The sequence below is a fragment of the Hyphomonas sp. UBA4505 genome, assembly GCF_002388685.1.
Classification (GTDB): Bacteria; Pseudomonadota; Alphaproteobacteria; order Caulobacterales; family Hyphomonadaceae; genus Hyphomonas.
Genome location: NZ_DGMZ01000011.1, coordinates 1 through 109,083 on the forward strand (window position 1 = coordinate 1; position 109,083 = coordinate 109,083).

Genomic DNA, 109,083 nt, shown 5'->3' on the forward strand with positions numbered 1-109,083 from the left:
GTAAGCCCTGTTCCCATCAGGCAGTAACGAGAAGGCCGTCCCATAAGGGGCGGCCTTTTTTATCGGGCGTCAGGTGCGGGTGAAGACCCAGTATTTGTTGATCAGGAAATTGACCGTGAGCGATGCGGCCGCGCCCAATCCGAAATAGACGAGCGCCAGAAGCGGACCGGGCGAACGCATCAGTTCCAGTGCGCCGATGATGCCGACACGCACACAGAAGGCTGCGCCGAGCGAGGTCAGGTTGCGAACAAGCCGACCTGACGAAACGGTTGAACTGTCATGCCCGAACGTCCAGAATTCATGGACAAAATAGAAAACCAGCCCGGTCACGGTGAAGGCGATCGCTGCCGACAGGGTAAGGCTGAGCTGGCCGCCAAGCCGCAATGCCATGGTCAGCGCCAGATCCATGCCAAAGGCCGCAATGCTGGCCAAGCCATAGCGGACGGCCGGGCGGCTGAGCAGGGAAGACAGAGGAGGCTTCATCGGGGGCCTTCGGATGAGGGGCAGGTAAGACCGAAGTGTCCGTGAAAAGCGTGAGGCCTTGGTTAAACAAGGTGAATCGCGCATTCACCCTGCAACACTTTGCGACACAAGAACCGCATTCCGGCAAAATCAGGCAAGACACCCGCGCTATTCCGGATGCATGGCAAGACGCATCGATTTCATCATAGCCGGCGTTCAAAAGGCCGGCACCACGTCGCTGGACGCATACTTGCGCCAGCACCCCGATATCTGCATGGCGAAGAAGAAGGAACCCCACTTCTTCGACACGCGCCCGCCAACGGGCATCCGCCCGCTGGACTACTGGCTGTATCATCGCCACTTCGATTGGAAGGCTTGGCGCGACGGGTGCATGCTGGGCGAGGCGACGCCGATCATCAGCTGGTGGAGCGGCGCGCTGGAACGGGTCTGGGTGTATAATCCCGATATCCAGATCATCGTGATCCTGCGCGATCCGGTGGAGCGTGCTTGGTCTCACTATCGCATGGATTGCCGGCTGGGACGCGAAACGCTGCCCTATCCGATTGCGATCCGCCAGGAGCGCGAACGCGCCCGCCGGGCCTTGCCAAATCAGGACCGGGAACGCTCTTACCTGGCGCGCAGCTATTACGCGCCTCAGATCCGGGAGCTGAGGCGGTTGTTTCCGGATGATCAGCTCCTGTTCCTGCGCAGCGAAGACCTCGCAGCCGATCCGCAGCGTGAGCTGGCCACGGTTTGCCAGTTCATGGGTTTGCCTGCGCGCAAATTTGACGTCTCCACCCAGTATAATGCGGCGCCCGAAGCCGACCGGATGAGTTCAGATGACCGGGACTATCTGCGCCGTGTCTTCGCGCACGACGCGGCCGAAACCCGCGCCCTTCTGGGCTGGGACCAAGGCGCATGGAGCGTGTAAGGGCAGGGCTGGCGCCACGCCCTCTTGCCTCATGGGCGAGAGGGGCGGTCCCATGCAAGAACGAAGGAAGTAGCTTTTCATTTCCAGGGCTCCCAGTAGACTTGCGGCCTACTGCATCTGGAAAGCTGACACCTCATGAAACGCCTTCTTCCCGCTATAGTGCTGATCTTACTGTTTGGCGCACCCGTTGCGGCTGATCCCATGGAAGATGCCTACTATATTGTGGAACAGACCGCGACGCGGGATCAATACGAAGGTGCCTTTGCGGCCATGGCCGACCTCATGCTGGGAAATCTTCAGAATGAACTTGCCAAGAATGGTGAAACCATATCCGATGACGCCGCAGACGTGGCCATTCAAATGCTGACAGCCCACATGACAGACGCCTTGCTGGAAGGCATGCGTGAGCCCATAGCAAAGGCCTATGTCTACAATCTTTCTCCTGACGCTTTAGAGGCATATCGTGCGTTCCTGGAAACGCCGGAGGGGCAGGAGATTTCTATGGCTAGCGCTGCGATTATGCGCGAAAGCCTGAAGATAGGCGAACAGGTGGGAGCCAGTATCGCCGGACCCGCTGTGGCGGCCATGCAAGATGACATGAGAAACGAGAATTGGCCTGCTGGAACGCTGAAATCCACCCAATTCGAATTGCGGGCCCTGTTCGATTTGCCACCCGTCTCGGAAATGCCGCCTGAGCGATAGAGACTGAGAGTTTTACCCCTGTGAGTCTTTCTGCATAAAAGCTTCACGACTCAGTTGACGCGGGCCTATCGATCCCATAAACCCCCGACTTCGCCGGGATGGCAGCGCTTTATAGAGCGAACGCTCCCTCGAAACAGACAATTTAATCCCACGCTACGCCCTGGCGCACTTCTGCGCCACGTTGGGGCTAACGTGTTTTGTGCGGACGGACCGAACGATGGAACGACAAAATATCCGGATCAGGCTCAAGGCCTTCGATCACCGCGCCCTCGACATGTCGGCGAAAGAGATTGTGAGCACGGCCAAGCGCACCGGCGCTGAGGTCAAAGGCCCGATCCCGCTGCCGACCCGTATCGAGCGCTTCACCGTGAACCGCTCGCCGCACATCGACAAGAAGTCGCGCGAGCAGTTTGAAATCCGGACCCATAAGCGGATCCTCGACATTGTAGACCCGACCCCGCAGACGGTGGACGCGCTGATGAAGCTCGACCTGTCGTCCGGCGTTGGCATTGAAATCAAACTTGAGGGAGGCCGCTAATGGCTCTGCCAGCACCCCGTTCCGGCGTGCTTGCCCGCAAGGTTGGCATGACACGCGTATTTGACGAGAGCGGCCGCCACGTGCCGGTCACCGTCCTGTCGCTTGATGGCTGCCAGGTTGTTGGCGTGCGCACTGAAGAAGAGCGCGCCGTGAAGACCAAGAAGGGTGGCGACGTCACCCGCACGGACGGCTACCAGGCTGTCATTCTCGGCATCGGCGAAAAGAAAGCCAAGCGCACGTCCAAGGCGCTGCGTGGCCAGTTCGCAAAAGCCGGCGTCGCACCGAAGCGCAAGCTGCGCGAATTTCGCGTCTCTGGCGACCTGCCGGAAGTTGGCGCTGAAGTCCTGGCTGACCATTTCGTTCCGGGTCAGAAAGTTGACATTGCCGGCATCACGATCGGTAAGGGTTTTGCCGGTGCGATGAAGCGCTGGAACTTTGGTGGTCTGCGCGCCACGCACGGTGTGTCCATCTCTCACCGTTCGCACGGTTCGACGGGTATGAACCAGGATCCGGGCCGCGTGTTCAAGAACAAGAAAATGGCCGGTCATTACGGCGTTGAGCGTGTCACCACCCAGAATATGGAAGTGGTACGCACCGACGTTGAGCGCGGCCTCATCCTGGTCAAGGGCGCTGTGCCTGGCCATGACGGCAGCTATGTTGAAGTCCGCGACGCGGTGAAGAAGCCTCTTCCGGCCGACGCACCAGCGGCTGGCTCCTTCAAGGCAGCGAGCGCGGCTGCCGCGCCAGCAGCTGAAGCAACTCAAGAGGGTGCTGAATAATGGAACTCGCAGTCAAAACCCTTGCCGGCAAAGCCGCTGGAAACATCACGGTTGATGATGCCATCTTCGGCATCGAAGACATCCGTGGTGACATCCTGCAGCGCACGGTTCGCTGGCAGCTGGCCAAGCGCCAGGCTGGTACGCACAAGACCCAGACCCGCGGCGAAGTCAGCCGCACCACGAAGAAGTATATCCGCCAGAAAGGTTCCGGCGGCGCGCGTCACGGTTCCCGGAATGCGCCGATCTTTGTTGGTGGTTCTGTTGCGCACGGACCAAAAGTTCGCAGCCACGCTCACGACCTGCCTAAAAAGGTCCGCAAGATGGCTCTGGCTCACGCCCTGTCTTCCAAGGTGAAGGCGGATGCGGTCATCGTGCTGGACGAGGCGATCCTGTCGGCTCCGAAAACGAAAGAGCTGGTCGGTCAGTTCGCGGGTCTCGGTATCGAGAACGCGCTGATCATCTCCGGCACGACCGTGGACGAGAATTTCGCCAAGGCAGCTCGCAACATTCCGAACGTCGACGTGCTGCCGGTTGCTGGCCTGAATGTCTATGACATCCTGCGCCGCAAGAAGCTCGTCATCACCAAGGAAGCGGCCGAAGGCATCAAGGCCCGTTTCGATGGCGCGAAGGAGGCTAAGTAATCATGGCCGACGTAAAAGAACATCACTACGACGTCATCCGTCGCCCACTGATCACCGAGAAATCGACTCTGGTGGCTGAAGACAACAAGATTGTCTTCGAAGTGGCGATCGACGCTGACAAGAAAGCGATCAAGGACGCTGTCGAGGCGCTCTTCAAGGTCGAAGTAACCAAGGTCAACACTCTGGTCCAAAAGGGCAAGACGAAGCGTTTTCGTGGCTATGAAGGTCGTCGCAACGACATGAAAAAAGCCATCGTGACGCTCGCCGAGGGTCAGTCCGTCGACATCACGACGGGCCTCTAGGGGAGAAGGACGAGAAACATGGCACTTAAGACTTTCAATCCAACCTCCCCAGGGCGTCGCCAGCTTGTGCTGGTGGACAAGTCCGACCTTCACAAGGGCAAGCCCGTCAAGGCGCTGACCGAAGGTCTGACCAAGAAGGGTGGACGCAACAATACGGGTCGTATCACGGCTCGCCGCATCGGTGGCGGCGCCAAGAAGCTGTACCGCAAGGTCGACTTCAAGCGTAACCGCTGGGACATGCCGGCAACTGTTGAGCGTCTGGAATACGATCCGAACCGCACAGCCTTCATCGCACTGATCAAGTACGAAGACGGCCAGCTGTCCTACATCATCGCGCCACAGCGCCTTGAAGTCGGTGACACGGTGGTCACGTCCAAGACGGCTGACATCAAGCCGGGTAACACGCTTCCGCTGAAAAGCATTCCGGTCGGTACGATCATTCACAACATCGAGCTGAAGCCCCAGAAGGGCGCGCAGATGGTTCGCTCCGCTGGCACCTATGCCCAGCTGGTCGGTCGTGATGGTGGCTATGCCCAGATCAAGCTGACCTCCGGCGAACTTCGCATGGTGATGGACAGCTGCCTGGCAACCGTCGGCGCCGTGTCCAACCCGGACAACATGAACCAGGTTCTGTCCAAGGCAGGCCGCAAGCGTCACATGGGCAAGCGCCCGTCTGTCCGCGGTGTTGTCATGAACCCGGTCGACCACCCACACGGTGGTGGTGAAGGCAAGTCGTCCGGTGGACGTCACCCAGTGACGCCATGGGGCAAGAAAACACGCGGTCCCAAGACCCGTAAAAACAAGGCAACGGATCGTCTGATCATCCGTCGCCGTAACGCGAAACGCTAAGAGGAGCCGCAAGACATGCCACGTTCTGTCTGGAAAGGCCCGTTCGTAGACGGCTATCTGCTCAAGAAAGCAGAAGAAGCGCGCGCCTCTGAAAAGCGCGTTGTGATCAAGACCTGGTCGCGCCGTTCAACGATCCTGCCTAACTTTGTCGGCCTGAATTTCCAGGTCCACAATGGCAACAAATTCATCCCGGTTTCCGTCTCTGAGGAAATGGTCGGTCACAAGTTCGGCGAGTTCGCGCCAACGCGGTCCTACTATGGCCACGGTGCGGACAAGAAAGCGAAGAGGAAGTAGTCATGGCTAAAGCCAAGAATCCTCCGAAGCAGGCTTCGAATGAATCGCGCGCTGTTCTGCGCATGTACCGTTCAAGCCCGCAGAAGCTGAACCTTCTGGCTCAGCAGATCCGCGGCATGCCGGTCGAGCGTGCGCTGGCTCAGCTGCAGTTCTCGCCGAAGCGTCCTGCCCAGGATGTCCGCAAGCTGCTGCAGAGCGCCATCGCGAACGCCGAGAACAATCACGGCCTCGACATCGACAGCCTCGTCATTGCAGAAGCCCATGTCGGCAAGAACCTTGTGATGAAGCGTATTCGCGCCCGTGCTCGTGGCCGCGCTGCTCGCATCCAGAAGCCATTCTCGCAGATGACCATCATCCTGCGTGACACCTCAGTTGAAGCGGAGGCCGCATAATGGGTCAGAAAGTAAATCCGATCGGCCTGCGTCTGGGCATCAACCGGACGTCTGACAGCCGCTGGTATGCCGATACGGCCGACTTCGGTCGCCTGCTGCACGAAGACATCGCGATCCGCAAGGAAATCCGCAAGCGTCTGAAGCAAGCCGGCATCTCGAAGATCATCATCGAGCGTCCGCACAAGAAATGCCTCATCACGATCCACACGGCACGTCCGGGTCTCGTGATCGGCAAGAAGGGCGGCGACATCGAAGCCCTTCGCAAAGTTCTGTCGAAGATGACGACCGACGAAGTTCGCGTGAACCTGGTCGAAATCCGCAAGCCGGAAATCGATGCCACACTGATCGCCGACGACATTGCTCGCCAGCTTGAGCGCCGTGCCTCGTTCCGTCGCACCATGAAGCGGGCCATCCAGTCCGCCATGCGTCTCGGCGCTGACGGTGTGAAGATCATGGTGTCCGGTCGTCTTGGCGGCGCAGAGATTGCGCGGACCGAGAAGTATGCAGAAGGCTCCGTGCCGCTGCACACGCTGCGCGCCGACATTGATTACGGCACTGCAGAAGCGGCCACCACTTACGGCATCATCGGCATCAAGGTCTGGGTCTACAAAGGCGAGATCATGGAGCACGACCCGATGGCTCAGGACAAGCGTCTGGAATCTTCCGGCCAGTCCCGTGCACGTGCCAATGCAAACCAGCGCGGACCGGCCACCGGCGCGCAAGCCTCCGGAGCGTAAGAGATGCGTCAACCGAAGCGAACCAAATTCCGTAAGGCCTTCAAGGGCCAGATCCGGGGCAATGCCAAGGGCGGTTCATCGCTGGCATTCGGCGAGTTTGGCCTGAAGGCTCTCGAGCCGGAACGGGTCACAGCGCGCCAGATCGAGGCAACCCGTCGGGCTGTCACGCGTCACATGAAGCGTCAGGGCAAAGTGTGGATCCGTGTATTCCCGGACCTGCCAGTGTCGGCAAAGCCGATTGAAGTCCGGATGGGTAAAGGTAAAGGCTCTGTCGACCGTTGGGTCGCCCGTGTCGCACCTGGCCGCATCCTGTTCGAAATCGACGGCGTGTCTGAGGATGTCGCACGCGAGGCCCTGCGCCTCGGCGCTGCGAAGCTTCCGATCAAGACGAAAGTCGTCAAGCGGATTGAGGGTATCTGATCATGAAAGCCCAAGATGTAAGAACGAAAAGCCTCGACCAGCTCAAGGATGAGCTCGTCAAGCTGAAGAAAGAGCAGTTCAACCTGCGTTTCCAGACGGCCACCGGCCAACTGGAGAAAACGGCCCGAGTGAAGGAGGTCCGCCGCGATATTGCACGCGTCAAGACGATCCTTCGCGAAAAAGCCGAAGCAGGTCAGGCGTAGGAGAGAGATCATGCCAAAGCGTATTATGGAAGGCGTCGTGGTCTCTGCCAAGCAGAACAAGACCGCAATCGTCCGTGTAGAGCGGACCTTCACACACTCTGTGATGAAGAAGATTGTTCGCCGCTCTAAGAAGTATCACGCCCATGACGAAGCCAATGCGGCTGTCGAGGGTCAAATCGTAACGATCCAGGAGTGCGTTCCGCATTCCAAACTGAAACGCTGGGAACTTGTGACCGGCGGGGAAGGTGACGCATGATCCAGATGCAATCAAACCTTCGCGTCGCCGACAATTCCGGCGCGCGCCGCGTTCAGTGCATCAAGGTGCTGGGTGGCGCAGGCCGCCGGTATGCATCGGTTGGTGACGTGATCGTGGTGTCCATCAAGGAAGCAATTCCTACGGGCCGCGTGAAGAAGGGTGACGTCCGCAAGGCTGTCGTCGTTCGCGTGGCAAAGGACATCAACCGCCCGGATGGCACGACCATTCGTTTCGACTCAAACGCTGCCGTTCTCATCAATACCAATGGTGAGCCAATCGGCACTCGTGTGTTTGGCCCGGTCCCGCGTGAACTGCGCGGCAAGAACCAGGTCAAGATCGCGAACATGGCCCCGGAGGTCTTGTAAGATGGCTGCTAAGATCAAAAAAGGCGACTCCGTTGTCGTGATCGCAGGCCGCGACAAAGGTACCAAAGGCGAAGTGCTGAAAGTGCTGGTCGACGAGGATCGCGTTGTTGTGCGCGGTGTGAACGTCGTCAAGAAGCACCAGAAGCCGAGCCAGATGGACCCCGGTGGTCTGAAGTCTTTCGAAGCACCGATCCACGTTTCCAACGTGGCTCATGCCGATCCGCGCGACGGAAAAGCAGTGCGTGTTGGTTTCAAAACTGATGAGCATGGCCGCAAGACGCGCTTTGCCAAACGCTCAGGGGAGTCCATCGATGTCTAAGGCATACGAACCCCGTCTCAAGACGAAGTACCGTGAAGAGATCCGGGCCAAGCTGCAGGAGCAGTTCAAGTATTCGAACCCGATGAAGGTTCCGAAACTGGACAAGGTCGTGATCAATATGGGTGTCGGCGAAGCTGTCTCCGACTCCAAGAAGATCAAGGCTGCCCTGGCCGAGCTCGAACTGATCGCAGGCCAAAAGCCTGTTGCCACCAAGGCACGCAAGTCGATCGCTGGCTTCAAGCTGCGCGAAGGCATGCTGATCGGTGCGAAAGTGACCCTGCGCCGTGAGCGCATGTACGAGTTCCTTGACCGGCTCACCAATATTGCGCTGCCGCGCGTGAAGGATTTCCGTGGACTGAACGGAAAGAGCTTCGACGGCATGGGCAATTACGCCATGGGCCTCAAAGAACACATCGTTTTCCCGGAGATCAATTACGATCAGGTGGAAGATATTCGCGGTATGGACATCATCGTCTGCACCACGGCTGAAACCAACGAAGAAGCCAAGGCACTCCTCGCCGAGTGTGGCTTCCCGTTCCGGAACTAGCGCCAGGAGATCTGCTGATATGGCAAAGAAGAGCGCAATCGAGAAGAACAAGAAGCGTCAGAAGCTTGTCGAAAAGTACGCTGCAAAGCGTGCCGAGCTGAAGGCCGTCGCCATGAATGAGGACCTTTCACTGGAAGAGCGCTTCAAGGCACGTCTCAAGCTTGCTGAACTTCCACGTAACTCGGCCCCAAACCGTGTGCGTAATCGCTGTGAAGTAACCGGGCGTCCGCGCGGCTACTATCGCAAACTCAAAATGTCGCGGATCGCGCTGCGTGAGCTTGGCTCAAACGGTCAGATCCCCGGTCTCGTGAAGTCCAGCTGGTAAGAGAGGAGGATATCAAAGATGAACATTTCTGATCCCCTCGGAGATATGCTGACACGCATCCGCAACGCTCAGATGCGCGGCATGTCTAAAGTCGTCACGCCGTCTTCGAAACTTCGTATTCGCGTCCTGGAGGTTCTCATCAATGAGGGCTTCATCCGCGGCTACACCGAAGTTGAAAAAGACGGTCACAAGAATATTGATATCGAGCTGAAGTACTATGAAGGTCAGCCAGTGATTTCGGAGATCAAACGTGTCTCCAAGCCAGGTCGCCGGGTGTATTCTTCTGTCTCCGACATTCCGCTGGTGCGCAATGGTCTGGGCATTTCGATCCTTTCGACTTCGAAAGGCGTTATGTCTGACAATTCTGCCCGCAGCGAGAATGTAGGCGGCGAAGTGCTCTGCCGCGTATTCTAGGAGAGCTATCATGTCACGTATTGGTAAACTCCCGATCGAAGTTCCGAATGGCACGACCGTTTCGGTCGAAGGTCAGACGATCAAGGCAAAAGGCTCCAAGGGTGAGCTTTCGCTGGTCCTGTCTGAGCTGATCACGCCAAAGCTCGAGAACAACGAGCTGACCGTTTCGCCGCGCGAAGATCTCGTGCAGGCTGCAAATGACCGTATCGAGGCTGAAAAGGCTCGGGGTCGTCGCCTGCCAACCTTCGCTGAAGCCCTTGATTCCAAAGCCCGTACGCAGTGGGGCACCGCTCGTGCCCGCGCCGCGAACATGGTCGAAGGCGTTTCGAATGGTTATTCGAAGACGCTGGAACTGGTTGGCGTTGGTTATCGTGCCCAAATGCAGGGTACCGATCTCAAGCTCGCACTCGGCTTCTCGCACGATGTGATCTTCAAGGCTCCGGACGGCATCAAGCTGGAAGCGCCGAAGCCAACCGAGATCATCGTCTCTGGTGCAGACAAACAGTCTGTTGGCCAGGTTGCTGCCGAACTCCGCGAATTCCGTCCGCCTGAGCCATACAAAGGCAAGGGTATCCGTTATCAGGGCGAATATGTCCGCCGCAAGGAAGGCAAGAAGAAGTAAGCCCATGAAAAGCTCACGCGATAAGATGCTGCGCCGCGCCCAGCGGGTTCGTACCAAGCTCCGCAAGGTTGCTGAGGGTCGTCCACGCCTGTCGGTTGCGCGCAGCCACAAGAATATCTCCGCCCAGATCATCGATGACGAAAAAGGCATTACGCTCGCTTCGGCTTCGACGCTGGAAAAGGATGTGCTCGGCTCGGCCAAGACCGGTGGTGACGCCGCTGCGGCTGCCCTCGTCGGCAAGACGCTCGCAGAGCGCGCGAAAGAAGCAGGCGTCGAAGACGTCGTCTTTGATCGTGGCGGTTACATGTTCCACGGCCGGGTGAAAGCCCTGGCAGACGCCGCCCGTGAGGGCGGTCTCAAATTCTAAGGAGAGGCCCTATGGCTGAAGAAAGAGGAAGAGGCCGCCGGAATCGCGATCGCGACGAGGAGCAGTCCGACATCGTCGACAAGCTGGTTGGTATCAACCGCGTCGCGAAGACGGTCAAAGGCGGTAAGAATTTCGGTTTTGCAGCCCTGGTTGTCGTTGGTGACCAGAAGGGCCGCGCAGGGTTCGGCAAGGGTAAAGCCCGCGAAGTGCCTGAAGCGATCCGCAAAGCCACAGAAGAAGCCAAGCGCAACATGGTTCGCGTGCCGCTTCGCGAAGGTCGCACTCTGCATCATGATGGCCGTGGCCGTCACGGCGCAGGCAAGGTTGTGCTGCGTGCAGCGCCTCCAGGTACCGGCGTGATCGCAGGTGGTCCGATGCGTGCTGTCATGGAAGTTCTGGGTGTTCAGGACGTGGTCGGCAAGTCGATCGGTTCCTCCAACCCTTACAACATGGTGCGTGCAACGTTTGATGCGCTTAAAGAGCAGAACAGCCCGCGGACCGTTGCGTCCAAGCGTGGCCTGAAGGTTCAGGATGTCGTCGGTCGCCGCAATGATGGCGCGTCCGAAGCCGGCATGGCTGACGCGACGAACTAGGGAAGGGCACGAAAATGGCTAAAAGCAAAGTCACTGTCCGCCAGGTTGGCAGCCCGATTGGCCGTCGTCCTGAGCAGCGCCAGACCCTGATGGGGCTGGGCCTGAACAAGGTCGGCCGCACCAAGGAACTCGAAGATACGCCGTCCGTGCGGGGCATGATCCGCAAGGTGGCTCACCTGGTTGAGGTGGTTGGCGAGTAATCGCCACCATTCGCAGCCGCACGATATCGAAAGATAGACCGATGAAACTGAACGAATTGTCTCCCGCTGAGGGCTCAACAAAGAACCGCCTGCGCGTTGGCCGCGGCGTCGGCTCTGGCAAGGGCAAGACGGCTGGTCGCGGTGTCAAAGGCCAAAAGGCTCGTTCCGGCGTTGCCGTGAATGGCTTTGAAGGCGGCCAGATGCCGATCTACATGCGTCTGCCAAAGCGCGGCTTTACGGCGCGTAACTCCAAGTCCCATGCCTGGGTGAACCTTGGCCGTCTCGGCAAGGCGATTGCCGCTGGCAAGCTGGATGCCAAGGATGTGACCGAAGAGTCGCTGGTGGCCGCTGGTCTGGTTCGCAATGTGCGCGATGGCGTGCGTCTGCTTGCCAAAGGTGACGCACCAAAGAATCTGAATATCACTGTGACAGGCGCCTCGAAGGCAGCTATTGAAGCTGTTGAGAAGGCTGGCGGTAAAGTCACCGTCACGGGGCCGGCTAAAGAGACTGCTGACGAATAATCGGCGGTTTTTACCGGTAACCCCTTCACAAATACTGTTTCGCCGCCGATTTAGGCGGCGAACGCTTTTTCAGGGAGGTCAAGCGGCCCATGGCGAATGCTGCCGAACAAATGGCTCGGAACATGAATTTCCGGAGCTTTGCAAAAGCCAAGGACCTGCAGAGCCGGATCCTGTTTACTCTCGGGATTTTGATCCTCTACCGGCTCGGGACGTTCATCCCGCTGCCGGGACTCGACCCGCAGCAATACGCCCAATTCTTCGAGAGCCAGTCCGATGGCTTGCTTGGCAACATGAACATGTTTGCCGGCGGCGCGGTGGAACGTATGGGTGTGTTCGCCCTGAACGTGATGCCTTACATCACGGCCTCGATCATCATCCAGATGCTGACCGCGACCTCTCCAACGCTTGAGAAGTTGAAGAAGGAAGGCGAGTCCGGTCGCAAGCAGATCAACCAGTATACGCGTTACCTCACACTGGGATTCGCGCTGGTCCAGTCCTTTGCAATTGCTGGCGGCCTTGCCGCTGTGCGCATTGAGGGCATCTCGTCCTGGTTCTTCATCCTGACCGGCGTTGTGACGCTGACCGGCGGCACGATGCTGCTGATGTGGATGGGTGAGCAGATCACGGCGCGCGGCATCGGCAACGGTATCTCGCTGATCATCTTCGCGGGCATTATCGCTGAAATGCCAAAGGCGATCTTCAACCTGATCTCGCAGGCGCGCACGACCTCTGTGAACGTGGCGTTTGTGGTGGCGATTGCGGCCATGGTGATCGCGCTGGTTGTCTTTATCGTCTTCATGGAGCGCTCGCAAAGGCGGCTGCTGATCCAGTATCCGAAGCGACAGCAGGCCCACGGTGTTGCCCAGGGCCAGAAGAGCTTCCTGCCGCTCAAGATCAACACGTCTGGTGTTATCCCGCCAATCTTCGCCTCTGCGCTGCTGATGCTGCCGCTGACGGCGGTGGGCTTCCTGGGTGGCAATCCGGCCGATGCCGAAGCCTCCGGCGCTGTGAGTGGCGTTCTGGGCTGGCTGGCGACGCATTTCGCGCCGGGCTCTTGGACCTACATCACGTCTTACGGGGCGATGGTGATCTTCTTTGCCTTCTTCTATACCTCCATCATGTTCAATCCGGAAGAGACGGCGGACAATCTGCGCAAGTATGGCGGATTTATTCCCGGTATCCGTCCTGGCTCGAACACGGCGGCCTATATCGACTATGTTTTGACCCGACTGACGACCATTGGGGCCCTGTACCTGATGTTCGTCTGTATCCTTCCTGAACTCCTGCGGCGATATTTCCCAGAGATACCTTTCTATATTGGCGGTACTTCTCTTCTGATCGTTGTATCTGTTACGATGGATACAGTGACACAGATTCAGTCGCATTTGATCGCGCACCAGTATGAGGGCATGATCAAGAAGTCGAAACTCGGGGGTCGTAAGAGATGAACCTAATTCTGTTCGGGCCGCCAGCGGCCGGAAAAGGCACGCAGGCGAAACGCCTGGTCGAAGAGCGGGGGTTCGTTCAACTCTCTACCGGTGACATGCTGCGCGCGGCGCGCGCGTCTGGCTCCGAGCTCGGCGAAAGAGTTGCCCAGATCATGGATGAAGGCAGCCTCGTTTCCGACGAGATCGTCATCGCCCTGATCGACGAGCAATTGGAAGTTCAGGCCGGCGCGCCGGGATTCATCTTTGATGGTTTCCCACGCACAGTCGGTCAGGCTGAAGCGCTGGATCGTCTACTCGAATCCCGCGGTGAAGCCGTCAATCGCGTGATCCGCATCCTTGTCGATGATGACAAGCTGCTGTCACGTGTCACCAAGCGGTTCGAAGAACAGGGCCGCAAGGATGACAATCCCGAGACGTTCTCGAAACGCCTCGAAAAATACTACGAAGATACAGCGCCTCTGGTGCCTATTTATGCCGAGCGTGGTATCCTCGTGGAAGTCGACGGAATGGGCTCAATCGAGGCGGTTGCAACCGCAATCGACGCGGCCCTGAAAGAGACGGCGTAAAGGTGGGATTCCGCGGTTGACGCGTTAATTTCCATCGTTATAAGCCTCGTTTCTTAGCTTTAGGCTTAATCGCCGGCGCGCAGGACGGATGTTTCCGCCTTGGCGCGCTCTTTATGTATGAACAGTCCGCTTAGGAGATCGGCCTTGGCCCGTATTGCAGGCGTTAACATCCCGACCAACAAGCGCGTGGAAATCGCGCTGCGGTACATTCATGGCATCGGCCCATCCATGGCCCGTGAGATCATCGAGAAGGTTGGCGTTGAGTCGACCCGTCGCGTGAACGAGCTGACGGATGCCGAAGTCATCAAGATTCGTGAAACGATCGATGCCGACTATCTCGTCGAAGGTGATCTTCGCCGCGATACGTCGATGAACATCAAGCGCCTGATGGATCTCGGTTCTTACCGTGGCCTGCGTCACCGCCGTAAACTGCCGGTTCGCGGTCAGCGTACGCACACCAACGCCCGTACCCGCAAGGGCCCGGCTAAGCCGATCGCCGGCAAGAAGAAATAGGATAGTCTTCAATGGCTCGTGAAACGACCCGCGTCCGCAAGAGAGAGCGCAAGAACATCACCTCTGGTGTTGTTCACGTGAACTCCAGCTTCAACAACACCATGGTCACCATCACGGATGCCCAGGGCAACACGATTTCGTGGTCGTCCTCCGGCATGATGGGCTTCAAGGGCTCGCGCAAGTCGACGCCTTACGCAGCCCAGATGGCGGCAGAAGATGCCGCAAAGAAGGCCATGGATCACGGTATGCAGACTGTTGAAGTCAGCGTGCGTGGACCAGGTTCGGGCCGCGAGAGCGCACTGCGCGCTCTTCAGGCTGCTGGCCTGACCGTTACGGCTATCACAGACACGACGCCAATTCCGCACAACGGATGCCGCCCACCAAAGCGCCGCCGCGTCTAGTTCGTATTTATTGGCGGCATAATTTCATGTCGCCTGACCCATTCTGAGGATCCGTCGCCCATGGCAGACATCGAACCCACCAACGTCAACGACCGTAACTGGAAAGTGCTGATCCGCCCGAACCGTCCTGTCGTCCAGGCCGGATACGATGCCAAGCGCAAAGCCAAGCTCGTCATTGAGCCGCTGGAGCGTGGCTATGGTACGACTCTCGGCAACGCGCTGCGTCGCGTTCTGCTGTCGTCCCTGCAAGGTGCTGCGATCATCGGCGTTCAGATCGACAATGTCGTTCACGAATTCTCTGCGATCCAGGGTGTTCGCGAAGACGTCACGACGATCGTGCTGAACCTGAAGCAGGTTGCGATCTTCATGGAGAGCGACACGCCAAAGCGCATGGTGCTGAAGGCGAAAGGTCCGGGCGAAGTCAAAGCCGGCCAGATCGAAACCTCCGGTGACACCAAGATCCTGAACCCGGATCTCGTGATCTGTACTCTGGATGATGGCGCTGAAGTGCGCATGGAATTCACCGTTGCGACCGGCAAGGGCTATGTCCCGGCCGAGGCGCACCGTCCGGAAGATGCCCCAATCGGTTATATTCCGATTGACGCGATTTACAGCCCGGTCCGCCGCGTTGGCTATCAGGTCGAAGACACCCGTGAGGGTACTGTTCTCGACTATGACAAACTGACCCTCGACATCGAGACAGACGGGTCTGTCACGCCGGAAGATTCCGTGGCCTATGCCGCGCGTATCCTGCAGGATCAGCTGCAACTGTTCATCAACTTCGAAGAGCCGACCGTGGAAACGGGCGCACAGACAGAAGAAACCGATCTCGGCTTCAACCCTGTCCTGCTCAAGAAAGTCGACGAACTTGAACTGTCCGTTCGCTCGGCAAACTGCCTGAAGAACGACAACATTGTTTACATTGGTGACCTCATCCAGAAGTCCGAAGCAGAGATGCTGCGCACGCCGAACTTCGGCCGCAAATCCCTGAACGAGATCAAGGAAGTCCTCGCCGGTCTTGGCCTGCACCTCGGCATGGAAGTGCCGGATTGGCCGCCGGAAGACATTGAAGGCCTCGCCAAGAAATACGACGACCACCTCTAGCCCACTGAGTAATCGGGGGCCTGACCACCTCCTTAAGGAACACGACAATGCGCCATCGCCTTGGATACCGTAAACTGAACAAGACGACATCGCACCGCAAGGCGATGTTCGCGAACATGGCTGCCAGCCTCATCGAGCATGAGCAGATCGTGACCACCCTTCCGAAGGCGAAGGAAATGGCTCCGCTCATGGACAAGCTGGTGACCCTCGCCAAGAAGGGCGACCTGAACGCACGCCGTCAGGCCCTTTCGAAGGTCCGTGACGAAGCGGCTGTCCGCAAGCTGTTCGACGTGATGGGCGAGCGCTACAAGGACCGTAATGGCGGCTATACCCGCGTTCTGAAAGCTGGCTTCCGCCATGGCGACAACGCACCTGTTGCCGTTCTGGAACTGGTCGACCGTGACGAGAGCGCCAAGGGTGCTGCGGATCGTGCACGTCACGAAGCCGAAATGGAGTCGATGGAAGGCTAGTCTTTCCTCGCTGTATTCGAATTGTTTCAGGAGCCCCGGACCGCTGGTCCGGGGTTTCTTGCGTTTGGGCAAAGGGTTTCCGCGTGTACGACATGACAGACCGTGCGATTTTCGGGCAATCTGCGACATTTACTGTTCAGGCCCGATTGGCGTAAGCCTGTAGTGAAAATGGGAGAAAGACCGATGGGATTCAGCTTCAAGACGCCGCCGCACATCCTGTTCGAACGGGGCAGTGCTGCCCAACTAGGCAAGCTGGTCAGTGATCGCATGAAACGCCCGGTCTTCGTGACGGACCAGGGCGTTATCGCAGCCGGCTTGGTGGAGGGCGCGCTGGAAAGCCTGCGCGATGCGGGTCTTGAAGTGTTTGTCTATGACAAGGTCGTTGCCGACCCGCCCGCTGCCACGATCCGCGATGCGGTCGCTGCGGCTCGCGAACATGGCGCCGATGGCGTGATCGGGCTGGGCGGAGGCTCGTCACTGGATACCGCAAAGCTGATTGCCGTGCTGATGGATTCCGGGCAATCGCTGGAAGACGTCTACGGCGTCGGCAATGTGAAAGGCTCGCGCCCACCGCTGGTGCTGTTACCAACGACAGCAGGGACCGGGTCAGAGGTCACCGCGATCTCCATCGTCACGTCAGATGACATGAAGAAGATCGGAGTCGTGTCAGACCAGTTGTTTGCTGATCTCGCCATTGTCGATCCGATGCTGACGCTGACCGCGCCGCGCGGTGTGACGGCGGCAACCGGGATCGATGCGATGGTTCATGCCATCGAATCCTATACGTCAAAGCTGTTGCGCAATCCGGTCTCGGGTGCACTTGCCAAGGAAGGCCTGCGCCTGCTGGCCGGGAATCTGTTGCGCGCATGTGAGCACCCGGATGATATCGAAGCGCGCGAGGCCATGTGCATCGGAGCAACGCTCGCCGGGCAGGCCTTCAGCAATGCGCCGGTCGCGGCCGTTCATGCGATGGCCTATCCGCTGGGCGCGCTGTTCCATGTGCCGCATGGTGTGTCGAATGCGCTGATGCTCTCGCCGGTCTTGCGGTTCAATGCGGTCGTCGCCGCCAAGGACTATGCGGATCTCGGTCCCGTCGTTGGCGTGGCCCAGGACGCGAGTGCCTTTATCGACCATATGGTGGAGCTGTGCGCGAAAAGCGGCACGCCCCTGAAGCTGACCGAGGTTGGCGTCAATCACAATGACTTGCCAAAAATGGCTGAGGATGCGGTCAAGAATGAGCGCCTGATGAAGAACAACCCCCGTCTTGTCACGTATGACGATGCGCTGGCGCTCTATGAAGAAGTGCTCTGAGATGGATTCGTGGGATCACTGACCCGGTTCCACACCTACTTGCCGGGCGATTTATGTGGCTCTGTCAGAAGGTCGTCCGGATACCAGGGGGAATCAGTTGGCCGGGAATTATGAAAGGCTGACGAGGTCAGCGTGATATAGAGCTGGAGCAGTCGCGAGGCCTTGCGGGGGTGGCCGCTTGTCAACTCATCCCGGATACGCCACCGAAAACCGGTCGCGAGTTCGCCAATGAGTTCAGCGCCGTTACGGGACAGGCCAGCGACATCCCGCAAGCCCTGACCAATCACATGATCGTCCAGCAATTCCTGGATACCATATTTCGACTGGCTCCCTCGCCGGGCGATTGCACGTTCTGCCGGAGTCAGATCGATATCCATCAGGAGCGCCGCATTCGCGAAGTCCCGCATGGCATGATCCCACAATTTCTTGCGTGCCATGATGGCGCCTCGTTGAATCAGCGCCTGACGCTTACTGGGGGTGCCGACAACACTCTCGCCCCGCGGCAGGAATTCGTCGAGCGCCCAGGTCTCGTAGATGCGCTTGAAGATGATCTGGTCATGCTGGATCCAGCGACGCACGAGTTCCGAGGCTGGAAATCTGTTCGCGCCTGAGCCGCGATCCCCATCATGCTGGCGCTGGTGGAAGACGATGGCGGGGCAGGCGACGCTGGTGCTGATCCGCGCTGCGCGGAGAATATAGTCATAATCGACCGAGCGCTTGAGCCCGGTATCGAACGGGCCAGTCGCATCCAGCAGCGTCTTTTGGAACAGCATGCCAGACTGGTGTGTGAACATGTCTTCCATCGTGGCGATCAGGAAGTCACGTGGGTGACACTCCCGCCAGTAGCCGGTGTCCTGCCAGACTCGCTCGCCGCCATTTGCGGGGTCGGTGAACCGGTCATGGCGTCCATAGCTGAAGCCAGCGGACGGGTTGGCGTCGAGCGCAGCCCCCAGTTTTTGGAGGGCGTCCGGGCAGGCGATGTCGTCATCGTCAACAACCCAGAGCCGGGTGCCGGTCATCAGCGTCATGGCCAGATTGATGGCCGCGGACTTGCCCTGGTTTTCAGTGCGCACATAGCGCACCTGCGGGTAGCGCGCTGCGACGTCCGGCGTGTTGTCGGTCGATCCATCATCTATCAGGATGACTTCATCCGGCTGTACGGTCTGGGCAAAAACGGACTTCAGGGAATCCGCAAGAAGAGACGCTCTGTTGCAGGTCGGAATGACTACCGAGGTCGATTGCATTCCAACAGGGTCCCGTTCTGGTGTTCACGCTACGCTGGCGAAAAGACCGCCAAGAAAAAGTAATTTGATTGCAAGGATAGCGCTTCTGCTTTTCCAATTCATTACTTGAACCTCTAAGACTAGCACGAAATACGTAAAATCCCGTCAGGATCAGCTGCAATAGTCGCGAAAAAGCGCATGTTTCATGTTTTGTCGGAATGCCCTGGCGGGGCCAAAGAAAGCGTCATCAAGGCCTGTTAATCGAGCGGGGAGTTCCAGACACCCCTGAGAGGCGAATTGATGACCTCGGATATTCAGGCGCAGATTGCGCCGGATAAGGTTTTCACGATCGCCGGACTTCATGACATACCTGTTTCAGCAAGGCATGATCATTGGCGGTATCGGCATCATCGGCAACGGAATAGACCACGCGGCGAGATTTTTTCCGGTTGTCCGCCAAAGTGTATAGAGCCTTGTCGCACAAGGCGGATTCGGAAAAATTAGACAGGCTTCGGATGATCTTCGTTCGGGGCTTTTCCAGTTTTTGGTTGACGCCTCGTATTCTCACGATCATAAGGCGCGCTCATTCCAGCCCGAGGACGGACCCATGAAACGGCCAAACTCAAATTTCCAGGCATATGAACGCACCCTACAACTGGGTTGCGCATGCTGCCGCATGGAGGTTGCTGGATAGGGCTGATCATCAGCCCGGGGACCGTTTTTCGGTCTTATGCCGCCCTCCGCGCGTTTTCGCCCGGAGGGTTTTTTTGTCTTTCGAACCCGATGGAGACGCGTGGAGGGCTTGTCAGGAGGAGCTTCGTGAAACGAAGCTGAGACCAATGAGTGAATTTGAAGTGATCGAAACCCGCGCCGGCGGACGTATCAAGGCCTGGGTAAAGGGTGTGCCTGTAGAACCACAAGCCCGTACACAGCTTGAGAATGTTGCAGGCTTGCCGTTCATTCACAGCCACCTTGCCGTGATGCCCGATGTCCACTTCGGGCGCGGCGCAACGGTCGGCTCGGTCATTCCCACCAAGGGGGCGATCATCCCGGCGGCGGTCGGAGTCGATCTTGGCTGTGGGATGATGGCCATCCGGACGAGCCTGACGGCAAATGACTTGCCTGATAGCTTGTCGGCCATCCGTAGTGAGATCGAACGCAAGGTGCCTGTGGGAAATGGGCGCGGTGGCAGCCACAAGGAAACTCCGGCGCGTGCAGCCACGGCGCTTCGGGCCTCCGGCATGGCGGAGCGGCTCGACGTGATCCTGAAGAAGCACAAGCGCATCCAGCGGACGGCCTTCGCCAAACAGCTGGGGACGCTTGGCGGCGGGAACCATTTCATCGAACTGTGTCTCGATGAAGTGGACCGTGTTTGGGTCATGCTGCACTCGGGATCGCGCGGGACCGGGAACATTCTTGGCACCTACTTTATCCGGGAGGCGCGTGAGGCACTGGAGCGGCGCGTGCTGGGCTATCATGTCCCGGACAAGGATCTCGCCTTCTTTGTTGAAGGAGAAGACCTGTTCGACGACTATACCTATGCGGTCAGCTGGGCGCAGGACTATGCTCGCCTGAACCGCGAGGTGATGATGGACCGTGTCCTGTTTGCCTTGCGTGAGCATTTTCCGGCCTTCTCGCTGGAGAAGGAGGCGGTGAACTGCCACCACAATTATGTGGAGCGGGAACACCATTTCGGGGCGGACATCTGGGTGACCCGCAAGGGGGCCGTCCGTGCCGGGAAGGACGAACTGGGGATCATTCCCGGTTCAATGGGGGCGAAATCCTTCATTGTTCGCGGAAAGGGCAATGTCGACTCCTTCTGCTCGTGCTCGCACGGGGCAGGCCGTGCCATGAGCCGGACTGAAGCCAAGCGGCGGTTCTCGGTCGAGGACCACCGGGCGGCAACGGATGGCGTCGAATGCCGGAAAGATTCCAGCGTGATTGACGAAACGCCAATGGCCTACAAGGACATCGACGCAGTCATGGCGGCGCAGACTGATCTGGTGGAGGTGGTTCACACGTTGAAACAAATCGTTTGCGTCAAAGGTTGACACATTGTCGCGCTTTGGATTATGCGCCCAATTCCTGTCAGGCCGTTCGTGCGTTTACGGAAGGCTTGGCAGACCAACCGAAAGAAACAAGATGAAGCTGAGTTGTAACACGACAAACAGCTCCTTGCAGATGCGGGGAGCGCTATCAGCGGCTCCCGCGCATTGGCCGGTCGCCTCCTGATATAATCACAGATTGAGTTTCGATAGTCCGTTTCTGAAGAGTTCAGTTGTCGGAAGATGTGAAAGGAGGTGGATCATGGGCGCGCCCATGACCCGTGCTGGTGTCTTGCTGTTTGGCAAGCCGTCGGCAGCGACGCCATTGTTGGGCTATATTGCCGGCCCCCACGCAGAGCGGATTGCTCGTTTCTGGCCTGTGCCGCATGCCGGGTTCCTGACCCTGCCGTCGGCACGGCGCCATGCGGCGGCAATTCTGCTGGAGCGGCGTTGGAGCAGCACCAGCGATGATGGCATGGATATCGTGCGAGTGGTGGAACGCGCCCGCGACGCCGAGCTTGCGCGTATCCTGATGAGCGGCGATGCGCCGGGCGGCCTGATGAAGGCACTCGGCCGGATGGGTGAACAATTGTGGGAGGTGGGTGACTATGCCAACTTCCTCAGCCTGTTTGCAGATCCTGAAGCGGTGAAAGTCTTGCGGCACATGCCGCAGATTCGAGCAGATCGTCTGGGCGTGATCGTGGCGGTGCCGGAAGCCTTGCGGGTTCCGGGTATCGTGGCGAACTTGCCCGAAACGCCCCAAGCTGTGGAAGACCTTGCCGCAGCCTACCAGCTCGCACGGCTAATCCACGGGGCGAGCGGAGCGTCTCGTCTGGTCCAGCGTTGGGAGCGTGCAAACAGCCCGTTAGTCCTGTTCGACATGGCCGCCGAAGCTCTGCAGCCGGTCGAGTTTGGACGGGTGCTGGCTCCACCCGCCCTGCCGGACTGGTTCGAACCGGTCCGGACCCGAAAGGCGCTGAACGAGATGGCGTTGGAGTTCCGCAATTGCTTGCGAGACTTTGCCGCCGACCTCGCCATGGGCCGGATGGCGGTTTACGCGGTTCGCAAATCGTCCAGCCCGCCGGTGGCTCTGGCCTTGCGCCAGGATGTGGCCGGCTGGAGACTGGCCGAGGCGTTGCTGAAGGGCAATGACGATCTGAGTGACGCGCATTTGCGTCAGCTGATCGATGTGCTCACCGCGGTTGGTGTCAGGACCGGGGAATCCGCCTGGGCCTTGTCCCAGCGGTTGCACGATCATGTCTGTCCGGATTGCGGGCCTGCGCATGTGCCACCGCGCACTACCTGGCGCCAGCGTTTGGCACTTGGCTCTCTCTGGGACTGAGTGCAGGCCAGCATCGGATAGAGGCGTCCTCGAAGCTTATGGCTTCGGGGGCGTTTCCATTTGTGACGCGGGCGTCATCGGTGTATTCTGCCTGAAAATATCAGGAGGAAAGCATGGCCGACGGACACGACATGGGCGAACGCGCGAAGTTTCGCGAAATGCTGGAAGGCACCAAGGATGATTGGGATATCATCGTTGAGCATTCCAAGAGCTTCAACAAGGGGCTCGCCAAGCGCGTGATCGACCATCTGCGCCTGCTCGATGGCGATTATGGTGGCTTCCCGATCGACCGGTTGGAACATTCCATCCAGACCGCGACCCGCGCGCATCGCGACGGCCGCGACGAGGAATATGTGGTCTGCGCGCTGCTTCACGATATTGGCGACACGCTGGGCAGCTACAATCATCCGGATGTGGCCGCCGCGATCCTGAAGCCGTTCGTGTCAGAGGCCAATCTCTGGATGGTGGCCAATCATGGCGCGTTCCAGGGCTATTACTTCTTCCACCATATCGGGCTGGACCGGAATCTGCGGGAGCATTTCAAGGACAGTCCGCATTACGAATATTGCGCGCAGTTCTGCCATCTCTACGACCAAGCCGCGTTCGATCCGGACTATGAGAGCGAGCCGCTGGAATTCTTCATCCCGATGGTCGAGCGCGTCTTCTCGAAGCCGGTAAATTCCATGTATCTCAAGGCGATGCAGGAATAGTCTGAGGTATTACTCCTCAGACGTTTCCAGCATGCAGGGGCCTTCGCTGGCGATGCTTGTCATCGCGGCGTGGGCTTCGCACTTGTTGCCATAGGTCTTCCCGTCACAGCCGCAGACCGGGCGATATTCGCGCGTGCACATCGAGCGGACTTCGGTGCAGACGCCGGCCGCATCTGCGATGTTGCGGCAGGCCCCGTCATCCATTTTGCAGAACAAGCCATCTTCGCACGCAACGGCCGCTATGCCGCCACAGGTCTCTCCGACTCCGGCGGTCAGAGGCAGAGCAGGCGTGTCATCTGGCGCTTCTGGAGCGGGGGGCGGAGCCTCCGCTTCAACCGGCGGCAGGTCTTCCGGGGGCTTCTCGAACCAGGCACAGCCGGTGAGGAGCGTGATAGACAAAACAAGAGCGATGAGGCGCATGATGATCTCCCTGTTTACAGGAAGTACCTGCGCCCCAATCGCAGATTTGGCAAGCCGGAGCCTAGCCTTTCATGCCGGCTGCGACAGCCGCAAAGATGTTCTGGCCGTGCTCGCCGCCAGACTGGAAGGCAGGCTTCGTGGTCGAGACATCGGTGATCTGGTCCCATTTCGCCGCAACGGCTTCAGCCGACAGACCTTCACCCTGGCCAACGAACACGCCTTCGGTCTCAACGATGCGCGCCATCGAGAAGGCACCGGCACCGGCTGACAGGATCATGCCGGTCGGGGCTTCATCCTTGACGAGGTTCATCACGCCGGGCGTGACATATTCCGGCTTGAGCTGGGCGAGCACTTCGTCGGGCATCAGGCCTTCGGTCATGCGAGTTGCAGCAATCGGGCAGACCGCGTTGATTTTAATGTTGTTTTTCGCGCCTTCAATTTTCAGCGTGTTCATCATGCCCACCACGCCGAGCTTGGCAGCGCCATAGTTGGCCTGGCCGAAATTGCCGTAGAGGCCGGTCGAGGATGTGGTCACGACGATGCGGCCGAAATTCTGCTCTTTCATGATGTTCCAGGCTGCGTGGACCGGCATGAAGCTGCCGCGCAGATGGACGTCAATTACGAGATCGATGTCGGCCTGGGTCATCTTGGAGAAAGATTTGTCGCGCAGGATTCCGGCATTCGCGATGATGATGTCGATGCGGCCCCACTTGGCCATCGTGTCATCGATCATCTTCTTGACGCCAGCCTCGTCGGAAACCGACGATCCGTTCGCGATGGCTTCGCCGCCCATGGCCTCGATTTCCTTCACAACGGCTTCGGCCGCTTCGGAATTACCGCCGGTGCCGTCCAGCGTGCCGCCGAGGTCGTTGATGACAACTTTCGCGCCGCGGCGGGCGAGTTCCAGCGCGTGGCAACGGCCGAGACCGCCGCCGGCTCCGGTGACAATGGCGACGCGATCGTCGAAACGGATATCTGACATGGGACTATTCCTCATTCCTTGACTGTTCTGCCTCGTGTCAGACCAAACGCTGACGTAAACGTCAAGCATACCCGTAGCGTCACCTCTTGCGCGGATTGCCGCGCCGTGATTGCGTTTCGGCCAGCCGAAGAAAAGTATCCAGGGAGGATCGTCATGCTGGCTTATGTAACACTGGGATCAAACGACAAGGACAAGGCCGTCGAATTCTATGACGCGGTCATGGGGGAGCTGGGCGGGCAACGCGTCTTCGCCAATGACCGGCTGCAATTCTATGGCACCGGCCCCGGCCAGCCGATGATCGCGATTGGCGGTCCTTATGATGGCGAAGCCGCCTCTGCCGGCAATGGCGTCATGCCAGCGCTTGGCTGCAAGGATAATGAGACCGTCGACCGCGCCTACAAGAAAGCGCTAGAAATGGGCGGCACCTGTGAAGGCGAGCCGGGCCAACGCCTGCCAAACTTCTACGGTGCCTATTTCCGGGACCCCGACGGCAACAAGCTCTGCGTCTGCAAGCTGGGCTAGGTATCAGCCCAGCGCCGCCAGGAAGACTTCGAGCGTCTCTTTTGCAAAGAGGCGCATGTTTTCCGGGCGGTCGCTGAGGCCGGTCTCCAAAGTGGTGGAGATCTCGAACCGGTTCGGGCCGACTACGGCGATGCAGGTGTGGCCCGGGGCGTCGCCATAGCCATTGCCGGTTGGGCCGGAGGCGCCGGTTTCGCAGAGCCCCCAATCGGCGGCGAGCTTGCCGCGAATGGTGTTGGCCAGCAGACGGGCATAGGGCTCGGTCGAGGAGCGCATGTCGCCAATATCTTCCCGTGTCAGGCCGAGCAGATGCTTGAATGCCTTGGGCGTGTAAATGACGCCACCCCCGCGATAATAGGTCGAGGCGCCGGGCACGGCGAGTAGCGCCGCCGAGATGAGGCCGCCAGCCGAGGATTCCGAAATGGCCACGGTCTCGCCGCGGGCCTTGAGCGTGTTTGCGATCTGTTGCGCGATGGGGATGAGTGTTTCCATGCGCGCCAATTGAGCAGCCGGGTGGGCGCCGCGCAAGCCGGACGTTGGGAGAGGGCCGGGCTCTGGTCTTCCGCGTCGGTGCTTCGACTTCGCCCATCCTTCGACTTCGCTCAGGATGAGTCTGCACACTGCTGCCAGATTACAGTGCTCGTCGTGAGGGAAGTCGAAGGATGGGCAGGCTGGGGGAGTTGCACCCGGTAGAGCACAAGAATGCTTCCCCTTCGGCCACGGCGCGGCTAAGCCTGAATGTGACAGTTTTGGGGAAAGGGAGCGGCGAATGCTTTCCATCGCAGGGTATGAATGGGGCTGGGACAATGCGCGGGCACTGCTCGGCATCTTGCTGATCTATGGTGTGTGCTGGGTGTTGTCAGAGAAGCGGAAACTGTTTCCGTTCCGGCTGATCATCGGCGCGACGATCATGCAATTCGTGTTTGCGCTGATCCTGTTTGGCATCCCCTTTGTACGGGCGATCCTGTTCAAGGCCAATGACGTGGTCGATGGCCTGCAAAATGCGACGCGGGCCGGCACCAGCTTTGTGTTCGGGTATGTCGGTGACAATGTGGCCGCGCAGCAATTGATGGATGGGTCGCCGCCGCCGCTGTTCTTCTTCCAGATTCTGCCAATCGTGATCGTCGTTGCCGCGCTGTCCGCCATTCTCTGGCACTGGCGCATCCTTCAATGGGTCACAAACGGGTTCGCCTATATCTTTCAGCGCGCGATGGGCCTTGGCGGGGCGACGTCTCTCGCCGTGTCGGCCAATGTGTTCATGGGCATGACCGAGGCGCCGGTTCTGATCCGGCCCTACATCAAGGGTATGACCCGGTCTGAGCTGCTGATCATGATGACGGCGGGCTTTGCGACCATCGCAGGCAGTGTGCTTGTGGTGTATGGGGCGTTCCTTGAAGGCAAGATGGACAATCCGCTGGCACAATTGCTGACCGCCTCCATCATGGCGGCCCCGGCAGCGGTGGCCGTGGCGCTCTGCCTGATTCCGGAGACGACGCCCGCGACCGAGCGGATGAAGGAACCTGATTTCAGCTATTCTTCCACGATGGATGCTTTTTCGACGGGCGCCTCTGACGGCCTGAAGATCGTGCTGAACATTGCGACCATGCTGATCGCGGCGCTGGCGCTGCTCTGGCTGGTCAATGCAGGGCTGGGCGCATTCCCGGATGTGGCGGGTGCACCGCTCTCCATTGAGCGTATCCTTGGCTGGATCTTCGCGCCGCTGATGTACATGATCGGCGTGCCGATGGGCGAGGCGGCGCAATCGGGCTCGCTGATGGGCGTGAAGACGGTGCTGACCGAATTCGTGGCCTTCCTGCAACTCGCTGAAGTGCCTCAGGACGCAATGGACCCGCGCACGCGCATCATCACGGCGCACGCCATTTGCGGTTTTGCGAATTTCGGCTCCATGGGCATCCTGATTGGCGGCCTGAGCATTGTGGAACCGGCGCGGCGGGATGATTTCCTGGCGCTGGCTTGGCGGACGCTATTGGCGGGGACGCTGGCGACGTGTCTCTCTGGCGCGGTGGTCGGGGCGCTGCCATATCAGCTATTTGCAGGTGTGGGTGGCTGATCTTTCCGCTCGCCTCCCGCACGGTCAGGCCTAGACTTCAGGGCTGGGATTGGCACGAGTGCGGGATATGAAGATGAGACGATTTCGAATTGGGTTGCTGGCCGCCTGCGGTATGGCAACGGCTATGCCTTCTTTGGCACAGGAACGCTTGGCGCCGGTGAGCGTCTGGGGTGATCGGACAGAGACCGATCCTGGGAGCCTTGCGGGTCTGGACGCTGCTGAGATCGACGAGATCCTCGCCGATCATCCGGCGGAAATCCTGAATAAATTACCCGGTGTGAACATTCAGATGAATTCCGGGCAGGAGCATCTGGTTGCAATCCGCTCACCCGTCCTGACCGGCGGGGCCGGGCAGGGAAGTTTCCTGATCATGGAGAATGGCGTCCCGGTGCGCTCGCCCGCTTTTGGCAACGTCAACAGTCTGTTCGAGCCACATCATGAAGTGGCGAGCGGGATTGAAGTCGTGCGCGGGCCGGGCAGTGCGAAATACGGTTCCAACGCCGTGCACGGACTGGTCAATGTCATCTTGCCGGAAGTCGGCAGCGGCGGCCAGGTGGTCGCGAGCTATGGCACACTCGGTCGCTGGCGCACGGATGTGACGCTGGACGAGGGAGAGCACTGGTTGGCGGCGGTGTCGCTACAAAAGGATACCGGCTGGCGCGACAATACCGGCGTCGACCAGCAGAAGCTGACACTGGTCGGCGACTGGATGCTGGGCGACTGGGACACGACGACATGGCTCACCGCGTCAAACCTCAACCAGGAAACGGCCGGCTTTGCACAGGGGCCGGATGCCTACAAGGATGAGGACATTGCCAAATCCAATCCGAACCCGGAAGCCTACCGCGATGCGTGGTCGGCGCGGGCAGGCGCGCGGCTGTCTCGAAACCTCAGCGGCGGCACGCTGACCCTGACGCCGTATGCGCACACCCAGTCGATGATCTTTGCACAGCACTTCCTGCCGAATGGTGGCGTGGAGAAGAATGGCTCGACCGGTGGGGGTGTGATGGCGCGCTTTGAGCGGGAGGCTTCCGACAGCCTGACCTGGCGCGTGGGCGCGGATGTTGATGTCGCAAGCGGCTGGCTGACTGAAATCCAGCCCGAACCGTTCGGCTTCTTTCCGGGCGACTCGCGTTTCCCGCAAGGCAAACACTATGACTACACCGTCAACACGTTGATGGGGGCGGTCTGGGGAGAGCTGGATTTTGCGCTGGGTGAGGATGTGCACGTGCTGGCTGGGCTGCGCGCGGAAGCGCATGAGTATGACTATTCGACCGATGTGGCGCCCGGCATCAATGGCCGGTTCAATGTGCCGGATGACCGGACCGATAACTTTGACCTCCTGACGCCGAAGTTGGGCCTGATCTGGTCGGTAACGGAGGTGACCGATCTTTATGCGAACTATGCCCGCGGCGAGCGCGCGCCACAGGCCTCTGATCTCTACCGCCTGCAAATCCTGCAAGTGGCCGGGCAGGTGAAGGAAGAGACGCTCGACAGCGTCGAGATTGGCGCGCGGGGCAATGCGCTGAACGGTCGGCTGGTATATGATGTTGCGGCCTACTGGATGGAGAAGGACAATTTCTTCTTCCGCGACAGTGACGGGCTGAACGTTCCGGATGGGGCGACCGAGCACAAGGGCGTGGAAGCCTCCGCGGCATTTGAGCTGACGCCTGTCCTGAGCGTGTCCGGCTCGGCCAGCTGGTCTAACCAGACCTATACATTCGACCGGATCACCGGCTCCGGCACCGAGACCATCCGCGACGGCAATGAGATCGACACGGCGCCGGAATGGCTGGCCAATGTCTCACTGGACTGGCAGGCGACGGACGCGATCAAACTGTCACTGAAGGTTGATCATGTCGGCGAGTATTTCGTGGATCCCGCGAACACGACCACTTACCCCGGCCACACCGTGCTGGGCGCGCGGGGCGCGTGGGCCCTCAGCGAGACGGCCGAGTTGTTCCTGATCGTGCGGAATCTGACAGACGAAAAATATGCCGACCGGGCAGATCTCGCCTTTGGCAATGAACGCTACTTCCCTGGCGAACCTCTGAATGCGACGCTGGGCATGAGAAAAACATTCTAGGAGGAAACCGATGAAACTCTATCATAGCCCCATGGCCCCCAATCCGGACCGGGTTGTCTTTTTCCTGCGCGCGAAAGGCAAGTTGGACGCGGTGGATCTGGAAGAAGTCTCCATCATGAAACAGGAGCACCGGACGAAGGAATATCGCGAGGTCTCTCCGTTTGCGCAGGTGCCGGCGCTGGTGCTGGATGATGGGACCAAGATCACCGAAAGCCGGGCGATTTGTACTTATTTCGAGAATGTCTTCCCGGAGCCGAACCTGATGGGAACAGACGCGAAGGAAAAGGCCCTGATCGAGATGTGGGATCGCCGGGTCGAGCTGATGTTCATGGTGCAGTTCGCGACCTGGTTCCGCAATGCGCATGAGATGATGGCGCCGCTGGAAGTCCCGCAGAGCGCCGAGGCCGCTGCCAAGGGCGAGAAGAACGCCAAGCGCATGGCCGAGCGGTTCAATGCACATCTCGCCGACCACGAATTCCTCGCGGCTGACCGGTTCTCGATTGCGGACATTACGCTGTTCATCACCTGTGGCTTCTGCCGCGTCATGAAATGGGCGCCGCACAAGGAGCACGAGAATCTCGGTCGCTGGTACGACGCCATGAAGGCACGCGGTTTTGCGGGCTAGGCGTTCTTGATGTTCATCCCGCCATCGACCGGGATATGCACGCCGGTCAGGAAGCTGGCCGCTGGCAGGACGAGAGATAGCGTCATATTGGCCACCTCTTCCGGGATGCCGTAACGGCGCAAAGGCACGCGGCGCTTGGCGTAGATTTCCTTGTGCTCGTCCTGGATGCCAGCGGTGATGCCCGTATGGATCGGGCCGGGGCAGATCGCATTGACGGTGATGCCTTCACGACCAAGGTCGACGGCGAGCCCGCGGGTCAGGCCGATGACGCCATGTTTGGCTGCGACATAGGGTGAATTGCCCGGCGTGGCGCCAAGGCCTTCCGTGGACGCAATATTCACGATGCGACCAAAGCCTGCCTTGCGCATGTAAGGGAGCGCTGCGCGGATGGCGCGCTGGTGGGAGGTCAGCATGACATTTATGCTGTCGGCCCATGCGTCTTCATAGCTTTCCTCGGCAACGTCAGCCATCCTGGCGAAGCCGGCATTGTTCACGAGAATTTCCAGCCCGCCGAAATGCGCGGCCGTCTCGTCCACGACGCGCTTGATCGCGTCCTTGTCGCTGACGTCCAGCGCCCAGCCCTGCACATTGGCGAAGCCAGCATCACGGATTTCCTGAACAACGACATCGACATTTTCCTGCTTGAGGTCTGTCACGGCGACGTTGGCGCCTTGGCGGGCGAACAGGTGGGCGGTGGCGCGGCCCATGCCGCTGGCGGCGCCGGTAATGAGTGCGGTCTTGCCTTCAATGGAGCGCGAGAGATCCTGATATGGCGGGTGGCTCATGTGCGTTTCTTTCGTTTCTTGATTGTGCCGGAGAAGTTGAGGACGGGGCGGCCATTCGCGGTGACAAGGCCGCGCACGAAGGTGATGGAGCCCCCCTTGCGGAGCACTTCGCCGCGCGCCTCGATATATTCGCCTTCCAGCGCGCCATCCAGAAATTCAGACGTGAAGGCGACCGTGACTCCATATTCGCCCTCCATGCCGTCATGCGCGATCGCGAACAGGGAGAAGTCACCGAACGCCATCAGGCAGCCGCCATGCATCACGCCGCCCGCATTCATATGCTTGCGTTGTGCCCGAAAGGCCGCGACCGGGCCATCATCGTCAATCTTGAAATAGAACGGACCGGCGGCATCGTGTTCAAACGGCTCGTCGGGCCATGTCTGCCAGCCGGCAAACTCCCCGGTTTGGACTGTTTCTGCGGTCATTCCGCCTCCCTGCTGTTTTTCCGGCACGATACCGCACAGTCACCCTTCGACAAGCGTGCCGTTGGGGCATAGATTACGCGGGAAGGTATATAATCGGAGGAAATCGTATGGCATTCGATGCCGAAATCCGCGCGGCGCTGATCGAGCAGGTCCGCCGCTTCGTGACCGAGAAATGCGTGCCGATCGAGGCGCAAGTGGGCGACGAGGACGAAGTTCCGCAGGCTGTGGTCGATGAGATGAAGAATCTCGGCCTGTTCGGCATTGCGGTGCCGGAAGAGTATGGCGGCCTCGCGCTGGACATGGAGACCGAGGCGCTGGTGGCGTTTGAACTCGGCCAGACCTCTCCAGCCTTCCGCAGTGTGGCCGGCACGAATATCGGTATTGGGAGCCAGGCGCTCGTCCTGTTCGGGACCGACGCGCAGAAGGAAAAATGGCTGCCGGGCATCGCGTCAGGCGATCTGATTGCGAGCTTTGCGCTGACCGAGCCGGAAGCGGGCTCTGATGCGGGCAGCCTGACCACAAAGGCAATCCGTGACGGCGATCATTATGTGCTGAACGGCACCAAGCGCTACATCACCAATGCCAACAAGGCGGACCTGTTCACAGTCATGGCGCGGACCGATGTGGATACGCCGGGCCCAAAGGGCGTGTCAGCCTTTGTCGTGGAGCGCAACACACCGGGCGTGTCGGTTGGCGTGCCGGAAAAGAAGATGGGCCAGCAGGGCGCGCACATTTGTGACGTGATCTTCGAAGATGCCCGCGTGCCAGCCGAGAACATCATCGGCAAGGAAGGCGAGGGCTTCAAGGTTGCGATGAGTGTGCTCGACAAGGGACGCCTGCACATCTCAGCCGTAGCGACGGGCGTGTCGAAACGCCTGATCCGCGAGATGGTGAATTATGCCCTCGAGCGGAAGCAATTCGGCACGGCCATCATGAACCACCAGATGATCCAGGCGATGATCGCTGACAGCCAGGCTGAGACTTATGCGGCGGAATGCATGATCATGGATGCCGCGCGTCGGCGCGATGCGGGCGAGGATGTCACCCTACTCGCCTCTTCCACGAAACTGTTTGCCACCGAGGCGTGCGGCCGGGTGGCTGATCGTGCGGTGCAGGTGTTTGGCGGCGCAGGCTATGTCTCCGACTATGGCATCGAGCGGTTCTACCGCGACGTGCGCATCTTCCGCCTGTATGAAGGCACCAGCCAGATCCAGCAGATCATCATCGCACGCGAATTGGCCAAGGCGGCCAAAGCCGGGAGACTTTAGGCCATGTTCGAACACGATTTGACCGACCCGCATGATGTGGGCCTGAATGCCGAACGGCTTGCAGCCATTCCGCAATATTTCCAGCAGAACTATATCGACCGAGGCAAATTACCATGCGTGGCGACATTGGTGTCACGCGGGAGCGAGGTGGCGCTGGAGGATTATTCCGGCACCACGCATATTGGCGAAGGCGAACCGATCGGTCCGCATACGATCTTCCGAATCTATTCCATGACCAAGCCAGTCACGTCGCTGGCGGCGATGATGCTGTTCGAGGAGGGCAAGTTGCGCCTGGACCATGAAGTGTCGCGCTTCATTCCCGAGTTCGCGGACGTCCAGGTTTTCGACGGAGGCAATCGCGAGGATTATACGACCCGCGCACCTGACCGCCCGATGACAATCCTGGACTTGTTCACGCATACATCGGGAATCACGTACGGCTTCCTGATGCAGGACGAACCTGACGCGATCTATCGCAAGCACAAGATCGGTGCGCCGACCGAAACCTTGCTGGAAATGAGCCAGCGGATCGCGAAACTGCCGCTCTCCTTCTCGCCTGGTACACAATGGGGATATGGGCATTCCATTGACGTGCTCGGCGCGATCGTCGAAATCGTTGCGGGGCAACCTCTCGATGAGTTCTTCCGGGAACGTATCTTTGGTCCACTTGGCATGGATGATACCGACTTCTGGGTGCCGGAGAACAAGATTGACCGGTTGATGGCATGCTACAACAAGCATCCGTTGACTGGCGAGATATCGATGTCCGATGCCGCTGGCAAGGAATCGAAGCTCTATAGCAAGCGTCCGAAACTGCTGAATGCTGGCGGCGGTCTGGCCTCTACCGTGCGGGATTATCACCGTTTTTGCCTGATGTTGATGCGTGGCGGTACGCTGGACGGCGCCCGCATCATCAGCCCGAAGACGTGGGAGTTCATGCGCCAAAATCATCTTCCGGATGGCAAGACGATCAAGGAGATGGGCGACAAAACATTCTCCGAGGCGCGGATGGAAGGCAATGGCTTCGGGCTCGGGGGCTCTGTGCTGACTGATCCGGTTGCCTCGATGCAGCCTTCCAGTCTGGGCAATTTCAGCTGGGGTGGCCTTGCGTCCACCTTCTTCTGGATCGACCCGGAAGAAGAAATGGTCGTCATCCAGGCGACACAGATGATCCCTTCAGGCACCTATCCGATCAGGCCACAATTGCAGCAACTCGTTTATGCGGCGGTGGACTGGTGAGCGAGGAGAAAGCGAACCCGGTCAGGCAGGCGATTCTAGATCTGACCACAGAAGCTGGTCCGGGCAAGACGATCAGTGCTGAACAGGCAGCGCGCGCCGTGAGTGATGCGAATTTTCAACGTGTGCTGAAGGATGTGCGGGCAGAAGCCGTGCGCCTGCACAAGGCGGGCACAGTCTTGATCTATCGGAAAGGCAAACCTGTCGAGGATCCGGATGTGTTCAAGGGCGTCTATCGGCTGGGCCTTCCAGCCTGACGGAGCTAGTTTCCATAGCGGCGGATTTCTGTCTGGAATCCGCGGCCTTTGGAAGTCAGTACATAAAGGCGGTCATACTCAGTGGCCTCGACAATCGGCGCGCCGGGTTTGCCGCCGAGTGCTTTGACGAGTTCGGGCGTGGTGTTGGAATGGCCCACGACGAGGATGTTTCCGGGCGTCGCGCGGAGCATGTTCGCAAAGGTCTCCAGATTGCCGGCGTCATAGGGCAGCACGGTGAGGCCAGTGGCCTTGGCAATTGGAAGAGCTGTCTGTCGCGTGCGCCGGGTATCGGTTGAGTAGATCGCTGTAAGGCCGGCCTGCTTCAATTCGTTTGCGAGAATATCAGCCCTGGCCCGACCGACAACCGTCAGGTCCGGATCGTCTCCGGCGGCTTTCTCTGCGTGGCGGACCAGATAGATTTGGCGGGCATCTGGCGCAGGCGACGAGGCGCACGCCGCTAATGGGATCGACGCCAAAAGCCCGAGTGCAAGTCTCCGTGTCAGCATCAGGCTGCCACCGGTTTGCGGATCGGGCGCTCAAGGGAAAACGCAGATTCTGTCGGACCGTTCTGCCTCAGGGATTGCAGCCTCTCCCAGCCATCCTGCATCGAGAAGCGCTCACCCCGCGGGGCCCACCAGAGTACGAAGCTGGCCCCGTCACTGCGGTCCAGACTGTCGGACAGACGGCGCATCCCGGGTGGGTGTGTGCGTCCATTGTAAGAGAACTCTTTCAGGGCTTCGATCGATGTCCAGCCAGCCATGGTGCACACATCCGGCGCAGCCATGTCGCGGGGATAAGGAAAGGCATCTTGCATGCCATACCAGTCACCATTTGGGCGCCGGATGCCGTGCGTATGCCAATGCATGCCGTCAAACGAGTCCGCGTCAGTGAAGATACGGGGCAAAATTGCCATGAATACCCGGACGAATTCATTCTCCATGTTGAACGCGCCTAATGGGCGCGCGCAATTGAAGTGAATCAATCGGTATTCCGTCGTCATTGAAATGTCCCCGTCCAATTTGGACAGGGATATGACAAAGCCGTTTCGCAATTGTTAAGAGAAAACGGACGGCAAAAAATAAACCTTCCGGCTACTTCCCTTTAAACTCTGCCGGGCGTTTCTTGAGGAATGCGGTAACGCCTTCCTTGAAGTCATCCGTGCGCCCAGCAGTGCGTTGAGCGATGCGCTCGTCGTAGATGGCTTCGTCGAAGTCGGATTCGCAGGCTTTCCAGATCAGCTCGCGTGCCAGAGACAGGGCGATGGTCGGGCCGGTTGCCAACTTCTCGGCCATTTCCAAAGCCGTGGGCATCAATTGGTCATCCTCAACGATGCGATTGACCATGCCCCATTCCAACGCTTTTTCCGCAGGGACCTTATCGCCGAACAGCGCCATTTCCATTGCGCGCACGCGGCCGATCGTGCGGGCCAGAAGCCACGTCGATCCGCCATCTGGTACGAGGCCTATGCGGCGGAAGGCTTGAAGGAAATAGGCGCTCTGGGCGCAAACCACGATGTCGCCAACAAGTGCGAGTGAACAGCCGACGCCAGCAGCGGGACCATTCACGGCAGTAATGACCGGATGCGGATGTTCCTTGATGGCCTGCATCAGCGGATTGTAGTGCGTTGTGAGGGCGCGCCCCGCATCTGGCTTGGAGCCTTCATGGCTGAGTTGTACGCTGAGACCGCCGGGGCCGAGATTCGCGCCGGAACAGAAGCCACGACCTGAGCCGGTCAGAATAGTGCAACGCGCCTCGTCCGCTGCCACTTCGAATGCGTGGAGCAATTCCTGCGCTGTATCGACGCCGCAGGCATTCAGCGTGCTTGGATCATCAAAGCTGATGACGGCGATGTCGCCTTTCAGCTCATAGGAAATTTTTGTGTAGGCCATGTGTTCCGCTCCCGATGGACGTTTTTTTACACCCTATTGTGTCGTCTGGCCCGCGTGAACGCCTGACCCAACGGAAATGTTTTTTATTTTGTTCAGGGGTCAATGCGCGTTACACTCAGGTGAGGAAACGACCCAAAGGAAGAAATACATGGCCCTAGATAGTGCTACCGGATCCGGCATGAGCTCGATACTGAGCCGCCAGAAAGCCGCACATATTCGCGACGGCATTCCCTCCGTTTCGAAACGAATCGAATGGCTGGACAAGTCCATCGACCTTCTGGTGACGCATGGCGACGCTCTGGCCGAAGCCATGCGGGAAGATTTTGGCCATCGATCTGTGGACCAGTCGAATTTGACCGATATTGCCGGGTCTATCGGCGCGCTCAAATTCTCGAAGAAGCATGTCGCCAAATGGATGCGGCCTGAGAAACGCAAGGTCGAATTTCCGCTTGGCTTGCTCGGCTCGCGCGCGGAGCTTCAGTTCCAGCCAAAGGGCGTGATCGGTGTGATCAGCCCCTGGAACTTCCCGGTCAATTTGACCTTCGCGCCGCTGGCGGGCGTGTTCGCTGCTGGCAATCGCGCGATGATCAAGCCATCGGAATTCACCGAGGCGACCTCAGAGCTGATGAAACAGCTGATTGGTCAGTATTATGACGAAGAAGAAGTGGCGGTCATCACGGGCGGTCCGGAAGTGGGCGCGGAATTCTCCAAGCTTGCTTTTGACCATATGGTCTTCACGGGCGCGACGTCGATTGCGCACCACGTCATGCGCGCCGCAGCAGACAATCTCGTGCCGCTGACGCTGGAGCTTGGCGGGAAAAGCCCGGTCATCCTCGGGCGGTCGGCCAATATGGAAAAAGCGGCAAGCCGTATCATGGCGGGCAAGACTTTGAACGCAGGCCAAATCTGCCTGGCTCCAGACTATGCCTTCGTGCCGCAGGAAAAGACCGCAGAATTTGTGGGCGCGGCGACCAAAGCCATTGAGACGATGTATCCGTCAGGCCTGAAAGACAATGACGACTACACATCAATCGTGAACCAGCGCCATTATGACCGGATCATGAGCTATATCGAGGAAGCGCGCGAAAAAGGCGCGGAGGTCCACGAGCTCACTCCGGCGGGAGAGAACTTCTCCCAACAGCCGCACCGCAAGATCCCGCCGCACATTATCGTCAATCCGGGCGATGATTTGAAAGTTATGAAGGATGAAATTTTCGGTCCGATCCTGCCCATCAAGTCTTATGGTGAAACAAAAGATGCGGTGGCATATGTAAATGCGCATGACCGGCCGCTTGGGCTTTACTATTTCGGTGAGGACTCGACCGAGAAGGATTATGTGCTGAACAATACGACGTCGGGGGGCGTGACCGTGAATGACGTCATCTTCCATGTCGCGCAGGAAGACCTGCCCTTTGGCGGTGTGGGTCCATCCGGCATGGGCAGCTATCACGGTCGGGACGGCTTCATGGAGTTCAGTCACAAGAAGTCAGTGTACACGCAAACGGGCAGTGAGATGCTGGCCATGATGCGCCCGCCTTATGGCGACAAGTTCCGGGGTCAGGTGAAAGGCCGCATCAAGCGCTAGGCTCTGTTTCCGGAAACAAGAAAGCCCGCCGGCAATGCTGGCGGGCTTTTTCTTTTGCGGTCTGTTCGAACTAGCGTTTCAGGAATGCTGGAATGTCGCTGCCGAAGCCTTTGACCTTTTCAGGAGCCGGATCGAGGATAGGGTCGTCATCCTTGCGCTTGCGGTCCCGTTCGCGATCGCGTTTTGGCTTCGCCACACGCTCGCGCTTTGGCTTCTCTTCCGGGCGATCATCGGTCTGGGCATCGGACTTCGGTTCAGTCTTTGCCTTGGGCTCTTCAGCCTTGGCCTTAGGCTTGGACTCGGCGGGAGTTGCCTCTTCCAGCTTGTCGGTGTTCTCGTCGCGCCGACGGCTGCGCGAGCGACCTCCGCGTGATTTGTCGTCACGACTGCCTGACCGGGAACGGCCGCGGCTGCGACTTTCATCCGGTGGCAGGTCTCCGAGTTCCTCAAGCAGGCCCTCGGGCATATAGTCCTCGACATCCTGCTGGATCATCTTGAGGACAAAGCCCCAGGATTTTTCGTCCGACGGTGACACAACCGTGAAGCTTTCGCCCGTACGCCCGGCGCGGCCGGTCCGCCCGATCCGGTGAACATAATCCTCGTCTTTGGGTGGCGGCGAATAGTTGAAGACATGCCCGACGTCCGGAATGTCTAGCCCGCGTGCGGCGACATCCGACGCTACGAGCAGCTTCAGGTCGCCGTCACGGAAACGCTGCAGCACTTGGGTGCGGAAGGCCTGCGGCAGGTCGCCATGAATGGCGGCGGCGTCGTGGCCATGCTTTTGCAAAGAGGCCGCGACGATATCGACTTCGACCTTCCGGTTACAGAAGACGATGCCGTTCTTCACGTCGCGGGACTCGATCACGCGGCGCAGCGCGGTGCGCTTGGCCTTCGCGTCATTGGTCGGAATGTGGACCACGTGCTGTGTGATCGTCTTGGCGGCGTCCGTCGGACGGGCAACTTCGATCTTGACCGGGTCGCGCTGGAAGGTCTTCGCCAGTCTCTGAATATCGGTCGGGAAGGTTGCCGAGAATAGCAGAGTCTGCCGTTTCGCCGGAATTTTGGAGACAATCTTCTCGATGTCGGGAATGAAGCCCATGTCGAGCATGCGGTCGGCTTCGTCAATGATGAGGTAGTCGACCCCCATCAGCAGCAGCTTTCCGCGTTCGAACTGGTCCATCAGGCGGCCCGGTGTGGCGATCAGTACGTCGACACCGCGTTGGAGCAGGCCTTCCTGTTCCTTGAAGCTGACACCGCCAATGAGCAGGGCCATGGTGAGTTTCAGGTGCTTGCCATATTTCTCGAAATTCTCGGCCACCTGCGCGGCCAGTTCGCGCGTCGGGCAGAGGATCAGGCAACGGGGCATGCGGGCCCTCGCCCGTCCGCGCGCAAGGCGATGGATCATGGGGAGCACGAAGGCCGCCGTCTTGCCGGTGCCGGTTTGCGCGATGCCTGTGACGTCGCCGCCGGCGAGGATATGGGGGATGGCTTCGGCCTGGATCGGCGTGGGCGTGGTATAGCCTGCCTCTTCCACAGCCTTAAGTACGTTCGGCCCAAGGCCGAGGTCTGCAAATGTTACGTCAGTCAATGTTATGGTTCCTGGAATGGTTTCTGATTCAACCCGGCGGCCTTGGTGGCCGCAGTTTCCCGCGTTCAGTGCCTTAGTGCACTTTTGGCGGGCCGGGCGAATTCCATGCCCGGAGCGTCGTGTTGCGCTGCACATAAGCCAAATTGTGACTAAATGGAAGGGGGGCCGCCCAGCTTTCGCCCGAGAGCGCGCAGGTCAGACGCGATAGCGCTGGACGTCATCGATCAGATTTTGCAGCACGCGCTTGGATCGGCCCCAATCAAATGCCTGTCCGGGCACGGTAATCGTGCCTTTCAGCAATGTGCCTTCCTCACGGGATTCCAAAGTGATGATCATGTTGCCCTCCCAGGACCAGACAGAAGAGGCCATTTTGGAATTGATGATGCAGCCATCGCCTGCCTCTGAAATATCCACGATTGGCTGGCTGCGGCTGGCGAGCGAACAGACCACGGCAGCGAGCGTTTCGCCGAACGTGTTGCGAAAGCCTTGCGACAGTTCGCGGTCCATCTTGAGGCCGAGCTTGGCATAAAGCGGGATGGCGATGTCTTTCATCGCGGCCAGCGGGACCCCGCCCGCGCCAGCCGCCGCCATGACGGGCTCGGCATATTTGAAGAACTGTTCTGCGGTCATCCCTTGGGGAGTCGCCCCGGTGACTTGGACGACCCGTGCTCGAACATCGGGATGGTTGATGATCTCTCCCACATTCATCGAATTGCGCCAATCGACGCTGGGATCAACATTCTGTGCAGGGAGGGATGGCGGTGAGGCGGAGTGTGCGCCGTCTGTAACAGCTGTTCCGCAATTGGCGCAGAAGCGGTGGCCATCTCCCAGCTTCTGTCCGCAATTTGTACAAAACATGGGCGGTCCCCTCGTCCATATGACGAGAGGACCTTACCCCAAATCAGGCGCCCGCGTCAGCGAGATTCTGGTTCGCAAAATCCCAATTCACGAGATTGTCCAGGAAAGCGCCCATATAGTTCGGGCGGCTGTTCTGGTAGTCGAGGTAGTATGCGTGCTCCCAGACATCCATGGTCAGGATCGGCGTAGCGTCGATATCTGTGACCGGCGTTTCCGCGTTCGGGGTCTTGGTGATGTGCAGCTTGCCGCCCTTGTAGACCAGCCAGGCCCAACCGGAGCCAAACTGACCGCCGCCTGCTGCTTTGAAGTCCTTCACGAACTGGTCGTAGCCGCCCAGGTCGCGGTCGATCAGTTCTGCCACTTTGCCGTGCGGTTTGCCGCCGCCGCCCGGTTTCATGCAGTGCCAGTAAAATGTGTGGTTCCAGACCTGGGCCGCATTGTTGAACAGGCCGGCCTTGCCGCTATCGGCTGCGGCTTTCTTGATGATGGATTCGAGCGACTCGTTTTCGAGGTCGGTGCCCTCGATCAGGCCGTTGAGGTTGTTGACATAAGCGGCGTGGTGCTTGCCGTGGTGAAAGTTCAAGGTCTCCTCGGAGATGTGCGGCGCCAGGGCGTCGCGTCCGTATGGGAGATCAGGGAGGGAAAATGCCATTTTGGGCGTCCTTTCTTGCAGCAAAGTATCTGGTCTAATTACGCGTCTTCCCACATATGGGTTGCATGTCAAACCAGACTAGCCCTCTTTCCAAATCTCAATGGGCCGCAATCGACAAGCGGATTCTGCGGGCAGACGAAGACCGCTGGATTTCCAGCCGCTATGCGAAGGACGATCAGCGACAGGCGCTGACGGCACTTTATGCGCTGGCATACGAGCTGGCACGGGTGCGCCTGGTGGTTTCGGAAGAGGGTCTTGGCCTGATCCGGTTCCAATGGTGGCGGGATGCAATTTCCGAAATTGAAATGGGCAAAGTGCGCGAACATGACGTCGCGCGGGCCTTGAAAGAAGAGATCGAGGCCGGGCGCCTGAAAGCACGCGCCTTGCAGGATCTGATTGATGGTTATCAGGCTGCCTTTGAAGCGCAGGACCGGGCATTGGAACCGGAAGGCTGGCTTGCGCTGACGGCGGCGCATGTGCTGACGCCGATGCATAACTGGGCTGAGGAAATCCGGAACGTCGCGCCCTATTTTGCCGCCGCTCGCCGCTCTGACTCCAAGGCATTCGGCCCGATCCTGCCGCCTGCACCGAAGCCGATCCGGCCAGCCATTGCGCATTTCCGGCTGCGCAAACTCTACACCGAGGGCAAGACGCCGAACGCGATCCAGAAACGGCTCTGCGTGCTGCAGGCGGTCCGTAGCGGCAAGGTCTAGGGCTCGAACGCCTTCAAGATGGGGCATGGGCCGCCATCCTCATATGCACATTCTTCCGCAAGCCGTTTCAATGACGCCCGGGCCTGCTGTAGCTCGTTGATCTGGGCATCCAGCGCCTTGAGGCGATCTGTTGCCATTTGTCTGGCTTCCGTGCGGTCTGTCATCGCGTCGAGTTCGATCAGGCGGGCAATTTGCTTCAACGTGAAGCCGGCGGCCTGCGCAGAGCGAATGAAGCGAAGGCGTTCCATATCTGCACGGCCATATTGGCGGATGCCACCTGAGACGCCGCTGCCTTGTGGGCGCTCCGGTAGCGGCATCAGACCCAGACGCTGATAATAGCGGACGGTTTCCACACCTACGCCTCCAGCTTTGGCCAATTTTCCAATCGAGATTTGAAGATCGTGTTGCAACCGTACCATGGTACAAGGGTTATATAGGCAAGGTCTGAAGTCCACAATCGGAGTTTCCCATGTCTACGACCAAACCCGTCGCCCATCTCTACCGGATGAAAACACCGTCGCATGTCTGTCCGTTCGGGCTGAAAAGCCGGGCGCTTCTGAACCGCAAAGGGTATGTGGTGGATGATCATCTCCTGACCAGCCGCGAGGAGACCGATGCCTTCAAGCGAGAGCATGATGTAAAGACGACGCCTCAGACTTTCATCGACGGAAAGCGGATCGGCGGATACGACGCCTTGAAGGAATTCTTCGGCCAGCCTGTGAAGGACAAGGACAAGAAAACCTATAAGCCGGTCATCGCCATCTTCGCGTCGGCTGCGCTGATGGCGCTAGCTGTCAGCTGGGCAGCCTATGGCAGCTTGCTGACCGTCCGCGCAGCGGAATGGTTCATCGCGATCAGCATGTGCATCCTGGCCATCCAGAAATTGCGGGATCTTGAGAGCTTTTCGAACTCATTTCTCGGCTACGATCTGCTGGCACGCAAATGGGTCAGGTATGCCGATATCTATCCGTTTGCGGAATTGCTGGCAGGCGTGCTGATGATTGCCGGCGCATTGATCTTTCTGGCGGCGCCGGTCGCCCTGTTCATCGGCACGATTGGTGCGGTATCAGTTTTCCGTGCGGTCTATATCGAGAAGCGAGACCTGAAATGCGCCTGCGTCGGCGGAGACAGCAATGTGCCGCTGGGCTTTGTCTCCCTGACCGAAAACCTGATGATGATCGCAATGGCTGTGTGGATGCTGGCCAAATAAGGCTCAGGTGCCGCGTGTATCGCCATACAGATGGATGTGCAGGCGGTCAGTGAAATTGTAGCCAGCTTCAAGACATGCCTCGGCAAGCCATGTTTCTCGCGCACGAAGTTCGGCGGGCGTACGGCCCTCGGGCATCAGCCATACGCGACCGGTGGGCATACCGGATTGTGCAACAAGGGCGTGAACTTCTGTGAGGTCTGACGGGTTTGCGACGACGATCTTGAAGTTCGCGCGCGGGTCGCTCGCATAGAAGTCGAGCACTTCGGGCCTGAGACGGATTGAGGCCGAATTGCCGGAATGGGCCAGCTTCGGCGAGACATTGAACTGGTCGATCAGCTCCGCCGCGAGACCAATAGGCTTGATCGTGCCATTGGTTTCGATCTCGATATAGAACTCTGGGTCGAAGGTTTTGAGATTTTGGATTAACTCACCGAGTTCGCGTTGTTGCAGCAAAGGTTCACCACCGGTGAAGATGATGCGGCGGCAAGGCTGGCTGATCAGTCTCTCGGTCAGGGCGTCGACAGATACATCGACGGTCTCTGCTGTGCGGTCGAATTTTTTCGGGGCGCCCGGCAGGTCATCGCGATGAGCAAACTCCGTCCCCAGAAAATTCCATGTATAGGCCGTGTCGCACCAGAGGCAGTGCAGGTTACACTGGGAAAAGCGCACAAATACACTCGGCTTGCCGGCCGAGACGCCCTCGCCTTGTAGCGAATGGAAAATCTCGGGCACGCCGGGCTCTGTGACGGCGAGGCGCATGTTTATTCTGCCGGGACCAGGCTGGTGGCCGACAGCCAGGAATCAAAGTCTTCCAGTGCGCGTACGGCCTGCGCGCGTTTCTTGGCGCGGCCCTTGTCCTTGCCGCGCAGGCGCTTACCGTCGGGCCCGTGTTTGGGGAAGTCGGTGATCTCAGGGAACAGGCCGAAATTCACGTTCATCGGTTGGAACGTCGCCTTGCCTTCAAGGTGTCCGCCGGTGATGTGGCGGATTAGCGAGCCGAGTGCGGTCGTCTCGGGCGGCGGCGCCAATGGACGGCCAAGGCGCTCTGCCGCGGCAAAGCGACCGGCGAGCAAGCCCATGCCCGCGCTTTCGACATAGCCTTCGACGCCGGTAACCTGGCCAGCAAAGCGCAAGCGCGGCAGGGTTTTCATGCGCAGCTGCTCGTCGAGCAGTTTCGGCGAATTCAGGAACGTATTGCGATGGATGCCGCCAAGCCGCGCAAACTCTGCTTTTTCGAGGCCGGGGATCATCCGGAAGATATCGGTCTGCGCGCCATATTTCAGCTTGGTCTGGAAGCCGACCATGTTCCACAAGGTGCCGTGGGCATTGTCCTGGCGCAGCTGGACGATGGCGTGCGCCTTGATGTCCGGCTGGTGTGGATTGGTCAGGCCGACCGGTTTCATCGGTCCGAATCGCAGCGTCTCGCGACCGCGCTCTGCCATGACTTCAATCGGCAGGCAGCCTTCAAAGTAAGGCGTGTTTTTTTCCCATTCCTTGAACTCGGTCTTCTCGCCCGAGATCAGCGCGTCGATGAAGGCATTGTACTGGTCTTCATCCAGCGGGCAGTTGATATACGCCGCTGTGTCTCCGCCGGGTCCGGGCTTGTCATAGCGGCTCTGGCGCCAAGCCTTGGTCATGTCGACGGAGTCGAAATAGACGATTGGCGCGATGGCGTCGAAGAAAGCGAGATCATCCTCGCCAGTATGGGCGTGGATGGCTTCCGCGAGCTTGAGCGAGGTGAGCGGCCCGGTGGCCACGATCACGCTGTCCCAGTCTTCGGGCGGGATACCGTCGATTTCCTCGCGGATGATGGTGACGTTCGGATGGGCTTCCAGCTTGGCAGTGACAGCTTCTGCAAAACCTTCGCGGTCCACGGCCAGCGCGCTGCCGGCGGGCACTTGGTGCTCGGCTGCCGTATGCATGATCAGGCCATTCGCGCGGCGCATTTCCTCATGCAGCACGCCGACGGCATTCGAGACGTGATCGTCCGACCGGAACGAATTGGAACAGACCAGCTCCGCCAGTTTGTCGGTCTGGTGGGCATCAGTGCCTTTGACGCCGCGCATTTCGTGCAAGATGACGGGCACGCCTGCATTTGCGGCCTGCCAGGCGGCCTCCGACCCGGCCATGCCGCCGCCGATAATATGAATGGGTTTGATGCTCATGGGCCGGATGTGCGGGGCGACGGCCCCTCCGTCAAGATGGCGTTTGCCGTGATTCCTCGTGGCGAGCGCGCGGTGAGGCGTGTAAGGAGTCGGATATGACTCGTGAACTCTCCATTCCCGGCCTTATTTCAGAGGCTTGGTCCCTTGCGCTGAAAGCGGCGCGGCCCAGCTTGGTCATCATGCTGGCCCTGATTGTGGCAGGCGGGGTTTACACGTTCGCCGTGGGACCTGGATCTTCAATGGGCGATGCAGCGCCGGCCATTGCTGCGCTGGTCGTGTTCGTAGTCGGCATCGAATTTTCGCTGGTTGTGTACCGCGCGATGCTGGACACCGGGACGGGAGACCGGTTGCGCCTCGCCCATGCAAATCTGGCGATCTACGTGGCATTCCTGTTTGTGGGTGTCTTCATCGGGTTCTTCCTCCTGATTCTGCCCGGAATCCTGCTCAAGGCTTCCGGTCGGGTGGATGTTGATGCGGAGACGCCACCAGAAGTCGTGCAGGCCGCGCTGATCGACATGCTGCCGACCGCTTATGGCGCGGTGCTGATCCTTGCCTGTCTGGCGGGTGCAGCCATACTGTTCTTCATGGCATTGCGTCTGTTGCTGGTTGGCGCTGCAACGGTTGCGACGGGCCAGACACTGGTGTTTCGCACATGGCCATGGACCAAGGGCCACGCTGTGAAACTCGGTCTCGCGGGACTGGCGACACACATCCTGCCATTTGCTGTGGCGGTTCTGATCAACTGGACCTTGCGGGATATCTGGGGCGATAGCGCCATTGGGGCCTTCCTGTCAGGCGCGATTGGCATGGCCCTGCTGGTGCCGTTCCTGCTTGGCGGACATGGCCTGGCGGTGGCCACCCTGCACCAGCTGCACCCTGGTGCCGAGCCAAGCGAATGATTGCACCTGTCATCTAAATCGTCCTATCCTGACGCCTGATAAGCAGTTCAGGGGGGCTCTGCCACATGCCAAGCCGGTTTTCATTTGATGGCGCGCTGATGTTCGCGTTCCGTGCGGCGCATGTGCGGAGCTTTCTCTGGGTCTTTCCTCTCGCCTTTGCCGGTGTGTTCACCCTGTTCAGCTTGGCGATCCTGATTTTCGCCAAAGACGATTTTTTACAAGTATTCCAGACCATAGAAATGCTGGAGCAGGCCTCGGTCGGTCGGGGGGACCCTCAAGCCGTATTCGCCGCGATATTGGGTGCGATGGAGCCACTGGTCGGGTGGGCGGTCTTCGCCATGCTCGGCAGCTGGATCATCTGGGCAATGTTCGAAGCCGCGTCGCAACGACGATATGTTCGCGATGAGCGATTTTCCCTCGGTTTCGGAGGGGATGAAATACGAATGATGGCGGTCGGACTCTGTTGGGCCGTGATGCAAACCCTGTTCATCATTGTACCGGTGCTCATGTTCTTTGGGGCCGTGTCCACGGCAGTGGGGCTTGCGGCCGATGGCGTTACCGAGTCACAGATCGCGAGCCGCGTCGTGGGTACGATCCTGGGTGCATTCGGGCTCTGGATCGTGCTGTTTTTTGTCTACGCGTTTTTCGCGACGCGGCTGGCACCGTGTTTTGGTCTCACCATAAAAGACAAGGCTTTCCGGTTTTTCGATGCCTGGAACGTGTCGCGTGGACGGTTTTGGCCAATCCTCGGTGCATATCTCATTCTCACCATCGTGGGCGGAATCGTCGTCAGCATCGCCGACCAACTGCTCCAGTTGCCTATGATGTTCATGATGGCGCCAGCATTTGAGAATGTTCAGACTGGCGATGACATTGCCGCAGCCTTCATGAGCAGTGGGGTGATCGTGGTGTTGGCCGTCTACCTGATCGCGCGCCTGTTCCTGTCGGGGCTGCTCATGCATGTCGCTGGCGCGCCGGCTGCGTTTGCGGCGAGGCATGACCCGCGCGGCAGTGTGGACGATACGTATCGTGTGGATACTTTCAGCTAAAGAGAGGGCGAGCTGATGAATACTCTGGAATTTTCAGTCGGGAATGCGATGGGGCACTTCCGCAAAACCGGGGGACCGAAAGGGTTTCTCTGGAAGTATGCGTTGGCATACGCGCTGATCGGAATTGTTGTGCAGGGGCTCAGCCTCTACCTCATGGCGCCCATCTATGGTGCTGCGTTCAATCCCATCGTCATGGAAGATCCCGACATGATGGATCAGGTGATGCTGGAGAATATGGGCCGGGTGGCGCTCGGCTATCTGGTCTCTTTTGTCTTTGGTATCCTGATGTGGATCATGTTCGAAGCCGCCAGCCAGCGTCGCTACATGCGCGCCGACGGGTTCAGCCTGAAGCTTGGCGGTGATGAAGGCCGCCTGTTCGTGGTCGGCCTGTTCTGGTTCGGTCTGCTGATCCTGCTTTATATAGGGATGTTCATATTGATGATGATCCCCATGATCATCGGAGCCGCCGCGGGCGGTGATGGCGCCTTGGCCGCCGGAGCTGTGGCGGTGATTGTCATGCTTGCCTACATGGTGTTCGCAATATGGGTTGCTGTGCGTTTCTCACCCGCGGCCGCCATGACCATTCGGGATCGCAAGATTCGGTTCGGCAGTGCGTGGCGCGCCACCAAAGGCAAGGTGTGGACGTTGATCGGCAGCTGGCTGATCCTGGCGCTGATCATGATGGCGATCATCTTTGTCTTGTATCTGGTCTTCGCGGTGACCGCTGTCCTGGCGTTGATGCCGGTCATGCAGAGCGGATCGGACGATCCGGCCGCGATACTTGCTGCCTTTGCATCGCCGGGATTCATCATCCCCGCGATTTTCTTCGGGCTGATCTATATGGGGCTGGCTGGCATCATGATGCATGTGTTCGGTGGCCCCGCAGCGCTGGCTGCGAAGACCGACCCGAACTGGACGGACACGGCGGCGATCAACGAAACCTTCGTCTAGCGCGACAGGCGATTACTTGGCAGGGCTCGGCGTGCGGGATTTCCGCTTTGCCGGGCTCTTGGCTTTTGGCGTTGCCTTGGTTGCGGCCTTTGCAGGGGCCTTGGCCTTCGGCCTAGCTGCAGCTTTGGCTTTCGCAGGCGCCTTTGCGGCGGCCTTTTTCGGTTTGGCGGCAGGCTTTGCCTTGCTCGTGCTTTCGGCTCGCAATCGCTTGTTGCGCGCGGCGCGGCGCTCGTCCTGACGTCGGAACGTCTCGGCGAGGTGTTTACCGGTCCAACTGTCGGTGCAGGCAGCAATATCTTCCGGTGTGCCATAAGCGACGAGTTCGCCGCCGCCATCGCCGCCTTCAGGACCGAGGTCCAGCACCCAGTCCGCCGTTTTCACCACATCCAGATTGTGCTCGATCACGACGACCGTGTTGCCGGTGTCGACGAGGGAGTGCAGCACTTCGAGAAGCTTGCGAACGTCCTCGAAATGCAGGCCGGTCGTCGGTTCGTCGAGAATGTAGAGCGTCTTGCCGGTGGCGCGCTTGGAGAGTTCCTTGGCGAGCTTCACCCGCTGGGCTTCGCCGCCCGACAAAGTCGTCGCCTGCTGGCCGACTTTCACATAGCCAAGGCCGACCTGGTTCAACGTGTCGAGCTTGGTCGAAATCGCAGGCACGGCGGAGAAGAATTTCGCGGCGTCTTCCACGGTCATGTCCAGCACGTCGGCAATCGACTTGCCCTTGAACAGGACTTCCAGCGTCTCGCGATTGTAGCGCTTGCCCTTGCAGGTTTCGCACGTGACATAGACGTCTGGCAGGAAATGCATCTCGATCTTGATGACGCCGTCGCCCTGACAGGCTTCACAACGCCCACCCTTCACGTTGAAGCTGAACCGGCCAGGTGCGTAGCCGCGCGCCTTGGCCTCGGGCAGTCCGGCAAACCAGTCGCGGATCGGGCCGAAGGCACCGGTATAAGTGGCCGGGTTAGAGCGCGGTGTACGGCCAATCGGGCTCTGGTCAATGTCGATGACCTTGTCGAGATGCTGCAGGCCTTCAAGGCTTTGGTACGGCTGTGGCGGGCTGGACGCGCCGTTCAGCTTGCGAGCCAGTGCTTTGTAGAGCGTTTCGATGATCAACGTGGATTTGCCGCCGCCGGAGACGCCCGTGATGCAGGTGAAGCTGCCAAGCGGGATCGTGGCGTCGACATTTTTCAGATTGTTGCCGGTGGCCCCCTTCAGGGTCACCTTGCGCTTGGCTTTCTCGACCGGACGGCGCGTCGGAATCGGGATTTCCTTGGTGCCGTTCAGATAGTCTGCTGTCAGGCTTTTCGGACTGGCCATCACCTCATCGGGCGTGCCCTCGGCAATGATCTGGCCGCCATGCACACCTGCGGCCGGTCCCATGTCGATAACATGGTCAGCGGTCAGGATAGCATCCTCGTCATGTTCCACGACGATCACGGAGTTTCCAAGGTCACGTAGGCGTTTCAGCGTTTCCAGCAGGCGATCATTGTCGCGCTGGTGCAGGCCAATGCTCGGCTCGTCCAGCACGTAGAGCACGCCGGTCAGGCCGGAGCCGATCTGGCTGGCGAGCCGGATGCGTTGGCTCTCCCCGCCAGACAGCGTGCCCGAGGCGCGGCTGAGCGTGAGGTATTCCAGGCCGACATCATTGAGGAAGTCGAGCCGGTCATTGATTTCCTTCAGGATGCGTCCGGCGATCTCATTCTGCTGTTTCGTCAGCGACTTGTGAACGGCAGCGAACCAGTCATGTGCCTGCTTGATCGAGAAGACCGAGGCGTCGGAAATGTCGAGACTGTCGATCTTCACCGCCAGCGCTTCAGGTTTCAGACGCTTGCCACCGCAGGCCGGGCAGGGTGCGGCTGCCTGAAATTTCGCGATCTCGTCACGCACCCATTGGCTGTCGGTTTCGCGATAGCGGCGCTCAAGGTTCGGGATGACGCCTTCGAACGTCTTCTTCACCTCATAACGGCGCATGCCGTCATCGTAGACAAAATTGATTTCTTCTTCGCCCGTGCCGAACAGTATCATCTGGTGGATGTCCTCCGACAATTTGTTCCAGGGCTTCTTCAGGTCAAATCGGTAGTGCGCCGACAAGGCCTGCAGAGTCTGGGTCTGGTAGGGTGAGGTCGATTTGGCCCAGGGCGCGATCGCACCGTTCAGCAGGTCAAGATCCTTGTCCGGAACAACCAGTCCGGCATCCACCTTCAATTGCTGTCCGAGGCCGTCACAGGTCGGGCAGGCCCCGAAGGGATTGTTGAACGAGAAGAGGCGGGGTTCGATTTCAGGGATTGTGAAGCCGGAGACCGGGCAGGCGAAATTGGCGCTGTAGGTGATGCGCTTCGGCTCGGTCTCGCCGTCTTCGAGATCGGCATATTCGCCGATAGCGATGCCATTGGCGAGTCCGATCGCCGTCTCGAAACTTTCGGCGAGGCGCTGTTCCATGCCCTCGCGCACGACGATCCGGTCGACCACGACGTCGATGTCATGCTTGAATTTCTTGTCCAGTTTGGGCGGGTTTTCCAGTTCGTGAAACTCGCCGTCGACCTTGACCCGCTGGTAGCCATTCTTGAGCAATTCGGCGAATTCCTTGCGGTACTCCCCTTTCCGGCCACGGACGATAGGCGCCAGCAGGTAGAGCCGCGTGCCTTCGGGCAGGTCCATTGTGCGGTCGACCATCTGGCTGACGGTCTGGCTCTCGATGGGCAGGCCGGTAGCTGGCGAATAAGGGATGCCGACGCGTGCCCACAGCAGGCGCATGTAGTCGTAAATCTCGGTGACCGTACCAACAGTCGAGCGCGGGTTCCGGCTGGTCGTCTTCTGCTCAATCGAGATAGCGGGCGACAGGCCCTCAATGCTCTCTACATCCGGCTTCTGCATCAGCTCCAGGAACTGGCGCGCATAGGCCGAAAGGCTCTCGACATAACGGCGCTGGCCTTCGGCATAGATCGTGTCGAATGCCAGCGAGGATTTGCCTGATCCAGACAGGCCGGTCATCACGACCAGCTCGCCGCGGGGGATATCCACGTCGACATTCTTGAGATTGTGTTCCTTGGCGCCGCGCACGCGGATGAAGGGAGACTCTGCCATTGACGGGCTCTCTGCTGGATTGATGCTCGTTTCGCCAGCGAAACGGAACTAAATATCTGCTAGGTCCTATGTGTGCCTTGAGTCCAGCTTGACGACAAGAACAAAATGTGAACATACAGCGGGCGCTGCTTTTTCATGCCGAAGGCGGGGGAATTTTCACCGCAGCGGGCGACACACCGCCTTGAGCAGAGTAAAAGCGGATTCGAATCGAAAGCGAAACAGACCGGAGCGGAGTTGGAACCATGGCAGGATCAGTGAACAAGGTCATCCTTGTCGGAAATGTTGGACAGGACCCGGAAGTCCGCCAGTTCCAGAATGGCGGCCAGGTCGCCAGCTTCTCGCTCGCCACGTCCGAGACGTGGAAGGACAAGAATACGGGCGAACGCAAGGAAAAGACCGAATGGCATCGCGTTTCGGTTTTCAGCGAAGGCCTTGTCCGCGTTGTCCAGAATTATATCAAAAAGGGCTCCAAGCTCTATATTGAGGGCCAACTCGAGACCCGCAAATGGCAGGACAAGGATGGCCAGGATCGCTACACGACTGAAGTCGTGCTGCGCGGCTTCAATTCCACGCTGACCATGCTGGACAGCCGTAATGAAGGCGGTGGCCGGTCGTCCGGCAATGATTTCGGCGGCTATCAGGGGCAGGCCGGCGCGCCGCGCCAAATGAGCGGTCCGCAGGAAAGTTTCAGCCAGGACCTCGACGACGAGATCCCGTTCTAGCGCTATGCGGGCAGGCTGGCATCCTGCGCACTGGTTGGCGGCGACTGTGGTCGCCTTACTGAGCGCATGCCAGTCTCCGCCGATCGTCCCGGTCGGAAATCTTGATTCTGTCCTTGCCAGCGAATCCATGACGCCGGATACAGCGGCGCTCGTCGTCTACCGTCTTGAAGACAGTCGGACATGGACCACCAGCGGTGAGCGGCCATCTGAGCGTTTCGTGGCCGCATCGACCTCCAAGATCCCGCACACGCTGATTGCCTTGGAGACAGGCGCTGTCAGCGGCCCCGATGATTGGTTTGAGTGGGATGGTGAGACGCGGTTCTTGCCGGGGTGGAATGAAAGTCAGGATTTCGCTTCGGCCTTCCAGCGTTCCACGGTGTGGATTTACCAGACGGTCACGCCGCGTATCGGCAATGTCGCGCTGAGCACTTGGCTCGCGCGCTTTGGCTATGGGAACGCTGACACGGGCACCGAGGATGATATTCAGACCTATTGGCTGAAGGGCCCGCTGAAGACCTCCGCGCGGGAGCAAGCCGTGTTTCTCGCGAAACTGTCTGCCCGCACTTTGCCGCTTTCGGCGCAGACCTATGAGCAGGCGATTCCGATGATGCTCGCCGAGGAGGGTGATGGCTGGTCGATCCATGCCAAGACGGGTTGGAAGAGTGTGCCCGGTGAAACGGATATCGGCTGGTATGTTGGCTGGCTGGAACAGACCGAAGGTGGCGCTCCGGGTACATATACATTCGCGTTCAATCTGGACATGAACGCTGAAAATCCGGCACTGAAAACGCGCAGAGAGGCGGTCCGCAAAGCGCTCGAAACCATCGGGGCGCTGAGCCCTGCTTCCGAGACCCCGTTTTAGGGTGATTTCGCCCGTATTTACTGCTATTTTGGCCCTGTCGCATTTGTTTCAATCATGGCGGGATGCTAGACATGTTCCTGTATCGGAACAGGTGATTCCCGTTAATTTCACCGTAGCCAGGACGAATTCTCCATGAGCGACGACACAACTCCGCCAGACGACCCGGAAACGCCAGAAAATGGCGGAGAGGGCAGCACGTCCCTTCCGGACGGCATTGAGCTGATTTCTATCGAATCCGAGCTGAAAAGCTCCTATCTCGACTATGCGATGAGCGTCATCGTGAGCCGGGCACTACCGGATGTGCGGGATGGTCTGAAACCTGTTCATCGCCGCATTCTCTATGCGATGAACGAGGGCGGCAATACGCCCAGCAAGCCGTACAAGAAATCTGCAAATATCGTCGGCGCGGTGATGGGTAACTACCACCCGCACGGTGACTCTGCGATCTATGACGCGCTGGTGCGCATGGCCCAACCATTCTCGATGGGCGTGACGCTCGTAGACGGTCAGGGCAATTTCGGCTCGATCGACAATGATCCACCAGCCGCCATGCGTTATACCGAAAGCCGCATGACGAAGGAGGCGACCTATCTGCTCGCCGATATCGACAAGGATACGGTCGACTTCCAGGACAATTACGACGGATCCCAGAAAGAGCCGATTGTCCTGCCGGCGCAGTATCCGAACCTGCTGGTCAATGGTGCTGGCGGCATCGCGGTCGGTATGGCGACGAATATCCCGCCGCACAATCTGGGCGAAGTGATCGACGCGACACTGGCAATCATCGAAGACCCGACGCTGGATGAAGACGCCCTGCTCGAAATCGTCCCCGGTCCTGACTTTCCGACCGGCGGCCAGATCATGGGCATGTCCGGCAGCCGCAAGGCGATGACCACCGGCCGCGGCAGCGTGATCATGCGCGCCAAGACCGATATCGAAGAAGCCAAGAATGGCCGTCAGGCCATTATCGTGACCGAAATTCCCTATCAGGTGAACAAGGCCGCGATGATTACAAAGATCGCGGAACTCGTGCGTGACAAGCGTATCGAAGGCATCGCTGACCTGCGGGACGAATCCGACCGGAACGGCATTCGTGTTGTGGTCGAACTGAAAAAGGATGCGAGCGCGGAAGTGGTGCTGAACCAGCTCTTCCGTTTCAGCCAGATGCAAACCAGTTTCGGCGTCAACATGCTGGCCCTGAATGGTGGTCGCCCGGAGCTGATGAACCTGCGCAAAGTGCTCGATTGCTTTGTGGCTTTCCGTCAGGAAGTCGTGGTTCGCCGCACCAAGCACGAATTGAACAAGGCACGCGACCGCGCCCACGTCCTTGTCGGCCTGGCCATGGCCGTGGCCAACATAGACGAAGTCATTCGCATCATACGCTATTCGCCCGATCCGAATGCAGCCCGCGAAGCTTTGCTCGAGAAAGCTTGGCCGATCATGGATATGGGCCCGCTGCTGGATCTGATCGCGGACCGCCGGACCCGAAAGGGCGACGGCGACACGATCTATCTGTCCGATGAGCAAGCGCGCTCCATTCTTGCGCTGCAGCTGTCCCGTCTGACGGGCCTCGGCCGTGACGAGATTGGCAATGAAGCCAAGGGTCTGTCCGAGAAGATCGAGGAATTCCTCAGCATCCTGCGGTCGCGCCAGCGCGTTCTGGACATCATCAAGGGCGAGCTCTCTGAAGTTAAAGAGAAATTCGCTGTTCCACGTCGGTCGGAATTCGCCTTTGGCGGCATCGACATGGAAGACGAAGACCTGATCGAGGTTGAAGACATGGTCGTGGCCGTGACGCATGGCGGCTACGTCAAGCGTACCCCGCTCTCGACCTATCGTACGCAGCATCGGGGCGGCAAGGGCCGCTCGGGCATGAACATGAAGGACGAGGACTTCGTCGTGAACGTGTTCTCGGCGACCACGCATACTGAAGTCCTCTTCTTCTCCTCGGCCGGCATGGTCTATAAGGAGAAGGTCTGGCGCTTGCCGATTGGTGGGCCGAACTCGCGCGGCAAGGCGCTGGTCAATATCTTCCCACTGGCCGCCGATGAGCGTATCGAAAGCGTCATGCCGCTGCCGGAGGACGATGAGTCCCGCAATGAGCTGGACGTCATGTTCGCGACGAAGACCGGCACGGTCCGCCGTAACAAGTTGTCAGATTTCACTCGCGTGAACCGCAACGGCAAGATCGCGATGAAGCTGGAAGATGATGACGGCATCGTGTCAGTGAAGATCTGTTCCGAGAAGGACGATATCCTGCTGACCACAGCGCTTGGCCAGTGTATCCGCTTTGCCGTTCCGGATGTCCGTGTCTTTGCGGGGCGCAATTCGACCGGTGTCCGGGGCATCCGTCTGGGTGAAGGAGATGAAGTGATCTCAATGGGCATCCTGCGTCATATGGACGTTACGTCGGAAGAAGCGCGCGGCTATCTGAAGCATGCCGCCGCGATGCGCCGCGCTGCGACGGGCGAGGAAGAGGAAGTCTCGGACGATGATGGCGAAGAAGCCGTCGACGAGGCTGCCTTGAGCGCTGAACGCATTGCCGAACTTGGCGCCGCCGAGGAATTCATCCTGACCATTGCCGATGACGGCATGGGCAAGCGCTCGTCGGCCTATGACTACCGTGTCACCGGGCGCGGCGGCAAAGGCCTTGTCGCCCAGAATATCTGGGGACGCGACAAGAAGCAGGGGCCGGTCAAACAGGTTGCGCAATCCTTCACGGTGGGCGACGGCGATCAGGTCATGCTGGTCACCAATGCAGGCCAGCTGATCCGCACGCCTGTTGAGCAGATCCGCATCGCCGGTCGGTCGACGGGGGGCGTCTGGGTGCTCCGCACAGCCGAAGGCGAACGCGTGGTTTCTGTCGCACGGCTTGTGGAAGACGCTGAAACCGCTATGGATGATGCCGAAGATGCGGGAGACTAAATCCCGTACGTAAATCGGACCTGAAAGGCGGGGAGGACAGGCTTTTGCATCGCGTTGGACTATATCCAGGAACATTCGACCCGCCGACGAACGGCCATCTTGATATCATTGGCCGCGCCCGCAAGCTGGTGGACACGCTGATCATCGGCGTGGCGATCAATGAAGCCAAGAAACCCCTGTTCCCGCTACAGGAGCGGGTCGACATGGTGCGGTCGGAGTGCGCCAAAATGAACGGACCGGGCCTGGCCGATATTAAGGTCATGCCGATGCATGGATTGCTCATGAAGTTCGCCGAGGCTTGTGAAGCACACATTATCGTACGAGGCCTGCGCGCGGTTCAGGATTTCGAATACGAATTCCAGATGACCGCCATGAACGAGCAACTGAATCCCGACATTGAAACCGTGTTTCTGATGGCCGATGTTAGGCATCAGGCCGTGGCCTCTCGGCTCGTGAAGGAAATCGCGAGCCTGGGCGGAGATATCACGCCGTTTGTAACGCCCGACGTAAAACGGGCCCTGCTGGAGAAGTATGAAAAATGAAGTTTGCCGCTTTCGCGCTTGCCGCTTCCGCCATCGCCCTGACAGCCACGGCCGATATCACAGAAAGCGCAGCGCCAGCGGAAGACGCCCCGGCAACTTATACTGTTGAAGACGCCAAGGCCGATACGGCCAGCTGGCGTGCCGTTGACCCAGAGCGTCTGTTCATTTTCAATACCAACAAGGGGCGCATCCTGATCGAAGCGTTCCCGGAAGTTGCTCCCAAGCATTTCGAGCAGTTCTCCACCATTATCCGGTCTGGAGATTATGCGGGCACCAAGTTCCATCGCGTGATCGAAGGTTTCATGGCGCAAGGTGGCGACATTCGCGCCATCAATGGTACGGGCTCTGGCCTGCCGGGCATCGAAGCTGAATTCACGTTCCGCCGCAATCCGGAGGAGATGCCGCTGGATTATGCGATTGGTGAGCGCGACGACGCAGACAATGGCTATATCAACGGCTTTCCGATCGCGACCCGCCCGCTTTGGCTGGCTCAAGACCTCGGGAACGAAACCATCGAAAGCTGGATCCCGCATTGCGCGGGCGTGGTGTCTACTGCGCGCCTTGGCAATGATGTGAACTCCGGCAATTCGCAATTCTTCCTGATGCGTGGACATACCGAACATCTCGACAAGCAGTACACCGCTTGGGGCCGTGTGCTTGACGGGCAGGATGTGGTCATGTCGATCAAGAAAGGTCCGGATGGCACTGATGGAGTGGTCACGAATCCGGACACGTTGGAATCGGCCGCCATAGCGGCTGACCTGCCGGAAGGTGAGCGCCCCCAGGCTTGGGTCATGCGCACGGACAGTGATCTGTTTGCCGACCTGATCACCGGGCCCGGCCGTCCGCATGTTTGTAGCCTGCCGCCCGTTCCAACGGTCGTTGAAGACTAGAGACTTTCTGGTCGGGGCATCGCCGCATGGACTTGTCCGAATTCGAGTTTGACCTGCCGGAGCACTTGATTGCGCTGCGCCCGGCTGATCCGCAGGATTCTGCGCGTCTGCTGGTGGTGCATGGCGATGGGCGGTTGGAAGATGCGACTGTACGTGACCTGCCGCGCTACCTGTCGGCTGGTGATGTCATGGTGTTCAATGACACGCGTGTGCTGCCAGCTGCATTGACCGGCGTCCGTCCGGCGCGTGATGAGTCTGGGCAGAACGTGGCGTGCGATGTCAATCTGACCGAGCGGATGGATGCGCGGCGCTGGCGCGCACTCGCAAGGCCGGGTCGTCGGCTGAAAGAAAGCGACACGATTATCTTTGCCGAAGGCTTTTCCGCTGAGATCACTGGTCGTCATGAAGGCGGCGAAATAGAATTGTGCTTCTCGCTGGCGGGCGATGAGTTGACCGATGCACTCGATGCCCATGGCGCGATGCCATTGCCGCCTTACATCGCGCGTCGTCGCCCGGCGGATGCCTTGGACCGGGAAACTTATCAGACCAGGTTTGCTGGCGAGGATGCAGCTTCCGTTGCCGCTCCTACAGCCGGTTTGCACTTCACACCGCGCTTGCTGGCTGACATCGATGCGGCTGGCATTGTGCGAGAGACCGTCCGCCTCCATGTTGGACTCGGCACGTTCAAACCCCTGGAAGCGGCGCAGCTTGAAGCGAATCGGCTGCATGAGGAATGGCGACGCCTGACGCCGGAGGTGGCGGCCAAGCTGAACACAGCGCGGGCCGGTGGACACCGTGTGGTGCCAGTCGGCACAACGGCTATGCGCACACTGGAGAGTTGTGTTGATACGGATGGTATCCTGCACGCGGCAACCGGCCCTACGGATATCTTCCTGAAGCCGGGCGATGCCGTTCGCGCAACAGACGCCCTCGTGACGAATTTCCACCTTCCGGGCTCCAGCCTGTTCATGCTGGTCTGCGCCCTTATGGGGACGGAGATCATGCAGGCGGCTTATGCGCACGCTATTGCCAGCGAGTACCGTTTCTACTCGTATGGCGACGCATGCCTGTTGCTCCCAACGTAAAATCCCCGCGCCTCAAGCACGGGGATTTGACGGTCAGTTCATCGAGTTGCTAGCGCACTTTCACGGTTGCACGAACGCCATCGGGTTCATACTTGCGGCCATTGTCATTGTAGCAGAACGTGGTGTCATAGCGAACGCGCTCGCCGTCTTCCCAAGTATATTGGAACGATTCGTAGCAGTCATAGCCTTTATAGCGCGCGTTCCAGCGGTGCTCACGACGTATCTCATGGCGCGTGTGCCAATGACCGGACTCGTAACCATCGTAAACATATGTTTCGTGTCGATGGCGCGGATGAGGATCAGCGGTTCTTACCCCGACCCCGACGTCCACATCGGTGTCTACCCCTACGCCGATGCCGAGTTGAGCGTATGCGGGAGATGTGGCGAGTGCGGTTGCAGCGCCTAGGGCGCCAGCTGCGGCAACATATTTCAATGACTTCATCATGGTCAGCTCCTTCAATAGCTTATGCTATAAACGGAGCGCTAATGCTCAGGTTCCTGATGTCGTGATATTGCCTTATTTCGAGATGGCAGGCTGGCCCAACTCGTCGCGCGTCCGGATGGCCTTGGCGGCGGTGATCTTTGCCAACAGGCGTCCATTGGTATCTTTCCACTCGGCTTCGACGAGCCCAGTCGTGCGACCGCGACTCACAAGTCGGCCTTCGATCGTGATCAGGCCGTGGCCGACAGGGCGTAGAATGCGGGTCTGCAATTCCATTGTCGTGAACCATTCGCCTTCGGCCAGCGCGCTTGCCATTGTGATGGATACGATATGGTCTGAAAAGCCAGCTACCCAACCGCCGAAGGCGCGGTTCTCACTGATATCGCGGTCGCCCGTATTCGGCCACTCATACCGCGTATAGCCATAGTCGAATTCCTTCAGCCAGAGATCCGGGCGGATGCCGAGATTCTTGAGGCCGAGTGGAGGCTGCCATGTGCCATCTTGCAAATTGCTGAGGAAGGTTTTGGCTTGGGTGGAAAGCGTGCGTTCTGTCATGCGAGTCTCGCGCCATTGGGGACTGGATGATCTGGAGAGAACAAGACGATTCGGTCATCCGTGTCCGGAAATCCCAGTGTAAGGACTTCAGACATGAATTTGCCGATCTGGCGCGGTGGAAAATTGACCACGGCCGCGACTTGTCGCCCCACCAGTTGTTCGGGGGAATAATGTTCGGTTATCTGCGCCGACGATTTCTTTTTGCCGACGCCCGGTCCGAAATCGATCAGAAGACGGATGGAAGGCTTGCGCGCGCCTTCCAACGGCGCGGCCTCAATAATGGTTCCGACGCGAATGTCGATCTGGCGAAACGTATCGAAACTGGTTTCGTCGACGGGGCCAGATTCAGGAGAGTCTGTAAGATGCACGGATCAAACGATCACGGACCCGCCGTCCACGACCACCATCTGGCCGGCCATGTAGGCGCCCGCCTTGGACGCGAGAAAGACAGCGGCGCCGGCAATATCTTCCGGATCGCCGATGCGACGCATGGGCGTACCTTTTTCTACGCGTGCCGCCATTTCGGGGTTCTCCCACAGGGCCCGGGCGAAATCTGTCTTAATCAGGCCTGGTGCGACACAGTTCACCCGAATATTGTGAGGGCCGAGCTCGAGTGCGTAATTGCGGGCCAGCTGGAAGTCGGCAGCCTTGGAAATATTGTATGCGCCAATCGTACTTGAGCCTTTCAGGCCGCCGATCGACGAGATGATGACGATGGCGCCATCCTTGCGCTCTTTCATTTCAGGCGCGACCAACTGGATCAGCCAGTGGTTTGAGATGATGTTGTTGGACAAGATCTTCTCAAAGGATTCGTCATCGATCTCTTCCAGCGGGCCATAATACGGGTTCGATGCCGCATTGCAGACGAGAATGTCGATCTGGCCGAATTCGGCCCGTGTTTTCTCAGTCAGATTCTTCAGGTCATCCTTCGAAGAAATATTGGCTGGGATCGCAATCGCCGTCCCATCGCCATGCTTGGCGTTCAACGCGTCAGCCACGTCCTGGCAAGGGCCCGGCTTGCGGGACGAGATCACCACGCGTGCGCCTTGTTCGGCCATCTGCTCGGCGATGGACTTGCCTATGCCACGCGAAGATCCGGTGATGACAGCAGTTTTTCCGGTGAGGTCGAACAAGCTCATGGTGAGGCTCCCTAATGTATATCTTTGCAGACTCGTTAGCACAGGAGGCCGCTTCGAACAGGGGTCACGCTAGGAAAGGCCGATCAGGCGAGGCTCCATTCCATCATGAGGATTTCGGCGAGCCGTTCTGTGCGTTTTCTAACCACTTCTGACGTCCAGGCTTCCTGATCGACCAGATCCCGTGTCAGCGCAAAATCCTGTCCGCCACCGCCATTGAAATAGACCTCCTTCTTGGCGCGATAGTCGAGCCGGTCGGCTTTCTGGTTCACCTTGTTGGTCAGCAAAACGAAATTGCCGAGCGTGTCGCACTGCTCGCGTCGTTTGGCCGGGTCCGGCCAGGTGATCATCCAGTGGCTATCTTCGCTGATATTGCGGGGCAGGACGTGTTCGACCGTCGCGTCAGACTGAGGGGCAATGGTGAAACCGCCGTCCAGCGCCGCATTCAGGCGCAGCGCCATTGAGCGCCTCTGGCCGAACGTCGCGAACCGACCAAGCATCCTGTCAAAGGCGCGGCGGGATTCATCCTTGGTAATATTGAAAGGGCTGCCGCGGCCATAAAGCGTGCGGCTGTTGCCGATATTCTCGTTCACCTTGTTGAAGCGTTTCGTGCGTTGGTCGCGATCCGTGAGGACCAGCATGATGATGTAGGAAAGCCGCTCCAGCTTGGTGAAGAATTCCGGCGCACTCTCATGTTCCACGCCATGCTCGACAAGGAATTTGAGCGCCGGAGCGCGCCAACTCGTCTGGTCCAGCGCGCGCATCTGGTTCAGCTTGTCGCTGATCAGTTTGGCGTGTGGGCCTGTATCCAGATTGGCGGTCGTGATGATCTTGTAAGCTGCCACGTAGCGGGGCAGGACGTCATCAAGGAAACCGCGTGCGGTGATCTTGGGGATGACGTTTTTCAGGAAGCCGGTGATCAACTCACCCTTTGAAGATTTGTCATAGATTGAGCGGATCTGGCGAAGCAGGTCGTCAAACGCGCTGCCGCCCAGAGCGGCCTCATGCTCGGCCCAGCGCTCAGAGTAAAAGCTTGCTTCTTCAGTTGTGAACTTTGACCTTTGGAACAGTTCGGTCTTGATGATGTCGTGTGCGCCCGGCTCCTTGCCGCGCGTGTTGAGTACACGGAAGACCTTGAAGCCCTGGTCCTTGTCGTTCACCACCACGCGAACCAGCGCGCAGCGATTCATCGTGACATCTGCCAAGGCATTTCGATCTGCGTCTGACAGGGCCTTCACGCGTTTCAGGAGCGTGCGGGCATTTTGGACCATGCGACGTTGGCTGTCACTGTCCCCGGACTCGCCATCCAACCGAAGCGTGGCCCCAGGAGTCTGAATCATATGGCGGAAAAACGGGCCGTCCATATGGTTCAGTTGCAAGCGCCAACTCGCGGCTTCTCCCAGCATGGGGCGTGCCTCGTCAGCAATCAGAGCGTGAATTTCCGCACTTTTCGACGGGTCGGATTCGATGTCTCGCAGGACGGAGAGCAGGATGGTCAGCGTCGTGAGGCGCTGCTGGCCGTCGACAATCTCCAGCAAGCCTTCTTCCGTGCCGCGGTTCAGAACCACAGCCCCGACAAAGTGGGGTGTGCCGGTTTCGGCGGCGTCAAGAAGGTCAGTCAGGAGTTCGCCAGCCTCGCGCTCCGTCCAGGAGTAACTTCTCTGGTAGGGCGGCATGCAGAGCCGTTCGCTGGGGCCGAAAATACTCTTGAGCGAGCTCTCCTGGGCACGTACGCCGAGATCCATACTGGCATCCTCTATACAAGCTTTGTGCCTAGCCCTTGCCAAGTGTCATCACAACGGCACATGAACGGCTTGCAACGCGTTTGCGGAAAAAGTGTGACAGGAGAGTAACGCAATGAAGCTGGTTCGGTTCGCAGAAAATGGTACCGCTCGCTATGGAGTTCTGGACGGGGACATCGTCCGGCCGACAGATGCGACAACTCTGCAAGATGCGCTGGCAATTACAGGATTAGACGCTTTGCCGGTCCCGTTGAAAACGCTCGATCTGCTGGCGCCGGTGGAGCGCCCCCGCAAGATTTTGGGGATTGGGGTGAACTATGCCGCCCATGCCGCCGAGAGTGTGAGTTTTGTGGATACAAAATCTCCGCAGGTGCAGAAATGGTTCAACAAGCAGGCGACATCGGCCAACAAGCCCTTCGGCCGCGTGCATCTACCCAAGGTTTCTGATCAGCTGGACTATGAAGTCGAACTGGTTGTTGTCATTGGCAAGCATGGCCGGCACGTGCCACGTGAGCGGGCGATGGAAATCGTCGCCGGTTTTTGCGTCGGCTGTGACTACTCGGTGCGTGACTGGCAGCGCGCGAGCCAGACCATGATCATGGGCAAGGGGTTCGACACCCACGCCCCGTTTGGTCCGGCTCTTGTGACACCGGACGAAATCGAGGATCTGGCCTCGGTGGAACTGCGCAGCTTTGTGAATGACGAGTTGCGTCAGACCGGTCATGTACGCGACATGATCCATGACATTCCTGCGCAGATTGCGCATCTTACTGCCGCCTTCACGCTGGAGCCGGGTGACCTCATCTTCACAGGTACGCCTGCGGGTGTTGGGGGTGGGTTCACCCCACCGAAGTGGCTGAAGGTGGGCGACCGGGTGCGTCTGGAAATTGATCAGGTCGGTGTCATCGAAAACGAAATCGTAACCGAACCCGGAGACACGCGGATCGGGTAGGGTGTGTACGATCATGAAATTTCGAGCTCTTGGAATTGTCGTATGCGCTATTGCGCTCGCCGCATGCAATCCGGTGACTTCCAAAGATGCCGAGACGGCACGAGCGGATTTGACTGTGCATTCGACAGATTTTGCGGTGCTGCCTTGCTCAAAGCGGAGTTTGCCCGGAGCCTGCGTCCATGTTCTGGCGGGCGGCAAACGGGTCGTATTCGGCGCGCCGGCGGGCATGACACTCGATATGACGCAAGCGAGCTTGCGGAATACCGACGCCGTCATGCTTCTATCCTTGCGCGGTGAGGATATTGAAGGCCTGGACGAGATGCGAAACGCAGCTTGGCGTGCCGGGCGGGAATCTTCTCTTCCGGTGGCGGGTCCATCCGGCACGGGTGACTTTCTAGGACTGCTTAATCGCGCCTATGAGGTGTCCGATGCGCTGATCTATGTCGAGGACCGTCCAGCCGGTGGGTTCGATGCGGCGCTGCTCGCTTTGTTGCCTGGAGACGGTGAGCAGGTGGCAACCGTTTTCGATACCGGCGATTTGCGTATCAGCAAGTTCGAAACCGGGACGGACCGAGCCTTCTATGTTGTGGACTATGTTGACCATACGGCGCTGATCGCGGGCTGTGGCATTGAACTGCCCGACTCGGTAACCGATGGAATTGATCTGGTGCTTGATTGCGAATCGAATTGGCCAACAGCAGATCCGGTTTTCGTGTTTCGTGATGGGGTGGTTAACTGAAAATCGGATCGAGACCTGCTTTTCCACAGTTCTCCGATCTGGGTTCAGATGTGGCTGTGCCAGTCGATCTGACCGCAAATGCGTCATTGTGCCGGCGATAGCTGCCCGTGATGCCAGCACTAATCGCCTTGTCCGCATGCGCGACGCCTGCCATGCTCGACTTGATGGGGATTGTGGCTTGTTTGCAACGGCGCTGTGACAGGATTGCCGCGGTCGACAAATTCCTCCAATTCCTCGCAATTCGTTAACCAATTGGGCCTAGCTGTTAATATTATTGGGTTGTATCGGGTGCTGACGTAATGACTTTTGTTCTGTTCCTTCTATACGCGGCCATCGGCGGCGGCGTCGGCTACGGCGTCTTCACGCTGACGGATGTCGGCCTGCCCATGTCGATTGCGGCGGGTGGCATCACCACGGCTTTGCTGGGGCAGATTCACCTACTCGCCAGTTCAGGACGCGCCACCAAGGACATCGATGACCGCATTGACCGGGTGGAGCGGACCGTTCGGGATTCCGCGGAACGTGTTGATGTCATTGAAGCGCGCACGGATGCCGTCGAGGCGACCGTCAAGCACGAATTGACCGAGCGCCGCGACGCGCTCGTGACCGAGATGAAGCAGCTGGAGAGCCTGATCGACCGGCTGTCCAAGAGCTTTGAAAACAAGTTGGCGGAAACGACCAGCACCGCGGTCGTGGCACCGGAAGAAGATGCTGTCCTGCGTGATGTGCGCGACGCGCTGAAGGATGGTCGTGTTGACCTGCACCTGCAGCCGATCGTGTCTCTGCCCCAGCGTCGTGTGTCCTTCTACGAGGGGTTCACCCGCCTGCGTCGTCCGGATGGTTCCCTGGTTCTGCCAGCGGAATTTCTTGATGCTGCGCGCCGCGCCAAACTGATGGGCATCATCGACAATTTCACGCTGTTCCGGTGTGTCCAGATCGTGCGTCGCCTGGCTGAGCGTGACCGTCGCGTCGGCGTATTCTGCAATATTTCTGCGGCGTCGCTGGAAGACACAACCTTCTTCCCGATGTTCCTGGAATTCATCACCGAGAATCGTGACCTGTCCGGCGCGGTGATCTTCGAGATCACGGCAGACCGGTTCGAGACACGCTCGCGCGCCATGCGGGACAATATGGACAAGCTGACGGCGCTTGGTTTCCGCTTCTCAATTGACCACGCCGATAATCTGGGCCTCGACCTGCCACGGCTTCAATCGGCGGGCATTCGTTTCGTCAAGATGAATGGCACGAGTCTGATGGACCAGCTGCGCGACCCAACCGGTCCGCGCCCGGTCTCGTCGATCAACCGCCGCGTTGATGGAGAAGAAGTCAGCGCCGTGTTCTCGCGCTATGGCATCACAATGATTGCCGAGAAGATCGAGGATGAGGCCAGCGTTGTCGAGATTCTTGAATATGACATCCCGTACGGCCAGGGCCACGTATTCGGCGCGCCGCGCCCGATCAAGTCATCCCTGATGGAAGCCACAGCGCCGCCACAGGAGCTCGTCCAGCGCCTGTCGAATTTCGGCTAGGGCCGCCACCCGACCTTCAATATGCCCCATTTCCAAGCTGTCATCTCCGGTAAAGGAGGTAGCAGAATGAAACGTTTCGTACATATCGGTACTGCGGCAACAATTCTCGCGACATCGGCTATGGCAGAGTCAGGCGCCGTTCAGCGCGTCGACGCGGACTTGCCAGGCCCCATCGAATTTGAGGCGCCTGAGGCGCTGCAAGCCATGACGGAAGGCGTTGTCTGGCTTGATCTGCGCATCGCGCCGGAGCTGGAACCAGCTATCATCCTGAAGGATGGCAATTATGGCAGTCTGGACGGATGCGAATTCGGACCGGTTGAGGCAGACATGGTCATGGTTGCAACGGGGTCTAACCACATGATCCTGGAAGTGCGCACAGGCGACCCTGAGCAGCACGCTGGAAACCTCTTGTCCTGCAATTATGATCCGAACCTGATCTCTGATGACGGGTTTGGCCATATGACCCGTCTGAAGGGATGCTTTTTTGCGCATGCCATTTCCATTCCAACGGCTGTGCACTGGCGCCTCAATCCCTTGCCGGCAGAGGCTTGCGGTTTTGGCGATTGACCGGCTTGGCGGTGCAGCCTAGGTCCAAATGCATGACACAATTGAAATTTCCGGGCGGCCTGTCCGAGATTGCTGGCCAGTATGACGCCATCCTGTGCGATGTCTGGGGCGTGATCCATAATGGCCGCGATGCCTTTGAAGAGGCTTGCGTGGCGCTGGTGAACTTTCGTGAACAAGGCGGAAAAGTCTGTCTCATCACGAATGCGCCCGTGCCAAAGCAGCAGGTCATCGACTATTTCCTCCCGCTTGGTGTGCCAACCGATGCCTATGATGACTGCGTCTCGTCAGGAGATGCGACCCGCGAAGAACTGGCCAAGCGCCGGGACAAGGTTTTCTGGGCGATGGGCGCGAATGCGCGGTGGGAGCGAGATCCGTACCTGTATCAAGGGCTCAACTTGAGCTTTGGCGAGCCGGACGAGTCCGATGTCCTGCTCTGCATCGGGCTGAGCGATTCCCTCAAGGACCATCCGTCCGATTATACCGATACGCTGAAACAGGGGGTCGACCGTAACATTCCGATGATCTGTGCCAATCCGGACAAGCAGGTGCGGATCGGCGGCCAGTTGCACTGGTGTGCCGGCGCACTGGCGGAAATCTATGAAGACCTTGGCGGATCCGTGATCTATCCCGGAAAGCCCCACGCAGCGATTTACGATCTCGCCGTTTCCCGTGTGGGTGACGCCGCCGCAAACAAGTCACGGGTCCTGTGCATTGGCGACAGCCCCACGACCGACATGCGCGGTGCGCGAATTCAGGGCTTTGATGGTCTCTATGTCGGGACTGGCCTGACAGAGCATGGTGCAGACTTCCAGGCAGAAGTTTCAGACCTCCTGGCGGACTATGGCGAGGAAGCAACCTACGCAATGACTGGCCTCAGATGGTGACGTGCTGCGCTGCAGCGTGTAACCAAACTGCCGAAAAGCAATCAGGAGCCCGAGTGGGATGAGCGAATTCACCGGTTACAAATATGAAGACCTCGACATCGGCATGTCTCACGAGACCGTGCATGTGATTACCGAGGATGATATTCAGCGTTTTGCGGAAGTCTCTGGTGACTTCAATCCGCTGCACATGTCGGACGACTTCGCTGCCAAGACGATTTTCGGCAAACGGATCGCGCATGGCGCGCTGACGGCCAGCTATATTTCCGGCATTCTGGGCAACAATCTTCCCGGTCCTGGGGCGATTTTCATCGGCCTGTCGATGCGTTTCAAACGCCCCGTTCACATCGGAGACGAAGTGATCGTGCGCGCAGAAGTGTCCGAGAAGAAGGAGCGTGGCAACCGTGTGACGTTGAAGGTTGATTGTACGGTGGACGGCAAGCGCGTTATTACGGGTGAAGCTGAAGTCGTGGCACCGCGCCGGGAGAGCTGATGAGCATCTTTGCTGACTATCGCGGTTTGCCTGAATCTGCACGGGGCGCGTCGATCGCTCTGGGCAATTTTGATGGCTTGCATGCGGGCCACAAAGCCGTGATTGCAGCTGCCCGCGAGGCTGGCGAAGGATCTTTTTCAGTGGCGACCTTTGAGCCGCCACCTCATGCCTATTTCCGCCCGTTGGATCCCCCTTTTCGGATATTCCGCCCTGAGCGGCGCAACGAGACGATATTGAACGAAGGCGCGGATTCGGTTTTTGAATTGCCGTTCAATGGGGAAATGGCGTCGAAGACGGATGAAGAGTTTGTCCGGCAAGTTCTGGTAGATGGCCTGGGCGTCAGCCATGTCTCCGTAGGGTTCGATTTCCGTTTCGGCAGAGGCCGAATGGGCCATGCGCAGCGCTTGTCGAGCCTTGGGCGCGCGCTCGGCTTTGGGGTGACCATTGTCGAAGAAGTCCAGAATGAAGACGAAAAAGCCTCATCAACCGCGATAAGACAGGCGCTGAGAGCCGGCGAACCGGAGCGAGCTGCGGAAATTCTGGGCTCGCCCTGGATCGCGGATGGCCCTGTGATGAAGGGCGAACAGAATGGACGCAAATTTGGCTATCCGACGGCCAATACAAATCTCGGCGATTTGATCCATCCAAAATATGGCGTCTATGCCGTAAAGGTGCGCATCGACCGGACAGGTGACTGGATGCCGGGCGTCGCAAATTTCGGGCGCACGCCCACCACGGGACTGCGCGACCCACTGCTCGAGGCACATATCTTTGATTTTGTAGGGGATATCTATGGTCGCTGGATTGAAGTCCAGATGCTGTCCTATCTGAGGCCGGAATTGAACTTTGACAGTCTGGATCTGATGGTGGTTCAGATGGGGAAGGACGAAATCGAAGCAAAGCGGCGGCTGAAAGCGTCCTGATTAACTCAGGTTATTGTCAATTCACCGCCATAATCCATTCGTAGACAACTGATGCACTGGTTAGAGGGACGACCATGTTGACACGGTTAGTGGTCACCGGACTTGCTCTGGCAATGGCGCCGCTTGCGATCGCGCAAGAGGCGCCTGTTGAGCCATCCGAGCCGGTGGAGATCGAACCGATTCAGATCATCCGGGCGGTCACGATGGATGATCTTCGGTTCCTGCTGGATGACATGGGCGCGCAGTTCATAGCGGCCGGCCGCACGGGCGACGGTGCACCCTTCGTATTCGGTGAGTTCGATGATGGCCTGACCTTTGGTGCATATGCCGTTTGCGCCGGGCCGGACGGCACGGATTGCCGGGGGCTCGAGCTGATGGCCGTGTATGGTTCAAGTGCGAGCAGTGATGTGATTTCGGGCATCGATCGCGACTATCCGGCGATCTCTCTTTACAAGTCCGACAGCCAGAAGGTGCGGGTTTCCCGCTATGTGATACTGGATCACGGCATCAGCTGGAGTAATCTCGTGGAGAATGCGGCTGTGTTCCGGATGCTTTGCGGCAAGGTTTCTGAGCGTTTGGCGAGCCTCCCGGGGGCCGAAACGAAGGCTGAGTGGAAATAGTGACTCGTTAAGCCGCGCCTGCTACGGAAACGCCATGGCACGGATATGCTTCATTCGAATTAGCCGCCCGGCTGCGCGCTGACCCGATCATCGGGGCCGCGAAGCCGGGAGCCCATGCTCTGAACGCATGAAAAAAGCCGTGGCCATTGCCCGGCATTTCCGTACAACACGCCAAAACTGCCATAGGCCCGACATGACTGATTCCCTGACCGACCGCGATTATCGCGACACGCTGTTCCTGCCCGCCACCGAATTCCCGATGCGCGGCGGCCTGCCCAAGCGCGAGCCGGACTGGATCAAGCGCTGGGACGATCTCAAGCTTTACGAGAAACTGCGCGCTGATGCGAAAGCACGCGGCGCCAAGCCGTGGATCCTGCATGACGGCCCGCCATACGCGAACGGGCACATCCATCTCGGCACGGCGATGAACAAGATCGTCAAGGACATCATCGTGCGCTCGCACCAGATGACCGGCCATGACGCGGCCTACCTGCCGGGCTGGGACTGTCACGGCCTGCCGATCGAATGGAAGGTGGAAGAAGAGTTCCGCAGCAAGAACCGCGGAAAGGATGATGTTCCGGGCGACGAGTTCCGCGCGGCCTGTCGCGCCTTTGCCCAGAAATGGGTAGACGTTCAGGCGAAGGAGTTCCGCGCGCTCGGCATCGAGGGCGAGTGGGACAATCCCTATCTCACCATGAAATTCGAGAGCGAAGCCTCCATCGTCGGCGAATTCCTGCGCATGGCGATGGGCGGTACGCTGGTGCGCGGCGCCAAGCCGATCATGTGGAGCCCGGTGGAGCGCACCGCGCTGGCCGAAGCGGAAGTAGAGTATCACGACCGCAAAGTTCCGGTGATCTGGGTGAAGTTTGGAGTCCCGTCCCGCGAGGACGGTGCAAAGCTGGTCATCTGGACCACAACTCCCTGGACCATCCCAGCCAACCAAGCTGTATCCTTCAGCACGGACATCTCCTACGGTCTCTTCGAGGTCGAAACCGTGATGAGCGAGGAAGAACTGGGCTTTCCTCCGTACGCGGCTGCAGGTGACAAGCTGATCCTTGCGGACAAGCTGGCACAGGACGTACTCGATGCTGCCAAGGTTTCCGCCTTCAAACGTGTCGAAGATGTGGACCCGGCTTCACTCGGTTCGCTGGTTCACCCGCTGGCCAAGCTAGACCCCTTCTTCCAGCACGACGTGCCGCTGCTCGCAGGTGACCATGTCACCGACGATGCCGGTACAGGATTTGTCCACACGGCCCCGGCGCATGGTGAGGATGACTTCAATGCCTGGGTCTCGTCGGGTCGCAGGGCCTCTGATATCCGCGACATCGTCAGCCCTGATGGCGCTTATCAGCACCGTGACCTTCCCCAAGCGCTGCAAGGGCTCGACATCATCCGCACGTCCGGCAAGAAGCGGGGCGAGCAGGGCAAGGCGAACCCGGAAGTCATCAAGCTGCTGGCCGAGAGCGGGAACCTTCTGGCGCGCGGCATCACGACGATCCGCGATGCCCATTCCTGGCGCTCCAAGGCGCCGGTGATCCGCCGCGCGACGCCGCAATGGTTCATCTCGATGGACAAGCCCGGCCCAAACGGCAAGAGCCTGCGCGAGAATGCGCTGAAGGCGATTGAAGATACCGAATTCTTTCCGGCTGTTGGGCGCAACCGCCTGCAAAGCATGGTCGAAGGGCGCCCGGACTGGCTGATCTCTCGCCAGCGCAATTGGGGCGTGCCGATCACGATCTTCGTCAACAAGGATGGCCAGCCGCATACGGCGGCGCTGGAAGCGGATCAGGCAGAACAACTCAATGACGCCATCAAGGCGGCCATCGCCAAAGGCGGGGTCGAGGCTTGGTTCGATACGCCTGCGGAAGACTTCCTGTCGCCGCTGGGCCTGCCTGCGAGTGAGTGGGAAAAGGTCACGGACGTCCTCGACGTCTGGTTTGATAGTGGCACGACGCATGCTTTCGCCCTGCGCGAGCGCGGCATCATCGACGCAGAAACCGGACAGGCCGACCTCTATATGGAAGGCTCGGACCAGCATCGCGGCTGGTTCCAGTCATCACTTCTGGAATGCTGTGCGACGCGCGGCATGGCACCCTACAAGCAGGTGCTGACCCACGGTTTCATCGTCGATGCAGATGGCAAGAAGATGTCGAAATCAATCGGCAACACGATCGAACCCGAGCAAATTCAGAAGCAATACGGAATCGAAATTCTGCGCATCTGGACAGCCTCCGGCGACTATACCGAAGACCTCCGCATCTCCGACGAGATCATCAAGGGCTCGGTGGAATCCTATCGCAAGCTGCGCAACACGGTGCGCTACATGCTCGGCGCGCTCGACGGCTGGACGGAGGCGGAAGCCTTGCCGCGCGAAGAGATGCCAAGCCTGGAACGCTGGGTGTTGCACCGTCTTGCCGAACTCGATGGCCATATCCGCGCTGCGTATGACGTCTATGACTTCAAGCGCATCATGTCGCTGCTGATCAATTTCTGCGGCGTCGACCTTTCGGCGGTTTATTTCGACATCCGCAAGGACAGCTTGTATTGCGACCCACGATTTGAGACCCAATCAGCCTGGGACGACAAGACGGCGACTTATGGCAACCGCCGCCGCGCCGCGCGCACCGTCATGGCCGCCGTGCTCGAACGCCTGCTCACATGGCTAGCGCCTATCATGCCGTTCACGATGGAGGAGGCGTTTCTCGAGAGCCACATCAAGGATCGTGCGGAATCCGTGCACTTGCTGCAGTTCGCTGATACGCCAGACGGCTGGAAAGACGAGGCGCTGGCCGCGCGCTGGGCCAAGATCTTCACGGTTCGCCGTGTCGTCACCGGAGCATTGGAAGTCGAGCGCCGCGAGAAGCGGATCGGGGCATCGCTGGAAGCGGCACCCAAGGTGCACATTGCAGATCAGAACCTGATCGATGCGTTCAAGGGCGAAAGTCCCGCCGATATCTTCATTACATCCGGCGCCGAGCTGATCCACACATCCAATGGTAATGGCGGCGGGTTCACGCTGGACGACACAGATGGCGTGGTCGTCTATCCGGTGAAGGCGGATGGTATCAAGTGCCGACGTAGCTGGAAGTATTTCGACCCGGCGACCGCTGATCCGGTTTTCCCAGATATCACGCCGCGCGATGCATTGACCGTGAAGGCGTGGGACAAAGCCGCCGGATGAGTGCTCAGAATCGCTTGATCAGCCTGCTTGAAGCTGCAATCTGCGCGGGATGAAACTGAAAATCTCCAAACTCTGGGCTCTGGCGCTCATTCCCGTATTCGTGCTGGTAGACCAGTGGTCCAAATGGCTTGTGCTGGAAGAACCCCGGTTCAACGCGCTCACTTGCCTGGAGACCCGTCAGGGCTGCGGACATATCCCGCTGCCCGGTCCGATTGACCTGACCATGGTTTGGAACCGGGGTATGAGCTATGGCCTGTTCCAGTCCGATGGCATCGGGCGCTGGCTGTTGGCGCTCGTCATGTTGGTGATCGCGCTGGGCTTCCTGTACTGGCTTGTGCGCTATGCCGATCATTGGCTGTTGAAGTTGTCGCTGGCCATGGTCGTTGGCGGCGCGTTCGGCAATCTGATCGACCGGGTTCGGTTCGGAGCCGTTGTGGACTTCGTCAATGCCAATGAGTTGATGTTCCCATGGGTCTTCAACGTAGCCGATGCTGCAATTAGTGTGGGCGCGGTATTGCTGTTTGCCGACCAGTTCTTACTGTCGGGCCGGAAACAGGCTAAGAAACAGTCCTGAGTATTTTAATCGTGATGGCGAGGACGCCCTGATATGAAAAAACAGATTATCCTTCTGGCTACTGGTGTCGCAATGGCGGCTTCCACGGCCTGTACGTCATCCGGTGGCGGTTCGCGTACGCCGGACGAGTTCCGCGTTGTGACCATGGCTCCTCTGACCGTTCCGCCGAACTACAAGCTGCGACCGCCGGAAGCCGGCGGCGCCTTGCCACCGGAACTGGATGGCTCGCGCACTGAAGTCACCGCCGCCTTCGGCTCGACCATTGGCCGCAATGCCAGCGCGTCCGAGAAAGCCCTCGTGGCTGCTGCTGGCGCCAATGCGGTTGATCCGGTCATCCGCACGCAGGTCGACTATGAAGAGACCAAGACGATCCGCAAATCGACCAGCATTGCCGACCGCATCTTGTTCTGGCGGGCTGATGATGAGGAAACCGCTGAAGGCGTTGCCACCGATAATGCCACCGGTGGTGAACCGGTCGTGATCGAGCAATCCAGCGATGCGCCGCGCATCAAGTTGCCGGGAACCTGATACAATCTACGTAAAATGAGTCAGTCGAACACCTGAGAGGAACAACGCCCATGAAACGGATATTTGCCGGGGGGCTGTTCGCGCTCTCGGCTTTCGCATCCAGTGCCGTCGCAGACGAAAGCGCATGGACTCCGACCGTGTTCAATCTCGACAATGGCATGGAAGTCGTTGTCGTTCCTGACCATCGCGCGCCCGTCGTGACTCATATGGTGTGGTACAAAGTCGGCGCGGTCGACGAAGCCGAGGGAAAATCCGGCATCGCGCATCTGTTTGAACATGTCATGTTCAAGGAGACTGACGATCTCGCCCCAGGTGAGTTCGACAGCATCGTCTCGCGCAATGGCGGCGTCAGCAATGCCTTCACGAGTTGGGACTACACCGCCTATTTCGAGCGCGTTGCCAAGGACCAACTCGGTACGATGATGGCGCTCGAGGCCGAGCGCATGACCGATCTCGTCATCAATGACGATCCAGACGGTCCGTTCATTTCCGAACGCGATGTCGTGAAGGAAGAGCGTCGCCAGCGCATCGACAACAATCCCGGCGTGATCCTGCAGGAAATGGTCCTGTCCGAACTCTGGAAGGGCCATCCTTACGAGATCACGATCATCGGCAATATGGATGAAGTGGCGGCTCTGACGCCAGCGGACGGATTGGCCTTCTACAAGGAATACTACAGCCCTGAGAATGCGATTCTGGTCGTCGCTGGTGATGTGACGCCCGAAGAAGTGCGCGCCCTGGCCGAAGAGCATTATGGTACGATTGCGCCAACCGGTACGGCGCATGGCGAGCGTAAATGGGCCCCCGTTGCACCTCTGACCGAAACCAAGGAACTCGTCTATTCAGATCCGAAGGTTCGCCAGCCTAGCTGGAGCCGGTATTATTCCGGCACTTCCGAGACCCGCGACCGTGAACTTTCCTATGCGCTTGATGTCGGTCTCGAAGTCCTCGGCGGCGGCATGACCAGCCGCCTCTACCAGTCGCTGGTCGAAGACCAGCAGATTGCCATCAATGCCAACACGTATGCCTGGACGACGCTTCACGATGAAGGCCCCGCCATCATTACGGCAAGCCCGGCGCCCGGCGTCACACTGGACGTGTTGGAAACGGCCATCATGGCCGAGGTGGAGAAGGTGCTGGAAGAGGGCTTCACTGATGCCGAAGTCGAGCGGGCACGTAACAGTCTTGCCGCGCAGGCGATTTACGCCCGGGACAGCCAATCCAACATGGCCAACACATTCGGCTCCACGCTAGCCCTTGGTGGCTCGATTGAGGACGTGCTGGATTATCCGGACGCGATGCGTGCCATAACCACGGAACAGGCAATTGCCGCTGTGCGCGAAATCTTTGGCGCTGACCGCCACTATATTGAGGCACACTTGCTGCCTGCCGAGGGAGATTCCTGAGATGAAACCTTTTGACCTCATCATTGGTGCGGCCCTTGGTGTCGGGCTTGCGGCGTGCGCTTCTGTCGAGACGCAGGATGACTTGGCCAGTGTTGCCGATACGGCACCCGCAGAACTTGTTGAAGACAGCGGTCTGGATATCGTCGTCCACGAAGGGGATTTCGCCGAGATCCAACAATTTACCACGCCCGGCGGCGTGTCTGTCTGGCTGGTTTCCGAGCCATCCATCCCGATCCTGTCGGTGGCGATGGCGTGGGAAGGCGGCGAAGCGGCCGATCCGGAGGGCCTGGAAGGTCTGGCCGATGCGGTTGTCTATCACATGAATGAAGGCGCGGGCGATCTCGACTCGCTTGCCTTTCAGACCCGGATGGAAGATCTGAACATGAGCTTCGGTTGTAGCGCCTCGAGCGACTGGACCTCCTGCTCTGCGTCCATGCTCACCGACAATGCGGATGAGGCAATGAGCCTTGTGGCGCAAGCTTTCGAGGCGCCCCGTTTCGATGCGGGTCCGTTCGCCCGGTTCCAGCGGGAAAGGGAAGTTTCGTTGAACACGCGCGAGACGAATGCGCGCTATCTCGCGGGTCGGGCTGAGGCTCAGGCTATCTATCCTGACCACCCTTATGCGCGCGAAACGTCCGCCGAGAGTATCGCTGCCCTTACGCCGGAACTCGCCAAGGCGCACATGCGTAAACTGATGGTGAAAGACAGCCTGATTGTGACCGCCGTCGGTGCGATTACGCCGGAAGAGCTCGCCCCCATGCTTGATGCGATCGCGGAGAGCCTGCCAGAGAGCAATGATCTTCCGGAAACGCCTGAAATTACCTTCACGGTAGACGGTGCATTTGAGCCTGTGCTTATCGATCTGCCACAGCCGCAAAGCCTTGTGCGCTTTCTGGCACCAGGCCTCAAACGCGAAGATCCGGATTTCTTTACGGCCTATGTTGTAAACTACACATATGGTGGTGGTGGATTTGGCAGTAGACTGATGGAATCGCTGCGTGTTCAGAAAGGGCTGACCTATGGCGTCTACACTTGGCTATCGTTTGACGACACCTATCAGAATTGGGGTGGCAGCGGCCAAACCAAGAATGAGAGTGTAGGTGAATTCGTCGAGGCACTATTGGCCGAAACCGCCTTGATCGCGGAAGAAGGCATTACGGCGGAAGAGCTTGCTGACGCGAAGGCTTACCTCACAGGCTCCTATCCATTGGCTTTCGACTCGAACGCCAAGATCGCGGGCCAGATGATGAGTGTCCGCCAGGACGAGCTGGGAGTGGATTATTTTGACCGGCGCAATGCCCTGATCGAAGCTGTCACGCTCGAGGATGCAAACCGCGTTGCTGCGGAATTCCTCCAGCCGGACCGTTTCAGCTTCATTATGGTGGGCCAGCCTGAAGGGCTTGACTAGGCATCTCGCCTAATCCGCTGTCTTTCGCGGCGCTGACAGGCCGGTAGTCGATGCATCAAAGGCGCTGTCCCGGTTATAGCTATATAGCTCTGCCGGGCGGCCACCGGTGCTTGTTTCCATCGCACCTGTTCCAATGACAAAACCGGTCTTGTCCAAGGCGCGCCGGAAATTTTGTGTGTGCAGGGATAAACCCAAGATACTCTCGACGGCGCGTTGCAGGGACGACAGTGTAAACCGGTCAGGCATGAGCTCGAACACTACCGGTCGGTATTTGATCTTGCCGCGTAGGCGGGAGATGGCGGTGGCGAGGATGCGGCGGTGATCCGATGCCATAGGCTCGCCGAGGCGTACATCGGGTTCAGGCAAGCCAGCGTCACGGGCGCATTCGATGACCAGACCAGCTTCATAGAGCAATTCATAGCGGTCGAGCACGCGTTCTTCGATCCAACGGATTCCATCCAGCGCGAAAGCGGCGCGTGCGCGCTCCAGTCTACGTTCGTTTCCCGCCGCCCAGGTCATCAGGCGCGGCGCAATATGAGCATCGATGATGGCGGGTCTGCCACTGCGATGGTCTTCCCATGGAAAAAATCTGTACCAAGATTGCCAGCGCGCCTCAAAAGAGTCACCTGCCGGGCGCGCTTCGGGGGTTAGCGCAAGATAGCCGACAGAAATGACACGCGCATTTGGCGCTGTGCCAGCCAGCGTTGCTTCGGGTGTCTCCCGGTCTTTGTCCCCAAATGTGTAGAGTTGTTCAACATAACCGAGTTCGAAACCCGTCTGTTCCCGAACCCACCCTCTCAGCGAGAGGTCAAAAGTGCGGTGCCTGTCTGGGTCGAAGACGCCGAATGGGAGCGCATCCTCGCCTGTCTCGCGTTGGGTGATCAACACACGTGGTGCGTCCGCCTCCACGGCGACCATCACGGCAGACAGACCAATCAGCAACGGGGATGACTGTGTCATGTGGCAGTCTCTATTTGCTTGTTGATCTGGGCATAGCGCTTCAGGAATGTGGATTGTGCGTCCGGTACAGCTTTTGGTTTCAACCGCAATTTCGTGTCTTCGGGCGGTTTGCCGAACAGCTTGTTTGCTTCGTCCTCGGAAAACCCGGCCAACTGGATCGCCTCACTCCATGCGCAGATCAGGTCCGCTTTCTTGATCAGACGTTTCAGGCGTTGCGGTGTTACGGGAGCGAGGCCAAACCGAATATGGATGGCTTCCTGCAGACGCGCCTCAATGCTCTTGTAGCTTTCTCCCAGCAAGGCTTTGAAAGGAGAGATCATATCGCCGATGACGTATTCAGGGCTGTCATGCAGCAGGGCCGTCAGGCTTTGCTGTGGTGTCAGGTCAGGCTGCAAGGTGCGGCAGATCTTTTCCACAAGGACAGAATGTTCGGCCACTGAAAATGCATGTTCGCCGCGGGTTTGGCCGTTCCAGCGGGCCACGCGCGCCAGACCGTGGGCAATGTCCTCGATTTCCACATCCATGGGCGAGGGATTTGCCAAATCGAGTCGGCGGCCGGACAACATGCGTTGCCAGACTCGTGGGGCCTTAACAGAATGCTTCACTCGAGACGTCATCACCCCCTTCTTTAAGCCATTTGTAATAGGGGTAAAGAAACGAGGGCATTCCGGTTACGAACTCGTCCCTTTTTCGCCCTGATTGGCAAATGCGCTGTTAAGGCGTTTCGGGCAAAAGGGGGATGTAAACAAGGGCTGCGTTCACGAATTCGCGGCCGACCCAAACAAGAGGTGACCATGCTGGATTCTTTGACGACTGTTGTATCTACCCAAGCCATTGCGTTCGGCGTATTGCTGATTGCGTGTAGCATCGTCGTTGTAGAAGCGGTCCGTGCCAGCAAGGAAATCCTTTGGGGCGACATGTTCATGGACGATCTGGACGACTAGTTCAGGTCTTGGTCGCTCAAGCGGCTTTCTCAACAAATACCGTTCCGGCAGAATAGCCAGCACCAAACGAGCAGATCAGCCCGCGCTGGCCATGCTTGAAGTCGCCGGAATTCTTGTGGAATGCAATGATAGAGCCTGCCGATGAGGTGTTCGCATATGTGTCGAGCACGGTGGGGCTTTCGTCCTCCGTCGCTTCGCGCCCCAGCACCTTGGACGAGATCAGGCGATTCATATTGGCATTTGCCTGATGCAGCCACATGCGGCGCAGACCTTCCGGCTTAATGTCCAGTTCTTCCATCTGCGACGCGATCATGTTCGCCACCATCGGCACGACTTCCTTGAAAACTTTGCGGCCTTCCTGAACGAACAGCTTGTCCGGCGCGTCGATGCCTTCCGGCGCGGCGCGGTTCAGGAACCCGAAATTGTTGCGGATATTGTTCGAGAACTGGGTCTTCAGTTTGGTGCCAAGAATCTTCCAATGGCCGACCGGTGCAATGCTCTCTTCTTCGACAAGGATAGCTGTGGCCACGTCGCCAAAGATGAAATGGCTGTCGCGATCCGTGAAATTCAGGTGGCCGGAACAGATTTCCGGATTCACCACCAGCACGGATTTCGCGCTACCGGACCGGATGAAGTCAGCTGCGGTCTGAATGCCGAATGTGGCCGACGAGCACGCCACATTCATGTCAAAGGCAAAGCCGCCACAGCCCAATGCGTCCTGCACTTCGACAGCCATGGCGGGATAAGCGCGCTGCATGTTGGACGCGGCGCAGATAACGGCGTCAACGTCTTCGGCTTTGCGGCCCGAACGCTCCAGCGCATCGCGCGCGGCATTTACCGCAATCTCGGCCAATACGGAAATGCGATCATTCGGACGCTCGGCAATGCGCGGTGCCATGATGTCAGGATCCAGGATGCCGGCCTTGTCGATCACGAAGCGCGATTTGATGCCGGATGCCTTCTGGATGAACTCTACCGATGAATGGGTTTTCGGCTCGATCAATCCCGCGCTGATATCTGCCGCGCGTTCCCGGTTCCAGTTGTCAGCCCATACATTGTAGCTGTGAACCAATTCTTCATTGGAAATCGAGTTGGGCGGCGTCCAGAGACCTGTCGCCGAAATCACGGGTGTATTCATTCCTGCCCTCTATTCCAGAACCGCCGAAGTGCGGACCAATTCTGTTTGAGTCTACAAAGGTTTAGCTTGTCCGACAGTGTTGGACGAGATGCCGGGTTTGGCAAGAGCCGGTGGCTGTTCACTCGTCCGGCAGGCGCAGTCCGGAATCCGTGGTTTGACGCGCGTCTTCCCGCGAAATGCCCTGGGCCTCGTGGATGGCCTGACTTTCTTCAGCTGCCTTGCGTCTTTCGGCGCGAGACGCAGCTTCGCGTTCCTGTCGCGCCGTCATCAGAGCCATTTCCGTCTCAATGCATCGATCGCGGGTTTCCGGGTTGGGGGCTGTGCGGCACCGACTCCAGGCTTCCGCTCGATTGGTCTGATCGATTGAGGAAGTTGCGCACGCGACCAGCGTCGGCAGCGCGATGAGGGCAGCGGCAATCAAACTGGCTTTCATGAATCAGGTCTCCTGGACGGCGATGTGTCGGGGGCAGGCTACATCATGGTCATTGACCATGCCAACCGCCTGCGCCCATGCGTAGACGATTGTGGGGCCAACAAATTTGAACCCGCGTTTCTTGAGGTCTTTTGACATTGCAGCTGACCAACTGGTTTGGGTTGGTGCGTCCCGGAAATGCTTCCATTTATTGATGGTTGGCGTTCCGCCCACGACGCGCCAGCAATAGTCGGAAAAACCTTCCCCTGCCTCTTCCATGGCGAGATAGGCCTGGGCATTGCCAATCACGGCTTCGACCTTTTTTGGGCTGCGGATGATGCCGGGGTTTGTCAGCGCCTTGGCGGCGCGGGCAGGTGTCCAGCGGGCAATCTTTTCCGGATCGAAGTTATCGAACTCTTCGCGAATGCTGTCCCGCTTGCGGAGGATGGTGATCCAGGCGAGCCCGGCCTGCATGCCGTCCAGTTGCAGTTTTTCCCAGAGCGCGCGGCCATCCCTTTCAGGCACACCCCATTCGGTATCGTGGTAGTTTCGATATAGCTCGTCGGTAAGCGGGGCCCATGCGCAGGGAAAGGTTTCAGTCATGGGCTGGTTCCGCCAGATGCGCGTCGACTTCGGCGCGTTGCCATTCGGTCAAGTCAAAGGTGACGGCCGCGCCGTTGCAAGTGAATGATTTGCCATCCTGTTCGGCTTTGGCCAGTCGGTCGGTGCGGATGAGGGCAAGGCCGGCAGATCCAGCCACGCTGGTCACGGTGCCGATTGGGGCGTCCGCGAGAATATCCATGCCGGTTTCCAGCGCGTCGCCAGTGACTTTCACCGTGCGCTTGCGAATTTTGCCCTTGCGCTTCATGCGGCTCGCCACTTCCTGACCGACGAAACAGCCTTTCTTGTAGTCGATGCCGTTCATCATATCCATGTTGATATCGGTCGGGAAAACCTCTGATCCTCGATAGTCCGCGCCCCATTCCGGCACGCCCGCCGCGATCCGTGCGGCATGCCATTCCTGGGCCGGCATTTCGATGCCGGAGACGCCAACAGGTGTAATCGCGCGATGCGGCAATTGGGGGGAGCGGATGTCGATCCAGCTGCCTTCGGTCACGACATCCTCGGTAAGCCGGTCAATTGCGACGTCATTGCGCATCCTGAACATTTTCAGGCGCTTCTCCAGGTCATCGGCGGCGTCGGCATGGACGTCAATATAGATGTTTTCGAGCGCCAGCATGGCGAGATAATCCGCGATCACCTTGCCTTGCGGCGTCAGCAGCGCGCCATAGCGCATTTCTCCAGTCTGCCAGTTGTCGACCGAATGGGTCACGGTGCGCCCAAGCAGGTGCAGCATGTCCGGTCCGGTCAGGCGGATAATGTCGCGGTTTGGAAGAATGCGTTTCATCTACCTCTTGTAAGTATGGTTTTGACCCATCTCAAGGGAGCGACGCCATTTGCCTGTACCGAAAAACCACCCTTGACTTAGCCCCTCCGGAGTCACACCCCATCTGTCATGACCTATGATCTGATCCTTAAAGGCGGCACCGTCGTTTCTCCCGGCGGTATGACCCAAACCGATGTCGGCGTGATCGGCGAGCGTATCGCGCATATTGGCAATCTGACTGGCGTGGATGCTGGAGAAGTCTATGACGCGACCGGGCTCCACATATTGCCGGGCGTCATCGACAGCCAGGTCCACTTCCGCGAGCCGGGTCTGGAGTACAAGGCCGACCTAGAAACAGAAGCGCGCTCGGCCGCGCTTGGCGGCGTCGTTGCCGTGTTTGAGATGCCAAACACCAATCCCTCAACGACCACGCCCGAGGCCCTGACCGACAAGCTGGCCCGCGCCAAGGGGCGCATGGATACCGACCATGCGTTCTATGCGGGCGCGACGCACGAGAATATCGTCTTGTTGCCCGAGATGGAAAAGATGCTCGGCTGCTGTGGCGTGAAAGTCTTCATGGGCGCCTCTACAGGCGACCTCCTGATCAAGGATGATGAAGGTGTCGAAGCCGTCCTGCGCGCGATCAAGCGCCGCGCGGCCTTCCACTCCGAAGACGAATACCGCCTCGAAGAACGGCGCGGCCTGGCCGTGCCCGGTGACTGGCAGAGCCATATTGTTGTGCGCGATGTCGAGGCGGCCGTCAGTTCGACTCGACGCCTGCTGCGTCTCGCTCGCAAGACCGGCAAGCGCATCCATGTGCTGCATATCTCGACCGCCGAAGAGATGGAGCTGCTGCGCGATGCAAAGGATCTGGCCAGTGTCGAAGTGCTGCCCAATCACCTCACCCTCGCGGCCCCGGATTGTTATGAACGCCTCAAGGGCTTTGCCCAGCAGAACCCGCCTGTGCGCGAACAGCGCCATCAGGATGCGCTGTGGCGCGCGCTGAATGCGGGTATTGTTGACGTGCTGGCCACGGACCACGCCCCGCATACGCGCGAGGAAAAGGAGCGGCCCTATCCCGCGTCGCCGTCTGGCATGCCGGGCGTGCAGACGATGGTGCCGGTCATGCTGACCCATGTGAACAATGGCAAGCTTAGCCTTCAGCGCTTTGTCGAACTGACCAGCGCCGGGCCGCAACGGGTCTTCGGCCTCGCCGACAAGGGCCGCATTGCCGAAGGCTATCATGCTGACTTCACGGTGGTGGACCTCAAACGCAAGGAGACCATCACGGAAGACTGGTCGAAGTCCAAGTGTGGCTGGACACCCTATGACGGTTTCGAGGCAACCGGCTGGCCGGTCGCAACCATCATCCGCGGCGGCTTCGTCATGCGCGACGGCGAGATCGTGAAAAAGGGCGGTGGTCAGCCGGTCCGCTTCAACGAAACGCTGGAGCCTGCCGGTTGAAGCACGAACGCAAGGGGCTGAACCGGGCTTTATTCTGGCTGTATGAAGGTACAGGCAAATGGCCGTTCCTGTTTCGCTGGGCCATGCTGGCGTTCGATTTCGTTACCATCGGCTATTTCCTCTGGGCGCCCTTTGACCAGCGGGACCGCACGCATATCGCTGTCGATTACGTGATTGGAAGTTTGATCCTCGCCGACCTGTTGGCGCGGTTCTATATCGCGCGGCACCGCTGGAATTTCGTGGTCCGGCCCATCAATATTGCGGATCTTGTCGTCGTGATCACCATGTTTGCGCCGCTGCTGGTTTCGAATTTCGCCTTCCTGCGCGTGCTCCGTGCGGTCAGAGCCATTCGAGCGTTCACCTTTATCAAGCGGGTGAAGGTGATCACCCCCTTCTTTCAGCGGCATGAGCGGATCATCGATAAGGTGACCAACCTGGCTGTGTTCGTCTTCATCATGGCTGCGGTCGTCTATTCGACCCAGGTCGGCATCAATGACGGCATCCGCACCTATATAGACGCGCTCTATTTCACGGTCACGAGCCTGACCACAACTGGCTATGGCGATGTTCTGATGGTTGGTCCTGGCGGACGACTTCTGTCGATAATAGTGATGGTGCTGGGTTTGACCCTCTTCCTGCAGCTCATTCGCACCATTATCGAGCCGCGCGACAAGGTGGAACAGGAATGCGAGGAATGCGGCCTGCGGCTTCACGAACGCGATGCCGTGCATTGCAAGCACTGCGGAGAAGTGATCCATATTCCCACAAGCGGCTTTGAATGAGCCGGAAAGAACAAAAAATACACGGGAAGAAACGCGCACATCATGCCTGACACGTCGGACCTGCCCTTTCGGGAAGTACCCTATCTGCCGCTAAAGCTGGAGATCGATCGGCGACCCGACGGCACGATCTACCTCGACAACGGCCAGCCTCTGAAAGCTTGCCTGCCACATATGCTGGCAGCGCTTGTCCATTGGGCCGAGCATCGGCCGGACACAGTATGGCTCGCCGAGCGCGATCCGGAAAATCCGGGTGCCGAAGGCTGGCACACGATCACGTATGCGGTGGGACTCGATACCGTGCGCCGGCTCGCGCAAGGCTTCCTCGACGCCGGCGCCGGACCGGACGCGCCGCTGATGATCCTGTCGAAGAACTCCATTGCCAATGCCCTGATCATGTATGCCGCCATGTGGGCGGGCAGCCCGGCCGTGCCCGTCACACCGGCCTATGCGCTGCTCAGCGAAGACCTTGGCCGCCTCAAGTATATTGATGGCCTGACCCAGCCGAAATTCATCTATGTCGAGGATGGGACGGACTATCAGCGCGCGCTGGATGGGCTGGATATCGAAGGTCGCCTCGTCATTTATAGCGGCAACGCGCCGGAGCGTTACGATGCGGTACGTTTCGAACAATTCATGCGGTCGCCGACTTTGGCGGTGGATGAAGCCTATGCCCGTCTCACGCCGGACACAGTGGCAAAATACATGATGACGTCTGGGTCCACAGGTGAACCCAAGGCGGTCATCAATCTCCACGGCATGGTCGCCTCCAATGCCAGGATGATCCGCTCGATCTGGGATGAAGATCGTCTGGATGAACTCACGGGCGGCACGCAGGTGATGTGCAACTTCCTGCCATGGAGCCATACTTATGGCGCGCATTCGATCCTGCACAACATGCTGGATTGGGGCGGCACGCTCTACATCGACCAAGGCGCGCCGACGCCGGCACGACTTCCGGAAATGTTGCGCAACCTGAAAGAGGTCTCCACCACCCAGCACACGACCGTGCCGGCGGCATGGGCCGCGCTCGCGACCGAGCTTGAGCGCGATGATCAGTTGGCTGAGGTATTCTTCAAGCGGCTCGTTTGCATGGCCTATGGTGGCGCGTCCATGGGGCAGGATATCTATGAGCGCATTCAGGCGGTCGCCGTGCGCATCACTGGCGAACGGATATCATTGTCGGCAGGCTATGGCGCAACTGAGACCGCCCCAACTGCCTCGAATGTGCATTGGCCGAATGACCGGATGGGCCTGATCGGCCTGCCGCTGCCAGGCAACACGTTCAAGATGGTGCCGAACGCCGAAAAGATGGAGCTGCGGGTTAAAGGGGTAAACGTTACGCCCGGCTATTTCCGCAATAAAGTCAAGACGGCCGAAGCCTTTGACGAGGAAGGCTTCTACAAGCTCGGCGACGCGGTGAAATTCGTCGATCCCGACAATCCCGAACGGGGGCTCGCTTTTGATGGACGCACGGCCGAAGAGTTCAAGCTCGCCAACGGGACCTGGGTTTCGGCAGGCACCGTGCGCGTGCAGGCCGTGGCTGCGACGGGTGGTGCACTATCAGATGCCGTCGTCTGCGGCCTAAACAAGAATGATGTCCGTCTCCTGGGTTTCCTGAATGAGGCGTGGTGCCGCCGGCTGGTTGGGGAGGATTTGCCTCTTGACCAATTGGTCGCGCACCCAGCCATACATGAGAAAATTCGCGAAGGCCTCGCTCTGCACAACAAGACGCATCCGAATGTTTCCGCTCGCGTCGCGCGAGTGTTGCTTCAGACTTATCCTCCGTTGGCGGACAATGGTGAGATTACCGAGAAGGGCTACATCAACCAATCGCGCACGCAGGACCTCAGGCAGGATCAGGTCGACACGCTGTTTGCCGAATCTAGCGAGACGCCAGCGAATTTGCTCATCCTGTAGCGCACGACACCGAACACGAACAAGAATCTCAAAGGGAATCCGGATGACAGACCAGCCAACCCAGTCCATGACCGGCGCCGAAGCGCTCGTATCCACGCTGGCCGATCATGGCGTGACGGCGTGCTTCGCCAATCCCGGTACATCAGAAATGCATCTTGTCACCGCGCTCGATCATGAGCCGCGCATCAAGTCGACGCTCTGCCTGTTCGAGGGCGTTGCGACGGGCGCCGCCGACGGCCATGCGCGCGTGACCGGAACGCCGGCCATGACGTTGCTGCATCTCGGTGCGGGATATCTCAATGGCGGCGCAAACATTCACAATGCCCGCCGGGCCTGGACGCCTATGATCAATGTGATCGGGGACCATGCCGTGCCGCACCAGCGCTATGACGCGCCGCTGGCCTCTGACGTCATCGGCATGGCGGGGCCGAATTCGCGCTGGATCAAATCCGCCGACAAGGTCGGGCAAGCCGGCGATCTGGCCGCGCAGGCATGGGAGGCGAGCTTTGGACCCGAACCTGGTCCGGTGTCTCTGATCCTTCCCGCCGACACCGCCTGGCTGGAAGGCGGGAAGCCCGGCGCAACGCGCGCCCGGCCATCCCTGCGCCAGCCTGATACGATTACGATCGATGTCGCCGCTGCCGCCGTCAAATCGGCCAGCAAACCGATCATCATCATCAACGGAACCGCGCTGACCGAAGCGGGGCTTGCTCAAGCGGCCCGGGTGAAAGCCGCAGGCGTTCGCGTATTGACCGACACGTTCTTCCCGCGACAGGCGCGCGGGGCAGGCCGGTTCATTCCAGACCGGATGCAATACTTCGCCGAAGGCGCCATGTCGGACCTTGAAGGCTCGGACCTGATGCTGATCGCAGGTACGCAGGTGCCGGTGGCCTTCTTCGCCTATCCCGGCAAGCCGAGCGTGCTTGTGCCGGAAGGATGTACACCGATGAAGATTGGCGGACCGGAGACCGACAGCGCCGCGATCCTTGAGGCGCTCGCAGATGCGCTCGGTGCGAAGGAAGCCGCCCCGGTGGCTGAGCTGGACCTGCCGGGAGCACCGACAGGCGCTCTCAATGCTGCTACGATTGGCGCATCCATTGCCCGCCACATGCCGGAAGGCAGTTTCGTCTCGGATGATGGCGTCTCCAATGGCCTGCCTAGCTTCCTGATGACCCAGCGCGCCCGGCCGCATGACTGGATGATGCTGACGGGCGGCGCGATCGGGCAGGGCATGCCGCTCGCGTTGGGGGCATCGCTCGCTGCACCGGCCCGCAAGACGCTCTGCATCACCGGCGACGGTGCGGGCATGTATACCAATCAGGCACTTTGGAGCATGGCGCGCGAAGGCGCGAACGTGGTCAACGTGGTCTTCGTCAACCATTCCTACCGTATCCTGAATATAGAACTGGCGCGGACAGGCGCCGGCAATCCGGGGCCTGCCGCGCAGGAACTGCTTGGCCTCGGCCATCCGGAGATCGATTGGGTGAAGCTGTCAGAGGCGCAGGGTGTACCCGCAGTCAGCGCCACGAATGCGGAAGAGTTCGATCTTGCGCTTGAGCGGGCGTTTGCTGCGGACGGGCCTCAGCTGATCGCGGCGCACGTTCCGGCGCGGTAGGACCTATTCCCGCCCTCGGTCGAGATCTTCCTCAATCTCGATATCAATCGGCTCTCCGCTGAGGCGGTGACGGTAGACCTGAGTGTTCTCAAGGACGCGTTGGACGTAATTGCGGGTTTCCGAGAAGGGAATGAATTCCACCCAGTCAATCGGATCGACCTGACCAGTGCGGGGATCGCCATAGTCCTGGATCCACTGGCGCGGTCGGCTAGGCCCGGCATTATAGGCGGCGGCTGTCATGATGTAGCTGCCATTGAACCGCGAGAGCAGCGTGTCCAGATGCTGGCCGCCTAGGGTCATGTTATAGCCCGGATCATCGGTCAGCCAAGAAGTGCGGTAAGGCAGGCCGCGTAGCCGCGCTTCGTTACGAGCGGTGGCCGGCATGAATTGCATCAGGCCGCGTGCGCCAACATGGCTGATCGCGTTCGGGTTCATTTCGCTTTCCTGCCGAGACAGGGCCAGCATTAGCGGCCGCTCTACCTGTGGCTCGCGCAGAAGCGGATAGGCAACCACCGGGTAGGCGGCATCGGTAGAGACAATGCCTTTGGCAAGACCGGCCTTGGCACCACGAACCCCGACATCCGGCACCTGATACTCCGTAGCAATGCGGGCGAGCAGCAGATATTCGGACTCGGTCTCAAGCAGGTCGTCCATGTGATAGGCGAATTCACGAAACAGGCGTTCCTCACCGCTCTCGCCAAGCAGGCGCAGGGCCTGAACCATTGGCTTGTCCTCGAAGGCCGAAATCTCTTCTGCAGTCGGCTCTGAGGTCTTCGGGAAGGCGAGCTTCTTGTCGTCCAGACGCTCGGCGGCAAGTTGTCCGTAATAGGTGAACTTGTGCTCAGCTGCTGCCGTGTAGTCTGTTCGTGCGGCATCCGGTTGGCCAAGCGCATCGCGGGCGCGACCGGCCCAATACTTGCCGCGTGCAAGGCTGATCGGTGTTGAGACGCCGTCAGACATGGTCTCGAAATGCTGCAGGCTGCGATCCGCATCATTCTTCAGGCGCAGGGCGATCCAGCCCGACACCCATTCGGCCTCGGCGAAGTCGCCGCCGCTTTCCATGCCATGCGGTGAGGCCAGCTGGTAGGCGCGGCTCCAGTTGCCGTCCTTCAGGTCTGTCCGGATGGCGATGTTGCGTTCGTCCCACAGGCGCGAGCGGCCAGCTTCCGGAATGTCATTCCCGTCGATGCCCGTCAGCAGAGGGGTCGCCACATCCTGGTTGCGCAGTTTCTGGCGGCGCCATTTGGCGCGCTCGTAAAGCAGGCCGGGATTGTCCTGCAAGTTGGCGGGGACGGCATCGACCAATGCATCGACATTGCGCGACCGCGCAGCGAGCGCGATGCGGGCGTCGACCAGTTTACGATAGTCAGACGTGAGCAGGTATTTGAGCTTCGATGCAGCCGTGCGCTGGTTGGTCCATAGCAGGAACTCGACACGGGCGCGGTGATCATCCTGGGTCAGCTGTTTGCCATAAGTGGACAGGACTTCGCGCTCGACGTCGCGTTCGAGGGAATTATTGTGCCAGGCGTCGCGCACGGCTTCCAGCGCCTTGCCGGGTTCACCAATCGCACGCCAGCTATCGGCCAGCGCGATCTTGCCGGCTCCGGTAATCGGACCCGACTCGGTCAGCCAGTCGATGCGTTCCTTATGGCTGAAAGACGATTCGCCGATAATCTCTTCGGCGCGGCGGCGCATGGAGGTCTTTTTCGGCCAGTCTTGCAGCTTGTCCAGCGCGAACGAGACTTCCGAGAAATTCATGCCCGGAACGCCGCGGCTGGCCCGGATCCACATAATGAGGTTTCGCACGTCGGCATCAGAGGCCTGAGTCTGCAGATGTGCCACAGTCGGCCAGTCATAGCGGTCAGCCGCGCGGAGTGCCTTATGCAGGATTTCCGCATTGCGGGCATCCGTTACGGAAGACGTATAGGGTCGGTCGGGTTTCAGACTCGGGGATTCCGGCACGCCAGCGGCGGCAGCCGCCTGAGACAGCACGGCAAGAGAGGCAAAAATGGCAACGGGTCGCATCATGAAACGTCTCTGCAGAGTTTATTTCTTGGCCAAAGCGTGAGAAGGCATTGGCGATTCATACTCGATCAAGACAAACAACACCTGAATCGCGGCAAATTTACGATGTTCCATGGCTCAATCCCAGCTCTCGTCACACCTTTCAGGAATGGTGCCATTGACCGGGACGCTTTTGCGGCGCTGGTAGAGCGCCAGATTGTTGGCGGTTCCAGTGCACTTGTGCCGGTCGGCACCACGGGCGAGACATCCACACTTTCAACGCAAGAGCATAAAGATGTCGTAACGCTTTGTGTTGAAATTACCAAAGGCCGCGTGCCCGTGATCGCCGGGGCCGGGGCCAACGCGACAGACGAGGCGATCGAACTGGTCGAGCACGCCAAGGCCGTCGGCGCTGACGCCGCGCTGGTGGTTTGCCCCTATTACAACAATCCCAACCAGGAAGGCCTTGAGGCCCATTTCCGCGCGATCAACGACTCGGTTGCGCTGCCGGTCCTGCTTTACAATGTGCCGGGCCGCACCGTGGTCGATCTTGCACCGGATACCGTCGCACGCCTCGCCCAATTGCCGAACATTGTCGGCATCAAGGATGCGACCGGCGATATGGACCGCGTTAGTCAGCATGCCGCGTCGATCCCTGAAGGCACCCAATTTGTTCAGCTGTCGGGCGATGACCCGAGCGCGCTCGGCCACCTTGCCATGGGGGGCATGGGTTGCATCTCGGTCACCGCGAACGTCATGCCGGAAGCCTGCGCCGCCATGCACACAGCATTCCACGCCGGAGATCTCGATGAGGCCCGCGCGATAGAGCGCAAGCTGATTGCGCTGCACAAGGCCATGTTCTGCTCGCCATCGCCCGGACCGGCGAAATATGCCCTGTTCCGGCTCGGCCTCTGCACCGATGAGGTGCGCCTGCCGATCACCAGCCCATCTGCAGAAAAACGGGCTGAAATAGATCAGGCCATGGCGCTTGCGGGCCTGAGCGCCTAAATCAGGGCGATGTCGAAGAAAAATCAGACCAAGGGCCGCTCGGATGGGCTGGTCGCGGAGAACCGCCGCTCCCGCCGCGATTATGCGGTCGAGGACACGCTGGAGGCCGGCATCATGCTGGTCGGCTCCGAGGTAAAATCCCTGCGTCAGGGCAAGGCCAATATTGCTGAAGCCTATGTCAGCCCGGAAGATGGCGGTCTCTACCTGATCAATGCGGATATCCCGATCTACAACGCCGCCAACCGGTTCAATCATGAGCCAAAGCGCAAACGGAAGCTGCTCGTGTCAAAACGGGAACTGGCCAAGCTCTCGCAATCGGTTGAGCGGGCCGGTCGCACGATTGTGCCGTTGAAACTCTATTTCAATGAGCGTGGTATGGCCAAGATCCTCATTGGTCTCGCCACCGGGCGCAAGAGCCATGACAAGCGTGACGTCGAAGCAAAGCGAGACTGGCAACGCCAGAAGGCGCGAATCCTGAAGGAGGGGTGAGCACTGCCGCTCAAGCGGCGCGTAGTCTCCCGCCGCGAAGCCTCAACAGGCCCTGCCAGACAATCAGGGCGATCAAGGGGGCAAAGGCCAGCAGGAAGGGCCAGGCGGTCTGGTTGAAGCCTTCGGGAAACACTTGCGGCTGCCCCAGAAAAAGTGAGCCGGATGCGATGAACATCGAGAAGCACATGCGCCAGAGGTGGCGGGAGATGCGCGCCGTGTAGGACAGCGCCTGTCGTAGGATCACGTTCAGTTCGCCAAACGCGCCGAAGCTGCCAGCTACAATGAACAGGATGAACGCTTGAGGCGGCGAACCATCCACGGTGCCGCTTGGGCTGTTCGCGCCCATATACATGAATCCCACACCCATCAGTGTGATGCCGAGCGCTGTCGCCAGTCCTGTATAATGCCGCCAATTGACCCGGACAGGCCCGCGCTGCCTGACAGTAAGCAGAGCCGTGACGAGCAGGTACAGGGCCAGAATGCCGGCCACGAAATTGGGTCGCTGTCCTTCCTCCAGGAATGGAGCGACGCCCGCGCCGATCAGGTAAGTTATGAACATGGACACGAAGAAGATTTGCCCGGCAAGCCTGTGAAGAGGGCGGCCTTTGCGCGTCGCAATCGCGGCAACACCGGACACGAGCCCGACAGCCCCACCGCCGATGTGCGCATAGAGCAGGGCGTCTGTCGCCAGCCTGATCCAGAATGGTGCGTCCGGGCCGACTTCAAGTTTTGCAGCATGGGCGGCCCCGGCACCGAGGAATGCCAGTGCCAGAATGCATGTCAGAACCGGAACGGCGTATCGGGGCATGGGATAGACCTTTATCGAAAATCAATATTATCGATAAACGGAAAATCCGCTATTGCAAACCCCTCAGTCGGAATCTGTCACTTTCTTCGCCATCGCGAACACATCCTCGAACATTCCCGGCGTCAGGCGGCGGGTGTTCGTGTTGTACCGGCTGCAATGATAGGACGAGATCAGCGCGAGCGGGCGGCCTTCGAATTCCACATCATAATGCGTGCCGTGGCCGAAGGGGTAATCCTTCAGTTTCAGGCCCAATGTTCGCACCGTGGAATCATGGGAAATCTTGCCGAGGCAGATCATTGCCTTCAGCTTCGGCAGCGCCGCAATGCGCGCGGCGAGGAAGGGACGGCACTGATTGATCTCGGCGCCGACCGGCTTGTTCTGTGGCGGCACACAGCGCACGGCATTGGTGATCATGGCGCGCTTCAGCTTCAGCCCGTCATCCGGCCGCGCATCATAGGTGCCGGTGGAAAAGCCGAACTTGTCGATGGTCGCATAGAGCAGGTCTCCGGCCCAGTCGCCGGTAAACGGCCGGCCCGTCCGGTTGGCCCCCGTCACGCCGGGCGCGAGGCCGATGATCAGCAATTCGGCATCCTCCGGCCCGAAGCTCGGCACCGCGCCATTGAACCAGTCCGGCTCTTTCACGGCGACCTCTTCCCGATACGCCACAAGGCGTGGACAGAGGGGGCAATTGGCGGGGGCTTCAGGTGCAAATTTCGTCGTCATGCCCCTCTCCCTAGTAGGAGAGGAGCAGGACGGCTAGTACCCATCCGCGCTGCCATCCTTGCGCATTTCGGTGGCGGCGATCCAGGCGCCGGTTTCGAAGTCGCGCATGATCGCCTGATAGCCGCCCGCATTGGCCTTGCAGCACTCCACCGCATGGCCGCGCGCTTCCAGTTCGGCGCGGGTTTCAGGCGGGATGCCGCTCTCCAGATGCACGACGCCCATATCGGTTTCACAGGCATCGCCATCAAGATCATCCGTCGGCTCGCAGCCGCCAACATGTTCCCAACGCGCGGCATCGCCCGCCTCCTGAAGCCCCATGTCGAAATCGACGAGGTTCAGGATGACTTGCACATGGCCCTGCGGCTGCATGCCGCCGCCCATCAGGCCGAAGCTGAGCCACGGCTCGAACCGGCAGGCCTGTTCGATCGGCTCGGCGCGGACCTGACAGCCCGGCATGTCCTTCTTGAAGGCAAAGGCGGGGATGATCGTGTGGAAGGGCCGCTTGCCCGGCTCGAACACATTCGGATGGTCCGGGTCGAGGCTGAACAACTGGCCCCGGTCCTGGAACATGAAACCGAGGCCATCCGCGACGAGCCCCGTGCCCATGCCGCGATAGTTCGACTGGATAAGGGACACCATCATGCCGTCCTTGTCCGTAACGGTTAGGTAGGTCGTGTCGCCGTCTTGGAGTTTTTTGTCTGCCTCAAGAATTATATCACTAGCTATCGGCAAGAGCGGTTTCCCCTCAGATGAAATTCGGAATCCACGCCCCGATTGTCCTGCAAAACTTGTGGGTTTGGTGATGTCGATTTGTTGAGAGCGATAATTAGCGTAGCGCTTATCAATAAACAGGTCTGGATCAACACCGCTAAAGGCGGGATCCGCATACCCCCGCGCGCGATCTTCGAATGCCAACCGCTTCGCTTCCACTTGCGCCATGATTGAGTCCGCCGACCCGAAGCCCATGCCGCGCAGGTCAAACCGTTCCAGCATTTGTAACATCTGTAGCGCCGCAATTCCCTGCGTGTTCGGCGGCAGTTCGCAGACCTTGTAGTCGCCGCGATAGGTCACGCAGATCGGCTCGACCCAGTCCCCGGTATGGGTGGCAAAATCCTCATAAGTCAGGAAGCCGCCGATCCGCTCGAAATAGTCGCCCATGATGTGGGCGGTTTCGCCGGAATAGAATTCGTCGCGGCCTTTATAGGCTATCCGCTCCAGCGTGTCGGCAAGGTCCGGATTGCGGAACAGGCTGCCTTCTTTCGGGGCGGGCGAGAAATAGGTCGCCTTCGCATTGTCGAACTCTTCCAGCATGCCGCTGTCAGCCGCTTCCTGCAGGCGCGTTGCGTTGCGGCCCCAATAATAGGCAATGACTTCCGGGATCGGCGCGCCGTCACGGGCGTACTGAATGGCCGGTTCGAGGTTCATGTTCATCGGCCGCTTGCCGAATTTGCCATGCAGTGCGTACCAGCCATCGACTGTGCCGGGCACAGTCACCGGCGCGGCGCCGAAGGGCGGAATCTCCTCGCCTTGCATGAATTCGTCGGCCTTGGCCTGCATGTCGTCCAGCGTTGCGCCCTGGGGCGAGCGGCCGGAGCCATTATAGCCGTAGAGCTGCTCGGTTTCCGGGTCCCAGACAATCGCGAACAGATCGCCGCCAATGCCGTTTCCGGTCGGCTCGACGAGGCCCAGCATCGCATTTGCGGCAATGGCCGCATCCACGGCTGATCCGCCGGCTTTCAGCACATCAAGCGCCGTCTGCGTGGCGAGGGGATGGGCTGTGGCGGCCGCGCCATTCGGGGCCACCACAGAAGAGCGCGTGCCAAGGTCCCGTCCGGTAATCATCCGGTCTCCCGGTCCCGGCGGCGTGGCTTCGGCATCCTTTTCTATGGATATCCGGACCACTTTCTTCTGCGTGACCTTGGCGGTGGCGTCTACTTGCGCCTCATCCTGCGCTGGCGGTGTAGCGCACGCGTACAATCCGATAGCCAGCGCTGTTGCGGCGATTGCCTGAATGGGTCTCATCAGCCTCTCCTGTTCTCATCTGACGAGAGCTTAGCGCGCTTTGGGGCAGAAGCGAGTCCCAGCGAGGCCGAACAAACGCGTCGCGCGGTTCCCATGCCCGGCCCACGGTTTCGAGATAGGAATGGATCAGTCCATCAAGCATAGCTCACCACCTCCCACTCGATGTCGTCATGGTCGTGGAAATAGAACCGGCTGCCGGGATCGTAGGTCTGGTGACTATGGGTGCGATAGCCGGCGGCGAGGATCTTCTGCTCGGTCGCGTCCAGATCATCCACCAGGATGCCGAAATGATTGACGGCGCCGGTCCGGTAATAGCTTTCCTCATCTGGCCGGTCTTGCTGGGGCAGCGCATACAGTGCGAGGTAATCCTCATCCGTGCCGACATGCACCGTATAGCCATCATACTTGGATGGGCCCTCCCAACGCACTTTCCAGCCAAACAAACGGGTCAGCATGGATGCGGTCTTCTTTGGATCACTGACGGTCACATTCACATGTTCGAACTTGGCAATACTCATTGTTTTCAACTCCATTTCTTCTTCATCAAATCTCTGATAAAGCTGTCGTAATTCCTCAACTTAAGTTGAGGTCAAGCGTGAAATAGGAGATTTTTTCATGGCAGTTCCGAAGGGCTTGGCGATCGGAGATGTGGCTGCGCGGACCGGCCTGTCGGTCTCGGCGATCCGTTTCTACGAAGGGCGGGGATTGGTTCACCCAGAACGGTCCTCTGGCGGCCAGCGTGTCTTCCTGCGCTCGGACATTCGTCGCCTGTCCTTTATCCTGATCGCCCAGCAGATTGGCCTGACCATCGAAGAGATCAGCCAGCTCCTGTCGTCATTGCCGGAGCGGCGTACGCCGACCAAGCGGGACTGGACCCGGATCAGTACGGCCTTCCGGCACATGCTGGATGAACGGATCGCGCTGATGGAGCGGACGCGCCGGAAGCTGGACGGCTGTATCGGTTGTGGTTGCCTGTCCCTGAAAAAATGCCAGCTTTACAATCCGGAGGATCGTGCGCGTGGGCTCGGCACAGGACCGCGATTCCTGCTTGAGGATGTCAGCGTGGTGTCGACCGAAACTTAGTCTTGGCGCTCTGGGGGTTGAGGGAAGTAATGGGTGGCCATGCGCGTGGCGATTTCCTGGCCCTTCACGGCAAAATCAGCTTCAGCCTCGACCGCGCGATTGTCACAGGTCTGGTAGATGCGTCCGGCGCTTGTGAAGGCCTCATTGAAGGCGTCGACCAGTGAGCTGCGGACCGCGCCTCGATTGGGCGCTTCGTACTTCAGCATGTCGGACATGTAGCGCCGCCAATACTGGTCATCGCGGCCATTGCACTTTACGCGGATCGCGTGGGCGGCGCCCAGCGTGGCTGCGAGATCGGTCGCATCGCGGAAATAATCCGGTCCACGAATCGGCAATCCCGATTGCGCTGTGCTTGCGCCGCAGAACATCACCGCGCTAAGCAGGAGAATATGAAAACCTGTTTGCTTCATGCGACGACTTTTGCGCGCATTCGTGAAAGGCTCAAGGGCCTTGAACATGAGATTGAGTTCATTGTCATGGATGAGGACGGTTTGTTCTCCCATGCCGGGGACGGCACCGTGGTTCACGATATTCGGCCCGATATTGTCTTCGGGAATACGGATGTCTGGTTCGGGGATCATGCCCGCGACTTCATGATCGCCGTACTCAAGACTGGCGGGATAGATTGGTTCCAGTCCTCCGCGGCTGGGCTCGACAATCCGGCACTGATCTCCGTTGGCAAGATTTCCCGCACGTTTTGTACCAACCACACGCAGTCCGAAGCCATGGCCGAATGGGCGCTCTGGCAGTCTTTCGACTTTTTCAAGAAGGGTCCGGAGCATCGCGCACAACAGGCCGAGGCTGACTGGAACCGGCTTGAGATGCGCGAGATGATGGGGTCGCGCTGGCTGATTGTCGGGTTTGGGTCCATCGGGTCGGCGGTCGGCAAGCGGGTCCAGCTACTCGGCGGTCACGTGACGGGCGCACGGCGCTCGCCTGGTCCGGCTGAGGGTGCTGATCATATTGTGCCGATGGCGCTGGTGAAGAGCGAACTCGAGCAAGCCGACGTGGTCCTGCTCAGCGTTCCGTTGACAGATGAAACGGCTGGCATGGTGGACGCGGAATTCCTGGCAGCCATGCGCCCGGATGCGCTGCTGATGAATCTTGGCCGTGGGCAATTGGTGGATGAGGCAGCGCTCGTCGCGGCGCTGGATGCGGGGCGACCGGCCTTCGCCTCAGTTGACGTCACCGCCGAAGAGCCTTTGCCAAGCGACAGCCCGCTCTGGCGCCATCCCAAAGTCGCGATCACACCGCACAACAGCGCCATGACCCAGGCGACCTATATTCGCGCGGACGAGACCTTTCTGGACAATCTCAAGCGCTATCTGGCCAATGAGCCGCTCAAGCACGTGGTGCCGCGCGAGACGTTTGCTGACTGAGCAGTGGAACTGCTTGGGCCGTCGGGCGTTCCGGTTGGCAGACATCTGCCACCGGAGGAATTCCCATGTCATCACTCATCCTGCGCTCCTTGCTGAGCGGCAGCGCCGCAATCATGCTTGTGGGCTGTGCGACCGCTGAACATCATGAGGCCACTGCACCCGACGCCATGACGGTCACTGGCACAAGCGGCACGCAGCTCACCGCTATCCCGCTCGAAACCTTTGACAGCGCCTGGGCGATGACGTTCCTGCCGGATGGCCGCGCACTCGTCTCAGAAAAGGATGGTGATCTCTGGCTGCTGGATACCGCGGGCAAGAAACTGGGCGAAATCGCCAACGTCCCTTCGGTCACGGCAATGGGGCAGGGAGGTCTGGGGGACATCATCGTCCACCCGGACTTCGCTGAGAACGGCACCGTCTTCATTTCCTACGTTGAACGCGATGAGACGGATGAGAGTTTGAGCGGAGCAGCCGTTGAGCGGGCAACGCTGACCCTTACCGCCACGGGCGGCACATTGGAGGGGCGCGACGTGATTTGGCGCCAGACGCCAAAAGTGAAAGGCAACGGCCATTACGGCCATCGTCTTGCCATCGCACCGGATGGTCATCTCTTCATCGCCTCAGGAGAGCGCCAGAAATTCACTCCGGCGCAAAATATGGCCATGAATCTGGGCAAGGTCGTTCGTGTCAATCAGGACGGGGCTGTTCCGGAGGACAACCCCTTCTTTGGAAACGGCGCGGTTGCGGACCAGGTATGGACGCTTGGTCATCGCAATCCGCTGGGCATTGCATTTGACGGGCAAGAGCGCCTCTGGGTGGTTGAAATGGGTCCGAAAGGCGGGGACGAGTTGAACCTGATCGTACGGTCCGAGAATTACGGTTATCCCGAAGTTTCTGAGGGCGATCATTATAGCGGCAAGCCGATCCCGACACATGAAAGCAATCCGATTTTCGAGGACCCGGCGATCGCTTGGGTCCCAGCCATCAGCCCGGCCGGTTTGGTATTCTATGATGGAGAGATGTTTGCCGATTGGCAGGGCAATGCATTCATCGGAGGGCTGTCTTCGCAAGCGTTGATCCGCGTTTCCTTCGAGACTGAGCCGACTGACAATCTCGGACAACCGCCCAAGGATGGTCAAACCGAGCCGGTTGCCAGGGAAGCCGAGCGCTATGAATGGGGAAAACGCATTCGCGAAGTCGAGCAAGGACCAGACGGCGCGCTCTATGTTCTGGAAGACAAGGAAGGTGGCCGCCTGATCAAGCTGACACCGGCCGCCGCGCAGTAAAACGATTTCAGCCGGGCCTGTGGGCCCGGCTGTATATGTTTCCGGCGTGATGATTTCTATGCGGTCGCTTTGGTCCGCAGGCTGGCCATCCGGTCGATGGCTGACTCGGCATCGCGCATGATGTCCGCCACGATCTCCGCGACGGGCTTGACCTCTCTCACGCCGCCAGCCGACTGGCCCATGGCGAAGCAGGAGGTGTCCGCATCGAGTTTGGCTTCGTCCGTAATCCCGCCGATGCCGCCAATTACGCCTGTCCGGGTGGAGTGGATGGCCTGGTGCGGGAAGGGCTGAATGTCCTGCGGGCGCGTTTCCCAGTCATTGATATAGTCATTCGTGCGGCAACGCATCGGCTTACCGGAATAGCACCGCGTGCGTGTTGTATCAGTATCGCCCGCGCCGACGACCGTGTCCTTGTACATCTGAGCGGCATGGGCCTCGGTCGAGGCGATGAATCGCGTACCCATCCAGACGCCGCAGGCTCCCAGAGCGAGCGCTGCTGCGAGGCCGCGGCCATCATAAATGCCGCCTGCCGCGATGACCGGAATGTTCACGGCTTCCACGGCTTGTGCCACCAACGGCATCGTCCCCACCAGACCGGTATGCCCGCCGCCTTCGCCGCCCTGCAGGATGACCGCATCGCAGCCAGCCTGTTCGGCCTTGATGGCATGCTTCACCGCGCCGCCAACGACCATGACTTTCACATTCGCCTTTTGCAGGCGCTCCATGATCGGCATCGGAACGCCGAGACCGGCTATGAAACTGTCGGCACCATTGTTGATGATGACATCCACGCTTTCTTCAAGGCTTTCCGGACTGGCGGCCAGCAAGTCCACGCCGAAGGGCCGGTCGGTCAGTTCGCGCACGCGCTTCATCTGGCCTTCAATGAAGTCCGGGGTCGTCCCCGCCATGCCGAGCACGCCGTATCCGCCCGCATTGCACATGGCCGCACAAACTTCGGCGTAGGACACACCGCCCATGCCCGCGAGCATGATGGGGTGTTCGGTATTCAACATTTCTGTGAGTGCGGTTTTTATGGCCATGACGGCGTCTCCCTGACTTTATGAACTCTTCTGAAAAGACCGTAATTTGCCGTCCTTGCGTCAACGCAAGGCTGTTTGACCAAGCGCCGTTCTTGGCAGGGAGTGGGGCGCTGATTGGCTCCAAACCTATCCACGTGATTCGGGCGCAAAGCGGAACCGGACCCTGTTTCAACGCGATTGGCGGGTTGAAAGACCATTCGCTTGCGAATCGGAGACGGTGATATTTAGGGGGGAAGGTGATGAAGAAGTGCCCGAATCGGCCCAAATCTGCGCCGTTCGAGCGCGAATTCGCTGTTTTGGGCGCAGTTCGCGCAAAAAGCGCTGCATCAGACCTTCAGCTGAAACCATCTTTGCGTCGTGGTCGGCAGATGTTAAACCTCTGCCCGGTCATCTTTGACCTGAAGTAGGGGAATAAAGCATGAAACAACTCCTGATTATCGGTGCCGCTGCGCTTGTGCTGGCTGCATGCGCTGCAGAAGAAACAACGGCTCCTGAAGATACGACGGCTGCTGAATCCATCGAAGAAGCTGCAGATGATGCTGCTGATGCAATGGACGAAGCTGCTGCCGATGCAGGCGACGCGCTCAGCGAAGCTGGCGACGACATTGAAGCGGCTGCGGAAGATGCAGGCGATGCAATGGACGAAGCAATGGATGACGCTGAAGAAGCTGTCGACGACGCTGCGGACGAACTTGAAGAAGAGCCAACCGAGTAATCGGTCTGGTCCTACCAGAATTGAAAAGGGCTGCCCTCGGGCAGCCCTTTTTTTGTGAGACCAGGCGGCCGATCAGAATTTCTGGTACGCGCCGTCTACCAGCAGCGTGTCGCCCGAGTGGAAGCTCGAAGCGTCAGACGCCAGATAGACGGCAATTCCGCCGAAATCCTCCGGCTTGCCCCAACGACGGATTGGAACGCGCGCAATGACCTTGCTGTTGAAAACGTCGCTGTCCTGCGCGCCATCCGTCATGTCAGTCGCGATCCAGCCCGGCAGAATGGAATTTGCGCGGATTTGATAGCGGCCATATTCGACGGCGATGGCATTCATCATGGCGATGAGTCCGCCCTTGGTATGGCCATATGCCTGATTGCGCGCTGCACCCGACAGCGCTGCGAGCGAGGCTGTTCCGATCAGGGAGCCACCTGGATCGCCAGCCTTGGCACGCTTGACCATGGATTTGGCGGCCTCGCGCAAGGTCAGGAAGGCGCCTTCCGAGTTGATTCGTTGATTGAACTGCCACGTTTCCAAAGTCATTTCATGGAAATTGGCCGCGCCGCGCCCAATCCCGGCATTGGCGATACAGGTATCGATTCGACCGTACTCTTCTTCGGTTTCGGCCATGGCCTTCACGATTTGGTCTTCCTCGGCCACGTCGACCTTCTTTGAAGACGCTTTGCCAGTTCCGAGACCTTCGAGCTTTTTGAGGGCCGCAGCGTTGTCATCTTCCTTGCGTCCCCAGATCACGACATCCGCATTGGAGGCAGCGAGCGCTTCGGCCATGCCGAGGCCAATGCCTTTGTTGCCGCCAGTGATGACGCAGACCTTTCCGGCCAAGTTGAATGGGGCGTATGTCATATTGTGTCCTCCGCGACTTTTTTGCTTGGGCAGCAGATCAAGCGGGTGACGTAGGGGCGGTCAAGCTTCGTTTGAGCTGTGAACTATATGGCGCGCGGAATCGATGATGCGACGGGTTTCGTCCCATAGCGGCAAGGTGGCCAGCCTGTCAGGACTGATCCACTCGGCATGGGCTGCGTCGTCCCCGGCTACCGGGTTTCCGGATACCCAAACCGCAGCATAGTCGAACAACAGGTAGTGACGGGTCACGTCGCCGGTCTGGCGCGAGGTGAAGATCGCGTCCACGACATCTACCAAGCCCACGAGCCGTGCGGTGATCCCGGTCTCTTCGGCGACCTCGCGCAGCGCCGCACGCGGCGCGCGCTCGCCCGCTTCGATCCGGCCGCCGGGCAGGGACCATTCGCCTTGCAAGGGTTTGGTGCCCCGCTGGATCAGAAGAACATCGTCTCCCCGAAAGCAGACCGTGCCGACCGCCGGGACCACGCTTCTGGAACTGGCGTTTGCCACGCTCAAGCTTCGCAAAGGGCGCGCAGTTTCACCAATTCGGCCTCGAGATGCTGATCCGAGCGTGCGAGCGGGTTACCCGTGCGCTGCTGGATTCGATGGATTAGCGGCATCCTCAGCAGTGGAATGACAGATGGCTCTGTCCCGACGAGCTTGGCCGCGCCCAACACATTCTTGCGCTTGAGTGCGGTCAGGATCTGATCGAATATCACGGCGCGCCGGATCGACTTCAGGCGAGCGGCATGGGCGGCGGTGACTTCCGCGTGTGGGGTCGGCTGGCGGAGCGCTTCGCCGGCCGTCTGTTCGAGCGCGTCCAGCGCCACGGCATCAAGCCGGTGAGATATGGAATTGCCATGCTTGCGATAGAAATACATCACGTCCGGCACGCTCATCATCCGCGCTCCGGTCGATAACAGCCGCACGATCAGATCGTAATCTTCGCCAATCCGCATCGTCTCATTATAGCGAAGCGAATTGGCTTCCAGCGCGCTGCGGCGGATCAGTGGCTTGGCATAACCGAGCTTGCTGCCCCGTCCATAAAGCATGTTCGCCTTGATGTATTCGCTCTCCATGATCCTGGCCGGGCGATCCCGCAAATCCCCCTCGAACATCGTGAAGATATTGGCGGGACCGTCGGACTGGAACACGGCAAGATTGTCGATCAGGATATCTGCGCCGGTGTCTTCGGCGGCGGTCAGCATGCGCTCCAACCGGTCGGGACGGATCAAGTCATCGCTGTCCACGATGGCGACCCAATCGCCTTTGGCGCGTTCCAGTGCGTGGTTGCGAACCGGGGCAGGTCCGCCATAACGCGTGCCGCTGAAGACGCTCAGTCGCGCATCCTGTTTCGCGATTTCCTGGGCAATCTCGACGCTCCGGTCGCTGGACCCGTCATCCACAAGGATCAGTTCCAGCGCCGTATTGGTCTGATTCAGGACGGATCTTATGGCGCTGGCAAGAAATGCCTCGCAATTATAGTTCGCCATGATGACCGAAATCATGGGTTTTTGCGGAATCTCATACGCCACGGCGGCTCACCTGTTCATCCTGCTTGGTTACCCCGCTTTTATCGCAAGGCCTGTGCCAATATCGACCAAAATCGACATGAATACCCACATTCCTGTTTTGCGGACGTGGCGCCGACCGGACAGGCATCCTACGCCTGTGGTCAGGTCTCATTAAGACCGCACCGGCAAAGTAATATCTCGGTTCAAGTGACAGGAACACCGCCATGGCAAAACAGAAGCAGCGGCAGATCAGCCTCGCGCTCCAGGGTGGCGGTGCGCATGGCGCCTATACATGGGGTGTGCTCGATCGGTTGATCGAGGAAGATGATCTTGAAATCCAGGCGATCTCCGCGACGTCCGCCGGGGCGATGAATGCCGTCGCATTCTCGGCGGGCATGGCTGAAAACGGCGTGCAGGGTGCGAAGGATACGCTGGAAGCCCTCTGGCAGGGGATCTCCAAATCTTCCCGCAATGTCACGCCTTATGGCGCGCTCAGTCCGATTGTGTTCGCCTATGCCAGTGCCATGTCGAGCCTGGCGAGCCCTTATGACCTCAACCCATTCAACATCAACCCGCTCCGCGATGTGGTGGAGCAGGTAATCGACTTTTCGAAAGTGGATGAGTCGGGCATCCAACTGTTCCTGTCGGCGACGAATGTCGAATCCGGCCATGTCACCGTGTTCAGTGATGGGGACATCTCCCTCGACGCAGTGCTCGCCTCGGCATGCCTGCCGCAAACCTTCAAGGCCGTGGAGATTGATGGGCAGGCTTATTGGGACGGAGGCTTCATGGGCAATCCCAGCCTCTTTCCCCTGATCTATTCCGGCGCCCCGCGTGACGTATTGCTGGTCATGCTCAACCCGATCCGCCGCGACGGTGTGCCGAAACGTGCCGGGGAGATTCAAGACCGGATGAACGAGATCAGTTTTAATGCCGCCCTGATCGGAGAGCTGCGTGCCATCGCCTTTGTCCAGCGATTGCTTGATGATGGCATGTTGAAAGAGCCAATGCTCAAAAAATACCGCCGTCTGAACATCCATGCCATCAAGGGTGGGCAAGACCTCATGGAGTTCAGCCTAAGGACCAAATACGATACGAGCTGGGACTTCCTGACCAAGCTGAGGGACATTGGCCGGGCGGCGGCGGAAGGTTGGCTTGGCGAATGCGGAGAACTGATCGGCACCAACCAGACCCACCTCGATTTGCGCCGGGAATTTTTCGAGGGCTAGACCCGCTTCAGGAACCAGATCCGCGCTGCGCCATAGTCGCGTGTCTCGACCGGCTCCCATCCGTCTGGCGTGATCGTTTCGTCCGATCCGGTCTCGACCACGGCAAGCGCATTCTCGGCCAGCCATTTTCCAGATACCAGGCCGGCCAGTGCGGGTTCGACGAGGCCCTTACTATAGGGCGGGTCGAGGAAGGCGAGCGTGAAGGGGACTCCGGCGCTGGCGGGCTTCTCGCCCAGATCGGTCGCCGACCGCCGGTGAAGCCGCGTGTTTCCGAACAGTCCCAGTGTTTCGATATTGTCGCGGATAGCGCCGCGCGCGCCATGATCGGTCTCGACGAAAAGGCAGAACGCGGCGCCCCGGCTCATGGCTTCCAGGCCCAGCGCGCCGGAGCCCGCGAACAGATCGATCACCCGCGCGCCGTCAATCTCGGGTGCCCAGTCCGCATGGGCCAGCATGTTGAAGATCGACTCGCGCGCACGGTCTCCCGTCGGTCGCGTGCCCTGACCCTTCGGCGCCGCAATGGCGCGCCCCTTGTGCTCTCCGGCAATGATGCGCATTCGACAGGCAATCCCTTTACTTTGCGCCCGTGTAAGGCGATCCCATCCATATGACAATTCTCGCTGATCCCATGACCCGCGCGCTGGAACTGGCGCGAGAGGCGGCCGAGGCGGGCGAAGTGCCGGTTGGCGCCGTGGTGGTCGATCCGGAGACAGGCGAGATCGTGGCCGAGGGTGCAAACCGCCCGATTGCCGGGCATGACCCGACCGCCCATGCCGAAATTGTCGCCCTGCGCGCTGCGGCGGCGTCTAGGGGAAATTACCGGCTGACCGGCCTGCACCTCTATGTGACACTGGAACCCTGCGCGATGTGCGCAGGCGCGATCAGCCTTGCGCGGATCGGGAAGGTCGTCTTCGCGGCGTGCGATCCGAAGGGCGGTGCGGTGATTCATGGCGCACGCTTTTTCGAGCAACCGACCTGCCACTGGCGGCCGGAGGTCGAGCAGGACGAGACAGCGGGCGAGACAGCGAGCGCGCTGCTCAAGGATTTCTTCAAGGCCCGGCGCAGCTGAGGCAAACCAGACAAGGTAATCATAGCGAGGCATGGCAGAACCAGGACACGAGATTCTGATCAAGGACGCGATCGTCTTCCTGTTTGCGGCGGGTGTGGCGGTTCCGGTCTTCCGGTATCTGAAACTGCCCGCCGTGGTCGGATTCATGTTGTCCGGCATCGCGCTTGGACCTTACGCGTTGGGTTCGCTTTCCCACAATTATCCCATACTCGAATTTGTCTCGATCTCGGAACCGGAAGCCGCCGCGCCCTTTGCCGAACTGGGCGTGCTGTTCCTCCTGTTCCTGCTGGGGCTCGAGTTTTCGTTTGAAAAGCTGTGGGCCCTGCGGCGGGCCGTGTTCGGCGCAGGGGGACTTCAGGCAGGGATCAGCGCGCTCGCCATCGGTCTCATCGGATGGCAGATCGGCCTGCCGGCAGAGGCCGCCATCATCGCCGGGCTGGCGCTTGCACTGTCGTCGACCGCTATCGTCATGCAGCTGCTGATCGAGCAGAAGCAGGCCGCTCAACCGGTCGGGCGCGCCGCGCTCAGCGTGCTATTGTTTCAGGACATCCTCGTTGCCCCCATCCTGATCTTTGTCGGCTTTGCCAACATAGAGGCCGGTCAGGACGTCACGAAAATTCTGCTCGAAGCCCTGTTCAACGGTGTCATTGCAATCATCGTGATCGTGATCATTGGCCGCTTTGGTCTGCGGCACATGTTTCGCCTTGCGGCGGCGGCAGGCGGACGGGATTTTCTGATGGCGCTGACCCTGCTGACCGTCGTGGGCGCGGCCGCCATCACGGCAACGGCGGGCCTTTCACTTGCGCTCGGCGCGTTCCTGGCGGGCCTGCTATTGGGCGAAACCGAGTTCAAGCATCAGACAGAGGTCGATCTCGAACCCTTCAAGGGCATCCTGCTGGGCCTGTTCTTCATGACGGTGGGCATGGGGCTCGACCTGCCATCGATCCTGTCTCAGCCTTGGGTCATCCTGTCCGGGCTCGGCGCACTGCTCGTCCTGAAACTGGTCATCGGTTTCGGGGCCCTGCGTCTGTTTGCCGGGCCGACCCCGATGTCCATCGAGGCCGCCTTCCTGCTCGCGCCTGCCGGGGAGTTTGCCTTTGTCGTGATCGCCGCGGCCACCGCCATAGGCGTGCTCGCCCCGGAGCCAGCCGGGCTGATGGCCGCGATTGCCGGACTCTCCATGTTGCTCATTCCGGTGCTCGGAAAGGTTGGGGGCTTCTTGTCAGACAAGTTGGCCGGGCCCGAACCGGCGCATACGCTGGAAGAAGATTTCTCAAACCTTCAGGGCCACGTCATCATTGCCGGGTTTGGTCGGGTCGGACATGCCGTCGCGCGTATCCTCGCGGCGGAAGACGCCGAAGTCGTCGCGCTGGAACGCAGTACCTTCAATGTTTCGCGTGCCCGCAATGCTGGTTGGCGCGCCTATCTGGGGGACGCCGCGCGACCGGAAATCCTGCATAGCGCAGGCGTCGACGGTGCCATGATGTTTGTCGTTACGGTGGATGACGTTACCGCCGCAGAAGCGATGGTGTCAGCCTTTCACAAATTGCGCCCTGACGCGCCGATTATCGCCAGGGCCCGCGACCATGAACACGCCCGGCGCCTCATCGATGCCGGGGCCCGGTCAGTGATCCCGGATGCCATTGAATCCGGCCTGCAAATGGCCGGACGTACGCTTCATGAGTTCGGATACAATGAAGAAACCATCCGTGACCGGCTGGCCGCCGAACGCGACGAGGAATACGAGCGCGCTGCTATCTGATGGCTGCGTCAGAGCCACCCCGCCGTTTCTGCCAGCAGCCATAGCCCGATTGCCAGGAACAACAGCGCCGCCAACCGTCGCACGAGGCTGAGCGGCACGCGCCGGATCAAGGCTTCTCCGAAATAAACTGCGGGAACATTGGCCAGCATCATGCCCAGTGTTGTGCCGAGCGTGACCAGCATCACTTGCTCGAATTGTGCCCCCAGAGCAATCGTCGCAACCTGAGTCTTGTCGCCCATTTCGACGAGAAAGAATGTGATGAGCGTTGTCAGGAAAGCGCCATTTCGCATGCGGGGGCGTTCATCCTCGTCCAGCTTGTCCGGGATGAGGGTCCAGGCGGCCATCAGGATGAACGATACGGCGATCAGATAGCGAAACCAGTCCCCCTGGAGGAACGTGGCGGCCTGAGAGCCGACCAGTGCGGCCAGAAAATGGTTGGCGAGGGTTGCGGCCAATATGCCGGTGATGATGGTCAGTGGCTTGCGGAACTGTACCGCGAGCAAGACAGCCAATAGCTGGGTCTTGTCGCCGATCTCGGCAAGGGCGACCACGAGTGTGGAGGTGAACAGGGCTTCCATGAGAGACAGTCTCCAGGCCGGGCAAATCTGACGCAATGACACCATCATTCCGTGCCCGGCCCGAGCAGGAATGCGGCGTCATTGGTCTCGCCCGAACGGTGTCCCGTTCCCTTCGCGCCACGACCTGCAGGCCGAGTATGTTGACGCGGAGGCTCGGTCTGTCGACCGACTGGCTACTCCCCAAGTGACCCGCGTCTGTTATAGGCACACTCCTGCCGGCGCAAGTCTCATCCCGCCAATTCTGTCACAGCATCAAGGATCAGAGCCCGCAGCCAGGTCAGGGCAGCATCCTCAGAATTTTCCCGCCGCCAGTAAAGCTCGCTGTCGAGCGCGGGAAAGACGCCGGGCAGGTCATGTGAGACCAGTCCCGGTGATTGCGCGAGCAAGGCAGGTGCGGTGAGCGCAAGATCCGTATACTTCACAATTTCCAGCGCTGGCATATAGGTCGGCAGTCGCATGACCGGCGTGATGCGCGCGCCATGCGACCGGGCGACTTCCTCGACATAAGAACGTCCTTCGCGGCGGCTGGAGACGACGACATGGCGCAACTCCAAAAAGGTTTCAAACGTCATCTGGCGGCCCGAGAGCGGATGGTCTTCCGACACAACACAGACATAAGGCGTCGTCATCAGCGGCTCACGCTCAAGGTCGGTGCCGCGAATGCCTGGGACGTCGATGGCCAGGTCCAGTCGCCCCGAGGCCAACTCGGTGGAGATCGCGCCTCGGTTCAGTTGCGTCCAGGCGATGCGCACGCCGGGGGCAATGTCCTGCAGGCGGCGTGCAAGGCTTGGCGCAATCATGAAGGCTCCGGCATCGCGGGCGGAGATATTGAATACGCGCGTCGAGCGGGACGGTTCAAACGCCGATCGTGGCTCCAGCCCGGCGCGCAACCGGTCAAGCGCGTCGCGCACCGCAGGCATGAGGGCTTCGGCCATGGCCGTGGGCTTCACGCCGCGCCCCTCGCGTACGAAAAGCGGATCCTCGAAATGGGTGCGTAGCCGGGCGAGGGCGTTGCTCACTGCGGGTTGGGTGATGTGCAGCGTCTCGCTGGCCCGGGTCAGGCTGCGCTCGGAATAAACTGCCTCCAGCACCGGCAGCAGGTTCAGGTCCAATGATCTGAGATTCATATGCGCTCCAAACCATCACCAATAGTGATGCATGGGCTTCATATAATAAACTTCCCGAATGGTACAGGACTCGCTACTTTCATTTGCAGAGTAGAGGATCCTGAATGAGCGCGGCGCTGACGCCACAGACAATCAGAGACGTAAGCGCAGTGGCCCTAGAGCCAGCCTGCGGCGCGCATCAGCATGACTGCGCCGACCGCCGTGACCAGATATTTCATGCCCCGCTTGAAGTTCACATCACTCATCCGGTCCAGCACTTTGCCGCCCAATGTTGTTCCCAGCATGGAGAGCGGTGCCGCCGCAAGGATCAGCCAGGCTGGCGGCAGGGATTGCGCGCCCGTCGCCATGATGACCGGGACGCTCCAGAAAATGATCTTTACGAAATGCGCCAGAACCTGCGTCACGGCCTTGGTCGCAACGATTTCGTGGCGATGCATGTCCGTGTGAACGAAGAACTGGTCCATCAACGGCCCGGCCACGCCCGCAACCGTGTTGAGCGCTTGTACGACAAAGCCCGCACCTTCGGCCTGATAGGGTTTCTGGATGTCGAGATCGACAATCGATTTGGGCAGCCAGACGAGCAAGGTCACCAGCCCCAGCATCAGGTAAACCATCTGCTTGTCCGGGCGCCAGCTGAGCGCGAACAGCAACAGGACCGCTGCGGCAGATCCCAGCGCATAGCGACGAAACACGCTCCAGTGAATATGACGGCGCCAGAGATACGCCCGATATCCATTGGAGACCATCTGGACCGCGCCATGAATGATCATGGCTGTGGCAACCGGTACCAGCGCAGTCAGCACGCCCATGAAGATCACGCCGCCGGCCATGCCGAAGATGCCGGACAGGAAACTGGTGGCCAGCACGGTCACCAGGATGATGGAAGCGGCGAGCGACGTCATGGCGCAGGCCTAGACCGGTTTGCAGGCAAACGCCAAATCTTGCAGCCCTGCCCACATGCGCGACACAAAACATTTCAAAGAAACAATTTGCGGTGCCGTTGCCGCAAGGCCTACCATTCCCCCAACAAGAAAGTCTGAGAGGAGACCCCAAAATGGCGGATACCGAAGTGTCCAAGGACACACAAAACGAGCTCAACGATCTGCGCATGTCAGACGCAGCCGTGCCGCTTTACGAGCATGTGAAAAGCTTCATCAAGGATGTCGTGAATCCCATGAGTGAGGAATTCCATCGCCTTGGCGAAGGAAAGACTGACATCTGGTCCTATGCGCCCGGCCAGCTGGAAGCGCTCGAAAAGGCAAAGGACGAGGCCAAGAAGCAGGGCCTCTGGAACTTCTTCCTGCCGGACGCCGAAACCGGCGAAGGCCTGAAGAACCTCGACTATGCCTATATCGCGGCTGAGCTCGGCAAGAACCCGCTGGCCTCTGAGTCCATGAACTGTTCCGCGCCGGACACCGGCAATATGGAAGTTCTGGAGCGCGTCGGCACGCCCGAACAGAAAGAGCGCTGGCTGAAGCCATTGCTCGAAGGCAAGATCCGCTCGGCCTTTGCCATGACCGAGCCGGCCCTGCCATCGTCGGATGCCAAGAACGTCTCCATGAGCGCCGTGCTCGAAGGCGACGAGTGGGTCATCAATGGCGAGAAATTCTACATTTCCGGCGCAGGCGATCCGCGCTGCAAGATCATGATCACCATGGTGAAAACCAGCCCTGACGCCGCCCCGAACAAGCAGCAGAGCCAGATCCTGGTGCCGCTGCCGCATCCGGGCGTCACCATTCTCGGCCCCATGCACGTCTTCGGTGATCCGGATGCCCCGCATGGCCACATGCACATCCGTTTCGAGAATGTACGTGTGCCGAAGGAAAACATGTTGCTCGGCGAAGGCCGTGGCTTCGAGATTTCCCAGCTTCGTCTGGGGCCTGGCCGCATCCACCACTGCATGCGGTCGCTCGGTGCGGCTGAGAAGGCACTCGACCTGATGGTCGTTCGCGGCATGACGCGTCAGGCCTTTGGCCGTGACCTGATCAAGCTGGGCGGAAACCTCGAAAAGGTCTCCCGCGCGCGCATCGAGATCGAGTCCATGCGCATGATGGTGCTGAAGGCTGCCAAGGCGATGGACGTGCTGGGCAACAAGGAAGCCCGCGTCTGGATTTCAATGGTCAAGGCCATGGTGCCGGAACGTGTCTGCGCCATCATTGACGATGCCATCCAGATGCACGGCGCCGCCGGTGTGTCCCAATGGACGCCACTGGCCCGCATGTACGCCAATCAGCGCACCCTGCGCCTCGCGGACGGTCCGGATGAAGTACACCACATGGTTGTCGGCCGCGCCGAAACCCGCAAGTATACGGGCGAAGAGGAAGATCCGGCCATGGCCGCCGTCTGGCGGAAATAGCCTTTGAGGTTCAGAAGGATATTGGAGAAGGGCGGCTTTTTGGGCCGCCCTTTTTGCGTCACGGGTCGAATTCTCGCAATTTCCAGAAAACTCGTTTAATGTGATCCTCTTGGTAGGGAGGACGCCATGATACGCATTTCCAAAATCATTCTGATCCTGTTTGTCGGGCTACAGGGTCTGTTCTACGCGCTTAACAACATCGTCAACTTCGAAGCGGCGACCAGTTTCGTTCAGGGCGTGCTGCCCATGGCGGGCAACGAGGCCTATCCCAACGCCTTCGGGCCCGCAATCTCGTCGCCCGTCCTGATCACGATTGTGCTGTGTTTCATCATTCTCGGGGAACTTCTGGTCGCCGCGTTCTCGCTCAAGGGTGCATACGACATGTTCCGGGTGCGGGGGGGATCAGCTGAAGGTTTTAACGACGCAAAGACCTGGGCGATCATGGGGTGTGTCATGGCGCTCCTGGTCTGGTTTGGTCTG

Annotated in this window: 123 protein-coding genes and 1 riboswitch (1 of these 124 only partly in view); of the genes, 81 read left to right on the forward strand and 42 right to left on the reverse strand. The window is 59.4% G+C overall.

The features are described from left to right. Positions 1–69 precede the first annotated feature (69 nt). A complete protein-coding gene (locus B3527_RS07170; protein WP_290479100.1) occupies positions 70–483 on the reverse strand; it encodes a GtrA family protein in 414 nt (137 codons plus the stop codon). Between the two features lie 160 nt (positions 484–643). Between B3527_RS07170 and B3527_RS07175 the strand changes: the two genes are divergently transcribed. The 30 genes from B3527_RS07175 to B3527_RS07320 all read left to right on the forward strand — a co-directional run bounded on the left by B3527_RS07175 (position 644) and on the right by B3527_RS07320 (position 17,592). Next, entirely contained in the window at positions 644–1,393 is a 750-nt protein-coding gene (locus B3527_RS07175; RefSeq protein WP_290479099.1) for a sulfotransferase family protein, read from the forward strand. A 135-nt stretch (positions 1,394–1,528) separates the two neighbouring features. Next, entirely contained in the window at positions 1,529–2,095 is a 567-nt protein-coding gene (locus tag B3527_RS07180; RefSeq protein ID WP_290479098.1) for a DUF2059 domain-containing protein, read from the forward strand. A 217-nt stretch (positions 2,096–2,312) separates the two neighbouring features. Next, entirely contained in the window at positions 2,313–2,633 is a 321-nt protein-coding gene (gene rpsJ / locus B3527_RS07185) for a 30S ribosomal protein S10 (RefSeq protein ID WP_027836784.1), read from the forward strand. After that, entirely contained in the window at positions 2,633–3,412 is a 780-nt protein-coding gene (rplC, locus tag B3527_RS07190) for a 50S ribosomal protein L3 (RefSeq protein ID WP_206992492.1), read from the forward strand. Before rpsJ ends, rplC begins: the two co-directional genes overlap by 1 nt. Then, complete coding sequence (gene rplD / locus B3527_RS07195; RefSeq protein ID WP_034814212.1) at positions 3,412–4,053, forward strand: 50S ribosomal protein L4; 642 nt, start codon at positions 3,412–3,414, stop codon at positions 4,051–4,053. The genes rplC and rplD overlap by 1 nt, the downstream gene beginning before the upstream one ends. A gap of 2 nt (positions 4,054–4,055) precedes the next feature. Beyond that, the gene (locus B3527_RS07200; RefSeq protein WP_034814211.1) at positions 4,056–4,355 is read left to right on the forward strand and encodes a 50S ribosomal protein L23; all 300 of its coding nucleotides are present in this window, start codon (positions 4,056–4,058) and stop codon (positions 4,353–4,355) included. Between the two features lie 18 nt (positions 4,356–4,373). Beyond that, positions 4,374–5,204: a 50S ribosomal protein L2 gene (rplB, locus tag B3527_RS07205; RefSeq protein WP_034814210.1), complete on the forward strand. Its 831-nt coding sequence runs from the start codon at positions 4,374–4,376 to the stop codon at positions 5,202–5,204. 15 nt (positions 5,205–5,219) lie between these two features. After that, the gene (gene rpsS / locus B3527_RS07210) at positions 5,220–5,498 is read left to right on the forward strand and encodes a 30S ribosomal protein S19 (protein WP_034814209.1); all 279 of its coding nucleotides are present in this window, start codon (positions 5,220–5,222) and stop codon (positions 5,496–5,498) included. A 2-nt stretch (positions 5,499–5,500) separates the two neighbouring features. Further along, positions 5,501–5,890 carry a 50S ribosomal protein L22 gene (rplV, locus tag B3527_RS07215; protein ID WP_034814208.1) on the forward strand — a complete coding sequence of 130 codons (390 nt, stop codon included), beginning with the start codon at positions 5,501–5,503 and terminating at the stop codon, positions 5,888–5,890. After that, complete coding sequence (gene rpsC / locus B3527_RS07220) at positions 5,890–6,627, forward strand: 30S ribosomal protein S3 (RefSeq protein ID WP_206992493.1); 738 nt, start codon at positions 5,890–5,892, stop codon at positions 6,625–6,627. Before rplV ends, rpsC begins: the two co-directional genes overlap by 1 nt. A 3-nt stretch (positions 6,628–6,630) precedes the next feature. Beyond that, positions 6,631–7,047, forward strand: coding sequence for a 50S ribosomal protein L16 (rplP, locus tag B3527_RS07225; RefSeq protein ID WP_034814206.1), 417 nt, complete (start codon positions 6,631–6,633; stop codon positions 7,045–7,047). A 2-nt stretch (positions 7,048–7,049) separates the two neighbouring features. Next, a complete protein-coding gene (gene rpmC / locus B3527_RS07230; protein WP_034814205.1) occupies positions 7,050–7,250 on the forward strand; it encodes a 50S ribosomal protein L29 in 201 nt (66 codons plus the stop codon). Positions 7,251–7,260: 10 nt separating this feature from the next. Next, complete coding sequence (rpsQ, locus tag B3527_RS07235; RefSeq protein ID WP_034814204.1) at positions 7,261–7,506, forward strand: 30S ribosomal protein S17; 246 nt, start codon at positions 7,261–7,263, stop codon at positions 7,504–7,506. Continuing rightward, positions 7,503–7,871: a 50S ribosomal protein L14 gene (gene rplN, locus B3527_RS07240; protein ID WP_034814203.1), complete on the forward strand. Its 369-nt coding sequence runs from the start codon at positions 7,503–7,505 to the stop codon at positions 7,869–7,871. Before rpsQ ends, rplN begins: the two co-directional genes overlap by 4 nt. 1 nt (position 7,872) lies before the next feature. Next, positions 7,873–8,190, forward strand: coding sequence for a 50S ribosomal protein L24 (gene rplX, locus B3527_RS07245; protein WP_034814202.1), 318 nt, complete (start codon positions 7,873–7,875; stop codon positions 8,188–8,190). Then, complete coding sequence (gene rplE / locus B3527_RS07250) at positions 8,183–8,737, forward strand: 50S ribosomal protein L5 (protein ID WP_034814200.1); 555 nt, start codon at positions 8,183–8,185, stop codon at positions 8,735–8,737. The genes rplX and rplE overlap by 8 nt, the downstream gene beginning before the upstream one ends. Before the next feature lie 19 nt (positions 8,738–8,756). Continuing rightward, positions 8,757–9,062, forward strand: coding sequence for a 30S ribosomal protein S14 (gene rpsN / locus B3527_RS07255; protein WP_034814198.1), 306 nt, complete (start codon positions 8,757–8,759; stop codon positions 9,060–9,062). An 18-nt stretch (positions 9,063–9,080) separates the two neighbouring features. After that, positions 9,081–9,476 (forward strand): 30S ribosomal protein S8, encoded by a 396-nt coding sequence (gene rpsH / locus B3527_RS07260; RefSeq protein WP_034814196.1) that lies wholly within the window; start codon positions 9,081–9,083, stop codon positions 9,474–9,476. Between the two features lie 10 nt (positions 9,477–9,486). Continuing rightward, complete coding sequence (rplF, locus tag B3527_RS07265; protein ID WP_034814190.1) at positions 9,487–10,098, forward strand: 50S ribosomal protein L6; 612 nt, start codon at positions 9,487–9,489, stop codon at positions 10,096–10,098. A gap of 4 nt (positions 10,099–10,102) precedes the next feature. Then, positions 10,103–10,465, forward strand: a complete 363-nt coding sequence (gene rplR / locus B3527_RS07270) for a 50S ribosomal protein L18 (RefSeq protein WP_206992494.1) — start codon at positions 10,103–10,105, stop codon at positions 10,463–10,465. Positions 10,466–10,476: 11 nt separating this feature from the next. After that, complete coding sequence (rpsE, locus tag B3527_RS07275) at positions 10,477–11,058, forward strand: 30S ribosomal protein S5 (protein ID WP_034814187.1); 582 nt, start codon at positions 10,477–10,479, stop codon at positions 11,056–11,058. A gap of 14 nt (positions 11,059–11,072) precedes the next feature. Then, positions 11,073–11,258 carry a 50S ribosomal protein L30 gene (gene rpmD / locus B3527_RS07280; RefSeq protein WP_034814186.1) on the forward strand — a complete coding sequence of 62 codons (186 nt, stop codon included), beginning with the start codon at positions 11,073–11,075 and terminating at the stop codon, positions 11,256–11,258. A 41-nt stretch (positions 11,259–11,299) separates the two neighbouring features. Then, on the forward strand, positions 11,300–11,779 hold the full coding sequence (rplO, locus tag B3527_RS07285; protein WP_034814184.1) for a 50S ribosomal protein L15: 480 nt from the start codon (positions 11,300–11,302) through the stop codon (positions 11,777–11,779). Between the two features lie 89 nt (positions 11,780–11,868). Next, complete coding sequence (gene secY, locus B3527_RS07290; RefSeq protein WP_206992495.1) at positions 11,869–13,227, forward strand: preprotein translocase subunit SecY; 1,359 nt, start codon at positions 11,869–11,871, stop codon at positions 13,225–13,227. Then, entirely contained in the window at positions 13,224–13,793 is a 570-nt protein-coding gene (locus B3527_RS07295) for an adenylate kinase (protein WP_034814181.1), read from the forward strand. The genes secY and B3527_RS07295 overlap by 4 nt, the downstream gene beginning before the upstream one ends. A 144-nt stretch (positions 13,794–13,937) precedes the next feature. After that, positions 13,938–14,306 (forward strand): 30S ribosomal protein S13, encoded by a 369-nt coding sequence (gene rpsM, locus B3527_RS07300; protein WP_034814180.1) that lies wholly within the window; start codon positions 13,938–13,940, stop codon positions 14,304–14,306. An 11-nt stretch (positions 14,307–14,317) separates the two neighbouring features. Then, complete coding sequence (rpsK, locus tag B3527_RS07305) at positions 14,318–14,707, forward strand: 30S ribosomal protein S11 (protein ID WP_034814179.1); 390 nt, start codon at positions 14,318–14,320, stop codon at positions 14,705–14,707. Positions 14,708–14,767: 60 nt separating this feature from the next. Next, positions 14,768–15,811, forward strand: coding sequence for a DNA-directed RNA polymerase subunit alpha (locus B3527_RS07310; RefSeq protein ID WP_206992497.1), 1,044 nt, complete (start codon positions 14,768–14,770; stop codon positions 15,809–15,811). Positions 15,812–15,858: 47 nt separating this feature from the next. Further along, the gene (gene rplQ / locus B3527_RS07315) at positions 15,859–16,281 is read left to right on the forward strand and encodes a 50S ribosomal protein L17 (RefSeq protein ID WP_034814177.1); all 423 of its coding nucleotides are present in this window, start codon (positions 15,859–15,861) and stop codon (positions 16,279–16,281) included. Positions 16,282–16,464: 183 nt separating this feature from the next. Next, positions 16,465–17,592 (forward strand): iron-containing alcohol dehydrogenase, encoded by a 1,128-nt coding sequence (locus B3527_RS07320; protein WP_156947868.1) that lies wholly within the window; start codon positions 16,465–16,467, stop codon positions 17,590–17,592. 35 nt (positions 17,593–17,627) lie between these two features. Here B3527_RS07320 and B3527_RS07325 read toward each other — a convergent pair whose 3' ends face one another. Beyond that, positions 17,628–18,836 carry a glycosyltransferase family 2 protein gene (locus B3527_RS07325; RefSeq protein ID WP_290479097.1) on the reverse strand — a complete coding sequence of 403 codons (1,209 nt, stop codon included), beginning with the start codon at positions 18,834–18,836 and terminating at the stop codon, positions 17,628–17,630. 818 nt (positions 18,837–19,654) lie between these two features. On the opposite strand from B3527_RS07325, the gene B3527_RS07330 reads away from it, so the two are divergent. The 3 genes from B3527_RS07330 to B3527_RS07340 all read left to right on the forward strand — a co-directional run bounded on the left by B3527_RS07330 (position 19,655) and on the right by B3527_RS07340 (position 22,912). Then, on the forward strand, positions 19,655–20,866 hold the full coding sequence (locus B3527_RS07330; RefSeq protein WP_290479096.1) for an RtcB family protein: 1,212 nt from the start codon (positions 19,655–19,657) through the stop codon (positions 20,864–20,866). A 256-nt stretch (positions 20,867–21,122) separates the two neighbouring features. Further along, complete coding sequence (locus B3527_RS07335) at positions 21,123–22,202, forward strand: hypothetical protein (protein ID WP_290479095.1); 1,080 nt, start codon at positions 21,123–21,125, stop codon at positions 22,200–22,202. Positions 22,203–22,315: 113 nt separating this feature from the next. Continuing rightward, the gene (locus B3527_RS07340) at positions 22,316–22,912 is read left to right on the forward strand and encodes an HD domain-containing protein (protein WP_206992502.1); all 597 of its coding nucleotides are present in this window, start codon (positions 22,316–22,318) and stop codon (positions 22,910–22,912) included. Positions 22,913–22,921: 9 nt separating this feature from the next. Here B3527_RS07340 and B3527_RS07345 read toward each other — a convergent pair whose 3' ends face one another. Together B3527_RS07345 and B3527_RS07350 are read right to left on the reverse strand one after the other, a co-directional pair. Beyond that, entirely contained in the window at positions 22,922–23,332 is a 411-nt protein-coding gene (locus B3527_RS07345; RefSeq protein ID WP_290479094.1) for a Kazal-type serine protease inhibitor family protein, read from the reverse strand. 61 nt (positions 23,333–23,393) lie between these two features. Then, positions 23,394–24,314 (reverse strand): SDR family NAD(P)-dependent oxidoreductase, encoded by a 921-nt coding sequence (locus tag B3527_RS07350; protein WP_206992504.1) that lies wholly within the window; start codon positions 24,312–24,314, stop codon positions 23,394–23,396. A gap of 153 nt (positions 24,315–24,467) precedes the next feature. On the opposite strand from B3527_RS07350, the gene B3527_RS07355 reads away from it, so the two are divergent. Continuing rightward, positions 24,468–24,836, forward strand: a complete 369-nt coding sequence (locus tag B3527_RS07355) for a VOC family protein (RefSeq protein WP_034814168.1) — start codon at positions 24,468–24,470, stop codon at positions 24,834–24,836. Between the two features lie 3 nt (positions 24,837–24,839). Here the strand turns inward: B3527_RS07355 and B3527_RS07360 are convergent, their stop codons facing one another. Beyond that, entirely contained in the window at positions 24,840–25,325 is a 486-nt protein-coding gene (locus tag B3527_RS07360) for a CinA family protein (RefSeq protein WP_290479093.1), read from the reverse strand. A 277-nt stretch (positions 25,326–25,602) separates the two neighbouring features. Between B3527_RS07360 and B3527_RS07365 the strand changes: the two genes are divergently transcribed. The 3 genes from B3527_RS07365 (at position 25,603) to B3527_RS07375 (ending at position 29,615) form a co-directional block, all read left to right on the forward strand. Next, complete coding sequence (locus B3527_RS07365; RefSeq protein ID WP_206992507.1) at positions 25,603–26,904, forward strand: NupC/NupG family nucleoside CNT transporter; 1,302 nt, start codon at positions 25,603–25,605, stop codon at positions 26,902–26,904. A 73-nt stretch (positions 26,905–26,977) separates the two neighbouring features. Further along, positions 26,978–28,990: a TonB-dependent receptor gene (locus tag B3527_RS07370; protein ID WP_290479092.1), complete on the forward strand. Its 2,013-nt coding sequence runs from the start codon at positions 26,978–26,980 to the stop codon at positions 28,988–28,990. 10 nt (positions 28,991–29,000) lie between these two features. Beyond that, on the forward strand, positions 29,001–29,615 hold the full coding sequence (locus B3527_RS07375) for a glutathione S-transferase family protein (protein WP_290479091.1): 615 nt from the start codon (positions 29,001–29,003) through the stop codon (positions 29,613–29,615). On the opposite strand, the gene B3527_RS07380 is transcribed toward B3527_RS07375, so the two are convergent. Both B3527_RS07380 and B3527_RS07385 read right to left on the reverse strand, forming a co-directional pair. After that, entirely contained in the window at positions 29,612–30,400 is a 789-nt protein-coding gene (locus B3527_RS07380) for an SDR family NAD(P)-dependent oxidoreductase (RefSeq protein WP_290479090.1), read from the reverse strand. The genes B3527_RS07375 and B3527_RS07380 overlap by 4 nt on opposite strands. After that, on the reverse strand, positions 30,397–30,825 hold the full coding sequence (locus B3527_RS07385; protein WP_206992510.1) for a PaaI family thioesterase: 429 nt from the start codon (positions 30,823–30,825) through the stop codon (positions 30,397–30,399). Before B3527_RS07385 ends, B3527_RS07380 begins: the two co-directional genes overlap by 4 nt. A 107-nt stretch (positions 30,826–30,932) precedes the next feature. Here B3527_RS07385 and B3527_RS07390 point away from each other — a divergent pair, with 107 nt between their 5' ends. Genes B3527_RS07390 through B3527_RS07400 form a run of 3 tightly spaced genes read left to right on the forward strand, consistent with a single transcriptional unit; the run spans position 30,933 to position 33,586 of the window. Continuing rightward, positions 30,933–32,093 (forward strand): acyl-CoA dehydrogenase family protein, encoded by a 1,161-nt coding sequence (locus B3527_RS07390; protein WP_290479089.1) that lies wholly within the window; start codon positions 30,933–30,935, stop codon positions 32,091–32,093. 3 nt (positions 32,094–32,096) lie between these two features. Then, a complete protein-coding gene (locus tag B3527_RS07395; RefSeq protein WP_290479088.1) occupies positions 32,097–33,332 on the forward strand; it encodes a serine hydrolase domain-containing protein in 1,236 nt (411 codons plus the stop codon). Continuing rightward, positions 33,329–33,586: a DUF3253 domain-containing protein gene (locus tag B3527_RS07400; RefSeq protein ID WP_290479087.1), complete on the forward strand. Its 258-nt coding sequence runs from the start codon at positions 33,329–33,331 to the stop codon at positions 33,584–33,586. Before B3527_RS07395 ends, B3527_RS07400 begins: the two co-directional genes overlap by 4 nt. Before the next feature lie 5 nt (positions 33,587–33,591). On the opposite strand, the gene B3527_RS07405 is transcribed toward B3527_RS07400, so the two are convergent. The 3 genes from B3527_RS07405 to B3527_RS07415 form a co-directional block, all read right to left on the reverse strand. After that, positions 33,592–34,092 carry a SixA phosphatase family protein gene (locus tag B3527_RS07405; RefSeq protein ID WP_206992512.1) on the reverse strand — a complete coding sequence of 167 codons (501 nt, stop codon included), beginning with the start codon at positions 34,090–34,092 and terminating at the stop codon, positions 33,592–33,594. After that, positions 34,092–34,586 carry a DUF3291 domain-containing protein gene (locus B3527_RS07410; protein WP_206992513.1) on the reverse strand — a complete coding sequence of 165 codons (495 nt, stop codon included), beginning with the start codon at positions 34,584–34,586 and terminating at the stop codon, positions 34,092–34,094. Before B3527_RS07410 ends, B3527_RS07405 begins: the two co-directional genes overlap by 1 nt. Before the next feature lie 91 nt (positions 34,587–34,677). Then, entirely contained in the window at positions 34,678–35,475 is a 798-nt protein-coding gene (locus B3527_RS07415) for an enoyl-CoA hydratase/isomerase (protein WP_206992514.1), read from the reverse strand. 148 nt (positions 35,476–35,623) lie between these two features. Between B3527_RS07415 and B3527_RS07420 the strand changes: the two genes are divergently transcribed. Then, positions 35,624–37,060 carry a coniferyl aldehyde dehydrogenase gene (locus tag B3527_RS07420; protein WP_290479086.1) on the forward strand — a complete coding sequence of 479 codons (1,437 nt, stop codon included), beginning with the start codon at positions 35,624–35,626 and terminating at the stop codon, positions 37,058–37,060. A gap of 70 nt (positions 37,061–37,130) precedes the next feature. Here B3527_RS07420 and B3527_RS07425 read toward each other — a convergent pair whose 3' ends face one another. The 3 genes from B3527_RS07425 to B3527_RS07435 form a co-directional block, all read right to left on the reverse strand. Next, a complete protein-coding gene (locus B3527_RS07425; RefSeq protein ID WP_290479085.1) occupies positions 37,131–38,648 on the reverse strand; it encodes a DEAD/DEAH box helicase in 1,518 nt (505 codons plus the stop codon). A gap of 195 nt (positions 38,649–38,843) precedes the next feature. After that, positions 38,844–39,506 carry a zinc ribbon domain-containing protein gene (locus B3527_RS07430; RefSeq protein ID WP_290479084.1) on the reverse strand — a complete coding sequence of 221 codons (663 nt, stop codon included), beginning with the start codon at positions 39,504–39,506 and terminating at the stop codon, positions 38,844–38,846. Between the two features lie 43 nt (positions 39,507–39,549). Continuing rightward, a complete protein-coding gene (locus B3527_RS07435) occupies positions 39,550–40,158 on the reverse strand; it encodes a superoxide dismutase (protein ID WP_206992518.1) in 609 nt (202 codons plus the stop codon). Positions 40,159–40,223: 65 nt separating this feature from the next. On the opposite strand from B3527_RS07435, the gene B3527_RS07440 reads away from it, so the two are divergent. Continuing rightward, positions 40,224–40,871 carry a squalene/phytoene synthase family protein gene (locus B3527_RS07440; RefSeq protein WP_206992519.1) on the forward strand — a complete coding sequence of 216 codons (648 nt, stop codon included), beginning with the start codon at positions 40,224–40,226 and terminating at the stop codon, positions 40,869–40,871. On the opposite strand, the gene B3527_RS07445 is transcribed toward B3527_RS07440, so the two are convergent. After that, positions 40,868–41,290, reverse strand: coding sequence for a MerR family DNA-binding protein (locus tag B3527_RS07445; RefSeq protein ID WP_206992520.1), 423 nt, complete (start codon positions 41,288–41,290; stop codon positions 40,868–40,870). The two genes, B3527_RS07440 and B3527_RS07445, sit on opposite strands and share 4 nt — an antisense overlap. Before the next feature lie 50 nt (positions 41,291–41,340). Between B3527_RS07445 and B3527_RS07450 the strand changes: the two genes are divergently transcribed. Then, entirely contained in the window at positions 41,341–42,081 is a 741-nt protein-coding gene (locus B3527_RS07450) for a glutaredoxin (protein WP_290479083.1), read from the forward strand. 3 nt (positions 42,082–42,084) lie between these two features. Here B3527_RS07450 and B3527_RS07455 read toward each other — a convergent pair whose 3' ends face one another. After that, positions 42,085–42,840 (reverse strand): 7-carboxy-7-deazaguanine synthase QueE, encoded by a 756-nt coding sequence (locus tag B3527_RS07455; RefSeq protein WP_290479082.1) that lies wholly within the window; start codon positions 42,838–42,840, stop codon positions 42,085–42,087. A 2-nt stretch (positions 42,841–42,842) separates the two neighbouring features. Further along, positions 42,843–44,246: a methylenetetrahydrofolate--tRNA-(uracil(54)-C(5))-methyltransferase (FADH(2)-oxidizing) TrmFO gene (gene trmFO, locus B3527_RS07460; RefSeq protein ID WP_206992523.1), complete on the reverse strand. Its 1,404-nt coding sequence runs from the start codon at positions 44,244–44,246 to the stop codon at positions 42,843–42,845. A 95-nt stretch (positions 44,247–44,341) separates the two neighbouring features. Here trmFO and B3527_RS07465 point away from each other — a divergent pair, with 95 nt between their 5' ends. The 3 genes from B3527_RS07465 (at position 44,342) to B3527_RS07475 (ending at position 47,145) form a co-directional block, all read left to right on the forward strand. Continuing rightward, entirely contained in the window at positions 44,342–45,145 is an 804-nt protein-coding gene (locus B3527_RS07465; protein WP_290479081.1) for a hypothetical protein, read from the forward strand. 65 nt (positions 45,146–45,210) lie between these two features. Next, positions 45,211–46,194, forward strand: a complete 984-nt coding sequence (locus B3527_RS07470; RefSeq protein WP_206992525.1) for a hypothetical protein — start codon at positions 45,211–45,213, stop codon at positions 46,192–46,194. A 15-nt stretch (positions 46,195–46,209) separates the two neighbouring features. Continuing rightward, positions 46,210–47,145 (forward strand): hypothetical protein, encoded by a 936-nt coding sequence (locus B3527_RS07475; protein WP_290479080.1) that lies wholly within the window; start codon positions 46,210–46,212, stop codon positions 47,143–47,145. Between the two features lie 12 nt (positions 47,146–47,157). Here B3527_RS07475 and uvrA read toward each other — a convergent pair whose 3' ends face one another. Next, positions 47,158–50,232: an excinuclease ABC subunit UvrA gene (gene uvrA / locus B3527_RS07480; protein WP_290479079.1), complete on the reverse strand. Its 3,075-nt coding sequence runs from the start codon at positions 50,230–50,232 to the stop codon at positions 47,158–47,160. A gap of 242 nt (positions 50,233–50,474) precedes the next feature. Here uvrA and ssb point away from each other — a divergent pair, with 242 nt between their 5' ends. The 6 genes from ssb (at position 50,475) to queA (ending at position 57,261) form a co-directional block, all read left to right on the forward strand. Then, on the forward strand, positions 50,475–50,954 hold the full coding sequence (gene ssb / locus B3527_RS07485) for a single-stranded DNA-binding protein (protein WP_034814137.1): 480 nt from the start codon (positions 50,475–50,477) through the stop codon (positions 50,952–50,954). 4 nt (positions 50,955–50,958) lie between these two features. Further along, positions 50,959–51,816, forward strand: coding sequence for an OXA-1090 family carbapenem-hydrolyzing class D beta-lactamase (blaOXA, locus tag B3527_RS07490; RefSeq protein ID WP_290479078.1), 858 nt, complete (start codon positions 50,959–50,961; stop codon positions 51,814–51,816). A 132-nt stretch (positions 51,817–51,948) separates the two neighbouring features. Further along, the gene (gyrA, locus tag B3527_RS07495; protein ID WP_290479077.1) at positions 51,949–54,741 is read left to right on the forward strand and encodes a DNA gyrase subunit A; all 2,793 of its coding nucleotides are present in this window, start codon (positions 51,949–51,951) and stop codon (positions 54,739–54,741) included. A 44-nt stretch (positions 54,742–54,785) separates the two neighbouring features. Then, entirely contained in the window at positions 54,786–55,283 is a 498-nt protein-coding gene (gene coaD, locus B3527_RS07500) for a pantetheine-phosphate adenylyltransferase (protein WP_034814135.1), read from the forward strand. Further along, positions 55,280–56,176 (forward strand): peptidylprolyl isomerase, encoded by an 897-nt coding sequence (locus B3527_RS07505; protein WP_290479076.1) that lies wholly within the window; start codon positions 55,280–55,282, stop codon positions 56,174–56,176. The genes coaD and B3527_RS07505 overlap by 4 nt, the downstream gene beginning before the upstream one ends. A 26-nt stretch (positions 56,177–56,202) precedes the next feature. Beyond that, positions 56,203–57,261 carry a tRNA preQ1(34) S-adenosylmethionine ribosyltransferase-isomerase QueA gene (gene queA, locus B3527_RS07510; protein ID WP_290479075.1) on the forward strand — a complete coding sequence of 353 codons (1,059 nt, stop codon included), beginning with the start codon at positions 56,203–56,205 and terminating at the stop codon, positions 57,259–57,261. A gap of 49 nt (positions 57,262–57,310) precedes the next feature. Here queA and B3527_RS07515 read toward each other — a convergent pair whose 3' ends face one another. The 5 genes from B3527_RS07515 to B3527_RS07535 form a co-directional block, all read right to left on the reverse strand. Further along, positions 57,311–57,706, reverse strand: coding sequence for a hypothetical protein (locus tag B3527_RS07515; RefSeq protein WP_206992532.1), 396 nt, complete (start codon positions 57,704–57,706; stop codon positions 57,311–57,313). A gap of 72 nt (positions 57,707–57,778) precedes the next feature. Continuing rightward, positions 57,779–58,258, reverse strand: a complete 480-nt coding sequence (locus tag B3527_RS07520) for a PaaI family thioesterase (protein ID WP_290479074.1) — start codon at positions 58,256–58,258, stop codon at positions 57,779–57,781. Next, on the reverse strand, positions 58,255–58,626 hold the full coding sequence (locus B3527_RS07525) for a tRNA-binding protein (RefSeq protein WP_206992534.1): 372 nt from the start codon (positions 58,624–58,626) through the stop codon (positions 58,255–58,257). The genes B3527_RS07520 and B3527_RS07525 overlap by 4 nt, the downstream gene beginning before the upstream one ends. 3 nt (positions 58,627–58,629) lie before the next feature. Next, the gene (locus B3527_RS07530; protein ID WP_290479073.1) at positions 58,630–59,397 is read right to left on the reverse strand and encodes an SDR family NAD(P)-dependent oxidoreductase; all 768 of its coding nucleotides are present in this window, start codon (positions 59,395–59,397) and stop codon (positions 58,630–58,632) included. Between the two features lie 83 nt (positions 59,398–59,480). After that, positions 59,481–61,139 (reverse strand): DUF262 domain-containing protein, encoded by a 1,659-nt coding sequence (locus tag B3527_RS07535; RefSeq protein ID WP_290479072.1) that lies wholly within the window; start codon positions 61,137–61,139, stop codon positions 59,481–59,483. Positions 61,140–61,251: 112 nt separating this feature from the next. Here B3527_RS07535 and B3527_RS07540 point away from each other — a divergent pair, with 112 nt between their 5' ends. From B3527_RS07540 to B3527_RS07600, 13 genes are all read left to right on the forward strand, one after another. After that, the gene (locus B3527_RS07540) at positions 61,252–62,088 is read left to right on the forward strand and encodes a fumarylacetoacetate hydrolase family protein (RefSeq protein WP_290479071.1); all 837 of its coding nucleotides are present in this window, start codon (positions 61,252–61,254) and stop codon (positions 62,086–62,088) included. A gap of 13 nt (positions 62,089–62,101) precedes the next feature. After that, positions 62,102–62,827: a hypothetical protein gene (locus tag B3527_RS07545; protein ID WP_290479070.1), complete on the forward strand. Its 726-nt coding sequence runs from the start codon at positions 62,102–62,104 to the stop codon at positions 62,825–62,827. Positions 62,828–63,126: 299 nt separating this feature from the next. After that, positions 63,127–64,356, forward strand: coding sequence for an EAL domain-containing protein (locus B3527_RS07550; protein WP_206992538.1), 1,230 nt, complete (start codon positions 63,127–63,129; stop codon positions 64,354–64,356). A gap of 66 nt (positions 64,357–64,422) precedes the next feature. After that, positions 64,423–64,923 (forward strand): hypothetical protein, encoded by a 501-nt coding sequence (locus tag B3527_RS07555; RefSeq protein ID WP_290479069.1) that lies wholly within the window; start codon positions 64,423–64,425, stop codon positions 64,921–64,923. Between the two features lie 32 nt (positions 64,924–64,955). Continuing rightward, on the forward strand, positions 64,956–65,807 hold the full coding sequence (locus B3527_RS07560; RefSeq protein ID WP_290479068.1) for a TIGR01459 family HAD-type hydrolase: 852 nt from the start codon (positions 64,956–64,958) through the stop codon (positions 65,805–65,807). Between the two features lie 58 nt (positions 65,808–65,865). Next, entirely contained in the window at positions 65,866–66,297 is a 432-nt protein-coding gene (locus B3527_RS07565; protein ID WP_034814112.1) for a MaoC family dehydratase, read from the forward strand. Further along, positions 66,297–67,220, forward strand: coding sequence for a riboflavin biosynthesis protein RibF (gene ribF / locus B3527_RS07570; RefSeq protein WP_206992542.1), 924 nt, complete (start codon positions 66,297–66,299; stop codon positions 67,218–67,220). Before B3527_RS07565 ends, ribF begins: the two co-directional genes overlap by 1 nt. Positions 67,221–67,294: 74 nt before the next feature. Further along, positions 67,295–67,840: a hypothetical protein gene (locus tag B3527_RS07575; RefSeq protein ID WP_290479067.1), complete on the forward strand. Its 546-nt coding sequence runs from the start codon at positions 67,295–67,297 to the stop codon at positions 67,838–67,840. Between the two features lie 193 nt (positions 67,841–68,033). Continuing rightward, entirely contained in the window at positions 68,034–71,021 is a 2,988-nt protein-coding gene (gene ileS / locus B3527_RS07580) for an isoleucine--tRNA ligase (RefSeq protein WP_290479066.1), read from the forward strand. 49 nt (positions 71,022–71,070) lie between these two features. Next, the gene (gene lspA, locus B3527_RS07585; protein WP_206992545.1) at positions 71,071–71,595 is read left to right on the forward strand and encodes a signal peptidase II; all 525 of its coding nucleotides are present in this window, start codon (positions 71,071–71,073) and stop codon (positions 71,593–71,595) included. 33 nt (positions 71,596–71,628) lie between these two features. Then, positions 71,629–72,123: a DUF3035 domain-containing protein gene (locus B3527_RS07590; RefSeq protein WP_034814107.1), complete on the forward strand. Its 495-nt coding sequence runs from the start codon at positions 71,629–71,631 to the stop codon at positions 72,121–72,123. A 50-nt stretch (positions 72,124–72,173) separates the two neighbouring features. Then, complete coding sequence (locus B3527_RS07595; protein ID WP_290479065.1) at positions 72,174–73,529, forward strand: M16 family metallopeptidase; 1,356 nt, start codon at positions 72,174–72,176, stop codon at positions 73,527–73,529. 1 nt (position 73,530) lies between these two features. Continuing rightward, positions 73,531–74,937, forward strand: coding sequence for a M16 family metallopeptidase (locus B3527_RS07600; RefSeq protein WP_290479064.1), 1,407 nt, complete (start codon positions 73,531–73,533; stop codon positions 74,935–74,937). Positions 74,938–74,946: 9 nt separating this feature from the next. Here the strand turns inward: B3527_RS07600 and B3527_RS07605 are convergent, their stop codons facing one another. Next, positions 74,947–75,897 (reverse strand): NUDIX hydrolase, encoded by a 951-nt coding sequence (locus tag B3527_RS07605; RefSeq protein ID WP_290479063.1) that lies wholly within the window; start codon positions 75,895–75,897, stop codon positions 74,947–74,949. Then, on the reverse strand, positions 75,894–76,514 hold the full coding sequence (locus B3527_RS07610) for an HD family hydrolase (RefSeq protein ID WP_290482462.1): 621 nt from the start codon (positions 76,512–76,514) through the stop codon (positions 75,894–75,896). The genes B3527_RS07605 and B3527_RS07610 overlap by 4 nt, the downstream gene beginning before the upstream one ends. 177 nt (positions 76,515–76,691) lie before the next feature. Here B3527_RS07610 and B3527_RS07615 point away from each other — a divergent pair, with 177 nt between their 5' ends. Then, complete coding sequence (locus tag B3527_RS07615) at positions 76,692–76,841, forward strand: hypothetical protein (protein ID WP_156947865.1); 150 nt, start codon at positions 76,692–76,694, stop codon at positions 76,839–76,841. Between the two features lie 16 nt (positions 76,842–76,857). Here B3527_RS07615 and B3527_RS07620 read toward each other — a convergent pair whose 3' ends face one another. From B3527_RS07620 to B3527_RS07635, 4 genes are all read right to left on the reverse strand, one after another. After that, positions 76,858–77,979 carry a beta-ketoacyl-ACP synthase III gene (locus tag B3527_RS07620; RefSeq protein WP_206992549.1) on the reverse strand — a complete coding sequence of 374 codons (1,122 nt, stop codon included), beginning with the start codon at positions 77,977–77,979 and terminating at the stop codon, positions 76,858–76,860. 118 nt (positions 77,980–78,097) lie between these two features. Further along, positions 78,098–78,412: a hypothetical protein gene (locus B3527_RS07625; protein WP_290479062.1), complete on the reverse strand. Its 315-nt coding sequence runs from the start codon at positions 78,410–78,412 to the stop codon at positions 78,098–78,100. 3 nt (positions 78,413–78,415) lie between these two features. Next, complete coding sequence (locus B3527_RS07630) at positions 78,416–78,994, reverse strand: DNA-3-methyladenine glycosylase I (protein ID WP_206992551.1); 579 nt, start codon at positions 78,992–78,994, stop codon at positions 78,416–78,418. Beyond that, on the reverse strand, positions 78,987–79,799 hold the full coding sequence (locus tag B3527_RS07635) for a YgfZ/GcvT domain-containing protein (protein WP_290479061.1): 813 nt from the start codon (positions 79,797–79,799) through the stop codon (positions 78,987–78,989). Before B3527_RS07635 ends, B3527_RS07630 begins: the two co-directional genes overlap by 8 nt. A gap of 108 nt (positions 79,800–79,907) precedes the next feature. Here B3527_RS07635 and B3527_RS07640 point away from each other — a divergent pair, with 108 nt between their 5' ends. From B3527_RS07640 to B3527_RS07655, 4 genes are all read left to right on the forward strand, one after another. Continuing rightward, entirely contained in the window at positions 79,908–81,242 is a 1,335-nt protein-coding gene (locus B3527_RS07640; protein WP_290479060.1) for a dihydroorotase, read from the forward strand. After that, on the forward strand, positions 81,239–82,024 hold the full coding sequence (locus B3527_RS07645; RefSeq protein WP_290479059.1) for a potassium channel family protein: 786 nt from the start codon (positions 81,239–81,241) through the stop codon (positions 82,022–82,024). Before B3527_RS07640 ends, B3527_RS07645 begins: the two co-directional genes overlap by 4 nt. A gap of 42 nt (positions 82,025–82,066) precedes the next feature. Next, positions 82,067–83,941, forward strand: coding sequence for a feruloyl-CoA synthase (locus tag B3527_RS07650; protein ID WP_290479058.1), 1,875 nt, complete (start codon positions 82,067–82,069; stop codon positions 83,939–83,941). A gap of 67 nt (positions 83,942–84,008) precedes the next feature. Next, positions 84,009–85,556, forward strand: coding sequence for an acetolactate synthase large subunit (locus B3527_RS07655; RefSeq protein ID WP_349677878.1), 1,548 nt, complete (start codon positions 84,009–84,011; stop codon positions 85,554–85,556). A 3-nt stretch (positions 85,557–85,559) separates the two neighbouring features. Here the strand turns inward: B3527_RS07655 and B3527_RS07660 are convergent, their stop codons facing one another. Beyond that, the gene (locus tag B3527_RS07660) at positions 85,560–87,584 is read right to left on the reverse strand and encodes a lytic transglycosylase domain-containing protein (protein WP_290479056.1); all 2,025 of its coding nucleotides are present in this window, start codon (positions 87,582–87,584) and stop codon (positions 85,560–85,562) included. Between the two features lie 102 nt (positions 87,585–87,686). On the opposite strand from B3527_RS07660, the gene dapA reads away from it, so the two are divergent. After that, positions 87,687–88,568, forward strand: coding sequence for a 4-hydroxy-tetrahydrodipicolinate synthase (gene dapA, locus B3527_RS07665; protein ID WP_290479055.1), 882 nt, complete (start codon positions 87,687–87,689; stop codon positions 88,566–88,568). Between the two features lie 9 nt (positions 88,569–88,577). Next, complete coding sequence (gene smpB / locus B3527_RS07670) at positions 88,578–89,057, forward strand: SsrA-binding protein SmpB (protein WP_206992557.1); 480 nt, start codon at positions 88,578–88,580, stop codon at positions 89,055–89,057. A gap of 10 nt (positions 89,058–89,067) precedes the next feature. Here the strand turns inward: smpB and B3527_RS07675 are convergent, their stop codons facing one another. The 4 genes from B3527_RS07675 to B3527_RS07690 all read right to left on the reverse strand — a co-directional run bounded on the left by B3527_RS07675 (position 89,068) and on the right by B3527_RS07690 (position 93,128). Then, positions 89,068–89,865 (reverse strand): hypothetical protein, encoded by a 798-nt coding sequence (locus tag B3527_RS07675; protein ID WP_290479054.1) that lies wholly within the window; start codon positions 89,863–89,865, stop codon positions 89,068–89,070. Positions 89,866–89,928: 63 nt separating this feature from the next. Continuing rightward, positions 89,929–90,588 carry a uracil-DNA glycosylase gene (locus B3527_RS07680; protein WP_290479053.1) on the reverse strand — a complete coding sequence of 220 codons (660 nt, stop codon included), beginning with the start codon at positions 90,586–90,588 and terminating at the stop codon, positions 89,929–89,931. Between the two features lie 33 nt (positions 90,589–90,621). After that, the gene (locus tag B3527_RS07685) at positions 90,622–92,610 is read right to left on the reverse strand and encodes a gamma-glutamyltransferase family protein (protein ID WP_290479052.1); all 1,989 of its coding nucleotides are present in this window, start codon (positions 92,608–92,610) and stop codon (positions 90,622–90,624) included. A 134-nt stretch (positions 92,611–92,744) separates the two neighbouring features. Then, positions 92,745–93,128, reverse strand: coding sequence for a VOC family protein (locus B3527_RS07690; RefSeq protein WP_034814406.1), 384 nt, complete (start codon positions 93,126–93,128; stop codon positions 92,745–92,747). A 97-nt stretch (positions 93,129–93,225) separates the two neighbouring features. On the opposite strand from B3527_RS07690, the gene soxR reads away from it, so the two are divergent. Then, the gene (gene soxR / locus B3527_RS07695; RefSeq protein WP_034814093.1) at positions 93,226–93,693 is read left to right on the forward strand and encodes a redox-sensitive transcriptional activator SoxR; all 468 of its coding nucleotides are present in this window, start codon (positions 93,226–93,228) and stop codon (positions 93,691–93,693) included. Here soxR and B3527_RS07700 read toward each other — a convergent pair. After that, entirely contained in the window at positions 93,690–94,103 is a 414-nt protein-coding gene (locus B3527_RS07700) for a TIGR02301 family protein (protein WP_290479051.1), read from the reverse strand. The genes soxR and B3527_RS07700 overlap by 4 nt on opposite strands. Here B3527_RS07700 and B3527_RS07705 point away from each other — a divergent pair. Beyond that, positions 94,083–95,072, forward strand: coding sequence for a D-2-hydroxyacid dehydrogenase (locus B3527_RS07705; RefSeq protein WP_290479050.1), 990 nt, complete (start codon positions 94,083–94,085; stop codon positions 95,070–95,072). The two genes, B3527_RS07700 and B3527_RS07705, sit on opposite strands and share 21 nt — an antisense overlap. A gap of 65 nt (positions 95,073–95,137) precedes the next feature. Next, positions 95,138–96,358: a PQQ-dependent sugar dehydrogenase gene (locus tag B3527_RS07710; RefSeq protein ID WP_290479049.1), complete on the forward strand. Its 1,221-nt coding sequence runs from the start codon at positions 95,138–95,140 to the stop codon at positions 96,356–96,358. Between the two features lie 56 nt (positions 96,359–96,414). Here the strand turns inward: B3527_RS07710 and B3527_RS07715 are convergent, their stop codons facing one another. Then, positions 96,415–97,398, reverse strand: a complete 984-nt coding sequence (locus B3527_RS07715; protein ID WP_206992564.1) for an NAD(P)H-dependent flavin oxidoreductase — start codon at positions 97,396–97,398, stop codon at positions 96,415–96,417. A gap of 418 nt (positions 97,399–97,816) precedes the next feature. Between B3527_RS07715 and B3527_RS07720 the strand changes: the two genes are divergently transcribed. Beyond that, positions 97,817–98,113 carry a hypothetical protein gene (locus B3527_RS07720; protein ID WP_206992565.1) on the forward strand — a complete coding sequence of 99 codons (297 nt, stop codon included), beginning with the start codon at positions 97,817–97,819 and terminating at the stop codon, positions 98,111–98,113. Between the two features lie 72 nt (positions 98,114–98,185). Here B3527_RS07720 and B3527_RS07725 read toward each other — a convergent pair whose 3' ends face one another. The 3 genes from B3527_RS07725 to B3527_RS07735 are packed head-to-tail and all read right to left on the reverse strand — an operon-like array spanning position 98,186 to position 100,503. Then, a complete protein-coding gene (locus B3527_RS07725) occupies positions 98,186–98,971 on the reverse strand; it encodes an SDR family NAD(P)-dependent oxidoreductase (RefSeq protein WP_206992566.1) in 786 nt (261 codons plus the stop codon). Positions 98,972–99,031: 60 nt separating this feature from the next. After that, the gene (locus B3527_RS07730) at positions 99,032–99,478 is read right to left on the reverse strand and encodes an NUDIX hydrolase (RefSeq protein ID WP_290479048.1); all 447 of its coding nucleotides are present in this window, start codon (positions 99,476–99,478) and stop codon (positions 99,032–99,034) included. Between the two features lie 2 nt (positions 99,479–99,480). Beyond that, the gene (locus B3527_RS07735) at positions 99,481–100,503 is read right to left on the reverse strand and encodes a glycosyltransferase family 2 protein (protein ID WP_290479047.1); all 1,023 of its coding nucleotides are present in this window, start codon (positions 100,501–100,503) and stop codon (positions 99,481–99,483) included. A 203-nt stretch (positions 100,504–100,706) separates the two neighbouring features. Here B3527_RS07735 and B3527_RS07740 point away from each other — a divergent pair, with 203 nt between their 5' ends. Continuing rightward, positions 100,707–101,711, forward strand: coding sequence for a patatin-like phospholipase family protein (locus B3527_RS07740; RefSeq protein ID WP_290479046.1), 1,005 nt, complete (start codon positions 100,707–100,709; stop codon positions 101,709–101,711). Here B3527_RS07740 and rsmD read toward each other — a convergent pair. Then, complete coding sequence (gene rsmD, locus B3527_RS07745; protein ID WP_206992570.1) at positions 101,708–102,268, reverse strand: 16S rRNA (guanine(966)-N(2))-methyltransferase RsmD; 561 nt, start codon at positions 102,266–102,268, stop codon at positions 101,708–101,710. The genes B3527_RS07740 and rsmD overlap by 4 nt on opposite strands. A gap of 50 nt (positions 102,269–102,318) precedes the next feature. On the opposite strand from rsmD, the gene B3527_RS07750 reads away from it, so the two are divergent. Next, the gene (locus B3527_RS07750; protein WP_290479045.1) at positions 102,319–102,780 is read left to right on the forward strand and encodes a nucleoside deaminase; all 462 of its coding nucleotides are present in this window, start codon (positions 102,319–102,321) and stop codon (positions 102,778–102,780) included. Between the two features lie 31 nt (positions 102,781–102,811). Beyond that, positions 102,812–104,542, forward strand: coding sequence for a cation:proton antiporter (locus B3527_RS07755; RefSeq protein ID WP_290479044.1), 1,731 nt, complete (start codon positions 102,812–102,814; stop codon positions 104,540–104,542). A gap of 8 nt (positions 104,543–104,550) precedes the next feature. Here B3527_RS07755 and B3527_RS07760 read toward each other — a convergent pair whose 3' ends face one another. From B3527_RS07760 to B3527_RS07770, 3 genes are all read right to left on the reverse strand, one after another. Continuing rightward, a complete protein-coding gene (locus tag B3527_RS07760) occupies positions 104,551–105,120 on the reverse strand; it encodes a TMEM165/GDT1 family protein (protein WP_206992572.1) in 570 nt (189 codons plus the stop codon). Beyond that, positions 105,121–105,315: riboswitch (yybP-ykoY riboswitch) on the reverse strand. 32 nt (positions 105,316–105,347) lie between these two features. Beyond that, positions 105,348–106,247, reverse strand: coding sequence for a LysR family transcriptional regulator (locus B3527_RS07765; RefSeq protein WP_034814084.1), 900 nt, complete (start codon positions 106,245–106,247; stop codon positions 105,348–105,350). Positions 106,248–106,402: 155 nt separating this feature from the next. Next, on the reverse strand, positions 106,403–107,149 hold the full coding sequence (locus tag B3527_RS07770; RefSeq protein WP_290479043.1) for a sulfite exporter TauE/SafE family protein: 747 nt from the start codon (positions 107,147–107,149) through the stop codon (positions 106,403–106,405). A gap of 152 nt (positions 107,150–107,301) precedes the next feature. Here B3527_RS07770 and B3527_RS07775 point away from each other — a divergent pair, with 152 nt between their 5' ends. Both B3527_RS07775 and B3527_RS07780 read left to right on the forward strand, forming a co-directional pair. Next, complete coding sequence (locus B3527_RS07775) at positions 107,302–108,603, forward strand: acyl-CoA dehydrogenase family protein (protein WP_034814082.1); 1,302 nt, start codon at positions 107,302–107,304, stop codon at positions 108,601–108,603. A gap of 126 nt (positions 108,604–108,729) precedes the next feature. Next, a protein-coding gene (locus B3527_RS07780) for a DUF2165 family protein (protein ID WP_290479042.1) crosses the window boundary here: on the forward strand, positions 108,730–109,083 show its 5' portion. 129 nt of this gene lie beyond the right edge of the window; 354 of the gene's 483 nt are visible here — the first part of the coding sequence; its start codon is at positions 108,730–108,732; the stop codon falls past the right edge of the window.

Bases quoted from the DNA above. Each gene is read 5' to 3' on its own strand.
- B3527_RS07170 (WP_290479100.1), bottom strand. From the start codon at position 483: ATGAAGCCTCCTCTGTCTTCCCTGCTCAGCCGCCCGGCCGTCCGCTAT.
- B3527_RS07175 (WP_290479099.1), top strand. From the start codon at position 644: ATGGCAAGACGCATCGATTTCATCATAGCCGGCGTTCAAAAGGCCGGC.
- B3527_RS07180 (WP_290479098.1), top strand. From the start codon at position 1,529: ATGAAACGCCTTCTTCCCGCTATAGTGCTGATCTTACTGTTTGGCGCA.
- rpsJ (WP_027836784.1), top strand. From the start codon at position 2,313: ATGGAACGACAAAATATCCGGATCAGGCTCAAGGCCTTCGATCACCGC.
- rplC (WP_206992492.1), top strand. From the start codon at position 2,633: ATGGCTCTGCCAGCACCCCGTTCCGGCGTGCTTGCCCGCAAGGTTGGC.
- rplD (WP_034814212.1), top strand. From the start codon at position 3,412: ATGGAACTCGCAGTCAAAACCCTTGCCGGCAAAGCCGCTGGAAACATC.
- B3527_RS07200 (WP_034814211.1), top strand. From the start codon at position 4,056: ATGGCCGACGTAAAAGAACATCACTACGACGTCATCCGTCGCCCACTG.
- rplB (WP_034814210.1), top strand. From the start codon at position 4,374: ATGGCACTTAAGACTTTCAATCCAACCTCCCCAGGGCGTCGCCAGCTT.
- rpsS (WP_034814209.1), top strand. From the start codon at position 5,220: ATGCCACGTTCTGTCTGGAAAGGCCCGTTCGTAGACGGCTATCTGCTC.
- rplV (WP_034814208.1), top strand. From the start codon at position 5,501: ATGGCTAAAGCCAAGAATCCTCCGAAGCAGGCTTCGAATGAATCGCGC.
- rpsC (WP_206992493.1), top strand. From the start codon at position 5,890: ATGGGTCAGAAAGTAAATCCGATCGGCCTGCGTCTGGGCATCAACCGG.
- rplP (WP_034814206.1), top strand. From the start codon at position 6,631: ATGCGTCAACCGAAGCGAACCAAATTCCGTAAGGCCTTCAAGGGCCAG.
- rpmC (WP_034814205.1), top strand. From the start codon at position 7,050: ATGAAAGCCCAAGATGTAAGAACGAAAAGCCTCGACCAGCTCAAGGAT.
- rpsQ (WP_034814204.1), top strand. From the start codon at position 7,261: ATGCCAAAGCGTATTATGGAAGGCGTCGTGGTCTCTGCCAAGCAGAAC.
- rplN (WP_034814203.1), top strand. From the start codon at position 7,503: ATGATCCAGATGCAATCAAACCTTCGCGTCGCCGACAATTCCGGCGCG.
- rplX (WP_034814202.1), top strand. From the start codon at position 7,873: ATGGCTGCTAAGATCAAAAAAGGCGACTCCGTTGTCGTGATCGCAGGC.
- rplE (WP_034814200.1), top strand. From the start codon at position 8,183: ATGTCTAAGGCATACGAACCCCGTCTCAAGACGAAGTACCGTGAAGAG.
- rpsN (WP_034814198.1), top strand. From the start codon at position 8,757: ATGGCAAAGAAGAGCGCAATCGAGAAGAACAAGAAGCGTCAGAAGCTT.
- rpsH (WP_034814196.1), top strand. From the start codon at position 9,081: ATGAACATTTCTGATCCCCTCGGAGATATGCTGACACGCATCCGCAAC.
- rplF (WP_034814190.1), top strand. From the start codon at position 9,487: ATGTCACGTATTGGTAAACTCCCGATCGAAGTTCCGAATGGCACGACC.
- rplR (WP_206992494.1), top strand. From the start codon at position 10,103: ATGAAAAGCTCACGCGATAAGATGCTGCGCCGCGCCCAGCGGGTTCGT.
- rpsE (WP_034814187.1), top strand. From the start codon at position 10,477: ATGGCTGAAGAAAGAGGAAGAGGCCGCCGGAATCGCGATCGCGACGAG.
- rpmD (WP_034814186.1), top strand. From the start codon at position 11,073: ATGGCTAAAAGCAAAGTCACTGTCCGCCAGGTTGGCAGCCCGATTGGC.
- rplO (WP_034814184.1), top strand. From the start codon at position 11,300: ATGAAACTGAACGAATTGTCTCCCGCTGAGGGCTCAACAAAGAACCGC.
- secY (WP_206992495.1), top strand. From the start codon at position 11,869: ATGGCGAATGCTGCCGAACAAATGGCTCGGAACATGAATTTCCGGAGC.
- B3527_RS07295 (WP_034814181.1), top strand. From the start codon at position 13,224: ATGAACCTAATTCTGTTCGGGCCGCCAGCGGCCGGAAAAGGCACGCAG.
- rpsK (WP_034814179.1), top strand. From the start codon at position 14,318: ATGGCTCGTGAAACGACCCGCGTCCGCAAGAGAGAGCGCAAGAACATC.
- B3527_RS07310 (WP_206992497.1), top strand. From the start codon at position 14,768: ATGGCAGACATCGAACCCACCAACGTCAACGACCGTAACTGGAAAGTG.
- rplQ (WP_034814177.1), top strand. From the start codon at position 15,859: ATGCGCCATCGCCTTGGATACCGTAAACTGAACAAGACGACATCGCAC.
- B3527_RS07320 (WP_156947868.1), top strand. From the start codon at position 16,465: ATGGGATTCAGCTTCAAGACGCCGCCGCACATCCTGTTCGAACGGGGC.
- B3527_RS07325 (WP_290479097.1), bottom strand. From the start codon at position 18,836: ATGCAATCGACCTCGGTAGTCATTCCGACCTGCAACAGAGCGTCTCTT.
- B3527_RS07330 (WP_290479096.1), top strand. From the start codon at position 19,655: ATGAGTGAATTTGAAGTGATCGAAACCCGCGCCGGCGGACGTATCAAG.
- B3527_RS07335 (WP_290479095.1), top strand. From the start codon at position 21,123: ATGGGCGCGCCCATGACCCGTGCTGGTGTCTTGCTGTTTGGCAAGCCG.
- B3527_RS07340 (WP_206992502.1), top strand. From the start codon at position 22,316: ATGGCCGACGGACACGACATGGGCGAACGCGCGAAGTTTCGCGAAATG.
- B3527_RS07345 (WP_290479094.1), bottom strand. From the start codon at position 23,332: ATGCGCCTCATCGCTCTTGTTTTGTCTATCACGCTCCTCACCGGCTGT.
- B3527_RS07350 (WP_206992504.1), bottom strand. From the start codon at position 24,314: ATGTCAGATATCCGTTTCGACGATCGCGTCGCCATTGTCACCGGAGCC.
- B3527_RS07355 (WP_034814168.1), top strand. From the start codon at position 24,468: ATGCTGGCTTATGTAACACTGGGATCAAACGACAAGGACAAGGCCGTC.
- B3527_RS07360 (WP_290479093.1), bottom strand. From the start codon at position 25,325: ATGGAAACACTCATCCCCATCGCGCAACAGATCGCAAACACGCTCAAG.
- B3527_RS07365 (WP_206992507.1), top strand. From the start codon at position 25,603: ATGCTTTCCATCGCAGGGTATGAATGGGGCTGGGACAATGCGCGGGCA.
- B3527_RS07370 (WP_290479092.1), top strand. From the start codon at position 26,978: ATGAGACGATTTCGAATTGGGTTGCTGGCCGCCTGCGGTATGGCAACG.
- B3527_RS07375 (WP_290479091.1), top strand. From the start codon at position 29,001: ATGAAACTCTATCATAGCCCCATGGCCCCCAATCCGGACCGGGTTGTC.
- B3527_RS07380 (WP_290479090.1), bottom strand. From the start codon at position 30,400: ATGAGCCACCCGCCATATCAGGATCTCTCGCGCTCCATTGAAGGCAAG.
- B3527_RS07385 (WP_206992510.1), bottom strand. From the start codon at position 30,825: ATGACCGCAGAAACAGTCCAAACCGGGGAGTTTGCCGGCTGGCAGACA.
- B3527_RS07390 (WP_290479089.1), top strand. From the start codon at position 30,933: ATGGCATTCGATGCCGAAATCCGCGCGGCGCTGATCGAGCAGGTCCGC.
- B3527_RS07395 (WP_290479088.1), top strand. From the start codon at position 32,097: ATGTTCGAACACGATTTGACCGACCCGCATGATGTGGGCCTGAATGCC.
- B3527_RS07405 (WP_206992512.1), bottom strand. From the start codon at position 34,092: ATGCTGACACGGAGACTTGCACTCGGGCTTTTGGCGTCGATCCCATTA.
- B3527_RS07410 (WP_206992513.1), bottom strand. From the start codon at position 34,586: ATGACGACGGAATACCGATTGATTCACTTCAATTGCGCGCGCCCATTA.
- B3527_RS07415 (WP_206992514.1), bottom strand. From the start codon at position 35,475: ATGGCCTACACAAAAATTTCCTATGAGCTGAAAGGCGACATCGCCGTC.
- B3527_RS07420 (WP_290479086.1), top strand. From the start codon at position 35,624: ATGGCCCTAGATAGTGCTACCGGATCCGGCATGAGCTCGATACTGAGC.
- B3527_RS07430 (WP_290479084.1), bottom strand. From the start codon at position 39,506: ATGTTTTGTACAAATTGCGGACAGAAGCTGGGAGATGGCCACCGCTTC.
- B3527_RS07435 (WP_206992518.1), bottom strand. From the start codon at position 40,158: ATGGCATTTTCCCTCCCTGATCTCCCATACGGACGCGACGCCCTGGCG.
- B3527_RS07440 (WP_206992519.1), top strand. From the start codon at position 40,224: ATGTCAAACCAGACTAGCCCTCTTTCCAAATCTCAATGGGCCGCAATC.
- B3527_RS07445 (WP_206992520.1), bottom strand. From the start codon at position 41,290: ATGGTACGGTTGCAACACGATCTTCAAATCTCGATTGGAAAATTGGCC.
- B3527_RS07450 (WP_290479083.1), top strand. From the start codon at position 41,341: ATGTCTACGACCAAACCCGTCGCCCATCTCTACCGGATGAAAACACCG.
- B3527_RS07455 (WP_290479082.1), bottom strand. From the start codon at position 42,840: ATGCGCCTCGCCGTCACAGAGCCCGGCGTGCCCGAGATTTTCCATTCG.
- trmFO (WP_206992523.1), bottom strand. From the start codon at position 44,246: ATGAGCATCAAACCCATTCATATTATCGGCGGCGGCATGGCCGGGTCG.
- B3527_RS07465 (WP_290479081.1), top strand. From the start codon at position 44,342: ATGACTCGTGAACTCTCCATTCCCGGCCTTATTTCAGAGGCTTGGTCC.
- B3527_RS07470 (WP_206992525.1), top strand. From the start codon at position 45,211: ATGCCAAGCCGGTTTTCATTTGATGGCGCGCTGATGTTCGCGTTCCGT.
- B3527_RS07475 (WP_290479080.1), top strand. From the start codon at position 46,210: ATGAATACTCTGGAATTTTCAGTCGGGAATGCGATGGGGCACTTCCGC.
- uvrA (WP_290479079.1), bottom strand. From the start codon at position 50,232: ATGGCAGAGTCTCCCTTCATCCGCGTGCGCGGCGCCAAGGAACACAAT.
- ssb (WP_034814137.1), top strand. From the start codon at position 50,475: ATGGCAGGATCAGTGAACAAGGTCATCCTTGTCGGAAATGTTGGACAG.
- blaOXA (WP_290479078.1), top strand. From the start codon at position 50,959: ATGCGGGCAGGCTGGCATCCTGCGCACTGGTTGGCGGCGACTGTGGTC.
- gyrA (WP_290479077.1), top strand. From the start codon at position 51,949: ATGAGCGACGACACAACTCCGCCAGACGACCCGGAAACGCCAGAAAAT.
- B3527_RS07505 (WP_290479076.1), top strand. From the start codon at position 55,280: ATGAAGTTTGCCGCTTTCGCGCTTGCCGCTTCCGCCATCGCCCTGACA.
- queA (WP_290479075.1), top strand. From the start codon at position 56,203: ATGGACTTGTCCGAATTCGAGTTTGACCTGCCGGAGCACTTGATTGCG.
- B3527_RS07515 (WP_206992532.1), bottom strand. From the start codon at position 57,706: ATGATGAAGTCATTGAAATATGTTGCCGCAGCTGGCGCCCTAGGCGCT.
- B3527_RS07520 (WP_290479074.1), bottom strand. From the start codon at position 58,258: ATGACAGAACGCACGCTTTCCACCCAAGCCAAAACCTTCCTCAGCAAT.
- B3527_RS07530 (WP_290479073.1), bottom strand. From the start codon at position 59,397: ATGAGCTTGTTCGACCTCACCGGAAAAACTGCTGTCATCACCGGATCT.
- B3527_RS07535 (WP_290479072.1), bottom strand. From the start codon at position 61,139: ATGGATCTCGGCGTACGTGCCCAGGAGAGCTCGCTCAAGAGTATTTTC.
- B3527_RS07540 (WP_290479071.1), top strand. From the start codon at position 61,252: ATGAAGCTGGTTCGGTTCGCAGAAAATGGTACCGCTCGCTATGGAGTT.
- B3527_RS07545 (WP_290479070.1), top strand. From the start codon at position 62,102: ATGAAATTTCGAGCTCTTGGAATTGTCGTATGCGCTATTGCGCTCGCC.
- B3527_RS07550 (WP_206992538.1), top strand. From the start codon at position 63,127: ATGACTTTTGTTCTGTTCCTTCTATACGCGGCCATCGGCGGCGGCGTC.
- B3527_RS07555 (WP_290479069.1), top strand. From the start codon at position 64,423: ATGAAACGTTTCGTACATATCGGTACTGCGGCAACAATTCTCGCGACA.
- B3527_RS07560 (WP_290479068.1), top strand. From the start codon at position 64,956: ATGACACAATTGAAATTTCCGGGCGGCCTGTCCGAGATTGCTGGCCAG.
- B3527_RS07565 (WP_034814112.1), top strand. From the start codon at position 65,866: ATGAGCGAATTCACCGGTTACAAATATGAAGACCTCGACATCGGCATG.
- ribF (WP_206992542.1), top strand. From the start codon at position 66,297: ATGAGCATCTTTGCTGACTATCGCGGTTTGCCTGAATCTGCACGGGGC.
- B3527_RS07575 (WP_290479067.1), top strand. From the start codon at position 67,295: ATGTTGACACGGTTAGTGGTCACCGGACTTGCTCTGGCAATGGCGCCG.
- ileS (WP_290479066.1), top strand. From the start codon at position 68,034: ATGACTGATTCCCTGACCGACCGCGATTATCGCGACACGCTGTTCCTG.
- lspA (WP_206992545.1), top strand. From the start codon at position 71,071: ATGAAACTGAAAATCTCCAAACTCTGGGCTCTGGCGCTCATTCCCGTA.
- B3527_RS07590 (WP_034814107.1), top strand. From the start codon at position 71,629: ATGAAAAAACAGATTATCCTTCTGGCTACTGGTGTCGCAATGGCGGCT.
- B3527_RS07595 (WP_290479065.1), top strand. From the start codon at position 72,174: ATGAAACGGATATTTGCCGGGGGGCTGTTCGCGCTCTCGGCTTTCGCA.
- B3527_RS07600 (WP_290479064.1), top strand. From the start codon at position 73,531: ATGAAACCTTTTGACCTCATCATTGGTGCGGCCCTTGGTGTCGGGCTT.
- B3527_RS07605 (WP_290479063.1), bottom strand. From the start codon at position 75,897: ATGACACAGTCATCCCCGTTGCTGATTGGTCTGTCTGCCGTGATGGTC.
- B3527_RS07610 (WP_290482462.1), bottom strand. From the start codon at position 76,514: ATGACGTCTCGAGTGAAGCATTCTGTTAAGGCCCCACGAGTCTGGCAA.
- B3527_RS07615 (WP_156947865.1), top strand. From the start codon at position 76,692: ATGCTGGATTCTTTGACGACTGTTGTATCTACCCAAGCCATTGCGTTC.
- B3527_RS07620 (WP_206992549.1), bottom strand. From the start codon at position 77,979: ATGAATACACCCGTGATTTCGGCGACAGGTCTCTGGACGCCGCCCAAC.
- B3527_RS07625 (WP_290479062.1), bottom strand. From the start codon at position 78,412: ATGAAAGCCAGTTTGATTGCCGCTGCCCTCATCGCGCTGCCGACGCTG.
- B3527_RS07630 (WP_206992551.1), bottom strand. From the start codon at position 78,994: ATGACTGAAACCTTTCCCTGCGCATGGGCCCCGCTTACCGACGAGCTA.
- B3527_RS07635 (WP_290479061.1), bottom strand. From the start codon at position 79,799: ATGAAACGCATTCTTCCAAACCGCGACATTATCCGCCTGACCGGACCG.
- B3527_RS07640 (WP_290479060.1), top strand. From the start codon at position 79,908: ATGACCTATGATCTGATCCTTAAAGGCGGCACCGTCGTTTCTCCCGGC.
- B3527_RS07650 (WP_290479058.1), top strand. From the start codon at position 82,067: ATGCCTGACACGTCGGACCTGCCCTTTCGGGAAGTACCCTATCTGCCG.
- B3527_RS07655 (WP_349677878.1), top strand. From the start codon at position 84,009: ATGACCGGCGCCGAAGCGCTCGTATCCACGCTGGCCGATCATGGCGTG.
- B3527_RS07660 (WP_290479056.1), bottom strand. From the start codon at position 87,584: ATGATGCGACCCGTTGCCATTTTTGCCTCTCTTGCCGTGCTGTCTCAG.
- dapA (WP_290479055.1), top strand. From the start codon at position 87,687: ATGTTCCATGGCTCAATCCCAGCTCTCGTCACACCTTTCAGGAATGGT.
- smpB (WP_206992557.1), top strand. From the start codon at position 88,578: ATGTCGAAGAAAAATCAGACCAAGGGCCGCTCGGATGGGCTGGTCGCG.
- B3527_RS07675 (WP_290479054.1), bottom strand. From the start codon at position 89,865: ATGCCCCGATACGCCGTTCCGGTTCTGACATGCATTCTGGCACTGGCA.
- B3527_RS07680 (WP_290479053.1), bottom strand. From the start codon at position 90,588: ATGACGACGAAATTTGCACCTGAAGCCCCCGCCAATTGCCCCCTCTGT.
- B3527_RS07685 (WP_290479052.1), bottom strand. From the start codon at position 92,610: ATGAGACCCATTCAGGCAATCGCCGCAACAGCGCTGGCTATCGGATTG.
- B3527_RS07690 (WP_034814406.1), bottom strand. From the start codon at position 93,128: ATGAGTATTGCCAAGTTCGAACATGTGAATGTGACCGTCAGTGATCCA.
- soxR (WP_034814093.1), top strand. From the start codon at position 93,226: ATGGCAGTTCCGAAGGGCTTGGCGATCGGAGATGTGGCTGCGCGGACC.
- B3527_RS07705 (WP_290479050.1), top strand. From the start codon at position 94,083: ATGAAAACCTGTTTGCTTCATGCGACGACTTTTGCGCGCATTCGTGAA.
- B3527_RS07700 (WP_290479051.1), bottom strand. From the start codon at position 94,103: ATGAAGCAAACAGGTTTTCATATTCTCCTGCTTAGCGCGGTGATGTTC.
- B3527_RS07710 (WP_290479049.1), top strand. From the start codon at position 95,138: ATGTCATCACTCATCCTGCGCTCCTTGCTGAGCGGCAGCGCCGCAATC.
- B3527_RS07715 (WP_206992564.1), bottom strand. From the start codon at position 97,398: ATGGCCATAAAAACCGCACTCACAGAAATGTTGAATACCGAACACCCC.
- B3527_RS07720 (WP_206992565.1), top strand. From the start codon at position 97,817: ATGAAACAACTCCTGATTATCGGTGCCGCTGCGCTTGTGCTGGCTGCA.
- B3527_RS07725 (WP_206992566.1), bottom strand. From the start codon at position 98,971: ATGACATACGCCCCATTCAACTTGGCCGGAAAGGTCTGCGTCATCACT.
- B3527_RS07740 (WP_290479046.1), top strand. From the start codon at position 100,707: ATGGCAAAACAGAAGCAGCGGCAGATCAGCCTCGCGCTCCAGGGTGGC.
- rsmD (WP_206992570.1), bottom strand. From the start codon at position 102,268: ATGCGCATCATTGCCGGAGAGCACAAGGGGCGCGCCATTGCGGCGCCG.
- B3527_RS07750 (WP_290479045.1), top strand. From the start codon at position 102,319: ATGACAATTCTCGCTGATCCCATGACCCGCGCGCTGGAACTGGCGCGA.
- B3527_RS07755 (WP_290479044.1), top strand. From the start codon at position 102,812: ATGGCAGAACCAGGACACGAGATTCTGATCAAGGACGCGATCGTCTTC.
- B3527_RS07760 (WP_206992572.1), bottom strand. From the start codon at position 105,120: ATGGAAGCCCTGTTCACCTCCACACTCGTGGTCGCCCTTGCCGAGATC.
- B3527_RS07765 (WP_034814084.1), bottom strand. From the start codon at position 106,247: ATGAATCTCAGATCATTGGACCTGAACCTGCTGCCGGTGCTGGAGGCA.
- B3527_RS07770 (WP_290479043.1), bottom strand. From the start codon at position 107,149: ATGACGTCGCTCGCCGCTTCCATCATCCTGGTGACCGTGCTGGCCACC.
- B3527_RS07775 (WP_034814082.1), top strand. From the start codon at position 107,302: ATGGCGGATACCGAAGTGTCCAAGGACACACAAAACGAGCTCAACGAT.